Source organism: Citrobacter sp. Cpo015 (assembly GCF_030333035.1).
Taxonomy (GTDB): domain Bacteria; phylum Pseudomonadota; class Gammaproteobacteria; order Enterobacterales; family Enterobacteriaceae; genus Citrobacter; species Citrobacter portucalensis.
Genome location: NZ_JAOWGS010000031.1, coordinates 170,653 through 285,434, shown reverse-complemented (window position 1 = coordinate 285,434; position 114,782 = coordinate 170,653). Strand labels below are relative to the sequence as shown.

Sequence of the window (114,782 nt, the reverse complement as noted above, 5' to 3'; positions counted from 1 at the left end):
CGTGCGCGTTCTGCCAGTCCACCCCAATGATTTTCACCTACGCCCCAACCGGTCAGTAAAACCTCCTGACCCGCATGAAAACGGGGATCTTCGCTTGCACGCACGGTACCAGCGAAATCGATACCAGGAATCATCGGAAAATTACGAATGATTTTTCCCTTGCCGGTGATAGCCAGGGCGTCTTTATAGTTCAGGCTTGACCAGTGGACATCCACCGTTACATCGCCTTCCGGTAGCTGATTTTCGTCGAGGGGTTGAACGGATGCGAGGGTTTTTCCGTCCTGCTGTTCTAAGATCAAAGCCTGCATAACCTGTCCTCAATTCGTATAGTGGATTGGAAAATTAATAATGAAGACTATACTCGCTAATCAAAACATGATGCCGATTCTGCGCAATAAATTGCCAGATATACCTGATTTGGTAGTATGCCCTCACAGTTTGTATAAATTGGCGGATTTTGCGGTCAGTTTTGCATTTTAGAGTCGATTTATCACTTTCAGGCCTGTTTCATAACTGTCGGAGTTAACACAAGGATGCGATTAACGACGAAATTTTCAGCTTTTGTCACGCTGCTTACTGGGTTAACGATCTTCGTGACTCTGATCGGCTGTTCGCTGAGTTTCTACAACGCTATTCAATATAAGTTCACCACGCGCGTTCATGCGGTCGCGACGGCGATTGATACGCATCTGGTCTCCAGAGATGTCGTTGCGTTAACCCCGCAAATCGATGAACTGATGGTTTCTGTTGATATCGTGCGCATCGAACTGTTGCAGGGCGGAAACGTGGTGTATGACCACTCACGCACCAGCAGCTACCGACCGGCAGGGACAAACAATCTCTACCGCGAGATTACCGTACCGTTGGTCAAGCATCCGGGTATGTCATTGCGTCTGGTTTATCAGGATCCGATGGGTAACTATTTCCATTCGCTACTGACCACCGCGCCGCTCACGATAGCCATTGCTTTCATTATTCTGATGCTCTTTTTGTCTGTGCGCTGGCTTCAGCGTCAGCTTTCGGGTCAGGAGCTGCTGGAGATTCGTTCCACACGTATTCTGAACGGCGAACGTGGACCGAACGTGCGGGGAACGGTCTATGAATGGCCTGCGCGTACCAGCAGTGCGCTCGATATGCTGCTGACTGAAATTCAAAATGCCCGCGAGCAACGCAGCCGCCTGGATACGCTGATTCGTTCCTATGTCGCGCAGGATACAAAAACCGGGCTAAGCAACCGCTTGTTCTTTGATAACCAACTGGCCACGCTGCTGGAAGATCAGGAAAAAGTAGGCTCGCATGGCGTTGTGATGATGGTGCGCCTGCCGGACTTTACGCTGCTGCGTGATAGCTGGGGAATCACCCTCGCGGAAGAACAAATCTCGACGCTGATCAATTTGTTGTCGACTTTTATGACGCGCTATCCGGGCGCGTTGCTGGCGCGCTACCACCGTAGCGATTTTGCTATTCTGCTGCCGCACCGTACGCTGAAAGAGGCGGAAAGTATCGCCGGGCAATTATTAAAAGCGGTAGATGCACTTCCAGCTAATAAAATGATCGATCGTGCCGATATGGTTCATATTGGCATTTGCGTTTGCCGCAGCGGTCAGTCGCCGGAGCAAGTGATGGATCATGCTGAAGCCGCCACCCGGAATTCGGTATTGCAGGGCGGAAATAGCTGGTCGGTCTATGATGACTCGCTGCCGGAAAAAGGTCGGGGCAACGTACGCTGGCGAACGCTGATCGAACAGATGCTCAGCCGGGGCGGGCCGAGAATTTATCAAAAGCCTGCAGTAACGCGTGAAGGCCGGGTGCACCATCGGGAGTTGATGTGCCGTATTTTTGATGGCAACGAAGAGGTCATTTCGGCGGAATATATGCCGATGGTCCTGCAATTTGGTCTGGCAGAAGAATATGACCGTTTGCAGATAAGCCGTCTGATCCTGCTTTTGGGCTACTGGCCGCAGGAAAATCTGGCGATGCAGACAACGGTTGAATCGCTTATTCGTCCACGTTTTCAGCGCTGGCTGCGTGATACGCTGATGCAGTGCGAAAAATCATTACGCAAACGCATAATTATTGAACTTGCTGAGGCAGATGTCTGTCAACATATCAGCCGGTTACAGCCCGTCATCAGATTGATGAATGCGCTGGGCGTGCGTATTGCCGTTACGCAGGCGGGGTTAACGCTGGTGAGCACCAGTTGGATCAAAGAGCTTAACGTTGAGTTATTGAAGCTTCATCCAAGTCTGGTGAGGAACATTGATAAGCGAACGGAAAATCAGCTTCTGGTTCAAAGCCTGGTGGAGGCCTGTTCGGAAACACCCACGCAGGTTTACGCCACGGGCGTACGTTCGCGTAGTGAGTGGCATACGCTGACAGAACGCGGAGTTGCGGGTGGGCAAGGAGATTTTTTTGCCGCATCACAACCACTTGACACTAACGTGAAAAAATATTCGCAAAGATACTCGGTTTAACCTGCCGTTTAATTTGTTTTCACGTAGAATAACGCGCGCTGTGCCTTCTGGGGGTGTGCTTGCCTGCTCGCCAGGTTGTAACAGCAAACATGCAGGTGAATGACCTTTGACAGGTTGCAAACAAAAGCGAGGAGCGCTGCTGATTTATTCAGCCCTGATGGACTCAGGCCGGTTTTGTAACAAAGGAAACGAACTGCACTAATTTTCACCGTAGCAGATGATTTTTGCGCCTTGTCGCTGCTGCGTGTGGTTGGTAAAGTAAGCGGATTTTGTTTTCCGCCCCAGCTTTCAGGATTATCCCTTAGTATGTTGAAAAAATTTCGTGGCATGTTTTCCAATGACCTGTCCATTGACCTGGGTACCGCGAATACCCTTATTTATGTAAAAGGACAAGGCATCGTATTGAATGAGCCTTCTGTTGTGGCCATTCGTCAGGATCGTGCCGGTTCGCCGAAAAGCGTGGCTGCAGTAGGTCATGATGCGAAGCAGATGCTGGGTCGTACGCCGGGCAATATCGCTGCAATTCGCCCAATGAAAGACGGCGTTATCGCTGACTTCTTCGTGACTGAAAAAATGCTCCAGCACTTTATCAAGCAAGTGCACAGCAATAGCTTCATGCGCCCAAGCCCGCGCGTACTGGTGTGTGTACCGGTTGGAGCAACTCAGGTTGAACGCCGTGCGATCCGTGAATCCGCTCAGGGCGCAGGTGCTCGTGAAGTCTTCCTGATCGAAGAGCCGATGGCGGCCGCGATCGGTGCGGGTCTGCCAGTTTCTGAAGCAACCGGTTCAATGGTTGTGGATATCGGTGGTGGTACCACTGAAGTTGCCGTTATCTCCCTGAACGGCGTGGTTTACTCCTCTTCTGTCCGTATTGGCGGCGACCGCTTCGATGAAGCCATCATTAATTATGTTCGTCGTAACTACGGTTCTCTGATCGGTGAAGCGACCGCAGAACGTATTAAACACGAGATCGGTTCCGCTTATCCGGGCGACGAAGTGCGCGAAATCGAAGTTCGCGGTCGTAACCTGGCTGAAGGCGTTCCGCGCGGCTTTACCCTGAACTCTAACGAGATTCTGGAAGCCCTGCAGGAACCACTGACCGGTATCGTGAGCGCAGTAATGGTTGCACTGGAACAGTGCCCGCCGGAACTGGCATCTGACATCTCCGAACGCGGTATGGTGCTGACCGGTGGCGGTGCGCTGCTGCGTAACCTTGACCGTCTGTTAATGGAAGAAACCGGTATTCCAGTTGTTGTTGCTGAAGATCCGCTGACCTGCGTGGCGCGCGGCGGCGGCAAGGCGCTGGAAATGATCGACATGCACGGCGGCGACCTGTTCAGCGAAGAGTAATCGGATGCAGGTTGGGTAGCCCCCGCGGGTTGCCCTTCCGCTCTGATACGAGAATACGCATAGACTATGAAGCCAATTTTTAGCCGTGGCCCGTCGCTACAGATTCGCCTTATTCTGGCGGTGCTGGTGGCGCTCGGCGTTATTATTGCCGACAGCCGCCTGGGTACGTTTAGTCAAATCCGAACGTACATGGATACCGCCGTCAGTCCTTTCTACTTTATCTCAAATGGTCCTCGTGAATTACTCGACGGCGTGTCGCAAACGCTGGCTTCGCGTGACCAACTCGAACTTGAAAACCGGGCGTTGCGTCAGGAACTGCTGCTGAAAAACAGCGAACTGCTGATGCTGGGGCAATACAAACAGGAGAACGCGCGTTTGCGTGAGCTGCTGGGATCGCCATTGCGTCAGGACGAACAAAAGATGGTGACGCAGGTCATCTCAACGGTTAATGACCCTTACAGCGATCAGGTCGTGATCGACAAAGGGAGCGTTAACGGTGTCTACGAAGGCCAGCCGGTTATTAGCGACAAAGGCGTAGTAGGTCAGGTCGTGGCGGTGGCTAAATTGACCAGCCGCGTGCTGCTGATTTGCGATGCGACGCATGCGCTGCCCATTCAGGTACTGCGTAATGATATCCGCGTAATCGCTGCGGGTAACGGTTGCACCGACGATCTTCAGCTCGAACACCTGCCGGCTAACACCGACATTCGCGTTGGCGATGTGCTGGTCACCTCGGGTCTGGGTGGACGTTTCCCTGAAGGTTATCCGGTTGCTGTTGTTTCTTCCGTTAAGCTGGACACTCAGCGCGCATATACCGTGATTCAGGCTCGCCCGACTGCGGGTCTGCAGCGTCTGCGCTATCTGCTGCTGTTGTGGGGTGCCGATCGTAATGGCGCAAACCCGATGACGCCGGAAGAAGTACACCGCGTTGCGAATGAACGTCTGATGCAAATGATGCCGCAAGTTCTGCCTGCACCAGATACCATGGGACCGCCTGCGCCAATGCCAGCACCTGCAACAGGCGTGGCTCCAGCGCCCGCAGATACCACGCCGCCACAACCTGCTCCGCGTAAGCCGGGAGGACAGTAAGTGGCAAGCTATCGTAGCCAGGGACGTTGGGTGATTTGGCTCTCGTTCCTTATTGCACTGTTGCTGCAAGTCATGCCCTGGCCGGATGACATTCTGGTTTTCCGGCCAAACTGGGTGCTGCTCATCTTGTTGTATTGGATCCTGGCACTGCCGCATCGCGTAAATGTGGGCACGGGATTTGTGGTGGGTGCCATACTGGATCTCATCAGCGGCTCCACGCTTGGCGTGCGCGCATTATCGATGAGTATCATTGCTTATCTGGTCGCGTTGAAATTCCAGCTATTCCGAAACCTCGCGCTCTGGCAACAGGCGCTGGTGGTCATGTTGTTATCACTGGTCGTGGATATTATTGTTTTCTGGGCCGAGTTTTTAGTGATCAACGTCTCTTTCAGACCTGAAGTGTTCTGGAGTAGTGTAGTGAATGGTGTGCTTTGGCCATGGCTATTCTTACTGATGCGTAAAGTCCGTCAGCAGTTTGCGGTGCAATAAGGTTGATATGAATACTCTGTATCTTGCTTCAGGTTCTCCACGTCGTCAGGAGTTGCTCGCTCAGCTTGGTGTTACGTTTGAACGACTGGTCCCTGGGATTGAAGAACAGCGTCACCCGCAGGAAAGCGCGCAGCAGTACGTTTCCCGTCTGGCGCGCGAAAAAGCGCAGGCTGGCGTAGTGCTGGCACAGCGCGATTTGCCGGTATTGGGTGCGGATACCATCGTTATCCTTAATGGCGAAGTGTTGGAAAAACCGCACGACGCCGCCCATGCCGCAGCAATGCTGCGCAAACTGTCGGGCAAAACGCATCAAGTTATGACGGCCGTGGCACTGGCCGATCGCCAGCACAGTCTGGACTGCCTGGTAGTGACGGAAGTGACATTCAGAGCACTAACCGATGAGGACATCGCGGGCTATGTTGCCAGCGGTGAACCAATGGATAAAGCAGGTGCATACGGTATTCAAGGGTTGGGTGGCTGTTTTGTCAGGAAGATAAATGGCAGCTATCACGCCGTAGTCGGCTTACCGCTGGTAGAAACGTATGAGTTGCTGACCAATTTTAACGCACTGCGTGAGAAAAGGGATAAACATGACGGCTGAATTGTTGGTAAACGTAACGCCATCGGAAACTCGGGTGGCTTACATTGATGGTGGTATTCTGCAGGAAATTCATATTGAACGTGAGGCGCGACGCGGAATCGTAGGCAATATCTACAAAGGTCGTGTAAGTCGTGTACTTCCGGGTATGCAGGCGGCTTTTGTAGATATTGGACTGGATAAAGCCGCATTTCTTCACGCTTCTGACATCATGCCGCACACCGAATGCGTGGCGGGTGAAGAACAAAAACAGTTCACCGTACGCGACATTTCTGAACTGGTGCGCCAGGGTCAGGATCTGATGGTGCAGGTGGTAAAAGATCCGTTGGGAACTAAAGGCGCACGCCTGACGACGGACATCACGCTACCTTCCCGTTATCTCGTCTTTATGCCGGGTGCTTCGCACGTTGGCGTATCCCAACGTATCGAAAGCGAAACCGAACGCGAACGCCTGAAAAAAGTGGTGGCGGATTACTGCGATGAGCAGGGTGGCTTCATCATTCGCACGGCGGCGGAAGGCGTATGTGAAGAGGATCTGGCCTCGGATGCTGCCTACCTGAAGCGCGTCTGGACGAAAGTCATGGAGCGTAAAAAACGCCCGCAAACGCGCTACCAGATGTACGGTGAATTGGCACTGGCACAGCGCGTGTTGCGTGACTTTGCCGATGCGCAGCTTGACCGTATCCGCGTCGACTCCCGTCTGACCTATGAGGCGTTACTGGAATTTACGGCGGAATATATCCCCGAGATGACCAGCAAGCTGGAACATTACAGCGGGCGACAGCCTATTTTTGATCTCTTTGACGTTGAGAATGAAATCCAGCGCGCGCTGGAACGCAAAGTTGAGCTGAAGTCCGGCGGCTATCTGATCATCGATCAAACCGAAGCGATGACCACCGTCGATATCAATACCGGCGCGTTTGTTGGGCATCGTAATCTTGATGACACTATCTTTAATACTAATATTGAAGCAACGCAGGCCATTGCTCGTCAGCTGCGTCTGCGTAACCTCGGCGGTATTATCATTATCGATTTTATCGACATGAATAATGAAGATCACCGTCGCCGGGTGCTGCACTCCCTGGAGCAGGCTCTGAGTAAGGATCGCGTAAAAACCAGCATTAACGGTTTTTCACAGCTGGGCCTGGTGGAGATGACGCGCAAACGCACACGTGAAAGCGTGGAACATGTACTGTGCAACGAGTGTCCGACCTGCCATGGGCGTGGCACGGTGAAAACGGTGGAAACCGTATGCTATGAAATCATGCGCGAAATCGTGCGCGTACACCATGCATATGACTCTGACCGTTTCCTGGTTTATGCCTCTCCGGCAGTGGCTGAAACCCTGAAAGGTGAAGAGTCACATGCGCTGGCGGAAGTTGAGATCTTTGTCGGCAAACAGGTCAAAGTACAAATCGAACCGCTGTATAACCAGGAGCAGTTCGACGTCGTCATGATGTAAATCGTGTAGTGGCACCCGCGCATGTAGGCCGGATAAGGCGCAAGCGCCGTTATCCGGCAATATTCACTCAAGGGGTGTGAGTCATATTTTTTGGTAGACAAGGAGAGGCGCGTGAGGCGATTGCCGGGGATTTTACTGCTCACTGGAGCCGCATTCGTTGTCATCGCAGCGCTGCTGGTCAGTGGACTGCGCCTTGCGTTACCTCATCTTGATAGCTGGCGTCCGGCCATTCTTGGCAAGATTGAATCCGCCACAGGTCTGCCTGTTTCCGCTAGCCAGCTTTCTGCCAGCTGGCAAAATTTCGGTCCTACGCTTGAAGCGCGTAATATCCATGCGCAGCTGAAAGATGGGGGAGAATTTTCGGTAAAACGCGTCACGCTGGCGCTGGATGTCTGGCAAAGTTTGCTGCACATGCGCTGGCAGTTTCGCGATCTCACCTTCTGGCAACTGCAGTTGCGCACCAATACGCCTATCCAGCGCAGCGAAGGCGGAGATGGGATTGAAACCGGCCATCTCAGCGATCTCTTCCTGCGTCAGTTTGATCATTTCGATCTACGCGACAGCCATATCAGCTTTATAACCCTCTCAGGTCAACGTGCTGAACTGGCGATCCCCCAGCTTACCTGGTTGAATGGTAAAAATCGGCATCGCGCCGAGGGTCAGGTCAGCCTCTCCAGCCTGACCGGACAGCACGGCATTATGCAGGTGCGTATGGATCTGCGTGATGACGAAGGGCTGTTGAATAACGGTCGGGTCTGGCTGCAGGCAGACGACATCGACGTCAAACCATGGCTGGGCAAATGGATGCAGGATAATGTCGCGCTACAAACCGCGCGTTTTAGCCTGGAAGCATGGATGACGATCAGCAAAGGCGTCGTTTCTGGCGGTGATGTCTGGCTGAAAAAAGGCGGGGCAAGTTGGCTGGGTGAAAATCGTACGCATACGCTTTCCGTCGATAATCTGACGGCGCACATCAGCCGTGAAGAGCCGGGCTGGCAATTCTCTATTCCCGATACGCGTATCACCATGGATGATAAGCCCTGGCCTAGCGGGGCATTAACGCTGGCCTGGATCCCTGAGCAGGAAGTCGGTGGTGAGAATAACAAACGCAGTGATGAGCTACGCATTCGAGCCAGTAATCTGGAACTGGCCGGGTTAGAAGGACTGCGTCCGATGGCGTCTAGGCTATCGCCTGCGCTGGGTGATATCTGGCGGGCCACGCAACCCAGCGGCAAAATAGACGTGCTTGCGCTGGATATCCCGTTACAGGCGACAGAAAAAACCCGCTTCCTGTCCTCGTGGACCGATTTGGCCTGGAAACAGTGGAAGCTGCTGCCGGGGGCAGAACATTTCTCCGGTACGCTTGCGGGAAGCGTTGAAAATGGGGCGCTCACCGCCTCCATGAAACAAGCAAAAATGCCGTATGAAACCGTCTTCCGTGCGCCGCTGGAAATAGAGAACGGCGTGGCGACGCTAAGCTGGCTGAAGAATGATAAAGGCTTCCAGTTAGACGGGCGCAACATTGATGTTAAAGCGAAAGCGGTACATGCGCGCGGTGGTTTTCGCTATCTGCAACCGGCTGATGATGAGCCATGGTTGGGCATTCTGGCCGGTATCAGCACCGACGATGGCTCCCAGGCCTGGCGCTATTTCCCGGAAAACCTGATGGGTAAGGATCTGGTTGACTACCTCAGCGGCGCTATTCAGGGCGGCGAAGCGGATAACGCCACGCTGGTGTATGGCGGTAACCCGAATCTGTTCCCGTATCTGCACAATGAAGGGCAGTTTCAGGTCCTGGTGCCGCTACGCAATGCGAAATTTGCTTTCCAGCCCGACTGGCCTGCGCTAACCGATCTTAATATCGAACTAAACTTCATTAACGATGGCCTGTGGATGAAGACGGATAGCGTCAATCTAGGCGGCGTGAAGGCCAGTAACCTGACGGCTAATATTCCCGACTATGCAAAAGAAAAGCTGCTGATTGATGCCGATATCAACGGGCCAGGCAAGGCGGTTGGACCTTATTTTGATGAGACTCCGTTGAAGGATTCTCTCGGCGCCACGCTGGAACAGTTGCAAATTGACGGTGATGTGAATGCTCGCTTACATCTTGATATTCCGCTAGACGGCTCGCTGGTTACCGCCAAAGGCGACGTCAACCTGCGTAATAACAGCTTGTTTATTAAACCACTCGACAGCACGCTGAAGAATTTGAATGGTAAATTCAGCTTTATCAACGGCGATCTGAAGAGCGAGCCGATGACGGCGAACTGGTTTAATCAGCCGCTGAACGTCGACTTCTCCACCACCGAAGGGGCGAAAGCCTATCAGGTAGCCGTGAACCTGCAAGGCGACTGGCAGCCAACCCGCATGGGGATTTTACCGGCGCAGGTCAACGATGCCTTAAGCGGCAGCATGGCGTGGAATGGCAAGGTGGGTATCGATCTTCCGTATCATGCCGGGCCGACTTACGACATTGAGCTAAAGGGTGACCTGAAGAATGTAAGTAGTCACTTACCTGCTCCGCTGAATAAAGCGCCCGGTGAAGCGTTGCCGGTGAATGTTAAGGCCAACGGTAATCTGCGCAGCTTTGAACTGACCGGTAATGCTGGCAGTAAGAACCACTTTAACAGCCGCTGGCTGCTGAATCAGAAACTGACGCTTGACCGCGCTATCTGGACGTCGGAAAGCCGTACCGTGCCCGCGTTACCCGATCAGCAAGGCATTGAGCTTAATCTTCCCCCTATGGATGGCGCGCAATGGCTGGCGTTGTTCCAAAAAGGCGCAGCGGATAACGTTGGCACTAATGCCAACTTCCCACAACGCATCACCGTGCGTACGCCATCGTTATCCCTGGGCGGTCAGCAGTGGAATAATTTGAGTATTGTGTCTGAGCCTGCGAGCAATGGCTCCATCGTGCAGGCGCAGGGTCGTGAAATTAACGCCACCCTGGCGATGCGCAATAATGCGCCATGGCTGGCCAATATTAAGTATCTTTACTACAACCCCAGCGCGGCGAAAGCGTCACCGGGCAACACATCAGCCTCGCCGTTTTCCGCCGTGGACAACTTCAGCTTCCGCGGCTGGCCGGACCTTCAGTTACGCTGTACCGAGTGCTGGATGTGGGGACAGAAATATGGGCGCATTGATGCCGATGTAGCAATTAAAGGCGACACGCTAACGTTGAGCAACGGTCTGTTGGATACGGGCTTTGCCAGACTGACCACCGATGGCGTGTGGGTGAATGCGCCGGGCAAAGAGCGAACGTCACTGAAGGGTAAACTGAGCGGCAGTAAAATTGACTCCGCTGCCAGTTTCTTTGGCGTATCGACCCCGATTCGTAACTCTTCGTTTAACGTGGAGTATGACCTGCACTGGCGTAACCCGCCATGGGATCCGGACGAAGCTTCGCTTAATGGGATTTTGCGTACCCGGTTGGGCAAAGGTGAGCTTACAGAACTCAGCACCGGACATGCGGGGCAACTATTACGACTGCTGAGCTTTGATGCGTTGCTACGTAAACTGCGTTTTGATTTTAGCGATACCTTCAGTGAAGGTTTCTATTTCGACTCGATTCGCAGTACGGCGTGGATCAAAGATGGTGTGATGCATACCGACGACACGCTGGTGGATGGTCTGGAGGCAGACATTGCGATGAAAGGCTCAGTGAACCTGGTCCGTCGGGAGCTGGATATGGAAGCCATTGTCGCGCCTGAAATTTCCGCCACCGTAGGGGTTGCCGCTGCGTTTGCTGTCAACCCGATTGTCGGCGCGGCGGTATTTGCTGCCAGTAAGGTTCTGGGGCCATTATGGAGCAAAGTTTCGATTCTGCGCTATCGCATTACCGGTCCGGTTGATAAACCGCAGATTAACGAAGTTCTGCGTCAGCCGCGCAAAGAAAGCCAGCAATGATTTGACGGGGGCGAGTAATTGCCCCAATCTCAGTACAGTGATCTTCTACCGCAGTCCGTAGGCCGGAAAAGGCGTTCACGCCGCCATCCGGCATTGAAGTGCCTGATGGCGACGCTGGCGCGTTTTATCAGGCCTACAACAGAAACTAATGAGTACCAAAACGATGAGTCTGAACCTGGTAAGTGAACAATTGCTAGCGGCGAATGGCCTGAAACATCAGGATCTGTTTGCCATTCTGGGCCAACTGGCCGAACGCCGTCTTGACTACGGCGATCTCTATTTTCAGTCGAGCTATCACGAATCCTGGGTTTTAGAAGACCGCATCATTAAAGACGGCTCTTACAATATCGATCAGGGTGTTGGCGTGCGCGCCATCAGCGGCGAAAAAACAGGGTTTGCCTATGCAGACCAGATTAGCCTGCTGGCGTTGGAGCAAAGTGCTCATGCTGCCCGTACTATCGTGCGTGACAGCGGTGACGGCAAAGTAAAAACGCTGGGAGCGGTCGAGCATCAGGCGCTTTACACTTCGGTTGATCCGTTACAGAGCATGAGCCGCGAAGAGAAACTGGATATTCTGCGTCGCGTTGATAGCGTGGCCCGTGCCGCCGACAAACGCGTCCAGGAAGTAACCGCCAGCCTGACCGGTGTTTATGAACTGATCCTGGTAGCAGCGACCGACGGTACGTTGGCCGCTGATGTTCGTCCGCTGGTACGCCTGTCCGTAAGCGTACAGGTCGAAGAGGACGGTAAGCGCGAGCGCGGTGCCAGCGGTGGTGGCGGTCGTTTTGGCTATGACTATTTCCTTGGCGACCTTGATGGTGAAGTCCGTGCTGACGCTTGGGCGAAAGAAGCCGTACGCATGGCGTTAGTTAATTTGTCCGCGATAGCAGCGCCTGCTGGTACGCTGCCGGTAGTACTCGGTGCTGGCTGGCCTGGCGTTCTGCTGCATGAAGCGGTCGGTCATGGTCTGGAAGGTGACTTTAACCGCCGTGGTACCTCGGTATTCAGCGGTCACATGGGTGAGCTGGTGGCGTCGGAACTGTGTACCGTTGTGGATGATGGCACAATGGCGGACCGTCGTGGCTCTGTGGCTATTGATGATGAAGGCACACCGGGTCAGTACAACGTGCTGATCGAAAACGGTATTCTGAAAGGCTACATGCAGGACAAACTGAACGCGCGCCTGATGGGCGTCGCGCCAACGGGTAACGGTCGCCGTGAATCTTACGCGCACCTGCCGATGCCACGCATGACCAACACCTACATGCTGCCGGGGAAATCCACGCCGCAGGAAATCATCGAATCCGTTGAATACGGCATTTATGCGCCTAACTTCGGCGGCGGCCAGGTGGATATCACCTCCGGGAAATTCGTGTTCTCGACGTCTGAAGCGTATCTGATTGAAAACGGTAAAGTAACCAAACCGGTGAAAGGCGCGACGCTGATTGGGTCTGGTATCGAAGCGATGCAGCAGATTTCAATGGTAGGTAACGACCTGAAGCTGGATAACGGGGTTGGTGTGTGCGGTAAAGAAGGGCAGAGCCTGCCGGTGGGCGTGGGCCAGCCGACGCTGAAGGTGGATAACCTGACGGTAGGTGGTACTGCATAACATCATGATGTATGCCCGATAAGCACCAGTGCTATCGGGCATCTTTCCGGACGCGGCGTCAACGCCTTATCCGGCCAATACTCTTTTTATTTCTCTTTTCCCCGGCCGTACATCCCCTGAAAAAGCTGCGCTACATCGACAAAATACTCCGTCAGATAGTTAATCACCACCTGGACCTTGAGCGGCAGTTTGTCTTTTTCGGTATATAGCGCATAGACCGGACGCGGATCCGACTGGTAGCGGGGAAGGAGGATCTCCACTTCGCCACGATTGATCTCATTGATCACCCACATCAGCGGCACATAGGCAATGCCCGCACCCGCAGCCAGCCAGCGCACCAATGTCATCGGATCGTTAGTCACAAAACGACCCTCTGGGATCAAGCGGGTGGAAATTCCTTCCGGAGCGATAAGCTCGAATTCATTATCCGGGCGCACGCTGTATTCCAGCCACGAGTGGTTGCTGAGATCGGCGGGTTTCTCCGGGGCACCAAACTGTGCGAGATAGCTTTTAGCCGCGCAGACTACCATCGGCATGGCACCCAGGCGACGCGAGAACAGACTGGAGTCCTGCAACGCACCGACGCGGATGACCACGTCCAGACCATCGGCGATTAAATCCGGTGCCGGGATGCCTGTTACCAGATTTACCGTCAGACCGGGGTATTCCTTCAGCATTGTCGCGGTCAATCCGGCGAGGACATTTTGTGCCATGGTTGAAGAACAACCAATGCGCAGTGTGCCGATGGGCGTGTTGTTAAAGGCATAAAGCTGCTCGTGAACATCCTGCGCTTCGTGCAGCATTCTCCGGCAGCCCTGGTAGTAAATTTTACCGGCTTCGGTCAGCCCAATGCTGCGTGTACTGCGGTTTAGCAGCTTAACCTGTAGCTCATCTTCCAGTTTGGAGACCGTCTGGCTTATCGATGAAACGCTCATTTGTAGCTGTCTTGCGGCGGCGGTGAAGGAGCCCAGTTCGACGACTTTGGCGAACACCGACATACGTTTTAATCGTTCCATTGTTCACTCTGGCTTAAAAGTGATTTAGATCACATAATATAGATAACAGCATAACAGTTACGTTAATATATTATTATTCAAATAACAGCTATGTCGCTCTCGCCTGGCTCATCCTTGCCCTTCTCTGCGGTGACATACGCTAGAAAATCTATCACCTGCACTCTCTTAAGTTACCAAGGTCAACATGAGTCTGTTTCCCGTTATCGTGGTGTTTGGTTTGTCCTTCCCACCGATTTTTTTCGAATTACTTTTGTCACTGGCGATTTTCTGGCTGGTGCGCCGGATGCTGGTTCCAACCGGCATCTATGATTTTGTCTGGCATCCGGCTCTGTTTAACACCGCGCTGTATTGCTGCCTGTTCTATTTAATAACGCGCCTGTTCGTTTGAGGTTGAAGTGAAAACACTAACAAAAAAACTCTCCCGTACGGCCACGACTCTCGTACTGGTCATTCTGGCCTTCATCGCTATTTTTCGCGCATGGGTGTATTACACCGAGTCGCCATGGACACGTGATGCGCGTTTCAGCGCAGATGTCGTCGCTATTGCGCCGGATGTTGCGGGTCTTATTTCCAACGTTAACGTCCATGATAACCAACTGGTGAAAAAGGATCAGATTCTGTTCACCATCGATCAGCCACGCTATAAGAAAGCCCTTGAGCAGGCCGAAGCTGATGTTTCTTATTATCAGGTTCTGGCCCAGGAAAAACGCCAGGAGGCTGGCCGTCGTAACCGCCTGGGCGTGCAGGCCATGTCTCGTGAAGAGATTGACCAGTCAAACAACGTCCTGCAAACCGTATTACACCAGCTTGCGAAAGCACAAGCGACCCGCGACCTGGCAAAATTAGATCTGGAACGTACCGTCATTCGCGCACCAGCAGACGGTTGGGTCACTAACCTGAACGTTTATAGCGGCGAATTTATTACGCGTGGTTCCACAGCGGTGGCACTGGTCAAACAGCATTCTTTCTATGTGCTGGCTTATATGGAAGAAACCAAACTAGAAGGCGTTCGCCCTGGTTATCGCGCTGAGATCACCCCGTTGGGCAGTAATAATGTCTTAAAAGGCACCGTTGATAGCGTGGCGGCGGGGGTAACAAATGCCAGCAGTACGCAGGATGCAAAAGGTATGGCGACCATTGATTCAAATCTGGAATGGGTGCGCCTGGCGCAGCGTGTACCGGTGCGAATCCGTCTTGATGAGCAGCAGGGAACTCTGTGGCCTGCCGGGACAACTGCTACCGTTGTCATTACCGGTAAGCAGGACCGTGATGCAAGCCAGGAGTCCTTCTTCCGTAAAATGGCGCACCGCCTGCGCGAGTTTGGTTAATCGTGATGGGTATTTTCTCCATTGCCAACCAGCATATCCGCTTTGCGGTAAAACTGGCGTGCGCGATTGTACTAGCGCTGTTCGTTGGTTTTCACTTCCAACTTGAGACTCCGCGTTGGGCGGTACTGACTGCGGCCATTGTGGCGGCAGGCCCGGCCTTTGCTGCGGGTGGGGAACCCTATTCAGGGGCTATCCGCTATCGCGGCATGCTGCGTATTGTCGGGACATTTATCGGTTGTATTGCCGGACTGATCATTATCATCAGTATGATCCGCGCTCCGTTATTGATGATCCTGGTGTGCTGTATCTGGGCCGGTTTTTGTACCTGGATCTCGTCACTGGTGAAGATCGAAAACTCCTATGCCTGGGGGCTTTCGGGCTATACGGCGCTGATCATCGTCATTACCATTCAGGCCGAACCGCTGCTGACGCCGCAATTTGCGCTCGAACGTTGCAGTGAAATTGTGATGGGGATTGTCTGTGCCATTGTGGCCGATCTACTTTTCTCTCCCCGTTCGATAAAACAAGAGATTGATGTTGAGCTGGATAGCCTGCTGGTGGCGCAATATCAACTGATGCAGTTGTGCATTAAGCACGGCGACAGCGAGGTTGTGGATAAAGCCTGGGGCGATTTAGTCCGTCGTACGGCAGCGCTGGAAGGTATGCGCAGTAACCTGAATATGGAGTCTTCACGCTGGGGGCGTGCTAACCGCAGGCTTAAAGCATTAAACACGCTGTCGCTCACGCTCATCACGCAGTCCTGTGAAACTTACCTTATTCAAAATACCCGCCCGGAACTTATCACCGACACCTTCCGCGAGTTGTTCGATACGCCGGTTGAAACGGTGCAGGATGTCCACAAACAGTTGAAGCGGATGCGTCGGGTGATTGCCTGGACCGGCGAGCGCGAAACGCCGGTCACCATATACAGCTGGGCGGGGGCCGCGACGCGCTACCTGCTGCTCAAACGTGGTGTGGTGAGTAATACCAAGATTAGCGCTACGGAAGAAGAGATCCTGCAAGGTGAGCCGGTGGTGAAAGTGGAGTCTGCCGAGCGTCATCATGCGATGGTTAACTTCTGGCGTACCACGCTTTCTTGTGTGCTGGGGACATTATTCTGGCTATGGACCGGATGGACTTCCGGCAGCGGTGCAATGGTGATGATTGCGGTCGTCACCTCGCTGGCAATGCGTTTGCCAAATCCTCGCATGGTGGCGATAGACTTTATCTATGGGACGTTGGCAGCGTTACCGCTCGGAGCGCTCTATTTCCTGGTGATTATCCCTAATACGCAACAAAGCATGCTGTTACTGTGCCTGAGCCTGGCGGTGCTGGGATTCTTTCTGGGGATTGAGGTACAGAAACGACGGTTGGGATCGATGGGGGCGCTGGCCAGCACCATTAATATCATTGTGCTGGATAACCCGATGACCTTCCACTTTAGCCAGTTCCTTGATAGTGCGCTGGGGCAGATTGTTGGCTGCGTGTTGGCGTTTATCGTCATTCTGCTGGTGCGTGATAACTCTCGTGACAGAACAGGCCGCGTATTGCTCAACCAGTTTGTTTCGGCGGCGGTTTCAGCAATGACCACCAATGTAGTCCGTCGTAAAGAAAATCATCTTCCGGCACTTTATCAGCAGCTGTTTTTGCTGATGAACAAGTTTCCCGGCGATCTGGCGAAGTTTCGCCTGGCGCTGACGATGATCATCGCGCACCAGCGCCTGCGTGATGCACCGGTACCGGTAAACGAGGATCTATCCGCATTCCATCGTCAGCTTCGTCGTACTGCCGATCACGTAATTTCAGCAGGAAATGACGACAAGCGCCGACGCTACTTTAGCCAGTTACTGGAGGAGCTTGAGGTTTACCAGGAGAAATTAATCATCTGGCAAGCACCGCCTCAGGTGACCGAGCCGGTAAAACGACTCAGTGGGATGCTGCACAAATACCAGCATGCGCTGGTCAGTAATTAAGAGTTGAAAACCGACGCTAAAAGCGTCGGTTTTTTTATGGCTATACTTACCTGAAAATGCGAGAGACCCCTGGATATTGGCGGTCTGTAGAGTAGCTGGCGTCGGGATGGTGGCTATAGATGAACATCTATACATTTGATTTTGACGAGATAGAAGATCAGGGCGATTTCTATCGCGAGTTCACGCGCACGTTCGGTCTGGCCCGGGAAAAGGTGGTTGATTTGGATTCTCTGTGGGAGGTGGTGATCGGGGAAGTCTTGCCGCTGCCGCTGGAGATTGAATTTGTCCATTTACCGGACAAGCTGCGCAGGCGATACGGCGCGTTGATTTTACTGTTCGATGAAGCGGAAGAAGAGCTGGAAGGGCAGTTGCGTTTTAACGTTCGTCACTCAATGTAAGACATAAAAAAGCCCCCGGCAGGCGGGGGCAAGTCGTCGGACTTAGACGACGAGGGTTTATTTGTAGAGTTCTGCAGTAGCGTGCCAGTGAGCACCTTCACGGAGTTCGGTGACGCGATAGCTGCTGGCGCCTGCTTTTTCAGCTTTAGCGGCGATGGCCTGACGCATGTCCATTGGTGAACTACCGATCTGAGAGACGGAGACGCTACCGATGGATTGCAGATTCTGTGCTTCTTGTGAGTTCACCTGAGTAACCGCGGCGCTTGCACCGAAGGAGAGAACAGAAAGAAGGCTTAAGGTTGCAATAGTAGTTTTGATTTTCATGATATTTACCTCGTCGAATTCTTTTATTGGGGGTCTGTGTTTCGTGACCCTCATCACAAAATCAAGTATACACTAATCACCCAATAAATTAATACCACGCTAATTGTTTCACTGGGTTTTGAGTGTTAAGAAAATGATTTTTTATAACTCAATGGAATTAAAAAGAGCATTTCAAACAGCTTATACAAAATAAATTTAATTAAATCATGTAGATGCTTTATTTTGCAAAATGTGCGTTTTTAAGGCTGCATATTCACCATGTGAATGTGTTTTGATGGTTAAACGCACCATTTGTTAAATCAATAGCAGTGGAAAAGAGAAGGAGGGGGATGAAAAGAGAGTGTTTTCCCCCGCCGCGAGGCGACGGGGAGGCGGTATTACAGTTCTTGTTCGAACAGTTCCAGAATGGCTTCGTACAGATCTTTTACCGTAAAACCCTTAGCTGGGGTGGTGAAGATGGTATCGTCACCTGCAATCGTACCCAGGATACCTTCCGCTTTCCCCAATGAGTCCAGCAGACGTGCAATCAACTGAGCAGCGCCGGGGCTGGTATGAATAACTACGACCGCATCGTTATAGTCGATATCCAACACCAGATTTTTCAGCGGGCTTGAGGTCGTGGGTACGCCCAGCTCCGCCGGAAGACAGTACACCATTTCCATTTTCGCATTGCGGGTACGCACGGCGCCAAATTTGGTCAGCATGCGTGAAACCTTGGACTGATTGATATTATCAAAGCCCTGATCCTGCAACGCGAGGACGATTTCGCCTTGAGAGCTGAACTTTTCTTCTTTAAGCAGCGCTTTAAACGCCTTTACTAATTCTTCTTGTTTTGCCGAGCTTCGCATAAGTCACCCGTAATATGGCGGTAGAAACAACATTATTGTGCATACAGATGAATTTTTATGCAAACAGTCTGCCTTGTTCAAGGCTGAAATAATGTTATGAAAGAGCGGAATTTTATCAAATTTCGTTATCAAGAAACATGCCTGTGTCACGGCTCGCAAATAAGGTTAAAAGTAAATTAAATGTTATCAAATTGATGTTGTTTTGAGAGGCGGGTAGGGTATATTGTCAGCACCTGTTGGAAAGTTGCTCTACTGTGTGGGTGGTTTTGAATTACGTAACTTAGGTTTTATTTTACGTAAGTTAAATGCATAAAAGCCAAATTTGCGTGACTACGCATTCTTGACGCGTGGTTGTTGTATTCATTGGATTTGTGAATTAAGGTCGCCGCCGCGGAGCAATAGACATTTTGCTTATCAATATAATAAGGAGTTTAGGATGAAAGTTGCAGTCCTCGGCGCTGCTGGTGGTATCGGTCAGGCGCTAGCATTACTGTTAAAAACCCAACTGCCTTCAGGTTCAGAACTCTCCCTGTACGACATCGCTCCAGTAACACCTGGTGTGGCCGTTGATTTGAGCCATATCCCTACTGCTGTGAAAATCAAAGGCTTCAGCGGCGAAGATGCTACCCCTGCACTGGAAGGTGCTGATGTGGTACTGATCTCTGCGGGTGTCGCACGTAAACCGGGTATGGATCGTTCCGACCTGTTCAACGTCAACGCCGGTATCGTGAAGAACCTGGTGCAGCAAGTTGCTAAAACCTGCCCGAAAGCGTGTATCGGTATCATCACCAACCCGGTGAATACTACCGTTGCTATCGCTGCAGAAGTGCTGAAAAAAGCAGGCGTATACGATAAGAACAAACTGTTTGGCGTGACCACGCTGGACATCATCCGCTCCAACACCTTTGTTGCGGAACTGAAAGGCAAACAACCAGGCGACGTTGAAGTTCCGGTTATTGGCGGCCATTCTGGCGTGACCATCCTGCCACTGCTGTCACAAATTCCTGGCGTAAGCTTCACCGAACAAGAAGCAGCTGACCTGACTAAACGTATCCAGAATGCGGGTACTGAAGTTGTGGAAGCCAAAGCCGGTGGCGGTTCTGCAACCCTGTCTATGGGTCAGGCTGCTGCACGTTTCGGCCTGTCCCTGGTTCGCGCATTGAGCGGCGAAAAAGGTGTGGTTGAATGTGCTTACGTTGAAGGCGACGGCCAGTATGCTCGTTTCTTCTCTCAGCCGCTGCTGCTGGGTAAAAACGGCGTAGAAGAGCGTCAGTCTATCGGCAAGCTGAGCGCGTTTGAACAAAGCTCGCTGGAAGGCATGCTGGATACGCTGAAAAAAGATATCACACTGGGCGAAGAGTTCGTTAAGTAACGCGAGAGAGGCCTGCGTGTATTTGTAGGCCTGATAAGCGTAGCGCCATCAGGCATTACGTACTAACTCTCTACGATACCGCCTAATAAAAACCGGAGCCAACATGCTCCGGTTTTTTTATGGTCAGTAGGCCGCCAGACGTGACGTTAATTGGTGGCTGGGTATTCCTGGATCGTTACCTGCAGCGTCAACTGTTTGTCATCACGCATCACGACAACGGAGATAACTGAACCTGGTCGAATCTCTGCCACCTGGTCCATCGTTTCCAGCGCAGACACCGCCGGTTTGTTATTGACCGAGATAATCAGATCGTTAACCTGAATGCCTGCCTGTGCTGCCGGACCATCCGGGGAAACTTCGTTAACCACAATCCCCTGAATTTGATCCATCCCGCCGCCCTGAGCGTGCAGTGGTGCAATTTCGCGACCGCTGATACCGATGTAGCCACGAATCACGCGCCCGTCACGAATCAGCTTATCCATGATTTTGGTCGCCAACTGAAACGGAATGGCAAAGCCGATCCCTTCCGGGGTTTCGCCATCGTTGCTCTTATCAAATGACAGCGTGTTAATCCCCATCAATTCACCCAGTGAGTTGACCAGCGCACCGCCGGAGTTTCCGTGGTTGATGGAAGCATCTGTTTGCAGGAAGTTTTGCCGTCCTGTCGGGTTCAGGCCAATTCGACCGGTGGCGCTGATGATCCCCTGAGTGATGGTTTGCCCAAGGTTGTACGGGTTACCGATGGCGAGTACCACGTCACCAATGTGTGGCACGCGTTTGTTATTAATTGGGATTGTTGGCAGCCCGCCAGTGGCGTTGATTTTCAGCACCGCAAGGTCGGTTAACGTATCAGACCCCACAAGCAGCGCTTCAAATACGCGGCCGTCCTGCAATGCGACGATGATTTGGTCGGCATCGTTAATGACGTGCTTATTGGTAATGATATAGCCGCGCTGATCCATGATAACGCCTGAGCCGAGCGTGCGGATCTCAAGCTGGTTGTGCGCGGTACTGTTCATACTGCGGTTATAAACGTTCACGACGGCAGGCGCTGCGCGGCGAACCGCCGGGTTATAGCTAGCGGGCGTTTCATCTGCACTGTCGAACTGCGGTGCGGTAAGCGTATTAATTTTTCGCAGAGAGGGCATCGCGGCCAGCAGGATGGCGCCGACGATTAAACCAATCGCGACCGAACGTAAAAGCTTCACAAACATGATGGCGGCGTCATTAATAAAGGGAACGGCAGCAGCATATCACGAGTTTACCGGACATCACACGAGGGGCTGATGTCCGGTTGCATGCGTTAACGCAGGAGCAGGTAAATACTCTCGTTACCGCGCACCACCTGCAGAGCAATGATCGACGGTTTCGCTTCCAGCACTTTTCGCATTTCGGCGATTGAGTTTACGCGATCGCGGTTAACGCCAATGATAACGTCATCTTTATGCAGACCGGCCTGTGCTGCAGGGCTGCTTTTTTCTACGTTATCAATTCTGATGCCTTTGGTGCCGTCTTTTAACTGACCATCGCTGAGCGTGGCCCCTTGCAACGCAGGCGCAATCATCTCTGCGCTGGCGGACGATGATGTGCTGGTATCGAGGGTGACTTCAACCTCGAGCGGTTTACCGTTACGCAGCAGGCCCAGTTTGACCTTGGTCCCAGGTTCAGTTGTCGCAATGCGTGAACGCAGTTCGGCGAAGCTGTTGAGCGGTTTACCGTTGAGGCTGGTAATGACGTCACCTGATTTCACCCCTGCTTTTGCGGAGCCGGAGTTAGGCAGAACCTCACTGACAAACGCGCCACGCTGTACGTCCAGTTTGAACGCTTTGGCGATATCCGAGGTCATTTCGGTGCCTTTGATACCCAACAGACCGCGTTTGATTTCACCAAACTGCATCAGCTGCTGTGCCAGCGTGCGCGCCATGTTGCTCGGGATTGCAAAACCAATCCCGATGCTGCCGCCGCCGGGGGCCAGAATCGCGGTGTTAATACCGATCAGCTCACCGTTCAGGTTGAGCAATGCGCCGCCGGAGTTACCGCGGTTGATGGAGGCATCAGTCTGAATAAAGTTTTCCAGACCTTCCAGGTTCAACCCACTGCGACCCAAGGCAGATACAATGCCGGAGGTGGCTGTTTGACCCAAACCGAACGGGTTACCCACAGCCACCGCGAAATCACCCACGCGGAGTTTGTCGGAGTCAGCAATGGCAATTTGCGTCAGGTTGCTGGGGTGCTGAATTTGTAGCAGTGCGATATCGCTCTGATCGTCGCTGCCGATAAGCTTAGCGTCGAACTCACGGCCATCATTAAGCTGAACGCTGATTTTTTGCGCCTGATTAATAACGTGGTTATTGGTCAGAACGTAGCCTTTGGCTGCGTCAATGATGACCCCTGAACCCAGCCCTTCAAAGGGTTGTGACGGTTGATCGGGAAGTTCATCACCAAAAAACTTTTTGAACTCTTCCGGGACTTTCTGCCCCTGAGTGGCTGTACCTTCAACCCTTACGCTCACCACGGCAGGTAACACTTTCTCCAGCATCGGAGCGAGGCTGGGAAGCGCAGCCTGACCTGGAACCTGGCCGGGAATAGACGCTGCGGCCGGGAATGGCGCCGAGAGAGTTAACCCGACACTTAACGCTAATGCACTCAACAGCTGGGTTTGTTTTTTCATGGATCCTGCTCTCGTACCTTGAGTAAACGGAAGATGATTCAAAACAGGTTGATGTTATTGAATTTTCGGTTTGGTCACAATGCGGCTAACGACTAAATAATAGCTGGGACAGGAAGAGAAGCGGAGGGCGCAATTGCTGCGCCCAATAAATTTCTTAACGATGTGCGGTTAGTCGCGCTTTGCGCCGCTACGCAGCAGGCCGGATGCCCCTTCAGAATAGTCGCGTGGCATTTGAACCGGCGCCTGATCGTTGCCTGCTTCAGACTCTGCCAGACGGTTACGGAACGGGTTGTTTTCCGGCGACATACCCGGCAGCAGGTTGCTGGAGCTTTTCGCCATGTGCTGGTAAATCTGACGATAATCGTCCGCCATGTTATCCAGCAATTCAGCGCTGCGGGCAAAGTGGCTCACCAGCTCTTCGCGGTACTCTTCCAGCTCAGCTTTATTTTTTTCCAGTTCGTACTGCAATGCCTGCTGTTGGCGTAATTTACGATTACCAAAACGCATGGCTACAGCACCAATAATGATACCGACGACTAACCCAATTAGCGCATATTCCCAGGTCATGAACATCTCCCGTTGTCTTGTGTTTCCGTAGGGTGTTGGCTTTAGGCTCCATGCCTGCGCCTGATTATGCCACTATAACCGCTAATCCCGTAGAAGTGGAATCCCGTGTTTATATCACGTAATGTAGAACGGCCTTTTTTTCGTCAACCGTGAGCGACGGCACATCGATTCTCAAGGAATAACAATAACATCATGCAAAGCTTTTCCCCTACATCGCGTTACCAGCAAGCCCTCAACGACGGCAGTCATCAACCCGACAACGTACAACTCGAAGCCGTGAATCGACTGGAAACCATTTTCCAGGCGCTTACGACGCCAGCACGTCCTGCGCCGCAGGAGAGTGGACTGATGGCGCGTTTTGGTAAGTTGCTGGGCAAGCGTGAGTCACCGATCAACGCGCCGGTGCGTGGTTTATATATGTGGGGCGGAGTTGGGCGCGGAAAAACCTGGCTGATGGATCTGTTCTACCATAGCCTGCCGGGCGAACGTAAACAGCGTTTGCACTTTCACCGTTTTATGCTGCGCGTGCATGAAGAGCTTACTGCCTTACAGGGGCAGAGCGATCCGCTGGAAATCATCGCCGACCGCTTTAAGGCCGAAACCGACGTGCTGTGCTTCGACGAATTTTTTGTTTCTGATATCACCGACGCCATGCTGCTCGGCGGCCTGATGAAAGCGCTGTTTGCCCGCGGTATTACGCTGGTGGCGACCTCCAATATTCCGCCAGATGAGCTATATCGCAACGGTTTGCAACGCACGCGTTTTCTTCCTGCCATTGATGCCATCAAACAGCATTGCGACATCATGAATGTCGATGCCGGCGTCGATTATCGTCTGCGCACCTTAACGCAGGCGCATTTGTGGTTGTCGCCATTGAATGAGGAAACCCGCCAGCAGATGGATAAGCTTTGGCTGGCATTAGCGGGAACCAAAGGTGAACATGCGCCAACGCTGGAGATCAATCATCGTCCGATGCAGACGCTGGCCGTCGAAAACCAAACGCTGGCGGTGTCGTTTACCACGCTCTGCGTCGATGCCCGGAGTCAGCATGACTACATTGCGCTGTCGCGTCTGTTTCACACGGTGCTGTTGTCTGATGTGCCGGTCATGACCCCGCTGATGGAGAGTGAAGCGCGACGCTTTATCGCATTGGTGGATGAGTTCTACGAACGCCACGTCAAGCTGGTGGTCAGTGCGGCATCACCCCTCTATGAAATTTATCAGGGCGAGCGTCTGAAGTTTGAATTTCAGCGTTGTTTGTCGCGTTTGCAGGAGATGCAAAGCGAAGAGTATCTGAAGCGGGAACATTTAGCCGGTTAAACCTGCCGCAAATCACATAAAGGGGTCGATCTTTGACCCTGACTTCTCTATAATCTTGCGACCCCACGTTACGAGAGAGTTTTTTTCCCAAAACTTTCTATGCGCCGGCATAGGCTATTCGAAGGGGTAGGTTTGCTGGACAATGTCGTGTGAACCTCAACTGACAAAACGTTTGGGTGTTCACCAACGTGTAACTTATTTATTTGGGTAAGCTTTTAATGAAAACTTTTACAGCTAAACCAGAAACCGTAAAACGCGACTGGTATGTTGTTGACGCGACCGGTAAAACTCTGGGCCGTCTGGCTTCCGAACTGGCTCTGCGCCTGCGCGGTAAGCACAAAGCGGAATACACTCCGCACGTAGATACCGGTGATTACATCATCGTTCTGAACGCTGACAAAGTTGCTGTAACCGGCAACAAGCGTACTGACAAAGTGTACTATCACCACACCGGCCACATTGGTGGTATCAAACAAGCGACCTTTGAAGAGATGATTGCTCGCCGTCCTGAGCGTGTGCTTGAAATCGCGGTTAAAGGCATGCTGCCAAAAGGCCCGCTGGGTCGTGCTATGTTCCGTAAACTGAAAGTTTACGCTGGCAACGAGCACAACCACGCGGCACAGCAACCGCAAGTTCTTGACATCTAATCGGGATTATAGGCAATGGCTGAAAATCAATACTACGGCACTGGTCGCCGCAAAAGTTCCGCAGCTCGCGTTTTCATCAAACCGGGCAGTGGTAAAATCGTAATCAACCAACGTTCTCTGGAACAGTACTTCGGTCGTGAAACTGCCCGCATGGTAGTTCGTCAGCCGCTGGAACTGGTCGACATGGTTGAGAAACTGGATCTGTACATCACTGTTAAAGGTGGTGGTATCTCTGGTCAGGCTGGTGCGATCCGTCACGGTATCACCCGCGCTCTGATGGAGTACGACGAATCCCTGCGTGGCGAACTGCGTAAAGCTGGCTTCGTTACCCGTGATGCTCGTCAGGTTGAACGTAAGAAAGTCGGTCTGCGTAAAGCACGTCGTCGTCCTCAGTTCTCCAAACGTTAATTGTACTCTGCTTCGGCAGACGACAATTTGCGAAAAAACCCGCTTCGGCGGGTTTTTTTATCGCCTCAGATCCACGGTAATCCGCTGATTGCCACCTCTTTTTCCCCATTTCAAGAATCGACTCACCACAAAGGTCACAAAATCTGGTAAACTATCATCCAATTTTCTGCCCAAATGTCCGGTATCGTTCATTTTTTGTTTGTATTTTGAACAGTAATGACTTTCCCGAGTCTGGGTGACATCACTTCTGGCTGGCCACTGAGTGGCTGGTAGCAGTAAAAATTCTGAATATACCTGGAGGTTTTCATGGCTGTCGCTGCCAACAAACGTTCGGTAATGACGCTGTTTTCTGGTCCTACTGACATCTATAGCCATCAGGTCCGCATTGTGCTGGCTGAGAAAGGTGTTAGTTTCGAGATTGAGCATGTGGAGAAGGACAATCCACCTCAGGATCTGATCGACCTCAACCCGAATCAGAGCGTACCGACACTGGTGGATCGTGAGCTGACCCTGTGGGAATCTCGCATCATTATGGAATACCTGGATGAGCGCTTCCCGCATCCGCCGCTGATGCCGGTTTACCCGGTTGCGCGTGGTGAAAGCCGCCTGTACATGCAGCGTATTGAAAAAGACTGGTACACGCTGATGAACGTCATCGTGAACGGTTCTGCATCTGAAGCCGAAGTCGCGCGTAAGCGTCTGCGCGAAGAACTGCTGGCAATCGCGCCAGTATTTGGCCAGAAACCTTACTTCCTGAGCGATGAGTTCAGCCTGGTAGACTGCTACCTGGCGCCGCTGCTGTGGCGTTTACCGCAGCTGGGGATTGAATTCAACGGTGCAGGTTCGAAAGAACTGAAAGGGTACATGACTCGCGTCTTCGAACGTGACTCTTTCCTGGCTTCTCTGACTGAGCCTGAACGTGAAATGCGTCTGGGCCGGGGTTAACCTGTATGGATTTGCCACAGCTAACACCACGCCGTCCGTATCTGCTGCGCGCGTTCTATGAGTGGTTGCTGGACAACCAGCTCACGCCGCATCTGGTGGTGGATGTGACGCTCCAGGACGTGCAGGTTCCAATGGAATATGCGCGTGACGGGCAAATTGTTCTGAATATTGCACCGCGTGCGGTGGGCAACCTGGAACTGACTAACGATGAAGTGCGCTTTAACGCGCGCTTCGGTGGTGTGCCGCGTCAGGTGTCTGTGCCGTTGGCTGCCGTTCTGGCAATTTATGCACGTGAAAATGGCGCCGGTACGATGTTCGAACCGGAAGCCGCCTACGACGAAGATGTTGCCAGCTTAAATGATGACGACAATGACACGTCTGGTTTTGAGAGTGAAACGGTCATGTCGGTCATTGATGGCGATAAACCTGATAATGGCGACGACAACGATCCGGATGATACTCCGCCACCGCCTCGCGGTGGGCGTCCAGCGCTGCGCGTAGTGAAATAAATAGTGAAATAAGAAAACAGGCCCTTTCGGGCCTGTTCTGTTTTCTGGCTCTACAATCAATAGAACAGCGCGATGGTGACTATCATATTCACCACAAACCCCACTGCCATCGGAATAGCGGTGCGCTTTACCACCTCAAAGGGCGACACGCCGGCAATACCTGAAGTCACGACGATCACTGCGGTAATAGGTGACACCGCGCGGGCAAGCGTAGTGGCAAAATGCATCGGCATAATCATTACTACGGCAGGAATATGCAGCCCGGCGGCAATATCCGGAATGAGGCTGGCAAAAGACATAAACGGCGCGTTGCCTGACCCCATGACGATTGCGCAGGCGGCGATGACCACCGCCATGATGATCATCACGCCGATACCGCCAAGACCGGAATGCTCTGCGCCTTTTATTACGGCATCGACAGTCCCGATAGTCGTCAACCCTTTCGCAAAGATTTCACCGGCGACTATCAGGGTGACAACGTTGGCAAACTGCGTCCCCATGCCGTCAAAAAAAGCCTGCACATCATCCATCGTTTCGCGCAGATTATGTTTATGCAGGAATTCAACAAACATAGTCAGCGTCATGCTCATCAACATCACCACCACCAGATTCAACTCTGCTTTCATTAGCCCCATTTGTGCAAGGGCAAGCGAGCCCAGCATCAGGATCAGCGGCATCACCGGCAAAATGGCGTAATAGAGCGGGGGTACGTTTTCCAGCGTCTTTTGTTCCGCAAATCCGTTACTTTCCGGTGCGGCTTTTTTATCAAATTGACGCTGAACGAAAAAATGCGCAATGGCGACGGCGACAATGACACACGACGCGACGGGCAACTGGTATTGAAAGAAATAGGTGGCGATTTTCATGCCCGCGACCTGCGCGGCAAAAATAGAGTTGGTTTCCAGAATGCCCCATTCAATCGACATCGAAGTGGCAATGACCGCAACAGCGGATAAACGGCTCACGCCAAGACTAACCAGCGTTGGGAACAGCGTCACCATCAGCAACATACCTAACCCGGATGCGCTGGTAATGAACTGCGCCATGATCTGACCAATCACATAGGTGGCGGCAAGAACTACATAGGGGGAACGGATTAGCTTGAGCGGGCGACTTAACAGGCTAACCATCGCTCTGCTGGCCCCCATTCTGTCCATATAACGGGCATAACCGCCCACTGCCATGATTGATAACCCCAGTCCGGCCGCGCGGTTGGAGAGCATACGCAAAATTTCGTTGTAAATATCGACCAGTATATAGCCACTGCTTTTGTCGTCAGCGACCAACGCGCCGTAGCCCAGCCAGACTCCGCAGATCATCAGGAAGATCCCGGCGGCGGCCAACACGACCTGCGGTTTGTAGTTTTTGAGGATCAGGTAACCCATCGTTAATAAAACGATGACAGAGATAATGATGCCGAACATTGTTTCACTCCATGCCAGAGAAGAAGATAAATCCGGTAATAATGCTGTTGTCAAAACGGATGTTATATTTTTCTGGGCATTTTTTATGGAGTGAATATCTTATTTTTAATTCGATGATGTAATTATTTATCGTTATAAAATAGAAGGTTATGATAAATTATCACGTTCATATTCATAATTTTCATGAAGCTATTTAACTCCATTCAATTAAAATGAGGCAGAAGATACTCGCTTAAAATAATATTGCTGTTACGTATATTATCAATAAGCCAGCCGGATCAGATCGTCCATCATTTCACCCTGCTTTCGATCCTGTGTTAGGATAAACCCGCTGTTGTTTGTCACCACGACTTAGCTGAATGGACCCTATGAACGCATTTGATTCGCAAGCTGAAGACTCTCCATCCACCATTGGCCGTAGCTTACGCAATCGCCCGTTGGCGCGTAAAAAACTGTCTGAAATGGTTGAAGAAGAACTGGAGCAGATGATTCGTCGTCGGGAATTTGGCGAGGGCGAACAGTTGCCGTCTGAGCGGGAGCTGATGGCCTTCTTTAACGTGGGCCGTCCTTCTGTACGAGAAGCGCTGGCCGCGTTAAAACGCAAAGGTCTGGTACAAATCAACAACGGCGAGCGCGCCCGCGTTTCGCGTCCTTCAGCTGATACCATCATCAGCGAGCTGTCTGGCATGGCGAAAGATTTCCTCGCACATCCCGGCGGCATTGCCCACTTCGAGCAGTTGAGACTGTTCTTTGAATCCAGCCTGGTACGATACGCTGCCGAACATGCGACAGATGAGCAAATCGACAGACTGGCTAAAGCACTGGAGATCAACAGCCAGTCGCTCGATGACAATACGTTGTTCATCCGCTCGGACGTTGATTTTCACCGTGTACTGGCTGAGATCCCGGGCAATCCTATCTTTATGGCTATCCATGTTGCGCTGTTAGACTGGCTGATTGCCGCCCGTCCGACCGTCGCCGATCAAGAGTTGTATGAGCACAACAACGTGAGTTATCAGCAGCATATCGCGATTGTCGACGCAATTCGCCAGCGCGATCCTGAAGAAGCTGACCGCGCACTGCAAGAACACCTCAATAGCGTTTCCGCGACCTGGCATGCCTTCAGCAAAAGTAAAAAGTTGCGTAAGTGATCGCGATCCCGACGATCGTTTAAACACAAAATCATTCAAGTTGCATCAAGGCGGCAAGAGAGCGAGTTCCCTGGAGCATAGATAACTATGTGACAGGGGTGAGCGAACGCAGCTAACGCAGAGGCGGCTCGAAGGATGAAGTGTTTAGTGAAGTAGATCGCACTATAAGCGTTCTGTATTGTATTGCTGCTTATTTGATCTGGTATAACAGGTATAAAGGTATGCAGTTAGATAACACTAATCATCGTCAGAGGTCGTTATGGCAAGAGATTTAAAAGGCGTAATGCCAGCGTTGTTAACCCCATTCGATAACCAACAGAGACTGGACATCGAGAGTTTGCGCCGCCTGGTGCGTTTCAACATTGGTCAGGGTGTCGATGGGCTCTATGTCGGTGGCTCAACGGGTGAGGCCTTTGTCCAAAACCGCGTTGAAAGAGAGCAGGTACTGGAAATTGTTGCCGAAGAGGCGAAAGGTAAGGTGACGCTGATCGCCCATGTTGGCACGGTGAGTACTGAAGAGAGCCAACAGCTGGCGAGTGCGGCACATCGTTACGGCTTTGATGCCGTTTCGGCCGTTACACCGTTTTACTATCCGTTCAGCTTTGAAGAACATTGCGATCACTACCGCGCAATTATTGATTCCGCTGATGGTTTACCGATGGTGGTCTATAACATTCCGGCGCTGAGCGGCGTAAAACTGACGCTGGATCAGATCAACACGCTGGTAACGCTGCCAGGCGTTGGCGCACTGAAGCAAACTTCGGGCGATCTCTATCAGATGGAACAGATCCGCCGCGCTCATCCCGATCTGGTGCTTTATAACGGCTATGACGAGATCTTTGCTTCCGGACTGCTTGCGGGCGCAGATGGCGGTATCGGTAGCACTTACAACATCATGGGGTGGCGCTATCAGGGAATTGTGAAAGCGCTCAAAGAAGGTGACATCCGCACGGCGCAAAAGCTGCAAACCGAGTGCAATAAGGTTATCGATCTGCTTATTAAGGTTGGCGTGTTCCGCGGCCTGAAAACAGTATTGCACTATATGGATGTGGTTTCTGTCCCACTGTGCCGTAAACCCTTTGCCCCGGTAGATGAACACTATCTGCCGGAACTGAAAGCGCTGGCAAACCAACTGCTGGCGGAAAAGGCGTAATCACGGGTCGCCGGGGGCGTTTCGCTTGCCCGGCCTGGATTTTCGACCGTAGGCCGGGTAAGGCAAAGCCACCACCCGGCACAACAACAAAAATCGTCGGGAGAGTAAAATGAGTACTTCTACCCAAAGCATCCCGTGGTATCGCCATCTCAATCGGGCACAATGGCGGGCATTTTCCGCCGCCTGGCTGGGATATTTGCTTGATGGTTTCGATTTTGTGTTAATCGCTCTGGTGCTGACAGAAGTGCAGGGCGAATTCGGACTGACGACGGTGCAGGCTGCCAGCCTGATCTCGGCCGCCTTTATCTCCCGTTGGTTTGGCGGGTTAATGCTGGGGGCAATGGGCGACCGCTACGGACGCCGCCTGGCAATGGTCACCAGCATCATTCTGTTCTCTGTGGGAACGCTGGCCTGCGGTTTCGCGCCGGGCTACACCACCATGTTTATCGCCCGCCTGGTTATCGGTATGGGAATGGCCGGTGAGTATGGCTCCAGCGCAACCTATGTTATTGAAAGTTGGCCTAAACACCTGCGAAACAAAGCCAGTGGTTTCCTGATTTCCGGATTTTCCGTTGGTGCCGTGATCGCCGCCCAGGTTTACAGTCTGGTGGTCCCGGTCTGGGGATGGCGCGCGCTGTTCTTCATCGGCATCCTGCCAATTATCTTCGCCCTCTGGCTGCGTAAAAATATTCCGGAAGCGGAAGACTGGAAAGAGAAACACGAAGGCAAAGCGCCAGTGCGCACGATGGTGGACATTCTCTACCGGGGCGAGCATCGGGTAATTAATATTCTGATGACGCTCGCCGCTGCAACTGCGCTGTGGTTCTGCTTTGCTGGCAACCTGCAAAATGCGGCTATCGTGGCGGTCCTGGGACTGATATGCGCCTTTATCTTCATTAGCTTTATGGTGCAAAGCAGCGGGAAACGCTGGCCGACGGGCGTGATGCTGATGGTGGTCGTGCTATTCGCCTTCCTGTACTCGTGGCCGATTCAGGCGCTGTTGCCAACCTATCTGAAAACGGAACTGCTGTACGATCCTTCCACGGTGGCCAGAGTGCTCTTCTTTAGCGGTTTTGGTGCGGCGGTTGGGTGTTGCGTCGGCGGTTTTCTTGGTGACTGGCTGGGCACGCGCAAAGCTTATGTCTGCAGTCTGCTGGCCTCGCAGTTGCTGATTATTCCGGTGTTTGCGATAGGCGGTTCAAACGTCTGGGTACTGGGTTTGCTGCTGTTTTTCCAACAAATGCTCGGCCAGGGGATCTCCGGGATCTTACCAAAACTGATTGGCGGTTATTTCGATACCGATCAGCGTGCGGCGGGACTGGGCTTCACCTATAACGTAGGCGCACTGGGCGGGGCTTTGGCACCGATCATCGGCGCACTGATTGCCCAACGTCTGGATCTGGGTACCGCGCTGGGATCGCTCTCTTTCGGCCTGACATTTGTAGTGATCCTGCTGATTGGCCTTGATATGCCGTCCCGTGTACAGCGCTGGCTGCGTCCTGAAGCGTTGCGTACGCATGATGCCATTGATGGTCGACCGTTTAGCGGTGCCGTGCCGTTCGGCGGTGACAAAAGCACCATGGTGAAATCCAAAAGTTAATCCAGTTGCCCGGTGCTGAACCGGGCAATAGCTGTAAGGGAAGAAATATGTCGTTCTTCGAGCTACAGAGCGCCACCACGATGCATGAGGCGGCGCCATGACCACACTGGCGATTGATATTGGCGGCACCAAATTGGCTGCCGCGCTGATAGACAACAATCTGCAAGTCCGCGAGCGGCGTGAACTGCCGACGCCTGCCAGCAAAACGCCGCAAGCGCTGCGCGCCGCGTTACAAACACTGGTTGCCCCGCTACAGGGGCGTGCTAATCGGGTGGCGATCGCCTCGACGGGGATTATCCGTGAGGGGGCTTTACTGGCGCTGAATCCGCATAACCTCGGCGGATTGATGCATTTTCCGCTGACACAAACGCTGGAACAAATCACCGGCCTGCCGACGCTGGCCGTCAATGACGCACAGGCAGCGGCGTGGGCTGAGTACCATGCGCTTGGTGGTGAGTACCGCGATCTGGTGTTTATTACCGTCTCCACAGGCGTGGGCGGGGGAATCGTCAGCGGTGGGAAACTGCTGACCGGAGTCGGCGGTCTGGCTGGGCATCTGGGACATACGCTGGCCGATCCGCATGGACCCATGTGCGGCTGCGGGCGTGTGGGCTGCGTTGAGGCGATCGCATCCGGTCGTGGAATAGCGGCGGCAGCCGAAGGCGCGCTTGCCGGATGCGACGCCAAAACTATTTTTAGCTGTGCCGGGCAGGGGGATGAGCAGGCCAGCCGGTTGATCCATCGATCGGCGCGTACTTTGGCAAGGCTTGTTGCCGATGTGAAGGCCATGACCGATTGCCAGATTGTGGTGATTGGCGGCAGCGTTGGGCTGGCTGAAGGGTATCTGGCGCTGGTGGAACATTATCTGGCACAAGAGCCTTTGGCCTATCACGTTGAATTGCTGGCGGCGCATTGCCGTCATGACGCTGGATTACTGGGGGCCGCGCTGTTGGTCCAGGGAGAATGATGATGATATCAGATGCGTTGAATTCACTGCCTTCTGCCGGATTACATCCGGTCTTGCAGCAGGCGTTAACGCTTGCCATTGCGGCGAATCCGCAGGAGAAAACGCCTGGGCGCTACACGTTGCAGGGCGAGAATATTTTTATGAATGTCATGCAATTTACAACGCAGAGCCCAGAGCATAAGAAAGCGGAGCTGCATCAGCAGTACATTGATATTCAGATGCTGTTGTCCGGCGAAGAACGGATTCTGTTCGGGATGACCGATTCTGCTCGTCACTGCGAAGAGATGCACATCGAGGATGATTATCAGCTGTGCAGCCAGATTGCCGATGAACAGGCTATGGTACTGAAGCCGGGAAAATTTGTGATTTTTATGCCGGGCGAGCCGCATAAACCGGGTTGTGTGGTGCAGACCCCGATGGACATCAAAAAGGTGGTGATCAAAGTCCGCGCCAGCTTATTGCAAGCTTGAGAATGAGAGACTGTGTCGGATGGCAAGGCTAACGCCATCCGACATGGAATGTAACGACCTAGCGCTTAAACGTCACCGTTTCCGGCTGCGTCAGATGCAGTGTGGTTTGGCTTGGGACCGTCTCGGCAATGACTCGACCATGACGAATGGAATAACGGGCAGGCGTCTGGCGACGAACCGCGTCAAACCCATTTTCTGCAGGCAAAATCACCAGATTCGCAGAATTCCCCACGTTCAGACCATAGTCCTGCAGATGCAGGGTTTTCGCGCTGTGGGTGGTGACCAGGTTCAACCCATCGTTAATTTGTCCGTATCCCATCAGCTGGCACACGTGTAATCCCATATGCAGCACCTGCAGCATATTCGCAGTGCCCAGCGGATACCACGGATCGAAGACGTCATCATGACCGAAGCAGACGTTGATATCCGCTTCCAGCATCTCTTTGACGCGCGTAACACCACGACGCTTAGGATAAGTGTCAAAGCGCCCTTGCAGGTGAATATTCACCAGTGGATTTGCGACAAAGTTAATGCCGGACATTTTCAACAGGCGGAAAAGACGGGAAGCATACGCGCCGTTGTAGGAATGCATCGCCGTGGTATGGCTGGCGGTCACGCGCTCGCCCATATTGTAGCGATGCGCCAGCGCCGCAACGGTTTCAACAAAGCGGGATTGCTCATCATCGATTTCGTCACAGTGCACGTCGATAAGTTTGTCGTATTTTTGCGCCAGAGCGAAAATCTTATGCAGCGACTCTACGCCATATTCACGCGTGAATTCAAAGTGCGGGATCGCGCCAATGACGTCGGCGCCCAGACGCACGGCTTCCTCCAGGAGCGCTTCACCGTTGGGATAAGAAAGAATGCCTTCTTGCGGGAACGCGACAATCTGTAGCTCTACCCACGGAGCGACTTCTTGCTTCACCTCCAGCATGGCTTTTAGCGCCGTCAACGTAGGGTCGGAAACGTCAACGTGAGTACGGACATACTGGATGCCGTTGGCCATCTGCCACTTCAGGGTCTGCATGGCGCGCGCTTTGACGTCTTCGTGAGTGAGCATTGCCTTACGTTCAGCCCAGCGCTCAATGCCCTCAAACAGCGTACCAGACTGATTCCAGCTCGGCTCGCCCGCGGTTTGTGTAGTGTCCAGATGGATATGTGGCTCAACGAACGGTGGGATAGCCAGACCGCCTTCAGCATCAAGCACTTCACCCTGTGGTAACGTCGCTGCGTCTTGAGGCTCAATACGGCTAAAGCGCCCGTTTTCAATCGTGATTTGCCATAACCCTTCACGTCCCTGTAAACGCGCCTGATGAATGGTGATGTTATTATTCTGCATGGCTGACCTCCGGGGATTTAGCAAGGCTGCGATTGAAAAGTGGATTCAGCAGGATATAGCTGAATACGCCGCCGAGTACGGCATTGACGGGCACGATGCCGGGAATATAGTGGCCTGCGGCAATGCCCAGTGCAACGGACAGGATCGCTATCCAGTTTACGGAAATAAATTGCGCTTTGCTGAAGTCGGCATAGCGGCGATGGTTCAGCAGATAGTCGGCGATGATCACCCCGCCAATCGGGGGAATCGCTGCCGACAGAAATGTCAGCCAGCCGACAAAGTTATTGTAAAGCCACAGCGCGCACAGTGTGCCAATAATACCGTTAGCCACCGACAGCGTACGGCTGGAAAGGCCGGTAATATTGGCAAATCCCAGGCCCGATGCGTACAGCGCATTATCGTTGGTGGTCCAGATATTCAGGCCGAGAACGATGATCGCGGGCAGCAGCAGTCCCTGGGCAATCATCACGTCAGAGATATCCGCCTGTCCAACCGCAGCCGCGCCCGCAGCGCCGAAGATGAACATCAAGGAGTTGCCAAGGAAAAACGCCACCATGGCGATCAGCACCGCGCCTTTGGCGTTGCGGCCAAAACGGACGAAGTCAGCGGTTAACGTCCCTGCGCTGACAAACGAGCCGACTACCAGCGCCAGTGCGGTGGAGAAATCCAGCGGCGTTTGCGGCACTATCGCTTTTAAATGCTCCAAACCGCCGACATCGCTCACTGCCAGCCAGACGGAGTAGCTGCCAAGTACGACGATGGCAGGCACGGCGATGATAGATAAAACGGTCAGCGCTGAGATGCCAAAAAAGATGGTCAGGGTCATCAACAGACCGGAAACCGCAATCAGGATATTGACGTCAATTCCCGTCGCTTTGCCAACCGGGATAGCAAACATGGCCACACCAACGCCAAACCAGCCTACCTGTGTGCCGCCTAAAAGCAGAGAGGGAAGCCATGAACCTTTCACACCAAATGAGTAACGCGCCAGAAGGTGGGTTGAGAGCCCTGTTTTTGCGCCGATAAAACCGAGAAATGCAGTGTAAATACCGAGGAGAAGATTACCGAAGAGAACTGCCAGGAAGAAATCATTATAAGAAAGACCGGTACCGAGTGTGCCACCGGTCCACATACTGGCGGAAAAGAATGTGAGTCCCAACATGACAAATGTTAGTGGAACTACGCCTTTTCGCGCCGCCAGAGGGACGGGGCCCTGGCTATAATTGTTGTCTTGCGACACAACGCCTCCATGAATTTTGCCCAAAAAATCCGCCGCATAATATACAGTTCTCAACGTAAAGCAAACGTTTTCGTCTGATTTTTACATGGTTATTATTCATGATGTCGATCTGTTTGGGGTGTTAAGGTTATTTGCCCTGTTTACTAAACGTGTTGTCAGACTGGCTTAATCGGCAGGTTTGGCGGTATTGCGGCAGGAATTTGGCATCTCACCCACCAGGGCAGATGAGATGCCTTAAGAGGCTGTATTACACTTCCAGGTAGTTCAGGATACCGTCTGCCGCTTTACGACCTTCGGCAATCGCGGTGACCACCAGATCCGAACCGCGCACGATGTCGCCACCGGCGAAGATTTTCGGGTTGCTGGTCTGGAAGGCGTTGTCGCTGCGCTCTGGAGCAATAATGCGGCCCTGAGAATCCAGTTCGACGCTGTGTTTTGCCAGCCACTCCATACTGTGCGGACGGAAGCCAAACGCCAGTACCACCGCATCTGCCGGAACAACGTGTTCGGAACCGGCGACGATCTCCGCACGGCGACGGCCCTTCGCATCCGGTTCACCCATTTCGGTACGCGCCATTTTCACACCGCATACCTTACCGTTGGCGTTCACTTCCACGCCTAAAGGCTGGACGTTGAACTGGAATTCGACGCCTTCTTCACGCGCATTTTTCACTTCGCGTTTGGAACCCGGCATGTTCTCTTCGTCACGACGATAAGCGCAGATGACATGTGCTGCGTTCTGGCGAACCGAGGTCCGCACGCAGTCCATCGCGGTATCGCCGCCGCCGAGAACGACGACGCGTTTGCCTTCCATGCTGATGTACGGCTCGTCGCTGCTTTCGCCAAAGCCCATCAACTGTTTGGTATTGGCGATCAGGAACGGCAGGGCATCAAATACACCGGAAGCGTCTTCGTTTTCCAGCCCACCGCGCATCGACTGATAGGTACCTACGCCAAGGAACACGGCGTCATAATCTTTCAGCAGATCGTCAAGCTGTACATCGCGGCCCACTTCCACGTTCAATTTGAACTCAATGCCCATACCGGTGAAGATTTCACGACGGCGGGTCATCACCTCTTTTTCCAGTTTGAAGGCTGGAATACCGAAGGTCAGCAGACCGCCGATTTCCGGGTGGCGGTCAAATACCACCGCCTTCACGCCGTTACGGGTCAGCACATCAGCACAGGCCAGGCCTGCCGGACCGGCACCGATGATCGCCACGCGCTTGTCGGTTTGACGCACGCCGGTCATATCCGGGCGCCAGCCCATTTCGAATGCTTTATCGTTGATATAGCGCTCGATGTTACCGATAGTTACCGCGCCGAACTCATCGTTCAGCGTACAGGATCCTTCACACAGGCGATCCTGCGGGCACACGCGGCCACAGACTTCCGGCAGAGTGTTGGTCTGGTGCGACAGTTCTGCCGCTTCAAAAATACGCCCCTCGTTCGCCAGTTTCAGCCAGTTCGGGATGTAGTTATGCACCGGGCACTTCCACTCGCAGTACGGGTTACCGCAGGACAGGCAGCGGTCTGCCTGTGCTTTGGCCTGGCCTTCGGAAAACGGCTCGTAGATCTCGATAAACTCGATCTTACGGATCTTCAGCGGCTTCTTAGGCGGATCAACGCGCTGCAGGTCGATAAATTGGTATACGTTCTGACTCATTGCTGCTACCCCTTACTGCGCCTGCACACGCAGCTCTGCTGCGCTACGACTACGGTGACCCAACAGTGCTTTCACATCACTGGATTTTGGTTTTACCAGCGCGAATTTCGCCGAGAATGCTGGCCAGTTAGCCAGGATCTCTTCGCCGTGTGAAGAGCCGGTATGCTGTACGTGCTCGGTAATCAAACCGCGCAGGTGTTCCTCGTGGATAGCCAGCGAGTCCACGTTCAGCACTTCTACCAGTTCCGGGTTCACGCGTTTGCGGAACTCACCGTCTTCGTCGAGCACGTAGGCGAATCCACCCGTCATACCCGCTCCGAAGTTGACGCCCGTTTTTCCGAGAATACAGACGATGCCGCCGGTCATATATTCGCAGCCGTTGTCGCCAATACCTTCAACCACGGTGATTGCCCCGGAGTTACGTACTGCAAAGCGCTCACCCGCACGACCCGCGGCAAACAGGCGGCCACCGGTGGCGCCATACAGACAGGTGTTACCAATGATGCTCGCTTCATGGCTACGGAAAGCAGAGCCAACCGGAGGACGCACTGCCAGCAGACCGCCCGCCATACCTTTACCGACATAGTCGTTGGCATCACCGGTCAGATACAACTCCACGCCACCCGCGTTCCACACGCCGAAGCTCTGGCCTGCGGTACCGCTGAAGTGCGCTTTGATTGGGTCAGACGCCAGCCCCTGATCGCCATGCGTTTGCGCGATATAGCCCGACAGCGACGCGCCAACAGAACGGTCGGTGTTGCGGATATCGAACCAGAAGGTTTTGCTCTGGCGCTCGTCGACAAACGGTTTCGCTTGCTGTAACAACTGAGCGTTCAGCACGCCGTTATCAAACGGCGGGTTGTTCTCGGTGCAATGCAGCGCTTTACCCGGATGCGGTTCGGCGGTTTCCAGCAGACGAGACAGTTCCAGTTTCTGTTGCTTGGCGGTAAACCCTTCCAGCTCTTTGAGCAGGTCGGTACGACCAATCAGATCCACCAGACGCTTCACACCCAGTTGCGCCATCAGCTCACGGACTTCGCGGGCGATAAATTCAAAGTAGTTAGTCACTTTGAACGGCAGGCCGTGATAGTGATTCTTACGCAGTTTGTCATCCTGAGTCGCCACGCCGGTTGCGCAGTTGTTCAGGTGGCAAATACGCAGGTATTTACAGCCCAGCGCCACCATTGGACCGGTACCGAAGCCGAAGCTTTCCGCACCCAGAATCGCCGCTTTAATGATATCGACACCGGTTTTCAGACCGCCATCAACCTGCAGACGAATCTTGTGACGCAGACCGTTAGCGACCAGCGCCTGCTGGGTTTCCACCAGACCGAGTTCCCACGGGCAGCCCGCATATTTCACCGAGGAGAGCGGGCTTGCGCCGGTACCGCCATCGTAGCCGGCAATGGTGATCAGATCCGCATAGGCTTTCGCCACGCCTGTGGCGATGGTGCCAACGCCTGGTTCGGAAACCAGCTTCACGGAGATCATCGCTTTCGGGTTGACCTGTTTGAGGTCGAAAATCAGCTGTGCTAAGTCTTCGATAGAGTAAATATCGTGGTGCGGCGGCGGGGAGATCAGCGTCACGCCCGGTACCGAATAGCGCAGTTTGGCGATGTACGGGGTGACTTTATCACCCGGTAACTGACCGCCTTCGCCAGGTTTCGCGCCCTGAGCGACTTTAATCTGGATGACATCGGCGTTGACCAGATACGCCGGGGTTACGCCAAAGCGACCGGAAGCAACCTGCTTAATGCGCGACACTTTATTGGTGCCATAGCGCGCCGGGTCTTCACCGCCTTCACCGGAGTTCGAGTTGCCGCCGATGCTGTTCATGGCTTCGGCCAGCGCTTCGTGTGCTTCGGGGCTTAATGCGCCGATGGACATAGCTGCGGTATCAAAGCGTTTAAACAGTTCGGTTGCGGGTTCTACTTCGCTAATGCTTACGGCTTCATCGCCAGGCGTAATCGCCAGCAGATCGCGCAGCGTGGCCGCCGGACGCTCATTGACCAGCTTGGCATATTCCTGATAGTCGCTGTACTCGCCGCTTTGTACCGCCTGTTGCAGCGTGCGCACCACGTCCGGGTTGTAGGCATGGTATTCGCCGCCGTGGACGTATTTGAGCAAACCGCCCTGGCTGATAGGTTTACGTGCCAGCCATGCATGTTTGGAGAGGTTCAGCAGATCCTGCTGGAAGTCGCTAAACCCTGCGCCGCTGATGCGGCTGACCACGCCCTGGAAGCACAGCGCCACGACATCATCGTGCAGACCAACGGCTTCAAACAGCTTCGAGCAGCGGTAAGAGGCAATGGTCGAGATGCCCATTTTGGACATGATTTTGTACAGACCTTTGTTGATGCCGTTACGGTAGTTCAGCATCACGGTCCGGTAATCTTTGGCAATCGCCTGAGTGTCGATCAGTCGTCCCAGCGTTTCATACGCGAGATACGGATAAATGGCCGTCGCGCCAAAGCCAAGCAGGACAGCAAAATGGTGCGGGTCGCGGGCACTGGCGGTTTCAACGATGATGTTGGCGTCGCAACGCAGGCTTTGTTCTACCAGACGCGTTTGCACTGCGCCTACGGCCATCGGTGCCGGAACCGGCAGGCGGTTTTTCGCGATGTTACGGTCAGAGAGCACCAGCAGCACCGTACCGTTACGCACCATCTTTTCCGCCTTATCGCACAATGCTTTGACGGTCTCTTCGAGCGTGGTTTCGGTCACGTCGAAGGTGATATCCAGGCGGTCGGCGCGGTAATGCTCCTCTTTCATGGTGGTGAGCTGGGTGAAATCGGAGTACAGCAGGATCGGCGATTTAAAGCTCAGGCGGTGTGCCTGACCTTCGGCTTCGCAGAAGACGTTCATCTCACGACCGATGCTGGTGGCCAGCGACATAACGTGCGCTTCACGCAGCGGGTCGATCGGCGGGTTAGTCACCTGCGCGAACTGCTGGCGGAAGTAGTCATAAATGATGCGTGGCTGGCTGGAGAGCACCGCAAACGGGGTATCATCACCCATTGAGCCGACCGCTTCCTGACCGTTTTCACCGAGCACGCGGATCACGGAATCCAGCTCTTCGGCGCTGTAGTTAAACTGTTTCTGATAGCTGGCGAGCGTGTCATCGTCCAGTTCGCGGCTACCGACCTGATCGTCAGCGAGGTCTTCGAACGGCACCAGACGGCGGACGTTCTTCTCCATCCACTCTTTGTACGGATGGCGGCTTTTCAGATCGTCATCGGTTTCGGCGGAGTGCAGAATGCGCCCGCTGCGGGTATCGATAACCATCAGCTCGCCAGGGCCGACGCGACCTTTCTCGACGACTTCATCCGGCTGATAATCCCAGATCCCAACTTCAGAGGCGCAGGTAATCAGCTTGTCTTTGGTGATGACGTAGCGCGCCGGACGCAGGCCGTTTCGGTCGAGGTTACAGGCGGCAAAGCGGCCGTCGGACATAACAATGCCCGCCGGGCCATCCCACGGCTCCATGTGCATGGAGTTAAAGTCAAAGAACGCGCGCAGCTCCGGGTCCATATCCGGGTTGTTCTGCCAGGCCGGCGGCACCAGTAAACGCATGGCACGGATAATGTCCATCCCGCCAGCCAGCAGCAGTTCCAGCATGTTATCCATTGAGCTGGAGTCGGAGCCGGTTTCGTTAACGAACGGTGCGGCGTCGTGCAGGTCAGGGATCAGTGGCGTCTGGAATTTATAGGTACGTGCGCGTGCCCACTGGCGGTTGCCGGTGATGGTGTTGATTTCACCGTTATGCGCCAGGTAGCGGAACGGTTGCGCCAGCGGCCAGCGCGGTACGGTATTGGTGGAGAAGCGCTGGTGGAACAGGCAGATGGCCGATTCCAGACGCAGATCCGCCAGGTCCAGGTAAAAGCGCGGCAGATCCGCCGGCATACACAGACCTTTATAGATATTGACCAGGTTCGACAAGCTACAGACGTAGAAGTCTTTATCGTCCTGGAGGCGTTTTTCGATACGACGGCGCGCGATGAACAGGCGGCGCTCCATATCACGTGGACGCCAGCCCGCAGGGGCGTTGACAAAAATTTGCTCGATACGAGGCAGGGAGGAGAGGGCGATTTCACCGAGAACACCTTCGTTGGTCGGCACGTCGCGCCAGCCGACAATCGACAGGGTCTCCTGCTGTAATTCTTCTTCGACAATGCGACGAGAAGCCGCAGCCAGTTCAGCGTCTTTATTTAAAAAGATCATGCCGACGGCGTAGTTTTTAGCTAAACGCCAGCCGCGCTCTTGCGCCACGATGCGGAAAAAGCGGTCAGGTTTTTGTAACAGCAAACCGCAACCATCGCCGGTTTTACCATCGGCTAGAATTGCGCCACGGTGCTGCATGCGGGCCAGTGCGTGTATGGCGGTACGCACTACCTTGTGGCTAGGTTCGCCTTCTATGTGGGCGATCAGGCCGAAACCACAGTTATCCCTCTCAAGGGATTTATCGTACAACATATCAGTGAACCTCCCCAGGCTCTGCGGGATTCCCATCTGGACCGTTGCGCACGGGCACACCAAGAGCATGGCGACGGGGTTTGCGTGTCATACGCTTACCTCGCATTCGCCCTCTTTATCCTTTTCGCATAGGTCAAACAAGTTTGAGGACTTGCTTCAGAGGGAATCTCAATTACTGCATAAATATGATGAGCAGACTGCTCATCCAGAAAGCTTCCAGCGGATTTCCACGTTATCGGGAATCCACACACAGGTCAAATGGCAATCTTATTTATGCAAAAATGTGCTATAGGGCGATTAACTTTATGAATATGTTGAAATTTAAGGCTTTTTTACATTGATTTAACGCAAGGAGAATGGAGAGCGAAGTGTGATCTGTCTCACTGTCAGAAAGGCTGTATATCCCCCGTCCTCCCTTTGTTTATCGCTATGCTTGGCATTTTATGCTGGTTTTTAGAGTTTTGGCGTCTTAAAGATACTGTTTTTATGCTGAGAGTATAAGAAGATAAAAAAAACAGTCGGATATAAGGAAAAGTAATTTCATTTTGAATGAATGAAATTTCGATTATTTTGATTTGTTATGCAATGAATAAAGGCACGCCAGGGCGATTGATCCAGGTCATCGCCGACTGGGGCAAAAAATGGCAGGCTTTGGCCTCTTTTCAAGGCGCGGTCTACCAGATTATGCAGTTACAGAAATTAGTCAATATGTTTGGTGGGGATCTTTCTCGCCGTTACGGGCAAAAGGTTCATAAACTCACGCTTCACGGCGGCTTTAGCTGTCCAAATCGTGATGGCACCATCGGACGTGGCGGGTGTACTTTCTGCAATGTCGCCTCGTTTGCCGATGAAGCACAGCAGCACCATTCTATTGCCGAGCAGCTTGAGCATCAGGCGCATCTGGTCAATCGCGCGAAACGCTATCTGGCCTATTTCCAGGCCTATACCAGCACCTTTGCTGAAGTGCAGGTGCTGCGTTCGATGTATCAGCAGGCGGTTAGCCAGGCCAGTATCGTCGGGTTATGCGTTGGGACGCGCCCCGACTGCGTGCCGGATGCGGTACTCGATCTGCTTTGCGAGTATAAAGACCTCGGCTATGAGGTATGGCTGGAGCTCGGTTTGCAAACCGCGCATGACAAAACCCTGCATCGTATTAACCGCGGCCATGATTTTGCCTGCTACCAACGCACTACGCGACTGGCACGCGAGCGTGGGCTGAAAGTGTGCTCGCACCTGATTGTCGGTCTGCCGGGAGAAGGGCAGGCAGAATGCCTGCAAACCATGGAACGTGTAGTGGAGACGGGTGTTGACGGTATTAAGCTGCACCCGCTGCATATTGTGAAAGGCAGTACGATGGCGAAAGCCTGGGAAGCTGGGCGGCTGAACGGAATTGAACTGGACGACTATACGGTTACCGCCGGGGAGATGATCCGTCATACGCCGCCAGAGGTGATTTATCATCGAATTTCCGCCAGCGCGCGCCGCCCAACGCTGTTGGCACCGCTATGGTGTGAAAACCGCTGGACCGGCATGGTCGAACTGGATAAGTACCTTAACAAGTACGGTGTGCAAGGCTCGGCGCTCGGTACGCCATGGGTACAGCCTGAGAACTAACTCTCCGTAGGCCGGATAAGGCAAAGCCGACATCCGGCAATCTGCGCCTGCTTGCCTGATGGCGCTTTGCTTATCAGGCCTACGATGGCCTCTCCGCGGTCATTTCACCGATAACCTCCGCATTTCTTGCACAATCTTCAACGTCACGCTGAGAATTGAGTATTATTGTGCCAAGTTGTCGTGAAGGAACCCTCTATGAAGCAAATCCGTATGCTGGCGCAATATTACGTCGACCTGATGATGAAGTTAGGTCTGGTGCGCTTTTCGCTGCTGTTGGCGCTGGCTCTGGTCGTGTTGGCAATTGTGGTGCAGATGGCTGTCACCATGGTGCTGCATGGCCAGGTAGAAAGCATTGATGTCATCCGTTCTATCTTTTTTGGTCTGTTAATTACCCCCTGGGCCGTCTATTTCTTGTCTGTGGTGGTGGAGCAACTTGAGGAGTCCCGGCAACGCCTGTCACGACTGGTACAAAAGCTGGAAGAGATGCGCGAGCGCGATCTCAAGCTCAATGTGCAGCTGAAAGATAATATTGCCCAGCTCAATCAGGAAATTGTTGAGCGTGAAAAAGCCGAAGCAGAGCGCCAGGAAACATTCGAGCAACTGAAGGTTGAAATCAAAGAGCGCGAAGAGGCGCAGATCCAGCTTGAGCAACAGTCTTCCTTTTTACGCTCTTTCCTTGATGCCTCGCCGGATCTGGTTTTTTATCGCAATGAAGATAAAGAGTTTTCCGGCTGTAACCGTGCTATGGAGCTGCTGACTGGCAAAAGCGAAAAGCAGCTGGTGAACTTAAAACCGGCTGACGTTTACTCTCCTGAAGCGGCTGAAAAGGTGATTGAGACCGACGAGAAGGTGTTCCGTCATAATGTTTCGCTCACCTACGAACAGTGGCTGGACTACCCGGACGGGCGCAAAGCCTGCTTTGAAATTCGCAAAGTGCCTTACTATGACCGCGTAGGTAAACGACATGGTCTGATGGGCTTTGGGCGCGATATTACCGAGCGTAAGCGTTATCAGGATGCGCTTGAGCGCGCCAGCCGCGATAAGACCACCTTTATTTCTACCATCAGCCACGAGCTGCGCACCCCGCTTAACGGCATTGTCGGCTTAAGCCGGATCCTGCTGGATACGGATCTGACCGCGGAGCAGGAAAAATACCTGAAAACAATCCACGTCTCTGCTGTGACGCTGGGGAATATTTTCAACGATATTATCGACATGGATAAGATGGAACGACGTAAAGTCCAGCTCGATAACCAGCCAATCGATTTCACCAGCTTTATGGCGGATCTGGAAAACCTCTCTGGCCTACAGGCGCAGCAAAAAGGGCTGCGCTTTGTGCTTGAGCCGACGTTACCGCTGCCGCATAAGGTCATTACCGACGGAACGCGTCTGCGTCAGATCCTGTGGAATCTGATCAGCAACGCCGTGAAGTTTACCCAGCAGGGGCAGGTGACCGTGCGGGCGCGCTATGACCAGGGGAATATGCTGCATTTCGAAGTTGAAGATTCTGGCATCGGCATTCCGCAGGATGAGCAGGATAAAATCTTCGCTATGTATTATCAGGTGAAGGACAGTAACGGCGGTAAACCGGCAACGGGGACAGGGATTGGTTTGGCCGTGTCGAAGCGTCTGGCGAAAAACATGGGCGGTGATATTACGGTTTCCAGCCAGGCAGGAAAAGGGTCCATCTTTACGCTAACCGTGCATGCGCCTGCGGTAGCGGAAGAGATTGAAGATGCTTTTGAAGACGATGAACTGCCGCTGCCAGCCCTGAATGTGCTGCTGGTAGAAGACATTGAGCTGAACGTTATTGTTGCGCGCTCCGTGCTGGAAAAATTAGGCAACAGCGTGGATGTCGCGATGACCGGGAAAGCCGCGCTGGAAATGTTTACGCCGGGTGAATATGACCTGGTGCTGTTGGATATTCAGCTACCGGATATGACCGGCCTGGATATCTCGCGGGAGCTCACGCAAAAATATGCCCGTGAAGAGCTGCCACCGTTGGTTGCACTCACCGCCAACGTACTGAAAGATAAAAAAGAGTATCTGGACGCAGGCATGGACGACGTGCTGAGTAAGCCGCTGTCGGTTCCGGCGCTAACCGCCATGATCAAAAAATACTGGGATACCCGAAACGAAGAGGAGAGCACTGTGACATCTGAAGAAAGCAGTAAATCGCAAGCGCTGTTAGATATTCCTATGTTGGAACAATACCTCGAGCTGGTGGGACCGAAGTTAATTACCGACGGGCTGGCGGTGTTTGAGAAGATGATGCCGGGATATTTGAGCGTGCTGGAGTCCAACCTGACGGCACGGGACAAAAAAGGTGTTGTTGAGGAAGGCCATAAAATTAAAGGCGCAGCAGGTTCAGTGGGGCTGCGTCACCTGCAACAGCTAGGTCAGCAAATCCAGTCGCCGGATCTTCCTGCCTGGGAAGATAACGTTGCTGAATGGATTGAAGAGATGAAGCAGGAGTGGCAGCACGACGTGGCAGTATTAAAAGCCTGGGTGGCGAGTGTGGAAAAAAAATGACCCCGGCTTGACCGGGGTGCGCGAATACTGCGCCAACACCAGGGAAATCGTGGCTGCGCCGTAAATTATTATCATTGTTTACAAGGGCGCAGCCCTAATTTTCAGGCCGCACGCAGTTAAGATAGCAAATCTTAAATAATTTGTTACATGAATCAGTTAAATGTGTGAAGCGTAGCATTTAAATCATAATAACTAATATGTTTCAGCCAGTTGAGAAAGGAGTATTACGATGAAAAAAGTGGGTGTAGTGCTCAGCGGATGCGGCGTGTATGACGGTGCAGAGATCCATGAAACTGTTCTCACGCTTCTGGCCATTGCCCGCAACGGTGCTCAGGCTGTCTGTTTCGCACCAGATAAACAACAAGCGGATGTGATTAATCATCTGACCGGCGAGCCGATGCTGGAAACTCGCAATGTGCTGATTGAAGCCGCGCGTATCACACGTGGCGATATTCGCCCACTTGCGCAGGCAGTCTCATCGGAACTGGATGCGTTGATCGTGCCGGGAGGGTTTGGTGCGGCCAAAAATCTGAGCAATTTTGCCAGTCAGGGCAGCGAATGCCGGGTTGACAGCGATTTAGCCGCGCTGGCGGTGGCCATGCATCAGGCGGGTAAGCCGTTGGGGTTTATGTGCATTGCGCCTGCCATGTTACCTAAAATTTTTGACTTCCCGCTGCGTCTGACCATCGGCACTGATATCGACACGGCAGAGGTGCTGGAAGAGATGGGCGCTGAGCATGTGCCTTGTCCGGTTGATGACATTGTCGTCGATGAAGACAACAAAATCGTCACCACGCCTGCCTATATGCTGGCGCAGGACATCGCTCAGGCTGCGAGTGGCATCGATAAACTGGTATCGCGTGTGCTGGTGCTGACTGAATGAGAAAAGGAGTAACCGCCTTTCTGCGACGTATTTTTCTGCGGGTGGTGGTTGTCCTCGCCGTATTCTGGGGCGGGGGCATCGCACTTTTCAGCGTGATGCCTGTGCCTTTCTCGGCGGTAATGGTCGAGCGACAGCTGGGCGCATGGCTGTCCGGTGATTTCGGCTATGTGGCGCACTCGGACTGGGTGAGCATGGATGAGATCTCACCGTGGATGGGACTGGCGGTGATTGCTGCGGAGGACCAGAAGTTTCCAGACCACTGGGGGTTTGACGTCACCGCCATAGAGAAAGCGCTGGCGCACAATGAACGCAATGAAAACCGCATTCGCGGGGCGTCGACGTTATCGCAACAGACGGCGAAAAACCTCTTTTTGTGGGATGGACGTAGCTGGGTGCGTAAGGGCCTTGAAGCCGGGCTAACGCTGGGTATGGAAACCGTCTGGAGTAAGAAACGTATTCTGACCGTCTATTTGAATATCGCCGAGTTTGGCGATGGGATATTTGGCGTGGAGGCGGCGGCGCAACGGTATTTTCATAAACCGGCCAGTCGGTTGAGCCTGTCTGAAGCGGCCTTGCTGGCGGCAGTATTGCCCAATCCTTTGCGTTTTAAGGCGAATGCGCCTTCTGGTTATGTGCGTAACCGCCAGGCCTGGATTATGCGCCAAATGCGGCAGTTAGGTGGTGAGTCGTTTATGCGGGAAAATAAGCTGTATTAGCGTAGTTATTGCCGGATGCGGCGTAAACGCCTTATCCGGCCTACTGGCTACGTTCTGTGTACTCGATTAATCTTCATCAAACCCTGAATTAAACAGGGCAATCACTGCGGCCAGGGCTTCTACTTCCTGTGGTCCCGTGGCTTCGACTTCTATCTGACGCCCTTTGGCTGAATCCAGCATCAGCAGAGCGATAACGCTGTTGGCCTCGGCTTCCGTTCCTTCATCATTACGCAGCAAAACTTCTGCTTCGAAACCCTGCATCAATTCAAACAGTTTCATCGCTGGGCGGGCATGCATGCCCAGCTTATTGGTGATTTCAACGGTTTGCTTCACGGTCATGATTTACGTTTTTCCAGCGTACGATGGCGTGACTGCACGTTTTTACCGCGTGAGCGGAAGTAGTCTGCCAGCTGCTCAGCAATATACACCGAACGGTGTTTCCCGCCGGTACAGCCGATGGCTACGGTAAGGTAGCTACGGTTGTTGGTCTCCAGCATGGGTAACCATAGCTCAAGATAGCTGCGAGTCTGGTAGATAAAATTGTGTACTTCTGTGTGCCTGTCGAGGAATGCGGCGACAGGGCGGTCAAGACCGGTCATTGGGCGCAGCTTCGGATCCCAGTGTGGGTTAGGCAGGAAGCGCACGTCAAAGACGTAATCCGCATCAATCGGGATACCGTGTTTGAAACCAAAGGATTCGAATACCATCGTCAATTCACGTTCACGTTTACCCAGCAGTCGGGTACGTAACATTTCCGCCAGTTCGTGTACGGACATTTCGGAGGTATCAACGATCAGGTCAGCGCGAGAGCGCAGTGGCTCCAGCAAATCGCTTTCCTTATCGATAGCGCTTTCCAGAGACAAGTTCTTGCTGGAGAGCGGGTGTAAACGGCGCGTGTCGCTGTAGCGACGAATCAGCGTGTTACGGTCTGCATCAAGGAACAGCAGCTGTGGTGAGAAACCCTCGGGCAGATTATTCATTGCCTGCTCAAAAATTTCCGGGGACTCAGGCATGTTACGCACATCAATGCTGACGGCCGCAGAAATCTGGCGATCGGCCAGTGTACGAGCCAGATCGGGCAACAGCACTACGGGAAGGTTATCCACGCAGTAAAAACCCATATCTTCCAGCGCACGCAGGGCGACAGATTTACCTGACCCTGAACGGCCGCTGACGATCATCAGTACCATGTACTGTTTCTCCTCACAACGACAAAAAAGGATGCCATTGGGTTGTTATGCTTCATCCTGTCCACCTTCGGTGTCCGTGATGATTTGATACAACTCCTGGTCACTCTGCGCAGCGCGCAGACGACGACAGATGGTTTTATCTGCCAGACGTTTTGCGACCAGTGACAACGTATGCAAATGCGTCTTGGTTTGGTCTGCCGGGACCAGCAGGGCGAAAAGCAGATCGACAGGTTGATTATCAATGGCGTCGAAGGCGATGGGTGTTTCGAGTTGAACAAACACACCAACCGCGCGCATCGTGTCTTCTTCCAGCTTTCCGTGCGGGATAGCAATACCATTACCGATGCCGGTACTGCCCATTTTTTCACGCGTCAGAATGGCTTCAAATACCACCTGAGAAGGCAAGCTAAGCTGTTTTGCCGCAAGTTCGCTGATGATTTCCAGTGCGCGTTTCTTGCTTTGGCAGTGAACGCCTGCGCGTGTACATTCCTGGTTAAGAACAGTGCTCAGTTGTAGAGTCGTATCGTTATTTGTCATAATTTCACCTAAGCGCTAACTGTACAAATGGCCCGTTGTGCTACACAACAGGCCGTCCTGCACCCGCTAACTGCCCGGACAAGTTAGTGCTGTTTCAGTTTATCTTTATGTTTTGTTAACTGCCGAGCCAGTTTATCAATTAAACCGTCAATGGCGGCGTACATATCCTGACCTTCCGCGCTGGCATGAATTTCGCCACCGTTCACATGCAGTGTTGCATCCGAGATATGTGTAACCTTCTCCACTTTCAACACAATATAGACCTGATTAATCCGGTCGAAATATTGTTCGAGCTTGGCAAATTTTGTATTCACAAAATCGCGCAGGGCTTCGGTGATTTCGACGTTGTTTCCAGTGATGTTGAGCTGCATAGTGTCTTCCTTATCGGTTGGGTCACACCAGCTGTTTGCGCTGGTTAGACGGCGGAATGGATAAAGACTCTCGGTACTTCGCAACGGTGCGGCGCGCCACCATGATACCCTGTTCTGACAGCATAGAGGTTAACTTGCTGTCACTCAGTGGTTTCGCGGGGTTTTCCGCAGCAATTAATTTCTTCACCAGCGCACGGATAGCTGTGGATGAGGCTTCACCTCCGCCTTCAGTGTTAACGTGACTGGAAAAGAAATACTTCAATTCAAAAATGCCGCGCGGACTGTGCAGATACTTTTGCGTGGTCACACGGGAAATGGTCGATTCGTGCATCTCGACGGCCTGGGCGATATCCGCCAGCACCATCGGTTTCATAAACTCTTCGCCTTGCTCAAAGAAAGCTTGCTGCTGCTCAACGATGCAGCGGCTGACGCGCAGCAACGTATCATTGCGGCTTTCCAGGCTTTTAATCAGCCACTTCGCATCTTGCAGATTGCTACGAATAAACTGGCTGTCGGCATCGTTACGCGCGCTATTGCACATCGCGGCGTAGTGCTGGTTAATCTGTAAGCGCGGAATGCTGTCGCCGTTGAGTTCGACCACCCAGCGATCGTTATGCTTACGCACCAGCACATCCGGAATGACGTACTCCGGCTCGCCGGTCTGGATCGATTGCCCAGGTCTTGGATCCAGCGACTGAATAAGATTGACGGCTTCTTTCAGCACGTCTTCTTTCAGCCGGGTCACGCGCATCAGGGTGCGGAAGTCATGGTTGGCTAACAGATCGAGGTGATCGCTGATGATCAGACGCGCTTCTTCCAGCCACGGTGTGGCTTTATCAAACTGCGAAAGTTGGATCAGTAAGCAGTCGCGGAGATCTTTGGCGGCCACGCCAACGGGATCAAAGCGCTGAACGCGTTTAAGCACGGCTTCGATTTCGTCCATACCGACGTCGTCATCGCCCATGCTTTCGAGAATATCGTCCAGGGTCACGGTGAGATAACCGGTTTCGTCTACCGCATCCACAATGGATGTCGCAATGGCGCGATCGGTATCCGAGAACGGGGTCAGTTCCACTTGCCACATCAGGTAATCCTGTAGTGATTGCGTGGTCTCACCCTGATACACAGGCAGTTCGTCGTCGATGTAATCTCCGCTGGTGCCCGAAGGCGTCCCGGCGGTGTATATTTCATCCCAACTGGCGTCAAGCGGCAACTCCTCAGGCATCTCTTTTTGTTCGAGTGCATCTGCGGTGTCGAGGGTTTCGCTGTCCTGTTTTTCCTGGGTATCAATTTCGTCGTGAAGATCGGTTTGCTCGAGCAGTGGGTTACTTTCCAGCGCTTGCTGAAGTTCTTGCTGAAGTTCCAGCGTGGACAGCTGCAACAGACGGATAGCCTGTTGTAGCTGAGGCGTCATCGCCAGTTGTTGGCTAAGCCTGAGTTGCAAACCTTGCTTCATGTTCAGAGTTGTTTTCTCCTGCAGTGACGTGAAGTCTTCTACCCTATCAGAGTCTGAAGTCTTCCCCAAGGTATACGCGCTTAACGTGCTCATCCTGCAGTATTTCTGTTGGCGTGCCGTGCGCGATCAGGTGCCCCTGACTTACGATATAGGCGCGCTCACACACTGCCAGCGTTTCGCGGACGTTATGGTCGGTAATCAGCACGCCAAGGCCGCTGTCGCGCAGGTGTTCGATGATCCGTTTAATATCAATAACAGAAATCGGGTCAACACCGGCAAACGGTTCATCCAGCAGGATAAATTTCGGATTAGCGGCCAGTGCGCGAGCGATCTCCACACGGCGTCGTTCACCACCGGAGAGCGACTGACCTAAGCTGTCGCGCAGGTGCTCGATGTGGAATTCTTCCATCAGCTCGTTGGCCCGATCTTCCCGCTGCTCGCTGGTCAGATCGTCACGAATTTGCAGTACCGCCATCAGGTTATCAAACACGCTCAGGCGACGGAAAATAGACGCTTCCTGCGGTAAGTAGCCGATGCCGCGACGCGCGCGCGCATGCAGAGGCAGCAGACTGATGTCTTCGTCATCAATGATAATGTTACCCGCATCGCGCGGGACAATGCCGACTACCATGTAAAAGGTTGTTGTCTTGCCTGCACCGTTAGGACCGAGCAGACCGACGATCTCCCCGGAGTTGACGGTCAGACTGACATCTTCAACCACACGACGGCCTTTATAGGCTTTTGCAAGGTTCTTTGCAGTTAATGTTGCCATAACGAATCAGTTACCTTTTTTCTCTGCCGGAGCCTTGTTTTTGTCCTGCAACTGCGACGGAACCAGAACGGTGGTGACGCGTTTGCCTTTATCGCTGAAGGCCTGCATTTTCTGCTCTTTTACCAGATAGGTGATCTTATCGCCCGTGATGTTGCTATCGAGCTGTTCCAGATACGCCTTGCCGGTGAGAACGACAAAGTCTTTCGCCAGTTCATAGTGCATCTGAGAGGCGTGGCCTTTAACCGGTTTACCGTTGTCCTGCATCTGGTAAAACGTCGCTGGATTGCCATAGCCATCAATCACTTCTTTGCCGTCTTCACCGCCAGGACGGGTCACGACGACTTTATCGGCGTTAATTTTGATGGTGCCCTGAGTCACAATCACGTTGCCAGTAAACGTCACCACGTTGCCCTGCATATCCAGGGACTGCTGGTCCGATTCAATGTGAATCGGCTGCTCGGTATCGCCGGTGACGGCAAATGCCGGAATGCTGGCGGCCAGAAGTGAGCTGGCAAGTACAAGATTAAGGCTGAGTTTGTTTGTTTTGGATTTCATATGAGGTTCTAACCTTTTCAATCAGCTCGGCGTTCTTGCTGCGTAAGTTGCCGCGCATCTTCAGTCCGCTGGAGTTAAATGTTGTGCCATACAACGTCACCAGATCATCGGAAGTGACGTCTTGTGTCACCAGGTTAATCTGCGCGTTATCGGTCGTAATTCTGCGTAGTTGAGAGTCAGGCACCAGGGCGTTAACCTCAACATGGCCGTACAGATACAGCATCCGATCGTTGGTCAATTTGGCTTTGTCGGCCTTGATCGTCCAGGTCGGTACTTTATCCTTATCAAACGTGGTTAATACTGGTTGAGTAAACCACGAAACCGCTTGTTCCGAATAATATTCAACGTGTTGTGCGATCAAGTGATAGCTCAGCGCGCCTTCCGGACTATACACGACGGTATCAGTATGTTCGCTCTTATAGGTTGGCTCGTTGTTATTGACGACGACCTGAGTGGTGTCATCTTTGTCTGCCAGATTAATACCAATCATCACAAGGACAGCCAGCGACAGTAGAATGATAACCCAACGTCTGGTTTTGCTCATATCGATTGCCCTTTGGCCTCGTCCAGTTTGCCCTGCGCCAGGAGTAATAAATCGCAGACTTCACGCACAGCGCCACGTCCCCCATCAATGTGGGTGACATAATCAGCTCGCGGGATCAGCAAAGGGTGGGCATCTGCCACCGCGACGCTTAATCCCACTTTAGCCATCACCGGCCAGTCGATCAGGTCATCGCCAACGTAGGCGACATTCTCCGGCGCGATCGCCAGTTTGCTAAGGAGATCGCCAAAGGCAACCAGTTTGTCTGACTGCCCCTGATACAGGTGGGTGATCCCCAAAGTGGCACAGCGATCTTCTACAAGTTTAGCCTTTCGTCCGGTAATAATGGCAACCTCAATACCGGAAGTGAGCGCACAGCGAATTCCGTAACCATCACGGACGTTAAAAGCCTTCAGCTCTTCACCGTTGTTGCCCATATAAATCAGACCATCAGACAGTACGCCATCCACATCCAGGATCAGCAAACGGATGTTTTCTGCCCGGGTGATAACGTCTGCGCTGACGGGTCCATAACAGGTCGCAAGCGACGCACCTGCTTTACTCATTTTCGTTATCCTTGAGTTTCTTACACTACACCTGCACGCAGCAGATCATGCATATGTAACACACCGAGTAACTGGTCGCCATCAGCAACCATTACCGAGGTGATATGGCGGGACTGCATTAAGTTCAGGGCATCGACGGCAAGAATACCCGGACGCACGCGAATGCCTCCAGGGGTCATCACATCGGCAATGCCTAACTGGCGTACATCAACGCCCATATCGAAGACACGACGTAAATCGCCATCGGTGAAAATACCGTCAATCTTCATGGCATCATCGCAAATGACGGTCATGCCGAGATTTTTACGCGTGATCTCAATTAAGGCGTCACGCAGGCTGGCGTTTTTGGTCACATGCGGGATCTCGTCGCCCGTATGCATAATATCGTTAACGCGCAGTAAAAGCTTACGGCCCAGTGCGCCACCGGGATGAGACAACGCAAAATCTTCCGCGGTAAAGCCGCGCGCTTTTAATAATGCCACCGCGAGGGCATCGCCCATCACCAGTGTTGCTGTCGTACTGCTGGTCGGCGCCAGGCCTAACGGACAAGCTTCCTTGGGCACTTTAACACACAGATGCACATCTGCCGCACGCGCCATACTGCTTTCAGGACGACCGGTCATGCAGATAAGCGGTACATGAAGACGTTTTAATACCGGGATCAGCGCCGCTATCTCATTGGATTCACCGGAGTTAGAGATGGCGATGACCACATCCTGCGGCGAGACCATACCCAGATCGCCATGTGCGGCTTCGCCTGGGTGTACAAAAAATGAGGGGGTGCCGGTGCTGGCAAATGTGGCTGCCATTTTCCGCCCGATATGGCCGGATTTCCCCATTCCCATCACCACCACTTTGCCCGGGCAGCTGAATATTTTCTCACATGCGAGGGTAAAATTTTGGTTGATGTACTGATCAAGCTCCGCCAGGCCTTCACGTTCAATTGCCAGGACTTCCTTGCCTGCTTGCTGAAAGTCAAAACCCGGTTGCAACTCTAAGTGCGACATAATGCGTTTCCAGTTATCCAACGAGAAGTGGCGATAACCAATACAGCATCGCCAGCCATATGATAAAACCGCCGGTCAGCAGCGCACCTGCGCCGCGACCAATCTGGCGCGGACGTCGCCAGCAGAGTAGTGCAAAAATCACGCTCACCAGCAGCATGACGCTATAGTCACGGGTGAAGGCCATCGGATTGACTTCACCCGGCGTAATCAGCGCCGGTAGCCCGAGGACGATAACGATATTAAAAATGTTTGCGCCGATAATGTTACCGACGGCAATATCGTTTTCACCTTTACGCAGACCCGCAATCGCTGTTGCCAGCTCCGGCAGGCTGGTACCAATGGCGACCACTGTCAGCCCGATAGTAAGTTCGCTCATGGCGAAATAGTTCGCCAGCACGGTAGCGTTATCCACCACCATACGTGTTGCCATTGGCATGATAATCAGCGCAATGCCCAACCACAAAAATGCGACCGGTAATCCGCCTTCGCGCGGCAGCTCAGCTATCTGCTCACGTGTCAGGCTGTCATTGCCTTGTCGCTCGGCCAGACGGGCGATTTTAACAATGAATAGCAGCCATAGCACGGCCAGAAGCAGAAGAAAGAAACCGTCGCTGCGGCTTAACTGCCCGTCATACAGGACGGATGCAGCTAAAATACTTACCAGCAACATTAGCGGTAATTCACGACGCAGAACATCAGAATGCACGGTAAAAGGATGAATCAGCGCCGACAGGCCTAAAATAAGCAGAATGTTGGTGATGTTAGAACCTATGGCGGTCCCGACAGCCAGATCGAGTTGCCCATTCATCGATGCGGCAACGGAGACAATTATCTCGGGTAATGACGTACCCATGCTGACCACGGTCATTCCGATGATAATGGGAGGAATACCGAAATTTCGACATAAAATGGATGCGGCAAATACCAGACGGTCGGCACCGTAGACCACCAGAAGTAAACCAATTATTAACAGCGCCGTCGCTAAAAGCATCTAAAGTCCTTTCTTCAGGTATACTCGCCGGTCCACTTGAAGGATCTTCTGGAAGCCGTAACGAAGTCTTAATTTTGACTTTATGCGGCTAAAAAGTAAAACAAATGCCAGCTTTCGCTAACCAGGACAGGCAATAATCTGTAAATATGTTGAGTTCATGGCTAAATTGAGCGCCAAACTCTTCGATCAACGAGGCAATAGTAAAGGATGAATCAATGGGGCAGTCTGTGGCGAATCTAGTCGATATGCGCGATGTCAGCTTTTCCCGGGGTGACCGCTGCATCTTTGATAATATTTCCCTGACGGTACCGCGCGGTAAGGTGACGGCGATCATGGGGCCATCAGGCATCGGCAAAACGACGCTGTTGCGTCTGATTGGCGGACAGATCCCCCCGGATAAGGGCGAGATCCTGTTTGACGGTGAGAACGTCCCGGCCATGTCCCGTTCGCGTTTATTTACCGTGCGTAAGCGCATGAGTATGCTGTTTCAGTCTGGTGCGCTATTTACCGACATGAATGTGTTTGACAACGTCGCGTACCCTCTGCGCGAGCATACGACGTTGCCAGCGCCGTTGCTGAAGAGCACGGTGATGATGAAGCTCGAGGCCGTCGGCCTGCGGGGTGCGGCCAAATTAATGCCTTCTGAATTATCCGGTGGGATGGCGCGTCGCGCCGCGTTAGCACGTGCTATCGCGCTGGAGCCAGACCTCATCATGTTTGATGAGCCGTTCGTCGGCCAGGATCCCATCACCATGGGTGTTCTGGTGAAGCTGATTTCAGAACTGAACAGCGCGCTGGGCGTCACCTGTGTGGTGGTATCCCATGATGTGCCTGAGGTACTGAGTATTGCGGATTACGCCTATATAATGGCGGACAAAAAAATAGTGGCCTACGGTAGTGCTCAGGCACTACAAGAAAATGCCGATCCGCGCGTACGCCAGTTCCTTGACGGCATTGCCGATGGACCGGTTCCGTTCCGTTACCCGGCGGGCGACTACCACATCGATTTACTCAAAACAGGGAGTTAAGCCACCCATGTTGTTAAATGCGCTGGCATCACTCGGACATCGGGGAATAAAAACCCTCAGGACGTTCGGGCGAGCCGGATTAATGTTGTTCAATGCGGTTGTCGGCAAGCCGGAGTTTCGCAAACATGCGCCGCTGCTGATACGCCAGCTCTATAATGTCGGTGTCTTATCGATGCTGATCATTATTGTTTCTGGCGTATTCATCGGTATGGTGCTGGGGTTGCAGGGATACCTGGTGCTGACCACCTACAGCGCGGAAACCAGCCTCGGTATGCTGGTGGCACTGTCATTGTTACGTGAGTTGGGACCGGTTGTTGCGGCGCTGCTGTTTGCCGGGCGGGCCGGGTCGGCCTTAACCGCAGAAATTGGCCTGATGCGGGCGACCGAACAGCTTTCCAGTCTGGAGATGATGGCCGTCGATCCACTGCGCCGGGTGATTTCCCCACGTTTTTGGGCTGGCGTCATTTCATTGCCGTTGCTGACGATTATTTTTGTCGCAGTGGGTATCTGGGGTGGTTCACTGGTTGGCGTAAGCTGGAAGGGTATTGATGCAGGCTTCTTCTGGTCGGCTATGCAAAATGCCGTCGACTGGCGTCTGGACCTGGTCAACTGTCTGATTAAGAGCGTGGTGTTCGCCATTACGGTCACCTGGATTGCATTGTTCAATGGTTATGATGCGATCCCGACCTCTGCTGGGATTAGCCGGGCAACGACACGCACCGTTGTGCACGCCTCTCTTGCCGTTCTGGGGCTGGATTTTGTGCTGACCGCACTGATGTTTGGGAATTGAGTTCATGCAAACGAAAAAAAATGAAATTTGGGTCGGGTTATTCCTGTTGGTTGCGCTGCTGGCAGCGCTGTTTGTTTGCCTGAAGGCGGCGAACGTTACCTCAATGCGTACTGAGCCGACTTACACGATTTATGCGACCTTTGATAATATCGGCGGCCTGAGAGAGCGTTCTCCGGTGCGGATTGGCGGAGTGGTAGTTGGACGCGTATCGGACATCTCGTTAGATCCGAAAACGTACCTGCCGCGCGTGACGCTGGAAATCGAATCGCGTTTTAACCATATTCCTGACACCAGTTCTCTGAGCATCCGTACTTCCGGTCTGCTGGGCGAACAGTATCTGGCATTGAATGTGGGTTTTGAAGATCCTGAGCTGGGAACGTCTATCCTCAAAGATGGCGGTACGATTCAGGACACGAAATCCGCGATGGTGCTGGAAGATATGATTGGTCAGTTCCTTTACAACAGCAACAGTAAAGGTGATGACAATAAGAATTCTGGCGATGCGCCAGCCGCAACTGACGGCAATAATGAAGCCACTACGCCTGCGGGCGCAACGAAATAATCTCAGGAGAATCGACGTATGTTTAAACGATTGATGATGGTGGCTATGCTGGTGATTGCCCCGCTTAGCGCAGCAACTGCAGCCGACCAAACGAACCCGTACAAACAGATGAATGAGGCGGCGCAGAAGACATTTGACCGTCTGAAGAATGAACAACCTAAAATCCGCGCAAACCCGGATTACCTGCGTCAGGTTGTCGATCAGGAACTGTTGCCATACGTGCAGGTTAAATATGCGGGTGCGCTGGTACTGGGGCGCTACTACAAAGATGCGACCCCTGCTCAGCGTGAAGCCTATTTTGCCGCATTCCGTGAATATCTGAAGCAGGCCTACGGCCAGGCTCTGGCGATGTACCATGGCCAGACTTATGAAATTGCACCAGAGCAACCGCTGGGTGATGCGACCATCGTGCCTATCCGCGTAACCATCATCGATCCAAACGGTCGTCCTCCGGTACGTTTGGATTTCCAGTGGCGTAAAAACTCCCAGACCGGTAACTGGCAGGCTTATGACATGATTGCTGAAGGCGTAAGTATGATCACCACCAAACAAAATGAGTGGAGCGACCTGCTGCGTACCAAAGGTATTGATGGCCTGACGGCGCAGCTGAAATCTATTGCTCAGCAGAAAATCACTCTGGAAGAGAAAAAATAATGACGCAGTCACTCACCTGGTCGCGTGAAGGTGACAAGCTGGTGCTGGTGGGGGAGCTGGATCAGGACGTGTTAAACCCATTATGGGATGCGCGAGTTAAGGCGATGAAAGGGGTATCCTGCATCGACCTGAACCAGGTATCCCGGGTAGATACCGGCGGTCTGGCGTTACTGTTGCATCTGATTAATCAGGGCAAGCAGCAGGGAAACAGCGTTTCGCTCACTGGTGTTAACGATAAAGTGTACACGCTGGCGCAGCTTTACAATCTGCCTGACGACGTCCTTCCGCGTTAATTTTTCCAGGCCGGATAAGGTCTTGTGCCGCTATCCGGCAAAACCCCTGAGGGGGATCTGCCACTAAAGCCTTGTCTGATTTATCAGCGAGGCTTTTTGCTTATTTATGACAGCGCCACTTTGCTCTAAGATGTTGGGCTGTTTTCACTATCTGACGAATGAAGAGCCCATGGAAAATAATGAAATTCAGAGCGTGCTGATGAATGCACTCTCCCTCCAGGAAGTCCACGTTTCTGGCGACGGCAGTCACTTTCAGGTTATTGCCGTGGGTGAGATGTTTGAAGGCATGAGCCGGGTCAAGAAGCAGCAATCGGTCTATGGCCCGTTGATGGAGTACATTGCGGACAACCGCATTCATGCCGTGTCGATTAAGGCGTTTACCCCAGCGGAATGGGCGCGCGATCGCAAACTTAACGGTTTTTGAGCTACGGGTGATGTGCCGGTAGCGAAGATAAATTCTTAACAGAGAACAGAATAATGGATAAATTTCGTGTTCAGGGGCCAACTAAGCTCCAGGGCGAAGTCACAATTTCAGGCGCTAAAAACGCCGCACTGCCGATCCTGTTTGCGGCGCTGCTGGCTGAAGAACCTGTAGAGATCCAAAACGTCCCGAAACTGAAGGACGTTGACACATCAATGAAGCTGCTGAGCCAGCTGGGTGCGAAAGTTGAGCGTAATGGTTCTGTGCACATCGATGCGCGTGATGTGAACGTCTTCTGTGCGCCGTACGATTTGGTGAAAACCATGCGTGCATCCATTTGGGCGCTCGGGCCGCTGGTTGCCCGCTTTGGTCAGGGCCAGGTTTCACTGCCGGGTGGCTGTACCATTGGCGCGCGTCCGGTTGACCTGCACATTACCGGTCTGGAGCAGTTAGGCGCGACAATTAAGCTGGAAGAAGGCTATGTGAAGGCGTCCGTTGATGGCCGTCTGAAAGGCGCGCATATCGTCATGGACAAAGTGAGCGTCGGCGCGACGGTCACCATCATGTGCGCAGCAACGCTTGCCGAAGGCACCACCATCATCGAAAACGCTGCGCGCGAGCCGGAGATTGTGGATACCGCGAACTTCCTGATTGCGCTGGGCGCGAAGATCACGGGTCAGGGCACCGATCGTATTACCATCGAAGGCGTTGAGCGTCTTGGCGGTGGTGTTTATCGCGTTCTGCCAGATCGTATCGAAACCGGTACCTTCCTGGTGGCGGCGGCAATTTCTCGCGGCAAGATTATCTGCCGTAATGCACAGCCGGACACGCTGGATGCCGTTCTGGCGAAGCTGCGTGATGCGGGTGCGGATATTGAAGTGGGTGATGATTGGATCAGCCTTGATATGCACGGTAAACGTCCGAAAGCGGTCAATGTGCGTACTGCACCGCATCCGGCGTTCCCTACCGACATGCAGGCCCAGTTTACATTGCTGAACCTGGTAGCTGAAGGGACCGGCTTCATCACGGAAACCGTGTTTGAGAACCGCTTTATGCACGTGCCTGAGCTGAGCCGTATGGGCGCTCACGCAGAAATCGAAAGCAATACCGTGATTTGCCACGGCGTGGAAACGCTCTCTGGCGCACAGGTTATGGCGACCGATCTGCGCGCATCTGCAAGCCTGGTGCTGGCAGGGTGTATTGCTGAAGGTACGACGGTAGTCGACCGTATTTATCACATCGATCGCGGCTATGAGCGCATCGAAGATAAACTGCGTGCGCTGGGCGCAAACATTGAGCGCGTGAAAGGCGAGTAATCGTCAACGTCTCTTGTAACCCCCAGTTCAGTTGGCCGGGGGTTACAGCTCAATGTTCATTCCGGATTCTTTTTCTCTCTGCGACTCCTCATCATCCGCGTTCTGTCGATGAACTCATGCGTTTTGGCATCGTGATAGCGTGACGGCCAAATCACCCAGGGGTCAGTTCCCAGTGCCCGGGCGATAATCAACTCACCTTTTGGCCATGGTCTCGTTAACGCATTGGCCAGTGTTGATGAACTCAATCCATTTTTACGTGATTCAGCGGCCATTGAGGTCCCTTTCTTGCGCAGTCCGGCGATGATGTCGGCCGGATGCCAGTCAATCAGCTTGCTTTCCATCAATTCATCTCTCCTTTGGTTAACGGCTTACGGTTTCACGATCGGTTGTGCCGACACTATAACGCCCGAAGAACGAATGTTCTAAAATGTTCATGTAAAGTGTGTGTATATTCAGAATATGCCAAGGTTCTGCGTGATTATCTGGAGGGGGTAAATTCTTACTGGAACTTATAAGAAAATCCCGTGCAGGGCACGGGATGAGGGAGGATGCTGTAGGGAATTAACGGTCGCGCTGCACGGCGATATGTGCCAGACCAATCAGCGCTTCTCTCCACGGCGTATCGGGCAGCACCTGAAGCGCAGCGATGGCTTTATCAGCCTCTTCTTCTGCCCGCTGACGGGTCCATTCCAGAGAACCACAGGCGTTCATCGCTTCCAGAACCGGCTCCAGAAGGTGACGACCATTACCTTGCTCAATGGCCTGGCGGATCATTAGCGCTTGTTCTGGGGTGCCGTGGCGCATGGCATGCAACAGTGGCAGCGTTGGTTTACCCTCGTTGAGGTCATCACCGACGTTTTTACCCAGCTGCTCGCCATCTGCGCTGTAATCCAGCAAATCGTCAATTAACTGGAAAGCGGTACCGAGATAACGGCCATAATCCTGCAACCCTTTTTCTTGTTCTTCGCTACAGCCAGCCAGAATACCTGAACATTGGGCTGCCGCTTCAAACAAACGCGCGGTCTTACTGTAGATGACGCGCATATAGTTTTCTTCGGTGATGTCCGGGTCGTTGACGTTCATCAACTGCAAGACTTCACCTTCGGCAATGACGTTGACTGCTTTCGACATGACTTCCAGCACTTTCAACGAGCCAAGGCTGGTCATCATCTGAAATGCACGGGTATAGATAAAATCGCCAACCAGCACGCTGGCCGCATTACCAAACGCCGCATTTGCCGTAGCTTTCCCACGGCGCATGTCTGACTCATCCACAACATCGTCGTGCAGCAGGGTCGCTGTGTGGATAAACTCGATGAGGGCCGCAATCGTAACGTGCGCATTTTCCTGGTAACCAACGGCTCGCGCGGCGAGGACGGCGATCATTGGGCGAATGCGTTTTCCGCCGCCGCTAACGATGTAGTACCCCAGTTGATTGATCAACTGAACGTCGGAATTGAGCTGTTCAAGGATTGTCGCATTGACCCCCGCCATATCTTGCGCGGTTAACTCATTGATTTTTTCTAAATTCATCGCAAAAGCCGGGCTTCTCGCCCCGATTACCTTACTGTGTGGGAAGGTAACGTCGGGTTTAGGGTTATAAATATATGCTGATTGTACTGAAAAAACGCCGTAGATAAACGTTACCGTACGTGTTGTGTTTTTTTTCTTCATGTATTGACGGTAGCACTTGTCAAAGGCTCGCGTTTTGCGTAATATTCGCGCCCTATTGTGAATATTTATAGCGCACTCTGAATCATCAAAAAGGTGTGCGCGGAAGCGGAGTTTTTTATGTACGCGGTTTTCCAAAGTGGTGGTAAACAACACCGAGTAAGCGAAGGTCAGACCGTTCGCCTGGAAAAGCTGGACATCGCAACTGGCGAATCTGTTGAATTCGCAGAAGTTCTGATGATCGCAAACGGTGAAGAAGTCAAAATCGGCGTTCCTTTCGTTGATGGCGGCGTTATCAAAGCTGAAGTCGTTGCTCACGGTCGTGGCGAGAAAGTTAAAATTGTTAAGTTTCGTCGTCGTAAACACTACCGTAAGCAGCAGGGCCATCGTCAGTGGTTCACTGATGTGAAAATCACTGGCATCAGCGCTTAAGTTAAGGGGAGCAGATTAAATGGCACATAAAAAGGCTGGCGGCTCGACTCGTAACGGTCGCGATTCAGAAGCTAAACGTCTGGGCGTAAAACGCTTCGGCGGTGAAACAGTTCTGGCTGGTAGCATCATCGTTCGTCAACGTGGTACTAAATTCCACGCTGGCTCCAACGTTGGTTGCGGCAAAGACCACACTCTGTTTGCTAAAGCAGACGGTAAAGTGAAATTTGAAGTGAAAGGCCCGAAAAACCGTAAATTCATCAGCATCGTTGCTGAATAAGTTTTTCGCGTCCCGGTAACGGATAAAAGCCCCGCAACACGTTGCGGGGCTTTTTACATTCGACGGCCGGTAAATACGCTCGTCGCGCCGTGACAACCCGGAAACGAGCCCTTGCAGGGAATACGGCATGAAGCAGCAGGCAGGCATTGGTATTCTGTTAGCACTCACAACGGCGGTATGTTGGGGCGCTTTGCCAATAGCAATGAAGCAAGTGCTGGAGGTGATGGAGCCTCCTACCGTGGTGTTCTACCGTTTTTTAATGGCAAGCGTTGGCCTTGGCGCTATTCTTGCGGTTAAAAAAAAGCTCCCTCCGTTGCGTATTTTTCGCAAAGCGCGTTGGCTGGTGTTGCTGGCTATCGCAACCGGTGGGTTGTTCGGTAACTTCATTCTGTTTAGTTCATCCTTGCAGTATTTGAGCCCAACGGCTTCGCAGGTTATCGGTCAGCTGTCACCGGTTGGTATGATGATTGCCAGCGTCTTTATCCTGAAAGAAAAGATGCGCGGCACGCAGGTGATTGGCGCCATTATGCTTCTGAGCGGCCTGGTCCTGTTTTTTAATACCAGTCTGATCGAAATTTTTACCCGACTCACCGATTACACCTGGGGCGTTATCTTTGGTGTCGGTGCGGCGATGGTCTGGGTGAGCTATGGGGTCGCGCAAAAGGTGTTATTGCGCCGCCTGGCATCACCGCAGATCCTGTTTTTACTGTACACTTTATGTACGATTGCGTTGTTGCCGCTGGCTAAACCCGGTGTCATCACGCAGCTCAGCGACTGGCAGCTGGCATGCCTGATATTCTGCGGCCTGAATACGCTGGTAGGATATGGCGCTCTCGCGGAAGCAATGGCGCGTTGGCAGGCGGCGCAGGTGAGCGCTCTTATCACGCTCACACCGCTGTTTACGTTGTTATTTTCAGATTTATTATCACTGGCCTGGCCCGATTTCTTCGCCAGACCGATGCTAAACCTATTAGGTTATCTCGGTGCGTTTATCGTGGTTGCGGGCGCGATGTATTCCGCCATTGGTCATCGAATTTGGGGCGGTTTACGTAAGCATGAAACGGTGGTTTCGCAACCCCGCTCAGGCGAATGATTTACGGAGAGTAAAATGAAGTTTGTTGATGAAGCATCGATTCTGGTCGTTGCAGGTGATGGCGGTAATGGTTGCGTCAGCTTCCGCCGCGAAAAGTACATCCCAAAAGGCGGTCCGGACGGTGGTGATGGTGGTGACGGTGGTGACGTTTGGCTGGAAGCCGACGAAAACCTGAACACGCTGATCGATTACCGTTTTGAAAAATCATTCCGTGCGGAACGTGGTCAGAATGGCGCGAGCCGTGATTGCACCGGTAAGCGTGGCAAAGACGTTACCATTAAAGTACCTGTTGGTACGCGTGTTATCGATCAGGGCACGGGCGAAACCATGGGCGACATGACCAAACACGGTCAGCGTCTGATGGTCGCTAAAGGTGGCTGGCACGGTCTGGGCAACACCCGTTTCAAATCCTCGGTTAACCGTACTCCGCGTCAGAAAACAATGGGTACGCCGGGTGATAAGCGCGATCTGATGCTGGAGCTGATGCTGCTGGCGGACGTGGGTATGCTGGGCATGCCAAACGCCGGGAAATCGACGTTTATCCGTGCGGTGTCCGCGGCGAAGCCGAAAGTCGCTGATTATCCGTTTACCACCCTGGTGCCGAGCCTGGGCGTGGTGCGTATGGACAACGAAATGAGCTTCGTGGTTGCCGACATTCCGGGACTGATTGAAGGCGCGGCTGAAGGCGCAGGCCTGGGTATCCGCTTCCTGAAACACCTGGAACGTTGCCGTGTACTGCTTCACCTCATCGATATCGATCCGATTGATGGCTCTGATCCAGTTGAAAACGCCCGTATCATTATTGGCGAACTGGAAAAATACAGTCAGGATCTGGCATCTAAACCGCGCTGGTTAGTGTTCAACAAAATTGATTTGATGGACAAGGCTGAAGCGGAAGAGAAAGCGAAAGCTATCGCCGAAGCGTTGGGTTGGGAAGGTAAATATTACCTGATCTCTGCCGCCAGCCAACTGGGCGTGAAAGATCTCTGCTGGGATGTGATGACCTTTATCATCGAGAACCCGATTGTTCAGGCTGAAGAAGCGAAACAGCCAGAGAAAGTTGAGTTCATGTGGGATGATTATCACCGCCAGCAGCTCGCTGAAGTCGAAGACGAAGCGGAAGATGACTGGGATGACGATTGGGACGAAGACGACGAAGAAGGCGTTGAGTTCATCTACAAGCGTTAATCGCATTAAAAACCCCGGCCATGTTGCCGGGGTTTTTGTTTCCAGGTCTCACTGTAGGCCGGATAAGGCACGTTAATGCCGCCATCCGGCAATCAAATTACCCATTTAGTTGTTCTGATAAATATCCTTGTACAACCGGCTCTCGAAGCGCACCAACGGAATACGGCGATTACGCTGGTCAGCTGGCTCTACCGCATAACCAGATAAATACTGCACGAATGCCATGCGTTGGCCGCTTGCCGTGGTGATGAAACCTGCGAGGTTATAAACCCCCTGCAGCGAGCCTGTCTTCGCCGATACTTTGCCATCCACACCAGCCTGATGCAGACCCGCACGGTATTGCAGAGAGCCGTCGTGGCCCGCCAGTGGCAGCATAGTGATAAAGTTCAGCTCGTTATCGTGTTGAGCGATATATTGCAGCACCTGCATCATGGTCGCTGGGGCAATCAGGTTATGGCGGGAGAGGCCAGAACCGTCGGCAATAATAGTGTTGCCGATATCGACGCCTGCCTGCTGACGCAAAATCTGGCGCACGGCGTCAGAACCCGCCCGCCAGGTGCCCGGCACGTTAAATCGGGCATGACCAATCATACGGAAAACGGTATCGGCAATCATGTTGTCCGATTTTTTCAGCATAATCTTAAGCAGGTCGTGCAGCGGTGCCGACTGCTTACTGGCGACCACCGTTCCTGGTTCGTTGACCAACGTCTGGCGCAGCAGTGTACCACTGTAGGTGATACCTGCTTGTTTTAGCTCATCTTTGATAATTGCCCCGGCATAGCTGGCACCGTCCTGAATGGCGAACGCCAGCGGCAGCGGATCGGCACGTTGTGGCAGGCATCCGGTCAGCGTATAGCGGTTGAGATCGCCGGGAACTACATCCAGTTCACAATATTGCGCTTCCGCAGAACCTCGGGCGAGAGTACGCACCTGACTGAACATGGTGACCGGGTAATAAGATGCCACGCGAATAAAGGCGAGATCGTTGGGTTTTTGCGCGCTGTAGAGTGAAACCGAGAAACAGTTTCTATCGACAATAGCCGCTGCGGGTGGTGCACTAAAACACTGCGTCATGTCGTTCCAGGGCCAGCCGGGCGCTTTATCATGACTGGCAAAAATAGAGGTGTCGATCAGGACATTCCCGGCAATTTGCGTCACACCTGATTTTTTCAGGGTTGCCACCATATTGCGAATATCCTGGCGTTTTAGCGTCGGATCGGCACCAAATCGTGCCACTAAGTCACCTTTCAATACGCCGCCTTCCACGCTGCCTTTGGTCTCAAGCGTGGTGGTAAAACGAAAGTCAGGCCCGAGCTGAATCAATGCTGCCAGCGCGGTGATTACTTTCTGGGTACTGGCGGGCAGCGCCATCTGCTGGCTATGAAAATCAATAGCGGGTGCAGGTGCGCCAACCTTCTGTACCATAAGGGCGAGGTTGGCCCCGGCAGGGAGCTGATTGATATACTCGTCGACGTTCGCAGCCTGAACGCTGAACGCTATACTGGCAGTCAATCCGATGGTAAATCTGGAAAATCGCATAATCTCGCGCTAACAACCTGGAAACAGGCCGTCATACTACGGCGCAACGCCCCAAAAAGTAAACGATGACCCATAAGGAACTCCAGGGTAAAATGATCATCAAATAGAGAATTGTAGCTGACCTGGGACCTTGAGCCCCGGGTCGGTATTTTTTTGCTTCTGACTCTGGCATGACACACGCCAGGGTGGGCTTAGCAGCCGGGGTGAGAGCAACTACCCCCTACAGGAATGTTCAAGAGGTATAACAAATGCAAGCTATCCCGATGACCTTACGTGGTGCTGAAAAACTGCGCGAAGAGCTGGATTTTCTGAAATCTGTGCGCCGTCCTGAAATTATTGCCGCTATCGCTGAAGCGCGTGAGCACGGTGACCTGAAAGAGAACGCGGAGTATCACGCGGCGCGCGAACAGCAGGGTTTCTGCGAAGGACGCATTAAAGATATCGAAGCTAAACTGTCCAACGCGCAGGTAATCGACGTTACTAAAATGCCGAACAATGGCCGCGTTGTTTTCGGTGCGACGGTTACCGTTCTGAATCTCGATAACGATGAAGAGCAGACATGGCGTATTGTCGGCGATGATGAAGCCGATTTTAAACAGAACCTGATTTCAGTGAACTCGCCTATCGCTCGTGGCCTGATCGGTAAAGAGCAGGATGACGTCGTAGTTATCAAAACGCCGGGCGGCGAAGTGGAATATGAAGTGACGAAGGTAGAATACCTGTAATTCGCATCTTGGTTAAGATGTTGATACATTGTAAAGAAAGGAAAAAGGCCGCATAGCGGCCTTTTATCAACGAAGAGAGCGTGGCATTTTGCTCTCCTGCTAGCGGAAAACCCCGCGTTTTACACAAACTTCGTGTGCAACTTTGGGATATTCTTAGCGTGGCAGCGAGATTTTACGTTCTTTAGTCGGGCGATACAGTACCAGCGTTTTGCCGATGACCTGTACATTGCAGGCGCCGGTTTCGCGTACGATAGCTTCCACGATCAAGGTTTTAGTATCGCGATCTTCCGAGGCGATTTTCACCTTGATAAGTTCATGGTGCTCTAACGCTTGTTCAATCTCGGCCAGTACCCCTTCGGTCAAACCATTATTGCCAAGCATAACTACAGGCTTGAGCGGATGTGCCAGACCTTTCAGGTGCTGTTTTTGTTTAGTACTCAGATTCATCGTATATTTTTGCTTACGTTGGGATTGAAAACGGGTCATTCTACCGCCATCTCCCATATATCACCAAATAGCTGTGTAGAAATTTACACCATTGGTTACGATGAACTGCCCTTTGGGAATGTGAAATGACAGGTAAAAAGCGTTCTGCCAGCTCGAGTCGCTGGCTTCAGGAACACTTTAGCGATAAATATGTTCAACAGGCGCAGAAAAAGGGGTTACGTTCCCGTGCCTGGTTTAAACTTGATGAAATACAGCAAAGTGACAAAATTTTTAAACCGGGGATGACGATAGTTGATCTCGGTGCTGCACCCGGTGGCTGGTCGCAATATGCAGTTACGCAGATCGGCAACACCGGCCGCATTATCGCTTGCGATCTTTTACCTATGGATCCAATCGTTGGTGTGGACTTCCTTCAGGGCGACTTTCGTGATGAATTAGTCCTGAAAGCGTTACTTGAACGCGTAGGTGACAGTAAAGTACAAGTTGTCATGTCTGATATGGCGCCAAATATGTGTGGAACACCGGCGGTGGATATTCCCCGGGCCATGTATCTGGTAGAGCTGGCGCTTGGAATGGCTCGTGATGTATTAGCGCCAGGTGGTAGTTTTGTAGTGAAGGTGTTCCAGGGCGAAGGCTTCGATGAGTATCTAAGAGAGATTCGCTCCCTGTTTACGAAGGTCAAAGTTCGTAAGCCGGACTCTTCTCGCGCCCGTTCGCGTGAAGTGTATATTGTAGCGACCGGGCGTAAACCATAACCGGCAGATTTCAAACGAAAGTTTGAAAGAAACTGGATATAGAGTATCCTGACGCTGTTTTTAACACAGTTGTAATATGAGGTTAATCCCTTGAGTGACATGGCGAAAAACCTAATTCTCTGGCTGGTCATTGCCGTTGTGCTGATGTCAGTATTCCAGAGCTTTGGGCCCAGCGAGTCTAATGGCCGTAAGGTTGATTACTCTACCTTCCTGCAAGAGGTCAATCAGGACCAGGTTCGTGAAGCGAAGATCAACGGACGTGAGATTAACGTTACCAAGAAAGATAGTAACCGTTACACGACCTACATCCCGGTTAACGATCCGAAGCTGCTTGATAACCTGCTGACCAAAAACGTCAAGGTTGTTGGCGAACCACCTGAAGAGCCGAGCCTGCTGGCATCTATCTTCATTTCCTGGTTCCCAATGCTGCTGCTGATTGGTGTCTGGATCTTCTTCATGCGTCAGATGCAGGGCGGTGGTGGCAAAGGTGCCATGTCGTTCGGCAAGAGCAAAGCGCGCATGCTGACGGAAGATCAGATCAAAACGACTTTTGCTGACGTTGCGGGTTGTGACGAAGCAAAAGAAGAAGTCGCTGAGCTGGTTGAGTATCTGCGCGAACCGAGCCGTTTCCAGAAACTGGGCGGTAAAATCCCGAAAGGCGTCCTGATGGTTGGTCCTCCGGGTACGGGTAAAACCCTGCTGGCGAAAGCTATCGCAGGTGAAGCGAAGGTTCCATTCTTCACAATTTCCGGTTCTGATTTCGTGGAAATGTTCGTGGGTGTCGGTGCATCTCGTGTGCGTGACATGTTCGAACAAGCCAAGAAAGCGGCACCGTGCATCATCTTCATCGATGAAATCGACGCCGTAGGTCGCCAGCGTGGCGCAGGTCTGGGCGGTGGTCACGATGAACGTGAACAGACGCTGAACCAGATGCTGGTTGAGATGGACGGCTTCGAAGGTAACGAAGGTATTATCGTTATCGCGGCAACTAACCGTCCGGACGTTCTTGACCCTGCGCTGCTGCGTCCAGGCCGTTTCGACCGTCAGGTTGTGGTTGGTCTGCCAGACGTTCGCGGTCGTGAACAGATCCTGAAAGTGCATATGCGTCGCGTACCGCTGTCTCCGGATATCGATGCGGCAATCATTGCACGTGGCACGCCTGGCTTCTCCGGTGCGGACCTCGCGAACCTGGTGAACGAAGCGGCGCTGTTTGCTGCTCGTGGCAACAAGCGCGTAGTGTCGATGGTTGAGTTCGAAAAAGCGAAAGACAAAATCATGATGGGTGCGGAACGTCGCTCCATGGTGATGACGGAAGCGCAGAAAGAATCTACCGCGTATCACGAAGCTGGCCACGCGATTATCGGTCGCCTGGTACCGGAACACGATCCGGTGCACAAAGTAACGATTATCCCGCGCGGTCGTGCGCTGGGTGTGACCTTCTTCCTGCCTGAAGGCGACGCAATCAGCGCCAGCCGTCAGAAACTGGAAAGTCAGATCTCCACACTGTACGGTGGCCGTCTGGCGGAAGAGATCATCTACGGTGCTGAACATGTTTCTACCGGTGCGTCGAACGACATTAAAGTCGCGACTAACCTGGCGCGTAACATGGTTACTCAGTGGGGCTTCTCCGATAAACTCGGTCCGTTGCTGTACGCTGAAGAAGAAGGCGAAGTGTTCCTGGGACGTTCTGTGGCGAAAGCGAAACACATGTCCGATGAAACCGCTCGCATTATCGATCAGGAAGTTAAGCTGCTGATTGAGCGTAACTATGACCGTGCACGTCGTTTGCTGAACGAAAACATGGACATTCTGCACTCAATGAAAGATGCGCTCATGAAATATGAGACCATCGATGCGCCGCAGATTGACGATCTAATGGCTCGCCGCGACGTACGTCCGCCAGCGGGTTGGGAAGAACCGGGTTCTTCTAACAACAACTCTGGTAGCACCGGTAAGCCGAGTGCACCGCGTCCGGTTGATGAACCGCGTGCGCCGGACTCTGGCACTATGTCAGAGCAACTGGGCGACAAATAAGTTATCGTTGATGATGACCGTGTTTTAATTGAAAACCCTGGGGCTTGCTCCGGGGTTTTTCTTATCTGCATATTCAAGATTTTACCAGGGATAAAACTATGAAACTCTTTGCTCAGGGTTCTTCACTGGATCTCAGCCATCCGCACGTCATGGGGATTTTGAACGTCACGCCAGACTCATTTTCCGATGGTGGAGCGCACAACTCTCTGGTTGAGGCGGTAAAACACGCAAACCTGATGATTAACGCCGGGGCGACTATCATTGATGTGGGCGGTGAGTCCACGCGTCCGGGCGCGGCTGATGTGAGTGTGGAAGAAGAGTTGCAGCGAGTGATCCCAGTGGTCGAGGCGATTGCCCAGCGTTTTGAAGTGTGGATTTCGGTCGATACCTCAAAACCCGAAGTGATTCGCGAATGCGCCAGAGTTGGCGCGCATATCATCAATGATATTCGCTCACTCTCGGAGCCTGGAGCGCTGGAAGCCGCAGCGGAGACCGGATTACCGGTTTGCCTGATGCATATGCAGGGGCAGCCGAAAACCATGCAGGAAGCACCAAAGTATGAGGATGTTTTTGCTGAGGTAAACCGTTACTTTGTTGAGCAAATAGCACGTTGCGAGCGGGCTGGAATCACAAAAGATAAATTGTTGCTCGACCCCGGATTCGGATTCGGTAAAAATCTCACTCACAACTACACATTACTGGCACGTTTGTCTGAGTTTCATCATTTTAATCTGCCATTGCTGGTTGGGATGTCACGAAAATCAATGGTTGGCCAGTTACTGAATGTGGGGCCATCTGAACGCCTGAGCGGTAGCCTTGCGTGCGCGGTGATTGCCGCAATGCAGGGGGCGCAGATCGTTCGTGTCCATGACGTCAAAGAAACCGTAGAAGCGATGCGTGTGGTGGAAGCCACATTGTCTGCAAAGGAAAAAAAACGCTATGAGTAATCGTAAATATTTTGGCACTGATGGGATCCGCGGTCGCGTAGGCGATGCCCCAATTACTCCTGACTTTGTGCTCAAGCTGGGCTGGGCTGCAGGGAAAGTGCTTGCTCGTCATGGTTCACGTAAAATTATTATCGGTAAAGATACGCGTATTTCCGGCTATATGCTGGAGTCTGCGCTGGAAGCGGGCCTGGCTGCCGCCGGACTCTCAGCCTCATTCACAGGGCCAATGCCAACACCCGCCGTTGCGTATCTGACGCGCGCCTTCCGTGCTGAGGCCGGGATTGTTATCTCCGCTTCGCACAACCCGTACTATGACAACGGGATTAAATTCTTCTCTACCGACGGGACTAAACTGCCGGATGCAGTGGAAGAAGCCATTGAAGCCGAGATGGAAAAAGCGATCACCTGCGTGGATTCCGCTGAACTGGGTAAAGCCACGCGTATCGTTGATGCTGCCGGTCGCTATATCGAGTTTTGCAAAGGCACTTTCCCGAACGAACTGAGCCTGAATGAACTTAAAATAGTGGTGGATTGCGCTAACGGTGCGACGTACCACATTGCGCCAAATGTACTGCGTGAGCTGGGTGCAAACGTGATTGCCATTGGCTGTGAGCCAAACGGTGTGAATATCAATGAAGAAGTCGGCGCCACCGACGTCCGTGCTCTGCAGGCGCGCGTGATTGCGGAAAAAGCCGATCTGGGTATTGCGCTGGATGGCGATGGCGACCGCGTCATTATGGTTGACCACGAAGGTAATAAGGTCGATGGCGATCAGATCATGTACATCATCGCCCGTGAAGCCCTGCGTCAGGGTCAGCTGCGCGGTGGCGCGGTAGGAACGCTGATGAGCAACATGGGCCTCGAGCTGGCGCTGAAACAGCTGGGTATTCCGTTTGCCCGTGCAAAAGTTGGCGACCGTTATGTGCTGGAAAAAATGCAGGAAAAAGGCTGGCGTATCGGTGCCGAAAACTCAGGTCATGTGATCCTGCTGGACAAAACCACTACTGGTGACGGTATCGTGGCGGGTCTGCAGGTGCTGGCGGCGATGGTACGCAACCATATGAGCTTGCACGACCTGTGCAGCGGCATGAAAATGTTCCCACAGCTGCTGGTTAACGTACGATACACAGCAGGTAGCGGCGATCCACTGGAACATGAAAACGTGAAAGCGGTGATGGCGGAAGTGGAAGCGGCGCTGGGTAACCGTGGACGCGTCCTGCTGCGTAAGTCTGGTACCGAACCGTTAATTCGTGTGATGGTTGAAGGTGAAGACGAAGCGCAGGTGACTGAATTCGCCCACCGTATTGCCGATGCTGTGAAAGCGGCGTAATTCCGAAGAAAGTGAAAGCCGGAGTCTGAGACTCCGGCTTTTTTTTACTGTACGGCAAGCGGCTGTTTACGTCGGCGCTGCCAGAAGTAACCACCGACCATCAGTAGCACAAGGACTGCCAGCCACGGCAGAACCGCCAGCAGATGCCCAGACCGGGCAAAGGTTAACGCAATCATCAGTAGCCAACCGCCCAGCATCGGAATCGCGGTACGCTTAACAATATCCACAGGCGAGACACCTGCAATCCCTGCGATAGCAATGATTACGCCGGCGATGGGCGATAGCGTACGACCAATACCCGCCGAGATCTGGATAGGCAACATCATGACAGCGATATCGCTACCGATATGACGGCTGATGTCCGGCACCATGGGTGCGAAGGAAAAAAATGCCGCATTCCCGGAGCCCATCAGCGCTGAAATTGCGAAGGTGATCAGGGTCATCAGCAGGATAATAGAGGCGGCGCTGAGGCCAAATTCACCGGAAAGTGACAACAGTGCGTCAACGGCACCAATGGCTTTCAGTCCGGCGGAAAAGACTTCACCGGCGATAATCAGTGTTACGACGGTGGCAAAAACGCTGCCCATGCTGTCGAAAACCTTTTGTACGCCAGCCATCACCTCGCGCGCCTTGCGATGACGGCAGTACTCACAAACCAGCGTAATAGCGAGACTTATCAGTACGGCGGTATCCAGCGTGATCTTGAGAGAGCTGAATACTAAATCGCTGCACACCAGCATCAATACCAGCGGCAGCATGGGCAGAAACAGCCAGGCTATAGGTGCGTCGGCTTCATCAGTCGCCGTTAATGTCTGCATTTGCTGAGCTGCATTGTCGCCACTTTCCCGACGGTCAAAAAAGCGTTGCACAACAATATGCAGCAGGGCGATGAAAAGAATGACGGGCACAACGATCGGCAACTGATCCTGCACGAAATAGTTCACGACCTCGATGCCTGCGGTTTTGGCGGCGAGAACAGAGTTGCCGGAGCCGGGGCCAAACTCAACCGCACAGGTACTGGCGATAACGGCGGCAACCGCGGCGCGGCTACAGCCAAGACGGGTAAGCAGCGGGTAAAGCGTCGCCATCAGCAGCAGACCCAATCCGGTGGCGCTGCTGATAAACAGCGACAGGAATTGACCCAATAGCAGTGCCAGCCCCAGCAGCAGATATGGCGAGTTCAGCCGTTGCAAAGGACGAGACGTCACCCGAACCAGTACCTGGCTTGCGCCAATGGCTGACATGTAGGTGGCAAAACCACCAATCAGCATAATTTGCAGTCCGAGGCCGCCGAGACGCACGCTCAGGGTATCGCGAATAAACTCAAAGGCGTCAAAGGGGCCAAATCCGGTGCTCTTTTTCACCAGGCCACTGAGTGAGGTCATTCCGCTAAAATGCGCGATAAGCAACAGCACAATCCCGGTCAATAACAGTACCGACTGGGGGTGATATTTTTTGAGGATCAGACGTCCGGCAAAAATGATGGCGATTAGCGCCAGTAGCAATGACATTCTTGCCCCCTTACTCGAAGTTGCCGGTAACCAGGCACTCGCCATCCCGCAGCAACGGTTTACCCGCGGCAAACAGATGGGCCAGCGAGAGGTCATCATTGAGTACACAGATATCGGCACGTTCTCCGGCGCAGAGCACGCCCCCGGAAATCCCCAGCGAGCGCGCAACGTTTGCCGTCAGCATCGCGATGGCCTGTGGCACCGGAATCCCGACATCAATCAGGCGAGGAAGCAGGTTAAGATTGCCTGCGACCGGTGCCGCGCTTAAACCTTCAACGATACCCTGAGCGTTAAAGCGCGGAACGCTGCCATTGCCGTCAGAACTGATCGTGATGCGCTCCGCCGGAACCTGTGCTTCGAGTGCGTGGAGAATCGCTTGCTCCTGAGGCATAAAACGACTGCCACCGGACGTAACATCGATATGGCCGCCGCGATGGGCGAAAGCAATCGCCTGTTCGAACAAGGGCTCAGTTCTCGCAACATGCGTCGGTGAAATATGGTGAATCGGAATACCCGCATCACACAGCTCAATAAGTTGCGACATCCCTTCCGGCAGATTCCCCATGTGCACATGCAGCAAGCCTTTTTTCCCAGCCAGCAGGGAAGCGACGCGAATATCGCTCACTATCCTCAGCAACTCCTGGAAAGAGGGGTAAGAACCGCGGTGATCGGCGAGGGCGATTTTTACACCAAGAATTGCCGGAATGAAGGCCATATCATCGCGGATGGATCGCGTAATAGTTGGGCTGGGAACGGCGTAGGCTCCCGTGTGCATAAACGCGCGTAATCCCTCAAGGTTGAGAGACTGCATTTTTGCGTAGAGGTCTTTGGGTGAACGAGAAATGGCATCGGTGCCTAACACGCCAACCACCGTGGTAATACCTGCCTGAATCAGGTCGCGCAGCTTGACGGCGGGCGTCCGACTGGCAAATCCGGCTTCACCACCGCCACCGGTAAGATGAACATGCTGATCGATGATACCAGGGATAACCCATTTACCCCGACAATCGATGACCTCGTTGATGCCATCAAACAATGAAATATCTTTTTCTACCGCCACAATACGGTCGGCATGAATGAGCAGGGAGCAGAGGCCTAAATCCTCAGGAGAAAAAACACGGGCATTGGTCAATAAAGTAAACATAGCGGTCCTGTCAAACGTCGAGGGTGAGAGTCGGCAGGTGAAACGAAATATTGTTGTTATGATGCCCACCATAAAGCCATTACTATAACTATGACTATTACCGATTTGTTATTGGAGGATGCGGTTATGGCATGGCGGAGAGCACAACGTGGATTGTAAGTGGCTGGAAGATTTTCTGGCCTTGAGCCAGCATGGAAACTACTCTCAGGCCGCGGCGCAGCGGCATATTACTCAACCGGCGTTGAGTCGGCGTATAAAGGCGCTGGAAGAGGTGCTGGGAGTGCCTTTGTTTGACCGGACAACGACCCCTGTCACGCTGACGCGCTATGGTGAACGCTTTGAACCTTATGCCCGGCACGTCCTCAGCACGTTAACAGAGGCACGCCATGAGCTGTCGGCGATGACGCCAGCAACGGATAACACGCTGGTGATGGTCAGCCTGCATACGCTGTCGGTGAATATCCTGCCGGATATGATCAACTACCTGCGACAGAGTGAGCCGCAGTTAAACTTTACGGTAAACGCCAGTATCCAGGGGATAGACAACCACTTCAATGCCCTGATGAACCGGCAAATTGATTTACTGGTAACCTACGATTTACCCTCTGCCCAGCCGGGGCTGGAGATCGCCGGAGGGTTAAAACGTTCACTATGGCGGTATGAGCGATTTATACCGGTTATTTCCGCCCAGTTGGCTTATGCGCTTAGTGATCCGCATGCTCCGATTCCGTGGCTATGCTATAGCGACTACACCTTTGTCAGACGTATTATTGAGTCGGCAGAACAACGCGTCCGCCCACGGCTAAAAAAAGTATTTGAGAGTGGTTTAAGCGAAACGATACGAGAAATGGTACTGCGCCATATGGGAATGGCCTGGTTACCTGAATCGATGGTGGCGGAAGAGTTGGTGAATCAGCAAATTATTCACTGCTGGCCAGAAAATACAGACCTGATTTGTGAAATCCCCGTTGTGGTATGGGCGAATCTTGAAGATCAACGTGCCGTTATGCAGAGATGCTGGGAGAAATTGCTGCGTTTTTGATTGATATGGCGATTTTTTCCGCAGTTGATACAATGCTAACAAATTGCCCTTGCGAAGGTTATTCGCTTTGGTTAGTATTCACACCCGCTTCAGTGGGAAACAGTTAATATTCCCGCTTTAATGGTCGAAGCATTGTACGCGGCAACTCCGCAAGGAACAGGTTGATTATGCACGAAGCTCTTTTAGTAGTTTTCCTTATTGTGGCAATTGGCCTGGTAGGCTTGATCATGCTGCAGCAAGGCAAAGGCGCTGATATGGGAGCCTCTTTTGGCGCAGGCGCTTCTGGTACTCTGTTTGGTTCAAGTGGTTCTGGTAACTTCATGACCCGTATGACAGCTGTATTGGGAACCTTGTTCTTCATCATCAGTCTGGTGCTGGGTAACATGAACAGCAATAAGACCAATAAAGGAAGTGAGTGGGAAAATCTGAGCGCACCGGCGAAAACCGAGCAAACTCAGCCAGCTGCTCCGGCTCAGCCGACCAGCGATATCCCACGCTAAGTATTCTGTACCGAGGTGGTGGAATTGGTAGACACGCTACCTTGAGGTGGTAGTGCCCTAACGGGCTTGTGGGTTCGAGTCCCATCCTCGGTACCAAATTCCAAAAAAAAGACGCTGCAAAGCGTCTTTTTTTTCGTCTGTTATTTGTGGCTATCCTGTAGGTCGGATAAGGCGTTAACGCCTTATCCGACATTATTACAACGCCTGATGGCGCTACGCTTATCAGGCCTACAGACACCTTAAATTTCGCGCATAAAAAAGGCCGCTTTCGCGGCCTTAAGATAGTGAATCTTTACTTCGCCTTATTTTCCAGATTTTCAACCTGCGGCAGGCCGGTTGCGGAAGAGGCTGTCAGTAGGCCAGACTGCGCATAGCCGAACAGCTTCTCGCGGGTATCGGTGATATCCAGATTACGCATGGTCAACTGACCGATACGGTCGTCCGGAGAGAATACGGAGTCGCCTTTTTCCATCGTCAGACGTTCTGGTTTGTACGTCAGATTGTCAGACACGGTGTTGAGGATTGAGTAGTCATTACCGCGACGCAGTTCCAGCGTCACTTCACCGGTAATCTGGCTGGCAACCCAACGCTGCAGACCGTCACGCAGCATCAGCGCCTGAGAGTCGAACCAGCGGCCCTGATACAGCAGACGACCCAGCTGGCGACCGTGCGCGTGATACTGCTCGATGGTATCCTCGTTGTGAATACCGGTCAGCAGACGCTCGTAGGCGATATGCAGCAATGCCATCCCCGGGGCTTCGTAGATGCCGCGGCTCTTCGCTTCAATGATACGGTTTTCAATCTGATCGCTCATACCCAGACCGTGACGGCCGCCGATACGGTTGGCTTCCAGCATCATCTCAACGTCGTCGCTGAAGGTTTTACCGTTCAGAGCAACCGGATGACCCTGTTCAAAACGTACGGTCACTTCTTCTGCCGGGATCTTCACGCTCTCATCCCAGAACTTCACGCCCATAATCGGGTTAACGATTTTGACGCTGGAGTTCAGGAATTCCAGATCTTTTGCTTCGTGAGTCGCGCCGAGCATATTGGAGTCTGTTGAGTACGCTTTCTCAACGGACATTTTGTAGTCGAAACCACAGGCAATCATAAATTCGGACATCTCATGGCGACCACCGAGTTCATCGATAAAATCGGTATCCAGCCATGGTTTGTAAATCTGCAGTTCGGCGTTGGTCAGCAGACCGTAACGATAGAAACGTTCAATATCGTTACCTTTATAGGTGCTACCGTCGCCCCAGATATTTACGCCATCTTCTTTCATGGCGGCAACCAGCATGGTGCCGGTCACGGCACGGCCCAGCGGGGTGGTATTGAAATAGGTCAGTCCGCCAGTGGTGTTGTGGAATGCACCGCACTGAATGGCAGCGATCCCTTCGGCAACCAGCTGCTTACGGCAATCTACCAGGCGAGCATTCTCAGCACCATATTCCATTGCACGGCGAGGAATGGCGTCATAGTCATCCTCATCCGGCTGGCCCAAATTCGCAGTATATGCATATGGGACAGCCCCTTTTTGTCGCATCCACAGCAGTGCTGCACTGGTGTCCAGGCCGCCGGAAAAAGCGATACCAATACGTTGACCTACCGGGAGATGCTTGAGAATCGTCGTCATAAAATAAAACCCTGCTTGATAGACTGGTGAAGAGGTCGGCTTATTATACTAATTGCATTTTTATGCAAAATAAATGAGTTTTCATTTAATCATCTTTTCTGGATGACAGGAAGAGTTTAGTGATAATTTCGTTAAATAACGGCGTGGGCGGCATATTTATCTTGCTGGGCTAGCGCTGGGCAGCATTCATTGATTTGCATAGTCGTAACAAGGTTGACATAACGCATAGTGAATCAATATACTGTGCGCAGATTTTACGTCCCGTCTCGGTACCAAATCCCAGCAGTATTTGCATTTTTTACCCAAAACGAGTAAAATTTGCCACGTTTCAGGCGCGGGGTGGAGCAGCCTGGTAGCTCGTCGGGCTCATAACCCGAAGGTCGTCGGTTCAAATCCGGCCCCCGCAACCACTTTCCCTTAGAGTTCTTTTTCAAATATACTGTGAAGACTTAGGCCTTCGTAGCTGGATTTGAAAAAAATTCTTTCGGAAGGTTCTCCGAACCGCAGGTGCGGTTATAGGGTTCAGTTATCTAAAGCCCCGATTTATCGGGGTTTTTTGTTATCTGACTACAGAATAACTGGGCTTTAGGCCCTTTTTTTATGTCTTGGGGGTGGGCTTGTCCACATTAGAGCAAAAATTAACAGAGATGATTACAGCGCCAGTTGAAGCCCTGGGCTACGAACTGGTCGGCATCGAATTTATTCGTGGTCGCACATCCACACTGCGCATCTATATTGATAGTGAAGATGGCATCAATGTTGATGATTGTGCTGATGTGAGCCATCAGGTAAGCGCCGTGATGGATGTCGAAGACCCAATCACCGTTGCCTATAACCTGGAAGTCTCCTCTCCGGGTCTAGACCGTCCTCTGTTCACAGCTGAACACTACGTGCGTTTCCTGGGTGAAGAAGTCACGCTGGTTCTTCGTATGGCGGTACAAAACCGTCGTAAATGGCAGGGCGTTATCAAAGCGGTGGACGGTGAGATGATCACGGTCACAGTCGAAGGCAAAGATGAAGTGTTCGCGCTGAGTAATATCCAGAAGGCGAACCTGGTTCCCCACTTTTAACAGTCTGGATTGAGGTGAAAAGCCCGCGATGAACAAAGAAATTTTGGCTGTTGTTGAAGCCGTATCCAACGAAAAAGCGCTGCCACGCGAGAAAATTTTTGAAGCGCTGGAAAGTGCGCTGGCTACAGCAACAAAGAAAAAATATGAGCAAGAGATCGACGTTCGCGTAGAAATCGATCGTAAAAGCGGTGATTTCGATACTTTCCGTCGTTGGGTAATCGTAGAAGAAGTTACTCAGCCGACCAAAGAAATTACGCTGGAAGCGGCACGCTTCGAAGACGAAAGTCTGAACGTGGGCGAATATGTTGAAGATCAGATTGAATCTGTCACCTTTGACCGTATCACCACCCAGACCGCGAAGCAGGTTATCGTACAGAAAGTACGTGAAGCTGAACGCGCAATGGTTGTTGATCAGTTCCGCGAACACGAAGGCGAAATCGTCACCGGTGTGGTGAAGAAAGTAAACCGCGACAACATTTCTCTGGATCTGGGCAGCAATGCTGAAGCTGTGATCCTGCGTGAAGACATGCTGCCGCGTGAAAACTTCCGCCCTGGTGACCGTATTCGTGGTGTTCTGTACTCAGTTCGCCCGGAAGCGCGCGGTGCACAGCTGTTCGTAACCCGTTCCAAGCCGGAAATGCTGATTGAGCTGTTCCGCATTGAAGTGCCGGAAATCGGCGAAGAAGTTATCGAAATTAAAGCGGCTGCTCGCGATCCGGGATCGCGTGCGAAAATCGCCGTTAAGACCAACGACAAGCGTATTGATCCGGTCGGCGCCTGTGTTGGTATGCGCGGTGCGCGCGTTCAGGCGGTTTCTACCGAACTGGGCGGCGAGCGTATCGATATCGTCCTGTGGGATGATAACCCGGCGCAGTTCGTGATTAACGCAATGGCGCCAGCAGACGTCGCTTCTATCGTGGTGGATGAAGACAAACACACCATGGATATCGCGGTTGAAGCCGGTAACCTGGCTCAGGCGATTGGACGTAATGGTCAGAACGTCCGCCTGGCTTCACAACTGAGCGGTTGGGAACTCAACGTGATGACCGTTGATGACCTGCAAGCGAAGCATCAGGCTGAAGCACATGCAGCCATCGATACCTTCACCAAATATCTCGATATCGATGAAGATTTCGCGACTGTTCTGGTGGAAGAAGGTTTTGCGACGCTGGAAGAACTGGCCTACGTGCCAATGAAAGAACTGCTGGAAATTGACGGCCTGGATGAACAGACCGTTGAAGCGCTGCGCGAGCGTGCTAAAAACGCACTGACCACTCTGGCACTGGCCCAGGAAGAAAGCCTCGGTGATAACAAACCGGCTGACGATCTGCTGAATCTGGAAGGATTGGATCGTGAGATGGCCTTCAAACTGGCGGCCCGTGGTGTTTGTACGCTGGAAGATCTCGCTGAACAGGGCATTGATGATCTGGCTGATATCGAAGGGTTGACCGACGAAAAAGCCGGTGAGCTGATTATGGCTGCCCGTAATATTTGCTGGTTCGGCGACGAAGCGTAATAAACTGTAGCAGGAAGGAACAGTATGACAGATGTAACCGTAAAAACGCTGGCTGCAGAGATACAGACTTCCGTAGATCGCCTGGTACAGCAATTTGCTGATGCCGGTATCGCGAAGTCTGCTGACGACTCTGTGTCCGCACAAGAGAAACAAACCTTACTGGCGCATTTGAACCGTGAAAACGGCTCAGCGCCGGATAAGTTGACATTGCAGCGTAAAACGCGCAGTACTCTCAATATTCCAGGTACCGGTGGAAAAAGCAAATCGGTACAAATCGAAGTCCGCAAGACACGCACCTTTGTGAAACGCGATCCGCAAGAGGCTGAACGCCTTGCCGCGGAAGAGCAGGCGCAGCGTGAAGCGGAAGAGCAAGCCCGTCGTGAGGCAGAAGAAGCTGCCAAACGCGAGGCGCAACAAAAAGCCGAACGTGAGGCCGCAGAACAAGCTAAGCGTGAAGCCGCTGATAAAGCGAAACGTGAAGCTGCGGAAAAAGACAAAGTGAGCAATCAACAGACCGACGATATGACTAAAACCGCCCAGGCCGAAAAAGCCCGCCGTGAAAATGAAGCCGCAGAACTGAAGCGTAAAGCGGAAGAAGAAGCACGTCGCAAGCTTGAAGAAGAAGCGCGCCGCGTAGCGGAAGAAGCTCGCCGTATGGCGGAAGAAAACGAGAAAAATGGTGTGAATAACGCTGAACCTGTCGAAGACACCAGTGATTATCACGTCACCACCTCTCAGCATGCTCGCCAGGCTGAAGACGAGAACGATCGTGAAGTTGAAGGCGGTCGTGGTCGTACTCGCAGCACTAAAGCCGCGCGTCCGGCGAAGAAAGGCAATAAACACGCTGAATCTAAAGCTGACCGTGAAGAAGCACGTGCAGCGGTTCGCGGTGGTAAAGGCGGCAAGCAGCGTAAAGGTTCCGCTCTGCAGCAGGGCTTCCAGAAGCCAGCTCAGGCTGTTAACCGTGACGTTGTGATCGGCGAAACCATCACCGTTGGCGATCTGGCGAACAAGATGGCGGTTAAAGGCTCTCAGGTCATCAAAGCGATGATGAAGCTGGGCGCAATGGCGACCATCAACCAGGTCATCGACCAGGAAACCGCACAGCTGGTTGCCGAAGAGATGGGCCACAAAGTTATCCTGCGTCGTGAAAACGAGCTGGAAGAAGCAGTAATGAGCGACCGTGACACCGGCGCTGCGGCTGAACCGCGCGCACCGGTAGTGACCATCATGGGTCACGTTGACCACGGTAAAACGTCTCTGCTGGACTACATTCGTTCCACGAAAGTGGCCTCTGGCGAAGCGGGCGGCATTACTCAGCACATCGGTGCGTACCACGTTGAAACTGACAACGGTATGATCACCTTCCTGGATACTCCGGGTCACGCCGCGTTTACCTCCATGCGTGCTCGTGGTGCTCAGGCAACGGATATCGTTGTTCTGGTTGTTGCAGCAGACGACGGCGTGATGCCGCAGACTATCGAAGCTATCCAGCACGCGAAAGCGGCAGGTGTGCCGGTAGTTGTTGCAGTCAACAAAATCGATAAACCGGAAGCGGATCCAGATCGCGTTAAAAACGAACTGTCCCAGTACGGCATCATGCCGGAAGAGTGGGGCGGCGAGAGCCAGTTCGTTCACGTTTCTGCGAAAGCGGGTACCGGTATCGACGAACTGCTGGATGCTATCCTGCTGCAGGCCGAAGTACTGGAACTGAAAGCTATCCGTAAAGGTATGGCGAGCGGTGCGGTTATCGAATCCTTCCTGGATAAAGGTCGTGGCCCGGTCGCTACCGTCCTGGTTCGCGAAGGTACCCTGAACAAGGGCGATATCGTTCTGTGTGGCTTCGAATATGGCCGCGTTCGTGCGATGCGTAACGAACTGGGTCAGGAAGTACTGGAAGCAGGTCCGTCCATTCCAGTGGAAATCCTCGGTCTGTCCGGTGTTCCGGCTGCCGGTGATGAAGTGACCGTCGTTCGTGACGAGAAGAAAGCGCGTGAAGTTGCACTGTACCGTCAGGGCAAATTCCGTGAAGTTAAACTGGCTCGTCAGCAGAAATCTAAACTTGAGAACATGTTCGCCAACATGACCGAAGGCGAAGTTCACGAAGTGAACATCGTGCTGAAGGCTGACGTACAGGGTTCTGTAGAAGCGATTTCCGACTCTTTACTGAAACTGTCTACCGACGAAGTAAAAGTGAAGATCATCGGTTCTGGCGTAGGTGGTATCACCGAAACCGACGCGACCCTGGCTGCGGCATCCAACGCGATTCTGGTTGGCTTCAACGTACGTGCTGATGCCTCTGCACGTAAAGTTATCGAATCAGAAAGCCTGGATCTGCGTTACTACTCCGTCATCTATCATCTGATCGACGAAGTGAAAGCAGCGATGAGCGGCATGCTGTCTCCGGAACTGAAACAGCAGATTATTGGTCTGGCTGAAGTTCGTGATGTGTTCAAATCACCGAAATTCGGCGCTATCGCAGGCTGTATGGTTACCGAAGGCACGATTAAACGTCACAACCCAATCCGCGTACTGCGCGACAACGTGGTTATCTATGAAGGCGAGCTGGAATCCCTGCGCCGCTTCAAAGATGACGTCAACGAAGTCCGTAACGGTATGGAATGTGGTATCGGCGTTAAGAACTACAACGACGTTCGCGTTGGCGATATGATCGAAGTGTTCGAGATCATCGAGATCAAACGTACAATTGCTTAAGGTTGTTCGGGTGTAGGCCGGATAAGGCGTTTACGCCGACATCCGGCAATGTAATGCCTGATGGCGCTACGCTTATCAGGCCTACAGCCTAATCACCGAATTATTTTCAAAAGGGGCTGAATGCCCCTTTTTTGTCTGGAGAATTTATTATGGCGAAAGAATTTGGTCGCCCGCAGCGTGTCGCGCAGGAGATGCAGAAAGAAATCGCACTCATCCTGCAACGCGAAATCAAAGACCCGCGTGTTGGCATGATGACCACCGTATCGGGTGTTGAGATGTCCCGTGATCTGGCATATGCCAAAGTATTCGTGACTTTCCTCAACGATCAGGACGAAGCTGCCGTGAAAAACGGCATTAAGGCACTGCAGGAAGCCTCTGGTTTTATCCGCTCTCTGCTGGGTAAAGCAATGCGTCTGCGTATCGTGCCTGAGCTGACCTTCTTCTACGACAACTCGTTGGTTGAAGGGATGCGCATGTCCAACCTGGTGACCAGCGTGGTGAAACATGACGATGAGCGTCGTGTGAACCCAGCGGACGACAGCAAGGAGGACTGATGAGTCGTCCTCGTCGTCGTGGTCGCGATATTCACGGTGTCCTGCTGCTGGATAAGCCGCAGGGCATGTCCAGCAATGACGTGCTGCAAAAAGTAAAGCGCATCTACAATGCCAACCGCGCGGGACATACCGGCGCGTTGGATCCGCTGGCGACAGGTATGCTGCCTATCTGCCTTGGTGAAGCGACAAAGTTTTCACAGTATTTGCTGGATTCTGACAAACGCTATCGCGTGGTTGCCCGTCTGGGCCAGCGTACTGACACTTCCGATGCCGATGGGCAGATCGTGCAGGAGCGTCCGGTAACCTTCACCGCAGAACAACTGGCGAGCGCGCTGGAGACTTTCCGCGGCGATATCGAGCAGATTCCGTCGATGTATTCGGCGCTGAAGTATCAGGGTAAGAAGCTGTACGAATATGCGCGTCAGGGCATTGAAGTGCCGCGTGAAGCGCGCCCGATTACCGTCTATGAGCTGCTGTTTATCCGTCACGAGGGTAACGAACTGGAGCTGGAAGTTCACTGCTCCAAAGGCACCTATATTCGTACCATCGTTGACGATCTCGGTGAGAAGCTGGGCTGCGGCGCGCACGTCACGTATCTGCGTCGTTTGACGGTCAGCAAGTATCCGGTGGATCGTATGGTCACGCTGGAACACCTGCGTGAGCTGGTCGAACAGGCAGAACAGCAGAACATTCCGGCGGCTCAGTTGCTTGATCCTTTGCTGATGCCAATGGACAGTCCGGCATCGGACTATCCTGTTGTTAATTTGCCTTTAACATCGTCGGTTTACTTTAAAAATGGTAATCCGGTACGGACGACAGGCGCCCCGCTGGAAGGGCTGGTACGCGTGACGGAAGGCGATGACGGCAAGTTTATTGGCATGGGGGAGATGGACGATGAAGGTCGTGTCGCCCCCCGCCGCCTGGTGGTTGAGTATCCTGCATAGCGCTCTCTGTCTTGCGATAAAAGGGCGCTGCGAGTAGAATACTGCCGCCTAACGTCGCGTGAATTGTTTAACAATCTGCGTGGCGTATACACAAAATCATTCGAGCTGCATCAAGGCGGCAAGTCTGAGGATCCTCAGGAGATTACTTAGGTAAGTGACTGAGGTGAGCGGACGCAGCCAACGCAGAGCCAGTTTGAAGGATAAAGTGTATACACTGGGATAGCTGAATTAGAGATCGGCATCCTTTCATTCTTATCACTTTGGAGTTTTAAAATGTCTCTAAGTACTGAAGCTACCGCTAAAATCGTTTCTGAGTTTGGTCGTGATGCAAACGACACCGGTTCTACCGATGTTCAGGTTGCTCTGTTGACTGCACAGATTAACCACCTGCAGGGCCACTTTGCAGAGCACAAAAAAGATCACCACAGCCGTCGTGGTCTGCTGCGCATGGTTTCTCAGCGTCGTAAACTGCTCGACTACCTGAAACGTAAAGATGTTGCACGTTACACCGCGCTGATCGAGCGTCTGGGCCTGCGTCGCTAATTCTTTCGAGTTTCAGAAAGAGGGGGCCTTCATGGCCCCTTTTTTCCAGCAGATGGCAGCAATTCGCTGGAAACTAATGTATTGTTGCTATGAATGATCTTCCGTTGCAGAGGTTCGCGCGGCTAATGAGAGGCTTTACTCATGCTTATGGGTTAGGGTTGTCATTAGTCGCGAGGATGCGCAGAAGATCGGGTATTAACGATGGCGCAAAAATGTGCCGTCAAAAAATAGAGAAAGGATATTATTTTGCTTAATCCGATCGTTCGTAAATTCCAGTACGGTCAGCATACCGTTACGCTGGAAACCGGCATGATGGCGCGTCAGGCGACTGCCGCTGTTATGGTTAGCATGGATGACACCGCGGTATTCGTTACCGTTGTTGGTCAGAAAAAAGCGAAACCAGGCCAGGACTTTTTCCCGCTGACCGTTAACTATCAGGAGCGTACCTACGCTGCTGGCCGTATCCCGGGTAGCTTCTTCCGTCGTGAAGGCCGTCCGAGCGAAGGCGAAACCCTGATCGCGCGTCTGATTGACCGCCCGGTTCGCCCGCTGTTCCCGGAAGGCTTCGTTAACGAAGTTCAGGTTATCGCGACCGTTGTTTCCGTTAACCCGCAGGTTAACCCGGACATCGTGGCAATGATTGGTGCATCTGCTGCGCTGACTCTGTCTGGTATCCCATTCAACGGCCCGATCGGTGCTGCACGTGTTGGTTACATCAATGACCAGTACGTACTGAACCCGACTCAGGACGAACTGAAAGAAAGCAAGCTGGACCTGGTTGTTGCAGGTACTGAAGCAGCCGTACTGATGGTTGAATCCGAAGCTGAACTGCTGAGCGAAGATCAGATGCTGGGCGCTGTTGTGTTCGGTCACGAACAGCAGCAGGTTGTGATTCAGGCGATCAACGAGCTGGCGAAAGAAGCTGGCAAACCGCGTTGGGACTGGCAGCCAGAAGCCGTCAACGAAGCGCTGAACGCACGCGTTGCCGCACTGGCAGAAGCTCGCCTGAGCGATGCTTACCGTATCACTGACAAACAAGAGCGTTATGCTCAGGTTGACGTGATCAAATCTGAAACCATCGCGACTCTGGTGGCTGAAGACGAAACCCTGGACGCTAACGAACTGGGTGAAATCCTGCACGCTATCGAGAAAAACGTTGTTCGTAGCCGCGTACTGGCAGGCGAGCCGCGCATCGATGGCCGTGAAAAAGACATGATCCGTGGCCTGGACGTGCGTACTGGCGTTCTGCCGCGTACCCACGGTTCCGCACTGTTCACCCGTGGCGAAACTCAGGCGCTGGTTACTGCGACCCTGGGCACCACGCGTGATGCGCAGAACCTCGACGAACTGATGGGCGAGCGTACTGACAACTTCCTGTTCCACTACAACTTCCCTCCGTACTGCGTAGGTGAAACCGGTATGGTCGGTTCTCCGAAGCGTCGTGAGATTGGTCACGGCCGTCTGGCGAAGCGTGGCGTACTGGCAGTAATGCCGGAACTGGATAAATTCCCGTACACCGTGCGTGTGGTTTCTGAAATCACCGAATCTAACGGTTCTTCTTCCATGGCTTCCGTATGTGGTGCTTCCCTGGCGCTGATGGACGCAGGCGTGCCGATCAAAGCAGCCGTTGCGGGTATCGCGATGGGTCTGGTGAAAGAAGGCGACAACTTTGTTGTTCTGTCTGACATCCTGGGCGACGAAGACCACCTGGGCGATATGGACTTCAAAGTGGCGGGCTCCCGCGACGGTATCTCTGCACTGCAGATGGATATCAAAATTGAAGGTATCACCAAAGAAATCATGCAGGTTGCGCTGAACCAGGCTAAAGGTGCGCGTCTGCACATCCTGGGTGTGATGGAACAAGCGATCAACGCTCCGCGTGGCGACATTTCTCAGTTCGCTCCGCGTATCCACACTATCAAGATCAGCCCGGACAAGATCAAAGACGTTATCGGTAAAGGCGGTTCTGTTATCCGTGCTCTGACCGAAGAAACCGGCACCACCATTGAAATCGAAGATGATGGTACCGTGAAGATTGCTGCGACCGACGGTGAGAAAGCGAAATATGCTATCCGTCGTATCGAAGAGATCACCGCAGAGATCGAAGTAGGCCGTATCTACAATGGTAAAGTGACCCGTATCGTTGACTTTGGCGCATTCGTTGCCATCGGTGGCGGTAAAGAAGGTCTGGTACACATCTCTCAGATCGCTGACAAGCGCGTTGAGAAAGTGACCGACTACCTGCAGATGGGCCAGGAAGTACCGGTCAAAGTTCTGGAAGTTGATCGCCAGGGCCGTGTACGTCTGAGCATTAAAGAAGCAACTGAGCAGTCTCAGCCTGCAGGCGAACCGGAAGCTCCGGCAAGCCAGGGCGAGTAAGGTTGCCATTGCCCTCCGTGAAAGCGGAGGGCCTTTAACCCGGCAGGATGCCTTGTTAGCAACCGGGGAACCTGGACGTTCATTCAATCGTTGTCTTCGGGAGTGGGAAATGAAGCCTTTTTTGCGCTGGTGTTTCGTTGCGACAGCACTCACGCTGGCTGGATGCAGTAATTCCGCCTGGCGAAAGAGTGAAGTCCTCGCAGTACCATTGCAACCGACTTTGCAGCAGGAAGTGATTCTGGCACGTATGGAACAAATTCTTGCCAGTCGGGCTTTAACCGATGACGAACGCGCACAGCTTTTATATGAGCGCGGAGTGTTGTATGATAGTCTCGGTCTGAGGGCATTGGCGCGAAATGATTTTTCACAAGCGCTGGCAATCCGACCAGATATGCCTGAAGTATTCAATTACTTAGGTATATATTTAACGCAGGCAGGCAATTTTGATGCTGCCTATGAAGCGTTTGATTCTGTACTTGAGCTTGATCCAACTTACAACTACGCGCACTTAAATCGCGGTATCGCATTGTATTACGGCGGTCGCGACAAGTTAGCGCAAGATGATCTGCTAGCGTTTTATCAAGACGATCCCAATGATCCTTTCCGTAGTCTGTGGCTTTATCTTGCCGAGCAGAAGCTCGATGAGAAGCAGGCTAAAGAAGCGTTGAAGCAACGCTTTGAGAAATCGGATAAAGAGCAATGGGGATGGAACATTGTCGAGTTCTACCTGGGCAACATTAGCGAAGCAACGCTGATGGAACGCCTGAAGGCGGACGCAACGGATAACACCTCGCTCGCTGAGCATCTCAGTGAAACCAACTTCTATTTAGGTAAGTACTACCTAAGTCTGGGGGATTTGGACAACGCTACGGCATTGTTCAAACTGGCGGTGGCTAACAACGTTCATAACTTTGTTGAGCACCGATACGCATTGTTGGAATTATCGCTCCTGGGCCAGGACCAAGATGACCTGGCAGAATCGGACCAGCAATAGCTGACGTACACATCAGCCCGTAATCTTTTTTGATTGCCATCACCTTCACGGGTGAGGGCGTTGTTGTTCGTTAATACACCTACTTTGAGCCGGTTCACACTTTTCAATGAAAATTGCAGATCAATTTCATGATGAGTTATGTAGACTGGCCGCCATTAATTTTGAGGCACACGTACTACATGGCTGAATTCGAAACCACTTTTGCAGATCTGGGCCTGAAGGCTCCTATCCTTGAAGCCCTTAACGATCTGGGTTACGAAAAACCATCTCCAATCCAGGCAGAGTGCATTCCGCATCTGCTGGGCGGCCGCGATGTTCTGGGTATGGCCCAGACAGGTAGCGGCAAAACTGCAGCGTTCTCTTTACCGCTGCTCAACAATCTTGATCCTGAGCTGAAGGCACCTCAGATTCTGGTGCTGGCACCGACCCGCGAACTGGCGGTTCAGGTAGCAGAAGCCATGACGGATTTCTCTAAACACATGCGCGGCGTGAACGTGGTTGCCCTGTACGGCGGCCAGCGTTATGACGTGCAATTACGTGCCCTGCGTCAGGGGCCACAGATCGTCGTCGGTACGCCGGGTCGTCTGCTGGATCACCTGAAGCGCGGTACTCTGGACCTCTCCAAACTGAGCGGTCTGGTACTGGACGAAGCTGACGAAATGCTGCGTATGGGCTTCATCGAAGACGTTGAAACCATCATGGCGCAGATCCCGGAAGGTCATCAGACCGCTCTGTTCTCTGCAACCATGCCGGAAGCGATTCGTCGTATTACCCGCCGCTTTATGAAAGAGCCGCAGGAAGTACGTATTCAGTCCAGCGTTACTACCCGTCCTGACATCAGCCAGAGCTACTGGACTGTGTGGGGTATGCGTAAAAATGAAGCGCTGGTGCGTTTCCTGGAAGCGGAAGACTTTGATGCGGCGATTATCTTCGTACGTACCAAAAATGCGACCCTGGAAGTAGCAGAAGCGCTGGAGCGTAGCGGTTATAGCAGCGCTGCACTGAACGGCGACATGAACCAGTCCCTGCGTGAGCAGACTCTGGAGCGTCTGAAAGATGGCCGTCTGGATATTCTGATTGCAACCGACGTTGCGGCCCGTGGCCTGGACGTTGAGCGTATCAGCCTGGTTGTCAACTACGACATCCCGATGGATTCCGAGTCTTACGTTCACCGTATCGGCCGTACCGGTCGTGCGGGTCGTGCGGGTCGTGCGCTGCTGTTCGTTGAGAACCGCGAGCGTCGTCTGCTGCGTAACATCGAACGCACCATGAAGCTGACTATTCCGGAAGTAGAACTGCCGAACGCAGATCTGCTGGGCAAACGCCGTCTGGAAAAATTCGCCGCTAAAGTTCAGCAGCAGCTGGAAAGCAGCGATCTGGATCAGTACCGTGCTCTGCTGGCGAAAATGCAGCCGGAAGAAGAGCTGGATATCGAAACGCTGGCAGCTGCACTGCTGAAAATGGCTCAGGGCGAACGTCCTCTGATCCTGCCGCCAGATGCGCCGATGCGTCCGAAACGCGAATTCCGCGACCGTGATGACCGTGGTCCGCGCGACCGCAACGATCGTGGCCCTCGTGACCGTAATGACCGTGGTGGTGAAGACCGTCCGCGTCGTGAACGTCGTGATGTTGGTGACATGCAGCTGTACCGCATTGAAGTGGGCCGTGATGACGGTGTTGAAGTTCGTCATATCGTTGGTGCGATTGCTAACGAAGGTGATATCAGCAGCCGTTACATCGGTAACATCAAGCTGTTTGCTTCCCACTCCACCATCGAACTGCCGAAAGGTATGCCGGGCGACGTGCTGCAGCACTTTACCCGTACTCGCATCCTGAACAAGCCGATGAACATGCAGCTGGTTGGCGATGCGGTTCCGCACACTGGTGGTGAGCGTCGTGGCGGTGGTCGTTTCAGCGGTGAGCGTCGTGAAGGTGGTCGCGGTGAAGGTCGTAACTTTAGCGGTGAACGTCGTGAAGGCGGTCGTGGCGATGGTCGTCGTTTCAGCGGCGAACGTCGTGAAGGCAACCGTGGTCCGCGTCGTGACGATTCTTCTGCTCCGCGTCGTGATGACTCTGCTGGTCGTCGTCGTTTCGGCGGTGATGCATAAGCCTTTTAGCTTTATAGCTGTAAAGTAAAATATACGGCCCCGATCTCAACAATCGGGGCTTTTTTTATTTCAATTGTACTCGTGTACTGGTACAGTGCAGCACATTGATATGTAGTCACAATATAAATGACTGGAGAGATGGCTAAATGGCAACACTAACCACCACCCAAACGTCACCTTCGCTGCTCGGCGGCGTGGTGATCATCGGCGGCACCATTATTGGCGCGGGGATGTTTTCTCTGCCAGTGGTCATGTCCGGGGCGTGGTTCTTCTGGTCAATGGCAGCGCTGATCTTCACCTGGTTCTGCATGCTGCACTCCGGGCTGATGATCCTTGAAGCTAACCTCAATTACCGTATTGGCTCCAGTTTCGACACCATCACGAAAGATCTGCTGGGCAAAGGCTGGAACGTGGTGAACGGCATCTCGATTGCTTTCGTTCTCTATATTCTGACCTACGCGTATATCTCGGCGAGCGGGTCAATCCTGCATCACACCTTCTCGGAGATGTCGTTGAACGTTCCGGCGCGTGCGGCAGGTCTTGGCTTTGCGTTGCTGGTGGCGTTTGTGGTGTGGTTAAGTACCAAAGCGGTGAGCCGCATGACGGCGATTGTGCTGGGCGCGAAGGTGATTACCTTTTTCCTGACCTTCGGCAGCTTATTGGGACACGTTCAGCCCACAACGTTGTTTAACGTGGCGGAAAGCAATGCTTCGTATACGCCGTACCTACTGATGACGCTGCCGTTCTGTCTGGCCTCATTCGGCTATCACGGCAACGTCCCGAGCCTGATGAAGTACTACGGTAAAGATCCGAAGACCATCGTTAAGTGTCTGGTGTACGGCACGCTGCTGGCGCTGGTGCTGTATACCGTATGGTTGCTGGGGACGATGGGTAATATTCCGCGTCCGGAGTTTATCGGTATTGCGCAGCAGGGTGGTAACATTGATGTGCTGGTACAGGCGCTGAGCGGTGTACTAAACAGCCGCAGTCTGGATCTGCTGCTGGTGGTGTTCTCCAACTTTGCGGTGGCGAGTTCATTCCTCGGCGTTACACTCGGTCTGTTTGACTATTTGGCGGATCTGTTTGGCTTTGATGACTCGGCAATGGGACGTTTCAAAACGGCATTGCTGACATTTGTCCCGCCAATTATCGGTGGCTTGCTATGGCCGAACGGTTTCCTGTACGCCATTGGCTATGCAGGACTCGCGGCAACCATCTGGGCCGCGATTGTTCCGGCGCTGCTGGCACGTAAATCCCGCGAGCGTTTCGGTAGCCCGAAATTCCGTGTCTGGGGCGGCAAGCCGATGATTGCGCTGATCCTGGTATTCGGTATCGGCAACGCGGTTATCCATATTCTGTCGAGCGTGAATCTGTTGCCGGTTTACCAGTAAAACAATTGCCCGGTGGCGCTACGCTTACCGGGCCCACAGAGATTGAGTAGGCCGGATAAGGCGCAGCCGCCATCCGGCACAAATAGTACTACCCCAATAATTCCTGCTTCACATCCATCGCCAAATCAAACGAATGTAGACGTGCCTGATGATCAAAAATCTGACCGTTAACCATAATCTCATCAGCCTGGGTTTCACGCAAAATGGCGTCGAGACCATGCCGCACTTTTGCCTTATCACCGACCAGCGACATGCTTAGCGCCTGTTGTACGCCGTACTGCTCAGAAGCGGACCACAGCTGATGCATATTCTCTACCGGCGGCGGTAGCTGGCCGGTTTCGCCACGACGAAGCTTCACAAAGGCCTGCTGCATGGAGGTGAAAAGAAACTCGGCGTCGCGATTGCTGTCGGCGGCAATAATGTTGATGCACACCATCGCATACGGTTTTGCCAGCCGCGCCGAGGGTTTGAATTGGGTGCGATACAAATGCAGCGCCTGATGCAGCATATCCGGGGCAAAGTGCGAGGCGAAAGCAAACGGCAGACCAAGCTGGGCCGCCAGTTGTGCGCTGTACAGGCTAGAGCCTAATAACCAGACCGGGATCTGCTCGCCGTAGCCGGGAACCGGGCGTACATGGGGATTAGGATCGCGGGCGTCGAACCAGTCCACCAGTTCAGCTACATCGCGTGGGAAGTTATCGATATCACCGCTCATATGGCGGCGCAGTGCGCGCATTGTTGGTTGATCGCTGCCCGGTGCGCGACCAAGCCCGAGATCGATTCGTCCCGGATATAGCGTGTTCAGGGTACCGAACTGCTCGGCGATCACCAGCGGCGAATGGTTAGGCAACATCACGCCGCCAGACCCGAGATGCAGCGTAGTGGTATTGGCAGCCAGAAAACCAATCAGCACTGAGGTTGCTGCGCTGGCGATGCCGGTCATGTTGTGATGTTCCGCCAGCCAATAGCGGTGGTAGCCGCGCTTTTCAGCCAGTTGAGCGAGATCAAGCGAGTGTGTGAAGGCCTCTTTTGCCGAGGATCCTTCAGGGATCGGCGCCAGATCCAGCACCGAGAACGGAATAGTTTTGTCAGTCATAACGGCTCACTTTGTTACCGGTTAATCTTTTAATACTGCATTAAAGATTAGCGAATGTTGTTAACAAAGTGAGCTTTATACGGCGGGCACCGAATATAACATGCCCGATGGCGCTGCGCTCATCGGGCCTACGGGATCGCTATTTGTAGGCCCGATAAGGCATTTATGCCGCATCCGACTAGGCCTGCAGCTCCAGTCCAGCCAGTCGCTTCCAGTAGCCGTTACAGTCACTGTGGGCGGCAAGCGGTAATGGGGCACTGCCATTTTCATTGGCGCGGAAGGCGTCGAGCATGGCGAATGTTTCAGTGCCTGAAGGGGACAGACGCACAATATCAACCAGCCCCTGCATCGATGTCAGTTCGTTGCCGAGGTTGTAAACATAGCCGCTCATGGTCTGGATCCCGTTAAGGACAAAGACCTGCTGATTCTCCTGCGACAGCACATCGCGCCCGTTCGGGTATTTTATGCAGCAGGTTTCACACTCGTCCTTTGGACGGTCTTCAGAGCGTGCGGTAAAGCAGCGGGCAGAGTACGCCAGCGGCAGATGCCCGTAGCTCAGCACCTCAACTTCAAACTGATTGCGAATACCCAGCTCATCACACTGGTTGAGCAAGTTTGCCAGCCAGTCGCGGGAAAGCTCTACCGGCATACACCAGCGCACCATGCCTTGTTTGAGCAGAATACGCAGGGTAACCGCGTTGTAGCAGTTGAGCGCATGCCCGGCGACAAACGGCAGCTTACGCTCGGCGCACATGTTTACTACGCCGAGATCGCTGGCTTCCAGCAGGAAGTCACCGTTTTCGACATAGCGCTTCAGCTCTCCCAGTTCAGAAGAGGCCTGTACCAGCGCCAGTGTTGACAGCACAACCTGTTTACCGCTGCCGGCTAGCGATTTCGCCATATCGAGCCAGTCGCCCACTTTGGTGGCACGGCGTTTACTGCATACCGCTTCACCAAGATAGATAACGTCGGCCTGGCTTACGGCAGCCTGCTGATAAAAATCTTCCAGCGTTTCTTTCGGCCAGTACCACAGCACCGGCCCTAAGGAATATTTCATTGCTTCTCTCACTGCCATTTACGGTGATACGCGCCAAGCGTGGTCTGCGTGCCTTCGGACATAGAACCGAGCGTTTCCATCCACGCGGCCTGCGGGACGTAGTTTTGCGGGTCGGCCATACAGCGGTCGATCGCCTGACGCCACACTTTCGCCACCTGACTGACATAGGCCGGGCTGCGCTGACGACCTTCGATTTTCACCGAGGCAATATTGGCTGCCAGTAGTTCCGGCAGCAGCTCCAGCGTGTTCAGGCTGGTGGGTTCTTCCAGCGCATGGTAACGCTCGCCGTCAACCAGATAGCGGCCTTTGCATAGCGTCGGATAACCGGCGTTTTCCCCGTCCTGATAGCGGTCGATCAGCACTTCATTAAGACGGGATTCCAGCCCTTGTTGGGTCTGTTGCCAGCGGACAAAACGGGCAGGCGAGCATGCACCAACCGTATTAGGAGACTCACCCGTCAGATAGGACGAAAGATAGCAACGGCCTTCCGCCATAATGCACAGGCTACCGAAGGCGAACACTTCCAGGGGAACTGGCGTGACGCGAGCGAGCTGCTTCACCTGATGAATAGACAGCACGCGCGGCAGCACCACGCGGGCGACGTCAAAGTTGCGATGATAGAAATTAATTGCCTCTTCATTGGTTGCAGATGCCTGAACAGAGACATGGCGCTCAATATGCGGGTAGCGCTCTGCGGCATACTCAAGCATGGCGAGGTCGGCGAGGATCAGCGCGTCTGCACCCAGTTGCGCTGCCATATCAACGGCACGTTGCCAGCGCGCGTAACCATCCGGGTGCGCAAAGGTGTTAATCGCAATGTGCAGCTTACGGCGGTGCTGATGGACAAAACTCACCGCTTCCTGCAATTTTTTCTCGGTAAAATTAAGGCCGGCGAAATGACGGGCGTTGGTATCATCTTTCAGCCCGATGTAGACAGCATCAGCGCCGTTCTCGATGGCCGCCTTAAGCGCCGGTAGGTTTCCGGCAGGGCAGAGCAGCTCCATAATTTATCCTGAACGTTGCGCCGTGACGGGCGCAGAAATGTTAACGAATGGGGATTTTAGTTAACCTTGCTGAGACAATTTTTGATTTGAGGCAGTTAAAGTCGTATTGGTGACACCAATAAAGAGGTAACAATTTCGCATCGAATTGTTGATTTATGCCGCTATGTCGTTTATTTGATATGGCAAAATAGCAGGACTATTGAAACAGGGAGTAAAGCTCGTGTTGGATAAACTGCGTTCACGCTTAGTACAATTTGGTCCTTCTCTGATGAGTGTACCAGTTAAACTGACGCCCTTTGCGCTGAAGCGCCAGGTTCTGGAGCAGGTCCTGAGCTGGCAGTTTAGTCAGGCGCTGGCCGATGGGGAGCTGGAGTTTCTCGAAGGTCGCTGGCTGAGCATTCATGTGCGTGACATTGACCTCAAATGGTATACCTCTGTTGAGAACGATAAACTTATCGTCAGCCAGAATGCAGATGCGGATGTGAGTTTTAGCGCCGATGCCAGCGATCTGCTGATGATCGTGGCTCGCAAGCAGGATCCGGATACGCTTTTCTTCCAGCGTCGTCTGGTGATTGAAGGTGATACAGAATTAGGGCTATACGTAAAAAATCTGATGGATGCCATCGAACTGGAGCAGATGCCTAAAGCGTTGCGCGTCATGCTGATGCAGTTGGCGGATTTTGTTGAGGCGGGGATGAAAACGTCGCCAGAAACCAAACAGACCTCGGTAGGTGAGCCATGCTGATTCGAGTTGAAATTCCCATTGATGCCCCTGGTATTGATGCGCTGCTGCGCCGTTCATTTGAGAGCGATGCGGAAGCGAAATTAGTGCACGACCTGCGTGAAGATGGTTTCTTAACGCTGGGTCTGGTTGCTACCGATGACGAAGGTCAGGTAGTGGGTTACGTCGCGTTCAGCCCAGTCGATGTTCAGGGTGAAGATCTGCAATGGGTCGGCATGGCGCCGCTCGCGGTGGATGAAAACTACCGGGGGCAGGGCCTGGCGCGTCAGCTGGTCTATGAAGGACTCGATTCACTGAACGAGTTTGGCTACGCAGCGGTGGTTACGCTGGGGGATCCGGCCCTGTACAGCCGCTTTGGCTTTGAGCTGGCGGCCCATCATGACCTGCGTTGCCGCTGGCCGGGCACCGAAAGCGCGTTCCAGGTTCATCGCCTGGCGGACGATGCGCTGGATGGCGTGACGGGACTTGTGGAATACCACGACCACTTCAATCGCTTTTAAGTTTCCGGGGTTTGCAGGCTGCTTAATAGCGCCTCAAACCCTTCGCCTTCGACAAGGCGCTCTTTCTGCCGCTTGGTGAGCTGTTTAACGCGATACTCTATGCGCAGGGCCAGCGAACGGTCGCCGACCTGCGCCGCAAATGCCAACGTGAGTTCCCCCTTTCCGCGTAGCGCCTTCGCGCCTTTCCCACTTTGATGCTGCTTATAGCGGCGCTGCACATCGGTGGTTATTCCGGTGTATAAGGCGTTGTCTGCGGTACGGATCAGGTACAGATACCAGGGTGTCATTGTTACCATCGACGTGATAATTTTCAGGCCTACAGTATAAAAGAGAACAGAAATGGAAACACTGACTGCGGTGTCTCGCTGGCTGGCAAAACAGCACGTCGTGACCTGGTGCGTACACCATGAAGGTGAATTGTGGTGCGCCAATGCGTTTTACCTGTTTGATGCGCAGAAGATGGTGTTCTATGTGCTGACCGAAGAGAAAACGCGGCATGCGCAGATGTCCGGACCACGCGCACCGATTGCCGGTACAGTAAACGGTCAGCCTAAAACCGTCGCTCTGATTCGGGGCGTACAGTTTAAAGGGGAAATCCGGCGTCTTGAAGGACAGGAGAGCGAAGCTGCGCGTAAAGCCTACAACCGCCGTTTCCCCGTCGCCAGAATGCTGCCAGCACCCGTATGGGAAATTCGACTGGATGAAGTCAAATTTACGGACAACACGCTGGGCTTCGGTAAAAAGATGCACTGGCTGCGTGATCTATAGTTAGAACAGTGATTGAAGACCTGGGGAAGATAAGCGATGAGTCAGGTGTTAATAACGGGAGCCACGGGGCTGGTGGGCGGACATTTGCTGCGTATGCTGCTCAATGAACCCCGGGTCAATGCCATCACGGCACCAACGCGTCGACCGCTGGCAGATACGGTTGGTATCTATAACCCCCATGATCCGCAGCTAACCGATGCTCTGGCGCAGGTCACCGATCCAGTCGATATTGTCTTTTGTTGTTTGGGGACTACCCGGCGTGAAGCGGGCAGCAAAGAGGCGTTTATCCATGCTGACTATACGCTGGTGGTAGATACGGCCCTGACGGGACGTAGGTTAGGCGCCCAGCATATGCTGGTGGTGAGTTCGATGGGCGCCAATGCGAATTCACCGTTTTTTTATAATCGGGTGAAAGGTGAAATGGAGCAGGCGCTGATCGCGCAGAATTGGCCACGGCTGACGATTGTCCGGCCTTCAATGCTACTGGGTGATAGGGACAAACAGCGGACGAATGAGATGTTTTTAGCGCCGTTGTTCAGGCTGCTGCCGGGTAACTGGAAGTCGATTGAAGCGCGCGATGTTGCTCGGGCAATGCTGGCAGAAGCGTTGGCACCTGGGCATGAAGGGGTTTCGATCCTGACCTCTTCCGAGCTACGCGAAAGGGCTAAATAAAAAAATGCCGAATGGCGCTGACGCTTATCCGGCCTACAAACGATTACGTTCTGTAGGCCGGATAAGATGCAATCTACAGGCGTGTTACTTAATAAACGTAAAGGCTGTCGTGACGCGTTTCACGCCGCTTACCCGGCTGGCGATATCCGCCGCCGCCTTCGCTTCACGCTCGGTCACCAGACCTAACAGGAACACTTCTCCGTTCTCAGTCGTTACTTTCACATTAGAGGATTTCACCTGATCGCTGGTCAGTAACTGGGAACGTACTTTGGTGGTTATCCAGGTATCGTTGGACGCATCGCCCAGACCGATTGGCTGGCCCTGACGGATCTCATTAAAGACCTCAGTCGTACCTTCTACGCCCATCGCAATCTGTTTTGCACGTGCAGACAGTTCGCTATTCGGCGACTGGCCGACCAGCAGCACTTTACCCTGATATGCGCTCACGTTGATTCGCGCTTCTTTCTTGATCTGGGCATCTTTCGACAACGCCGTATTGACGCGTAATTCCAGGGTACTGTCATCAACCTGGGTGCCGACACTACGAGGATCCGTCGCGGCTTTAGTCCCGACAGCTGCAGTTCCAACAACGGCGGCAGCGACACAGCCTTGCAGCAGCAGTGCAGCGATAATCACAGCAAGCGGCGAAAATGCCTTCATGTGTACTCCTTAATCATCCTGGTGAGGGAAAAGCGTGTTATCGATAAGATCGCAAAGGCAGTTGACCGTCAGCATGTGCATTTCCTGAACGCGGGCGCTGTGGTGTGAGGGAATACGGATTTCAACATCCTGTGGCCCCAGTAATCCGGCCAGTTCCCCTCCGTCATACCCGGTCAGCGCGACGATTGTCATGTCGCGTGTCACGGCGGCTTCAACGGCTTTTACGATATCGCGGCTATTACCACGCGTAGAGATTGCCAGCAGAACATCACCTGCATGTCCCAGCGCACGGACTTGTTTTGCATAAACTTCGTCGTGCAGGCGATCGTTGGCAATCGCAGTTAAGACCACATTATCAGTATTTAGTGCAATCGCAGGTAAACTTGGGCGTTCTGTTTCAAAACGATTGATCATGCTGGCAGCAAAATGCTGTGCGTTGGCAGCGGATGTCCCATTACCACAACAGAGAATTTTGTTGCCATTGAGCAGGGACTGAACCAGCGTCATGGCGGCACGGGAGATTGCATCCGGAAGTGCTTCAGCCGCAGCTATCTGAGTTTGAATGCTTTCTGTAAAGCAGACTTTAATTCTATCTAACACGCTAATCCTTAAGAACCAGGCTCTGAATCTTCAACTATGAGCGGTCGTTGAACGCGTCCTTAAACCACTCAACATCATTTCCGGTGAAGGCTAACACATCGAACCGGCAATCCACAGTATCAAAACTCCCATTGTGGCGCGCAAGCCACAAGCGGGCGGTCTGTAATAATTTGTGTTGTTTGCTCCGGGTCACACTCGCCGCCGCACCGCCGAACTGTGCTGAGCGTCGGTAGCGAACCTCAACAAATACGGTGGTGTTGCCTTCACGCATTATCAGGTCGATTTCGCCACCACGTTCACGCACGTTGGCGGCGATAAAATGCAGTCCCTTGCTCAGCAGCCAGTCACGCGCAGTGGATTCCCACGCGTCACCGGTCTGTTTACTCGTTAACTGGCGGGGACGACTTGTCCTTGCTGGTATTTGAGCCATGATAACTTCCTGTTAATCACACAATCCTGCGTTGCGGTTAAGGCCCCGGTATTGCCGTTAATTTCGAAACCCTGCACCTGACGCATTTGCGAGAAGTGGTTGGCAAGCGACCAGGCATCGACACCCATGGCATACATACGCGCCAGCGAGTAGTCGTTACGAACCGCGCCAAGCGCCTGCTGCATGAGAGGCGCGTTAGCGCCTGCCAGCATCGGAATTTCGCTGTACTGCAAGCCTTCCATCTCCAGACGGAAATCCGGGCCGGCAGTGCCCTGCGCACTACGAGAGCTGGCGTACAGCGTTGCTCCGCTCTGGCTGCCGTTGCGCATGGCGATCATCGGCTTAATAAATGCAATTTCTTCCGGCGTCGCCAGAATATACACGGCATCAACACGACCGCTGCCGCCGGTTATTTGCGCATCGGTAGGTGCTGCCGGGATGGTCAGACCGCCAATCGTCACGCCGGGTTGTGCTGGCACAGAGGAGGCCACCGGGCTGCCTGTCAGGGAAATCCCCGAGCCACCGTTGACGCCCATTTTAAGTTCAGCGGTGGAGCCGAACTTCTGCTGCAATACCACGCCGCCACCCAGTTTTTGCCATTCCTGTGCAAAGGCGTTGGCAACGCGATCGCCTAATGAACTCCGTGGAATCAACAACAGCGGCGTCTGTTTTCCTTGATCGCGGATGTGGCGTGCGGCGTCGCGTGCTTCATCTTCTGGCGACAGGGCGAAGTAGCAGACATTCGGCAGATTTTTCACCGACTCCGGCTGGTTAAGCGCCAGGACGTTCAATGGCGTGTTGCTTTTCATCAGCTCTTCAACATTGTTCTTCAACAGTGGGCCAACCACGATGCTGGCGCCATCCTGCTGAACCTGAGTCAGGATCTGGTTCAGCGGCTGTGATGAAGTGTCGTAGATTTTCAGCTCAGCGGATGGATTCGCCGGTGCGCTGGCGGTTGTTGGCTGAGCGGGTGCTGCGGGCTGCACAGCAGGGGTTTCTGGCTGAGCCGGCGTCTCGTTGGTCAGATCGCTTACTGACGCCTGAGACGGGCTGGCAACGCCGTCAGTCGTTTGCGGCTGTTCTGTGGTGGTCGCGGCAGCTGGAACTGCGGCAGGTGCGACAGCAACAGGGGCTGCGACAGGTTGAGTGCCCATGTTTTTCGCAGCTTCAAAGCCTTGCTGAATAGTACGGCCAAATACAGCGGCCTGACCGTTCAGTGGTAACAGCAGGGCGATTTTGCTGGTGGAGGCGGGCTTAAAGCTCTGCACGTTAACCAACTGTGTTGGTAACAGTTTTGCTCCTGGGTTTTGCGGATAACGTTTCTGCCAGTCCGCAATACCAGCTTTCATCATGTCCGGATCGTTACGGTTATCGAACCAGACGCGCTGGAGATCCAGCCAGCCTTGCAGCACGTTTTCATCAGCATTGATGACCAGCGCTTGCGCTTGCTCCTGGGTCATGGACGACAGCGCCTGCCAGGTGGCGTCCATATTTTTCTGCTTAGCATTCGCGGCCAGCAGCGGTTCCTGCGCGATCAGGGCGCGCAGCAGCGTCAGAGATGGGCGACCCTGGTTGACGTCGATTTGCGCCTGCCAGTAGCGTGCCTGTTGGTTTTGATCGAAATCGGCGGGAGTTAACTTATCCAGCAGGGCCTGTGCGCCAGCGACATCTTTCTGCGCGAGCTTAATCTCGACGGCCAGCAGTGACTGCTCACGACGCTGGTTATCGCTTAGCTTCTGCGGTAGCTGGTTAAACAGTTCGATAGCCTGCTGGCTCTTGCCTTCTTTCAGCAGTGCACGAATGGCGAGTAATTGCCAGTTGGTCTTGCTATCATCTGAGCTTTGCTGCATTTGTTGCAGATAAAAGCCGGAATCAGCCTGCGCAGTGCCCTGCATATGGGCTGCACTCTGGTCTGGCGCCTGGGTGCCACAGCCTGCGAAAATCAGTGCTGCCAGAATGACTGGTAGCGCGCGTGCGGCTTTCAAACGAGAAAATGTTGAGGGTACCATACTGTATCCAGTGATATTTTTTTACTCAATGCTCAATATTAAATCGGCAATACGGACGACACAATGAAACAACACGAATCGGCGGATAATTCTCAAGGCCAACTCTTTATTGTACCTACTCCTATAGGAAATTTGGCTGATATTACCCAACGAGCGCTCGAAGTTTTACAAGCCGTTGATTTGATTGCCGCTGAAGACACTCGTCATACAGGATTATTGTTACAACACTTCGCGATTAACGCGCGTCTGTTCGCGCTACATGACCACAACGAGCAGCAAAAGGCCGAAACGCTGGTCGCGAAGCTCAAAGAAGGACAAAACATTGCGCTGGTTTCCGATGCCGGAACGCCGCTGATTAACGATCCTGGCTACCATCTGGTGCGTACCTGTCGTGAAGCAGGGATCCGCGTTGTTCCCCTGCCTGGTCCTTGTGCGGCGATTGCTGCCCTGAGCGCTGCAGGCCTGCCTTCAGACCGTTTTTGCTATGAAGGATTTCTGCCTGCCAAATCGAAAGGGCGTCGTGATGCGATGAAAGCCATTGAGGCCGAGCCGCGTACGCTTATTTTTTATGAATCTACCCACCGCTTGCTGGATAGCCTGGAAGACATGGTTGCCGTGTGGGGCGAATCCCGCTACGTGGTGCTGGCGCGCGAGCTGACCAAAACCTGGGAAACTATTCACGGGGCACCGGTTGGTGAACTGCTGGCGTGGGTCAAGGAAGATGAAAACCGTCGTAAAGGCGAAATGGTGCTGATTGTTGAAGGGCATAAAGCGCAGGAAGACGATCTTCCTGCCGATGCGCTGCGTACGTTGGCCTTATTGCAGGCAGAACTGCCGCTGAAAAAGGCCGCCGCGCTGGCTGCTGAAATCCATGGCGTGAAAAAGAATGCGTTGTATAAGCACGCGCTGGAACAGCAGGGAGAGTAAGCCCGATTGCTGATGGCCAAACCGACAAGGGTATGGCCATTAGCTAACACAGTGCTTAAGACTGAGCGGCAGTTTCACTGATTAATAAGCGGTTTGCTGACCCGCATACAGTGATTTTGCTACGCACCACTTCTTTCATCGCATCCATACCGACCCGCATGTAATAGCGAGGATCGTTGCCCTGCGGATTCTCCGCAAACCACGCTTTGACCGCATCGGCAAAAGCGATTTTCAGTTCGGTCGCGACGTTAACTTTGCAAACGCCAAGCTCGATCGTGCGGCGGACGTATTCGTCAGGGACATCGCTTGCGCCATGTAGCACCAGCGGAACGTCGACTACCTCACGAATTTCACCCAGCCGCTGGAAATCGATTTTGGGCGTCTTGGTGTACAAACCGTGTGCTGTGCCGATGGCAACAGCAAGGCTATCTACGCCAGTACGCTCAACAAACCGTTTAGCTTCTTGTGGATCGGTGAGGAAGGCGCTTTCTGCATCCACACTCATATCATCTTCTACGCCACCGAGGCGACCCAGCTCAGCTTCCACGCTGCAATCTTTGGCATGGCAAAAATCCACAACGGATTTCACCAGCTTCACGTTTTCTTCAAACGGAAAGTGGCTGCCGTCAATCATTGCGCTGCGCACTCCTGCATTCACTTTACGACGAATGTCGTCCAGCGACTCATGGTGATCGAGGTGCAGCGCCAGCGGTATACCGTAGCTGGTGGAATAAGCGCTGCACAGCGCGTAGATCTCTTCCAGCGCGATATGCTTAAAGGTACCCGGCGTTCCTGCCAGGATCACCGGCGATTGCATTTCATTGCACACTTCAAGGATCGCCTGGATCGTTTCGGCGTTATGAATGTTAAAGGCGGGTACGGCATAGCCCTTTTTTTGGGCATCCAGCAGGAGGTATTTCGTGGAAATAATGCTCATAAAACGATCCTTTTAGGCGTTCCAGGGATGAATAACAACGCCCTGTACAACGCGGTTCACAGTGCCGCTGGCAGAAGGCGTATCCGGTGTATTGCCGATATTGATGGATTGCGTCAAAGCAAAAACCTGGGCGTAGATCAGGAAGCAGAACGCCAATTCCATATCGATGAAAGAGCGTGCTGGTGGCAGCAGAATATGTGGGCCTGCTTCAATCACCTCATGGGTTTGTGCGGCAATCGCGACAACCCGCAATGCCTGCCGATCGCGGCGTAACTCTGCCAGCAGATCGAGATCGTATTGACGTGTATACGGATGGCTGGAAACAAAGACCACTACCAGCGTTTCGTTATCAACCAGTGACTTTGGACCGTGACGAAAGCCTGTCGGGGAGTCATAGAATGCGGCCAGTTTGCCTGCAGTCAGCTCCAGGACTTTCAGTGCTGATTCCCGCGCTGCTCCCTGTAATCCACCGCTACCGAGGTAAACGATCCGTTTCCAGGGTTCATTGCCAAATACACCGTCGCTGAAATCGCCCAGCGAAGTCAGAATCGTCTGGCACCGATCGGCCACGTCACGGAAGGTCTGGCTGTTGATTTTCTCTGGGGCAAATACTGCCAGGCAGCTGGCCATCATGGTGGTAATGCTGCTGGTCATCGCGAAGCCACGGTCATGTGTCTCTGCGGGCATTAACAGAGCAAAGGCATTGTCGCTTGCAACTGCGTTTTGATAGAGGCTACCTGCTTCGTTGCAGGTGATCGGCAGGTGATAACACTCAGGCACAAACTGATTAGCCAGTTCCACTGCCGCAACGCTTTCAGGGCTGTTACCTGAGCGAGCGAAAGAAATGAGCAGCAGCGGATGTGCGGGATTCAGGTAATCCATCGGATTGGTGACCAGATCGGTGGTCGGCACAGCGCTGATGTTTTTACCGGTATAGCTTGCCAGCCAGGGGGCGATGATGTCGCCAATGAATGCTGATGTTCCAGCCCCGGTCAGTATGATCCGCAGATCGTTTTTGCGCAGTAATGGTGCGAGAAAGCTGTCAATGGCAGATCGAATGTTGTCGATATTCGTAAGGGAACGGATCCAACTGGCAGGTTGTTGACGGATCTCTTCTTCGGTCCAGGTGCCCGTTACCGCGGTAACAGGGGTATAGGTTTCTGGCATAACTTAAGTCCTTAGTCTTGTAAATTCCACATAAGACGCTGGCGAGAATGTCGCTATCTTTCGTTTCGTTTCACTTGTTCATCTTGTCGATTGATTAAAATCTATAGGAAAGAAATCGAAAGAGCAATAATCCAAAAGGAAATAAAACGAAATTTGTGATCGTGAGAACGAAAGGTGTGGTTATCTTATTGATCTATAAGAAGTAGGCTTGTTGTAGGATGGTTAGGTATTTACACAAGCGAAAGGAAAAGAAAGGCCTTGCGATCGAAGACCGCAGGCCAACACGAGACAAAATGAAAGGTCAAAGGGGGAGAGCCTGACCCTGAATCCAGATCTGTTGTAAATGTAGCCCGCTATTGAGCGCGATCGCGTCTGCACGTTTTCCCGCTGCTAACGATCCCAGTTGGCGATCGATACCCAACAGACGTGCGGGGTGGAGAGAGGCCATATGAATTGCCTCTTCTGCCGTTATCCCGGTGAGCTCGACCATATTACGTACGGCTGCGTCAACCGAGAGCGTGCTACCAGCCAGGCCACCGGAAGCGGTACGCACAATACCACTGTGCATTTCCACCTCCTCACCGCAGAGTGTATAGCGTCCGTCTGGCATTCCTGCAGCCTGCATGGCATCGGTGATCAGCACCAGCCTGTCTTTGGCGCAACAGCAGCAGAGTTTCATGGCTGCCGGGTGGACATGGTGTCCGTCAGCGATAAGTTCCAGCCAGGCGCGAGAGTCGGTTAATCCTGCGCCAACCATGCCTGGCTCCCGATGATGTAAGCCGGTCATACCGTTGTAGCAGTGAACCAGTCCGTCAGCGCCGGCGTCAAAGGCCGCGCGGGTTTGTTCCCAGGTCGCTGCGCTGTGTCCCAGCATCACCCGTACGTTGCGCTGCTTCAGATGTTCGATGGCCTGCAATGCACCGGGTTTTTCTGGTGCCAGCGCAACGATGCGCAATGTTTGCTGGGAAATCGCAATCAGTTCATCCAGTTCACTGAGTTCCAGTTCCCTGAAAAGCTCAGGCGGGTGCGCCCCTTTGTTCTGCGGCGTAAAGTACGGGCCTTCAAGATAACTGCCCAGCACCTGTGCGCCGGGCCCTCCGGAATGGTAGCGATGGGCGATACGCTCAAGCGCCTTGTGAATATCCGGTAATGGAGCGGTGACGGTAGTGGGTAGCCAGTTGGCTACCCCTTCACGCGCTTTGTGCATCGCCAGTTTGTCGAGCGTATCCGATGCTTCATCCATCACATCGGCACCCGCGCCCCCGTGTACGTGGGTATCAATGTATGCCGGACAGAGCAGTTCAGCATCGCGGACCATAACGCCGGAAGGAATTGGCTCTATTGCCGCAATGATACCGTCTTCAACATGCAATTGATGATCGTCCAGCCAACCCTGTTCGGTCAGTAGACGTCTGGCGCGCAGTAGCAGTGTCATATCCCTTCCTCAACGGGCTTTTCCTCACGGCAGCGTCCCAGCTCGTCCACCAGGCTGGTTAAACCCCGGTGCCCGCACTCCAGCGCCTGCAAACGAAACGCTTCGCTGCTCAGGTCGTCGCGCTCCAGCACCATCTCCAGTAGCAGTTGTAGATTGGTACCGGTGATCACTTCAGTACCTTGCCTTTGCATGGCTAGTGTGGAAGCGACGCGAAATGGTGTTCCGCCCAACAAATCAGTCAGAAACACGATGTCTTGCTGCGCATCCAGTTCACCCACCGCCCGTTCAAGTTGTGAGGTGAGCAAGGCAGTGGTTGAGGTTTCCGGAAAGTCGATGGCAATGAACTGAGTCTGCTCACCCAGAATCTGTTTCATCGCTTTTTCCATTCCGCTGGCAAACCCGCCATGACCCGTCAAAATAATACCTAACATCTACAACCCCTTATATTTACAGGAAATGACAGAACTTACCTACGACGCCGAGCACCACGGTAATGGCAATAAGGCGCAGAGGACTCCAGCCACGGCGGACCAGCCAGAACATGGTTAATGTGTAGACCAGCGGTAAAAAAGCAGGCATCAGCTTGTCTATCACGTCTGTTTGCAGTTTCACTACCGCATCGCCAGCAGTGATTTCCAGCGTAGTGCTCAGGCGAACATAGGTCGCTACCAGCGCACCGATCACCGTCATCCCTACGATGGATGCCGCATGTCCAACCTTTTTGGTGTTAGCTTTAATCAGCGGAATGGCAGCAACGCCCATTCGATAAGCATAGTGTGCCAGCCCAAAGCGCAGACCAAGATGAACCACGTTGAACATAACAATAAAGACAACTGCACCAAGAATAGAGCCTTGCAGCGCCAGGCTGGCCCCGATACCGCCGCAAATAGGCAGTAACGTTAACCAGAACATGGCATCGCCGATGCCGCCAAGCGGCGCACCCACGGCAATCTTGGTGCTTTGAATACTGTTCACATCCTGCTTGGAGCGTTCCATCGCCAGGATAATCCCGATAACAAACGTGACCAGGAACGGGTGCGTGTTGAAGAAGCCCATATGGCCTTTCATCGAACGCGCCAGATCGCGCTTATTGGTATGGATCTTTTTCAGAGCAGGTAACAGGCCGTACAGCCATCCTGATGCCTGCATACGTTCGTAGTTAAAAGAGGCCTGCAACAGCATTGAACGCCAGGCAACACGGTTGATATCTTTTTTCGTCAGCTCGGCACCGATATTCTGGTCTTCGTAGACGTTTTCATTGGTGCCGGACAGCAGCGTTTCTTCGGTTTCGGAAACGTTCGGCAGAGCAGTTTGATTAGATGCCATCTTCGAATTCCTCTTTTTGTGCTGCGGGAGCTGTAGGTTCAGGTGATTTACGCAGAAAATCGATCAGCGCCATTGCCAGTGCTGCGGCGGCGATCGCCAGCACAGGGAGTTTGAGCCAGGCTGCGGCTACAAAACCCAGGATGAAGTAGGGGATATAGACGTTTTTCATCATGATTTTCAGCAGTACGGCGAAGCCGATAGCTGGCATGATGCCGCCTGCCACACCCAGGCCGTCAATCAGACGCGTTGGCAGAACATCTATCGCGGTTTTGGCATGTTCCGCACCAAAGTAAATCGGCAGGAACGCGCATAAAAAGTAGAAGGTCCCCAACGCGAGCAACGCCAGATAGTTGACCCGCTCAATCCCGGCGGTATCGGCATTCGCTGCCATGCGATCGCAGCGAGCCATCACCCCGGACATCACAGAGAACAGGAAGGTAATCCCCATCTGTACTGCTACGGCGAACGGTACCGCTACACCTACGGCAACTTCAGGTTTCACTCCGGTCGTTATGGCAAACGTGGTTCCCACGATAGTGCCGATAATCACGTTTGGCGGTTGAGCTCCCGCCAGTGGGGCAAGACCCATCCACACCAGTTCCAGCGTACCACCTGTTAAAATACCGGTATGCAGATCGCCCAGAATCAGGCCGACCAGCGGCCCGAGAACAACCGGGCGGTGCATGTGCGTTAACCCGTTGAACATATCCAGGCCTGCAATAAAGGCGAGAATACCCAACGCAAAAGCCTGCAACAGACTGATTTCCATTGTGAATCCCTCAGAGAAGTTTATAGAGGTCCTGGGCGGGTTCTGTTGGAACGCCCTGAACGAAGCATTCCACTCCAGCGGCTTTGAGCCCGTTGAACGCCGTAATATCGGCAGCGTCTACAGAAACCGTTTTGGCGATTTGTTGCTTGCCGTTGGCGTAGTGCATATTGCCAACGTTGATACGGTTAACAGGAACACCGCCTTCGACCAGACGGAAGAAATCCGCAGGCGATTTGCAGACCAGCAGAATTTTCTGGCGATCGGCGGCACGGTGAATATTGTCGATCACTTTTTGTAGTGACCAGAAGCGTACGGCGATCCCTTCTGCCAGTACCATTTCCATCAGGTTTTGCTGCACTGGATCTTCAGCCACCTCATCATTAGCGACCAGCACCAGGTTTGCCCCCGCAAACCCGACCCATTGCACACCAACCTGACCGTGAATCAGACGTTCATCAATGCGACTTAATACAATGTTTGGCATGGTATTTTTCTCTTTTTTGTTATGCGTTACGATCTGGAGCACCCAGGCAGGCGCAGTGATATTGCTGCAGTATGTCCTGAATATGGTTAATGATGAGTTCTCGCGGCGTGGCGCTGAGATCTCCCTCGCGCACTTTTACGTACTGCAAAGGTAAATACTGGCTAATCAGCGGTAGTGGAATGGGGTCGTCCGCCAGGTTACGTACCAGACGTTCAAATGCTTCATCAATCTGGCTGTCCGGCCAGTAGTAACGAACCCGATCAGAGTAGCTGTATCCACGGGCCAGACGGCGTGCGTTGCCATCACCGTGATAATGGCTCTGCCAGTACTCTGGTCTATCAAGCATTACGCTTTCCAGCACATGTCGCAGGCCCGAGCTGGCTTTTGCAGGCAGCAATTCTTCTTCAATGGCAGCTAACGAAAACAGCGCTTCGCGCAGGGCGAAGGTAAGCGCGGGTCCCACTTTCAGAATAGCGAAGTGGTCTATCACCAGTTGGCGCAAGGACTGTGGCGTTTGGTAATCGGTAGAATGCGCTTCAAAAACCAGCGTGTCGTAGTCTTCCACCATTTTGCTGAGTGCCACGGCTTTCTGCGGTTGATAATCAATGATGTGCGTGTGGTCGAATTCAACGCCAGGTTGCACGACCAGGGCGATAATACGTGCCCATATACCTTCCAGCCCGCGCTTTTCAAAGGCGTGATAGTGGGCCTGCAGCGTTGCACGTGCGGCATCTGGCGTTGTTACCGCCAGTTCGGTTAACGCTTCGTGTGCGCCACCAGGAACCGGAACTTCTGTGCCAATCACATAGACCAGGTCAGACTCGCCAAAATGTGCCATACAGGTTTCTTCGGCGACTTTGGCCAGGCGTGCGGCGCGCTCAGCGACGATTTCATCCGTCAGTGGAACCGGGTCGTTGGCACAAGACATGCTGCAATCGAGGTGGATTTTTTTAAAGCCTGCGGCGACATAGCTCTTGATCAGATCGTCAGCATTGGCCATTGCCTGTTCCGCAGGCAGATTTTGCCAACGGTTTGGCCCGAGATGGTCTCCGCCGAGAATCAGCATATCCTGAGAAAAATCAAGCGAGTCGGCTAATCGGCAGACAAAACTGCGAAAATCGGCTGGCGTCATACCTGTATAGCCGCCAAACTGGTCAACCTGATTAGAGGTTGCTTCGATCAACAGCGGTGTATGGTTTGCATGGGCGTAGCGTATTGCGGCTTCCAGTACGATTGGATGCGCGGAACAAACGGCATAAATCCCATTTGCCTTCCCCCGTTTATGCTGCTCGACCATTTTAGTTAGATGTTTCACTTTCCTCTCCAGGTCAGATTACTGCGACATCAATCTTTCGTTTTGTTTCATTTAATACTGCATCATGGTGTTATAAAAATAAAACGAAAGATAATAGTTTTCCGATCTGTTTCACAAAAGAAACACAATGAAAGGTTTCAGCGTAAGTTCGTCCGGCTCTTCCCTGCTTGCGGGGCTTGCATTCGCGCAAAAGAAAGGCGTTAATAGACAAAACGAAATAAAACGAAAGGTTCAACTAAAGGATTTCTTATGAGTAACACCGAGTCCTCTGCAGACAAGCGCGTTATTGGCACCAGCGAAAGACGTGAGCAGATCATCCAGCGGTTACGGCAGCAGGGAAGCGTTCAGGTTAACGATCTCTCCTTATTTTTTGGCGTCTCCACGGTCACTATTCGCAACGACCTCGCTTTTCTGGAAAAGCAGGGGATTGCGGTACGTGCCTATGGCGGAGCGCTGATTTGCGAAAGCAATGCATCTGTTGTGGAGCCTTCTGTTGAAGATAAGAGTTCACTTAATACGGCAGTAAAACGCAGTATTGCCAGAGCTGCCGCAGAGTTGATTCAACCGGGACACCGCGTGATCCTTGACTCCGGTACCACGACCTATGAAATTGCCCGCCTGATGCGCCAGCATACTAATGTCATTGCTATGACCAACGGTATGAATGTCGCCAATGCGCTACTGGAAGCCGAAGGGGTTGAGCTGCTGATGACCGGCGGTCATTTGCGTCGTCAGTCACAATCGTTTTATGGCGATCAGGCTGAGCAGTCGCTACAAAATTATCACTTCGACATGCTGTTTCTTGGCGTTGATGCTATTGATTTAGAGCGTGGTGTTAGTACGCACAACGAAGATGAAGCGCGTCTCAACCGTCGGATGTGTGAAGTGGCTGAACGTATTATTGTTGTTACCGACTCGACGAAGTTTAACCGCTCCAGCCTGCATAAGATCATTGATACTCAGAGGATCCATACCATCATTGTTGATGAAGGTATCCCAGAGGAGAGCTTGCAGGAACTACGCCGCAGTGGTGTTGAAGTGATCATTGTTGAGTAGTCCCGCTCTAAAATTCAAAAATGTGATCCCATTCAATTAAACAAAAACAAACCATAAGCGAGCTTTTTTAGTAGCTCGCTTTCGTTTTTTTGCATGCTTCCCGTCTCTTTCTCGCATCTTACCCGTTTTGAGTCTTTTCATTTTTTCGGTTTTCTTCGTTTCGGTTTGCTAAAACGAAAGAAAATAGTCAGTTTTGGTTAAATTAAACGCTGAGTCTGTGCGCACAAATTCACCTTATTGCTTCTGATGTAATATATTCAAAAGAAAACGAAAGTGCTAAAGCGCTAAAACAAAACAACATGAATATTTGATGGAGCAATAGAAATGCTGGATAACTTAAGACGTCGCGAGCAAATAATTGATCTGCTGTGCGATCAGGGTAGCGTTCGTGTCGAGCCACTGAGCGTCCATTTTGGTGTGTCATCGGTCACGATCCGCAACGACTTACGTTATCTGGAGCAGAAAGGATGCGTCATGCGCTCCTACGGCGGTGCGGTTCTCAATCAGCACTTCGCCCTTGACCGGCCTTTGCAGGATAAGGACCGGCTGAATCGCGATGTGAAAACGCGTATTGCCGAAAAAGCAGCCAGCTTTGTGAAAGATGGTGACACGTTAATCCTCGATTCCGGTTCGACCACCACGCTCATTCCTCCAATGTTAAAGAATCGCCGCGATCTGGTGGTGATGACCAATGCGCTCAACATTGCGTGGGAATTGGCGAATTTTGAGCGCGTAGACGTCATGATCCTGGGAGGGAATGTCAGGCAAAGCGTCTATTCATTGTATGGCCCTTCAGCAGAACACCAGCTCAGACAATACCGGTTTGATAAGCTTTTTTTGGGCGTTGATGGATTCTGCCTGGAAGCGGGGATTACCACGCCACATCCGGGAGAAGCACATCTGAATCAGGTAATGTGTGAGGTTGCGCAGGAGGTCACGGTAGTCGCTGACTCCAGCAAGTTTGGCCGCAAAAGTTTCTGTATGATTAGCGAAATCAGCGGGATTGACCGGGTGATTACCGACAGCGGTATCCCTGAAAATTATCACCGGACGTTAATCCAGCTTGGGGTGGATGTGGTGATTGCGGATGAATAACTGAAACTGCTGGCGAGATTTTCTCGCCAGCAGTGTTTTAGTGGGTCAGCGTACCCTGTTCAACCAGCAGCAATGCGGCACCGCGAACCCCGCTGGATGCACCATGGATGGCCGGGAATACGCGGGCAGGCTCTAATCCCGGGAACAAGTAACGTGACATGGCCTGCGGCAGCAACGTATAAATTTCCTCGATGTTGGAAACTCCACCGCCGAGAACAAAAGCATCGACATCCAGAATCAACTGCAATTGCGCCAGCGTACAACCCAACATATCAATCCATGCTTCTATGGTTGTAACGGCGCTGGCATTGCCATGACGATAATGCTCCAGCAGAGTCTCCATTTTGAGTTGTTCTCCACTGAAGTGTTTGTGGAGCCACAGTAAACCAGGACCGGATTGATAGCGTTCCAGACACCCTTGTAAGCCACAGCCGCACTTCAACTCCGGCAAGTGATAACGACGCATAAACGTTGCCGGAAGCGGTAAATGGCCGAACTCACTGGCCATTCGGTTGCGACCCCGATACAACTGACCGTCAATGACTAACCCTCCACCCATGCCGGTGCCAATAATGGCACCAAAAATTCGGGAGAACTGGCGAGCCTGCTGGGTATGGGCTTCCGAGAGTGCAAAACAGCAGCAGTCATTGTCCAGTTCAAC

At 52.9% G+C, this 114,782-nt stretch carries 110 protein-coding genes and 2 tRNA genes (2 of these 112 only partly in view); 65 read left to right on the top strand and 47 right to left on the bottom strand.

The window, feature by feature from the left end; translation table 11 throughout:
- A protein-coding gene (gene acuI / locus OGY67_RS12415; RefSeq protein ID WP_286574005.1) for an acrylyl-CoA reductase (NADPH) crosses the window boundary here: on the bottom strand, window positions 1-308 show its 5' end (the start). 667 nt of this gene lie to the left of the window's left edge; only the first 308 of its 975 coding nucleotides appear in the window; it begins with the start codon at window positions 306-308; its stop codon lies off the left edge, out of view.
- Window positions 309-533: 225 nt separating this feature from the next.
- On the opposite strand from acuI, the gene csrD reads away from it, so the two are divergent.
- The 8 genes from csrD to tldD all read left to right on the top strand — a co-directional run bounded on the left by csrD (window position 534) and on the right by tldD (window position 12,983).
- On the top strand, window positions 534-2,474 hold the full coding sequence (csrD, locus tag OGY67_RS12410; RefSeq protein WP_060683121.1) for an RNase E specificity factor CsrD: 1,941 nt from the start codon (window positions 534-536) through the stop codon (window positions 2,472-2,474).
- A gap of 306 nt (window positions 2,475-2,780) precedes the next feature.
- On the top strand, window positions 2,781-3,824 hold the full coding sequence (gene mreB / locus OGY67_RS12405) for a rod shape-determining protein MreB (RefSeq protein ID WP_000913396.1): 1,044 nt from the start codon (window positions 2,781-2,783) through the stop codon (window positions 3,822-3,824).
- Window positions 3,825-3,890: 66 nt separating this feature from the next.
- A complete protein-coding gene (gene mreC, locus OGY67_RS12400; RefSeq protein WP_003828827.1) occupies window positions 3,891-4,913 on the top strand; it encodes a rod shape-determining protein MreC in 1,023 nt (340 codons plus the stop codon).
- Window positions 4,914-5,402 carry a rod shape-determining protein MreD gene (gene mreD, locus OGY67_RS12395; protein WP_003025196.1) on the top strand — a complete coding sequence of 163 codons (489 nt, stop codon included), beginning with the start codon at window positions 4,914-4,916 and terminating at the stop codon, window positions 5,400-5,402. It abuts the gene before it with no gap.
- A gap of 7 nt (window positions 5,403-5,409) precedes the next feature.
- On the top strand, window positions 5,410-6,003 hold the full coding sequence (locus OGY67_RS12390) for a Maf family protein (RefSeq protein ID WP_048225746.1): 594 nt from the start codon (window positions 5,410-5,412) through the stop codon (window positions 6,001-6,003).
- Window positions 5,993-7,462 (top strand): ribonuclease G, encoded by a 1,470-nt coding sequence (rng, locus tag OGY67_RS12385; RefSeq protein ID WP_003025190.1) that lies wholly within the window; start codon window positions 5,993-5,995, stop codon window positions 7,460-7,462. Before OGY67_RS12390 ends, rng begins: the two co-directional genes overlap by 11 nt.
- Window positions 7,463-7,573: 111 nt before the next feature.
- Window positions 7,574-11,374, top strand: coding sequence for an AsmA2 domain-containing protein YhdP (gene yhdP / locus OGY67_RS12380; protein WP_286574004.1), 3,801 nt, complete (start codon window positions 7,574-7,576; stop codon window positions 11,372-11,374).
- A gap of 163 nt (window positions 11,375-11,537) precedes the next feature.
- Window positions 11,538-12,983: a metalloprotease TldD gene (gene tldD, locus OGY67_RS12375; RefSeq protein ID WP_057067987.1), complete on the top strand. Its 1,446-nt coding sequence runs from the start codon at window positions 11,538-11,540 to the stop codon at window positions 12,981-12,983.
- 86 nt (window positions 12,984-13,069) lie between these two features.
- On the opposite strand, the gene aaeR is transcribed toward tldD, so the two are convergent.
- Complete coding sequence (gene aaeR, locus OGY67_RS12370) at window positions 13,070-13,999, bottom strand: HTH-type transcriptional activator AaeR (protein ID WP_008785957.1); 930 nt, start codon at window positions 13,997-13,999, stop codon at window positions 13,070-13,072.
- A 184-nt stretch (window positions 14,000-14,183) separates the two neighbouring features.
- Between aaeR and aaeX the strand changes: the two genes are divergently transcribed.
- The 4 genes from aaeX (at window position 14,184) to OGY67_RS12350 (ending at window position 17,698) form a co-directional block, all read left to right on the top strand.
- The gene (gene aaeX / locus OGY67_RS12365; RefSeq protein ID WP_003828816.1) at window positions 14,184-14,387 is read left to right on the top strand and encodes a p-hydroxybenzoic acid efflux pump operon protein AaeX; all 204 of its coding nucleotides are present in this window, start codon (window positions 14,184-14,186) and stop codon (window positions 14,385-14,387) included.
- A gap of 7 nt (window positions 14,388-14,394) precedes the next feature.
- Complete coding sequence (aaeA, locus tag OGY67_RS12360; RefSeq protein ID WP_057067981.1) at window positions 14,395-15,327, top strand: p-hydroxybenzoic acid efflux pump subunit AaeA; 933 nt, start codon at window positions 14,395-14,397, stop codon at window positions 15,325-15,327.
- Window positions 15,328-15,332: 5 nt separating this feature from the next.
- Window positions 15,333-17,300, top strand: a complete 1,968-nt coding sequence (aaeB, locus tag OGY67_RS12355; protein WP_286574003.1) for a p-hydroxybenzoic acid efflux pump subunit AaeB — start codon at window positions 15,333-15,335, stop codon at window positions 17,298-17,300.
- A gap of 119 nt (window positions 17,301-17,419) precedes the next feature.
- Entirely contained in the window at window positions 17,420-17,698 is a 279-nt protein-coding gene (locus tag OGY67_RS12350; protein ID WP_003025168.1) for a barstar family protein, read from the top strand.
- A gap of 57 nt (window positions 17,699-17,755) precedes the next feature.
- Here the strand turns inward: OGY67_RS12350 and yhcN are convergent, their stop codons facing one another.
- Both yhcN and argR read right to left on the bottom strand, forming a co-directional pair.
- Complete coding sequence (yhcN, locus tag OGY67_RS12345) at window positions 17,756-18,022, bottom strand: peroxide/acid stress response protein YhcN (RefSeq protein ID WP_003828812.1); 267 nt, start codon at window positions 18,020-18,022, stop codon at window positions 17,756-17,758.
- A gap of 377 nt (window positions 18,023-18,399) precedes the next feature.
- Window positions 18,400-18,870 carry a transcriptional regulator ArgR gene (gene argR, locus OGY67_RS12340; RefSeq protein WP_003025162.1) on the bottom strand — a complete coding sequence of 157 codons (471 nt, stop codon included), beginning with the start codon at window positions 18,868-18,870 and terminating at the stop codon, window positions 18,400-18,402.
- 436 nt (window positions 18,871-19,306) lie between these two features.
- On the opposite strand from argR, the gene mdh reads away from it, so the two are divergent.
- The gene (gene mdh / locus OGY67_RS12335; protein WP_008785953.1) at window positions 19,307-20,242 is read left to right on the top strand and encodes a malate dehydrogenase; all 936 of its coding nucleotides are present in this window, start codon (window positions 19,307-19,309) and stop codon (window positions 20,240-20,242) included.
- A gap of 146 nt (window positions 20,243-20,388) precedes the next feature.
- Here mdh and degS read toward each other — a convergent pair whose 3' ends face one another.
- The 3 genes from degS to zapG form a co-directional block, all read right to left on the bottom strand.
- Entirely contained in the window at window positions 20,389-21,456 is a 1,068-nt protein-coding gene (gene degS, locus OGY67_RS12330) for an outer membrane-stress sensor serine endopeptidase DegS (RefSeq protein ID WP_008785952.1), read from the bottom strand.
- Window positions 21,457-21,545: 89 nt separating this feature from the next.
- Entirely contained in the window at window positions 21,546-22,913 is a 1,368-nt protein-coding gene (gene degQ, locus OGY67_RS12325; protein ID WP_008785951.1) for a serine endoprotease DegQ, read from the bottom strand.
- A gap of 168 nt (window positions 22,914-23,081) precedes the next feature.
- Window positions 23,082-23,480 carry a Z-ring associated protein ZapG gene (gene zapG, locus OGY67_RS12320; RefSeq protein WP_003025147.1) on the bottom strand — a complete coding sequence of 133 codons (399 nt, stop codon included), beginning with the start codon at window positions 23,478-23,480 and terminating at the stop codon, window positions 23,082-23,084.
- A 192-nt stretch (window positions 23,481-23,672) separates the two neighbouring features.
- Between zapG and zapE the strand changes: the two genes are divergently transcribed.
- From zapE to sspB, 5 genes are all read left to right on the top strand, one after another.
- The gene (gene zapE, locus OGY67_RS12315) at window positions 23,673-24,800 is read left to right on the top strand and encodes a cell division protein ZapE (protein WP_032945144.1); all 1,128 of its coding nucleotides are present in this window, start codon (window positions 23,673-23,675) and stop codon (window positions 24,798-24,800) included.
- A 218-nt stretch (window positions 24,801-25,018) separates the two neighbouring features.
- Window positions 25,019-25,447: a 50S ribosomal protein L13 gene (gene rplM / locus OGY67_RS12310; protein WP_003025141.1), complete on the top strand. Its 429-nt coding sequence runs from the start codon at window positions 25,019-25,021 to the stop codon at window positions 25,445-25,447.
- A 15-nt stretch (window positions 25,448-25,462) separates the two neighbouring features.
- Window positions 25,463-25,855: a 30S ribosomal protein S9 gene (gene rpsI, locus OGY67_RS12305; protein WP_003025138.1), complete on the top strand. Its 393-nt coding sequence runs from the start codon at window positions 25,463-25,465 to the stop codon at window positions 25,853-25,855.
- 306 nt (window positions 25,856-26,161) lie between these two features.
- Entirely contained in the window at window positions 26,162-26,800 is a 639-nt protein-coding gene (gene sspA, locus OGY67_RS12300; protein ID WP_003025132.1) for a stringent starvation protein SspA, read from the top strand.
- Between the two features lie 5 nt (window positions 26,801-26,805).
- Complete coding sequence (sspB, locus tag OGY67_RS12295) at window positions 26,806-27,309, top strand: ClpXP protease specificity-enhancing factor (RefSeq protein WP_286574002.1); 504 nt, start codon at window positions 26,806-26,808, stop codon at window positions 27,307-27,309.
- Window positions 27,310-27,365: 56 nt separating this feature from the next.
- Here sspB and dcuC (OGY67_RS12290) read toward each other — a convergent pair whose 3' ends face one another.
- Window positions 27,366-28,733 (bottom strand): anaerobic C4-dicarboxylate transporter DcuC, encoded by a 1,368-nt coding sequence (gene dcuC, locus OGY67_RS12290; protein WP_286574001.1) that lies wholly within the window; start codon window positions 28,731-28,733, stop codon window positions 27,366-27,368.
- Between the two features lie 359 nt (window positions 28,734-29,092).
- On the opposite strand from dcuC (OGY67_RS12290), the gene nanR reads away from it, so the two are divergent.
- The 5 genes from nanR to nanQ all read left to right on the top strand — a co-directional run bounded on the left by nanR (window position 29,093) and on the right by nanQ (window position 34,074).
- A complete protein-coding gene (nanR, locus tag OGY67_RS12285) occupies window positions 29,093-29,884 on the top strand; it encodes a transcriptional regulator NanR (protein WP_008785946.1) in 792 nt (263 codons plus the stop codon).
- Between the two features lie 259 nt (window positions 29,885-30,143).
- Window positions 30,144-31,037, top strand: a complete 894-nt coding sequence (gene nanA, locus OGY67_RS12280; protein ID WP_003828793.1) for an N-acetylneuraminate lyase — start codon at window positions 30,144-30,146, stop codon at window positions 31,035-31,037.
- 109 nt (window positions 31,038-31,146) lie between these two features.
- Entirely contained in the window at window positions 31,147-32,637 is a 1,491-nt protein-coding gene (gene nanT, locus OGY67_RS12275) for a sialic acid transporter NanT (RefSeq protein ID WP_048215451.1), read from the top strand.
- A 97-nt stretch (window positions 32,638-32,734) separates the two neighbouring features.
- The gene (gene nanK, locus OGY67_RS12270) at window positions 32,735-33,604 is read left to right on the top strand and encodes an N-acetylmannosamine kinase (protein WP_128612333.1); all 870 of its coding nucleotides are present in this window, start codon (window positions 32,735-32,737) and stop codon (window positions 33,602-33,604) included.
- Between the two features lie 2 nt (window positions 33,605-33,606).
- Window positions 33,607-34,074, top strand: coding sequence for an N-acetylneuraminate anomerase (nanQ, locus tag OGY67_RS12265; RefSeq protein ID WP_057067638.1), 468 nt, complete (start codon window positions 33,607-33,609; stop codon window positions 34,072-34,074).
- A 58-nt stretch (window positions 34,075-34,132) separates the two neighbouring features.
- Here nanQ and OGY67_RS12260 read toward each other — a convergent pair whose 3' ends face one another.
- The 4 genes from OGY67_RS12260 to gltB all read right to left on the bottom strand — a co-directional run bounded on the left by OGY67_RS12260 (window position 34,133) and on the right by gltB (window position 42,792).
- Window positions 34,133-35,413 (bottom strand): cytosine deaminase, encoded by a 1,281-nt coding sequence (locus OGY67_RS12260; RefSeq protein WP_071444706.1) that lies wholly within the window; start codon window positions 35,411-35,413, stop codon window positions 34,133-34,135.
- Window positions 35,403-36,653: a cytosine permease gene (gene codB, locus OGY67_RS12255; RefSeq protein WP_032945130.1), complete on the bottom strand. Its 1,251-nt coding sequence runs from the start codon at window positions 36,651-36,653 to the stop codon at window positions 35,403-35,405. The genes OGY67_RS12260 and codB overlap by 11 nt, the downstream gene beginning before the upstream one ends.
- Before the next feature lie 247 nt (window positions 36,654-36,900).
- Window positions 36,901-38,319: a glutamate synthase small subunit gene (locus tag OGY67_RS12250; protein WP_008785940.1), complete on the bottom strand. Its 1,419-nt coding sequence runs from the start codon at window positions 38,317-38,319 to the stop codon at window positions 36,901-36,903.
- A 12-nt stretch (window positions 38,320-38,331) separates the two neighbouring features.
- A complete protein-coding gene (gltB, locus tag OGY67_RS12245) occupies window positions 38,332-42,792 on the bottom strand; it encodes a glutamate synthase large subunit (RefSeq protein ID WP_286574000.1) in 4,461 nt (1,486 codons plus the stop codon).
- A gap of 684 nt (window positions 42,793-43,476) precedes the next feature.
- Between gltB and mnmL the strand changes: the two genes are divergently transcribed.
- The 4 genes from mnmL to mtgA all read left to right on the top strand — a co-directional run bounded on the left by mnmL (window position 43,477) and on the right by mtgA (window position 48,537).
- A complete protein-coding gene (gene mnmL, locus OGY67_RS12240; RefSeq protein WP_103014945.1) occupies window positions 43,477-44,406 on the top strand; it encodes a tRNA modification radical SAM protein MnmL/YtqA in 930 nt (309 codons plus the stop codon).
- 195 nt (window positions 44,407-44,601) lie between these two features.
- Entirely contained in the window at window positions 44,602-46,938 is a 2,337-nt protein-coding gene (gene arcB / locus OGY67_RS12235; protein WP_286573999.1) for an aerobic respiration two-component sensor histidine kinase ArcB, read from the top strand.
- A 229-nt stretch (window positions 46,939-47,167) separates the two neighbouring features.
- The gene (gene elbB / locus OGY67_RS12230) at window positions 47,168-47,821 is read left to right on the top strand and encodes an isoprenoid biosynthesis glyoxalase ElbB (protein WP_003828774.1); all 654 of its coding nucleotides are present in this window, start codon (window positions 47,168-47,170) and stop codon (window positions 47,819-47,821) included.
- Window positions 47,818-48,537, top strand: coding sequence for a monofunctional biosynthetic peptidoglycan transglycosylase (gene mtgA / locus OGY67_RS12225; RefSeq protein ID WP_003828772.1), 720 nt, complete (start codon window positions 47,818-47,820; stop codon window positions 48,535-48,537). Before elbB ends, mtgA begins: the two co-directional genes overlap by 4 nt.
- A gap of 66 nt (window positions 48,538-48,603) precedes the next feature.
- Here mtgA and npr read toward each other — a convergent pair whose 3' ends face one another.
- The 11 genes from npr to OGY67_RS12170 form a co-directional block, all read right to left on the bottom strand.
- Window positions 48,604-48,876, bottom strand: a complete 273-nt coding sequence (gene npr / locus OGY67_RS12220) for a PTS phosphocarrier protein NPr (RefSeq protein WP_003828770.1) — start codon at window positions 48,874-48,876, stop codon at window positions 48,604-48,606.
- Window positions 48,873-49,727, bottom strand: coding sequence for an RNase adapter RapZ (gene rapZ / locus OGY67_RS12215; protein WP_003025085.1), 855 nt, complete (start codon window positions 49,725-49,727; stop codon window positions 48,873-48,875). Before rapZ ends, npr begins: the two co-directional genes overlap by 4 nt.
- A gap of 45 nt (window positions 49,728-49,772) precedes the next feature.
- Window positions 49,773-50,264, bottom strand: a complete 492-nt coding sequence (gene ptsN, locus OGY67_RS12210) for a PTS IIA-like nitrogen regulatory protein PtsN (RefSeq protein WP_003025083.1) — start codon at window positions 50,262-50,264, stop codon at window positions 49,773-49,775.
- Window positions 50,265-50,347: 83 nt separating this feature from the next.
- Window positions 50,348-50,635: a ribosome hibernation promoting factor gene (gene hpf / locus OGY67_RS12205; RefSeq protein WP_003025078.1), complete on the bottom strand. Its 288-nt coding sequence runs from the start codon at window positions 50,633-50,635 to the stop codon at window positions 50,348-50,350.
- Between the two features lie 22 nt (window positions 50,636-50,657).
- Window positions 50,658-52,091, bottom strand: a complete 1,434-nt coding sequence (gene rpoN, locus OGY67_RS12200) for an RNA polymerase factor sigma-54 (RefSeq protein WP_032945120.1) — start codon at window positions 52,089-52,091, stop codon at window positions 50,658-50,660.
- Window positions 52,092-52,137: 46 nt separating this feature from the next.
- Entirely contained in the window at window positions 52,138-52,863 is a 726-nt protein-coding gene (lptB, locus tag OGY67_RS12195; protein ID WP_003828761.1) for an LPS export ABC transporter ATP-binding protein, read from the bottom strand.
- Window positions 52,864-52,869: 6 nt separating this feature from the next.
- Window positions 52,870-53,418 carry a lipopolysaccharide ABC transporter substrate-binding protein LptA gene (gene lptA, locus OGY67_RS12190; RefSeq protein ID WP_003828759.1) on the bottom strand — a complete coding sequence of 183 codons (549 nt, stop codon included), beginning with the start codon at window positions 53,416-53,418 and terminating at the stop codon, window positions 52,870-52,872.
- Window positions 53,387-53,962, bottom strand: coding sequence for an LPS export ABC transporter periplasmic protein LptC (gene lptC, locus OGY67_RS12185; protein ID WP_008785932.1), 576 nt, complete (start codon window positions 53,960-53,962; stop codon window positions 53,387-53,389). Before lptC ends, lptA begins: the two co-directional genes overlap by 32 nt.
- Window positions 53,959-54,525: a 3-deoxy-manno-octulosonate-8-phosphatase KdsC gene (gene kdsC / locus OGY67_RS12180; RefSeq protein ID WP_032945113.1), complete on the bottom strand. Its 567-nt coding sequence runs from the start codon at window positions 54,523-54,525 to the stop codon at window positions 53,959-53,961. Before kdsC ends, lptC begins: the two co-directional genes overlap by 4 nt.
- Window positions 54,526-54,545: 20 nt before the next feature.
- Window positions 54,546-55,532: an arabinose-5-phosphate isomerase KdsD gene (gene kdsD / locus OGY67_RS12175; protein WP_003025063.1), complete on the bottom strand. Its 987-nt coding sequence runs from the start codon at window positions 55,530-55,532 to the stop codon at window positions 54,546-54,548.
- 13 nt (window positions 55,533-55,545) lie between these two features.
- Window positions 55,546-56,523 (bottom strand): calcium/sodium antiporter, encoded by a 978-nt coding sequence (locus OGY67_RS12170; RefSeq protein WP_003828751.1) that lies wholly within the window; start codon window positions 56,521-56,523, stop codon window positions 55,546-55,548.
- 215 nt (window positions 56,524-56,738) lie between these two features.
- Between OGY67_RS12170 and mlaF the strand changes: the two genes are divergently transcribed.
- The 7 genes from mlaF (at window position 56,739) to murA (ending at window position 61,587) form a co-directional block, all read left to right on the top strand.
- Complete coding sequence (mlaF, locus tag OGY67_RS12165) at window positions 56,739-57,551, top strand: phospholipid ABC transporter ATP-binding protein MlaF (RefSeq protein ID WP_003828749.1); 813 nt, start codon at window positions 56,739-56,741, stop codon at window positions 57,549-57,551.
- A 7-nt stretch (window positions 57,552-57,558) separates the two neighbouring features.
- Window positions 57,559-58,341, top strand: a complete 783-nt coding sequence (gene mlaE / locus OGY67_RS12160) for a lipid asymmetry maintenance ABC transporter permease subunit MlaE (RefSeq protein WP_003025053.1) — start codon at window positions 57,559-57,561, stop codon at window positions 58,339-58,341.
- Between the two features lie 4 nt (window positions 58,342-58,345).
- Window positions 58,346-58,903: an outer membrane lipid asymmetry maintenance protein MlaD gene (gene mlaD, locus OGY67_RS12155; protein WP_003828747.1), complete on the top strand. Its 558-nt coding sequence runs from the start codon at window positions 58,346-58,348 to the stop codon at window positions 58,901-58,903.
- Between the two features lie 18 nt (window positions 58,904-58,921).
- Entirely contained in the window at window positions 58,922-59,557 is a 636-nt protein-coding gene (mlaC, locus tag OGY67_RS12150; protein WP_008785928.1) for a phospholipid-binding protein MlaC, read from the top strand.
- On the top strand, window positions 59,557-59,850 hold the full coding sequence (mlaB, locus tag OGY67_RS12145) for a lipid asymmetry maintenance protein MlaB (protein ID WP_191226739.1): 294 nt from the start codon (window positions 59,557-59,559) through the stop codon (window positions 59,848-59,850). The genes mlaC and mlaB overlap by 1 nt, the downstream gene beginning before the upstream one ends.
- Before the next feature lie 169 nt (window positions 59,851-60,019).
- Window positions 60,020-60,274 carry a BolA family iron metabolism protein IbaG gene (gene ibaG / locus OGY67_RS12140; protein WP_003025040.1) on the top strand — a complete coding sequence of 85 codons (255 nt, stop codon included), beginning with the start codon at window positions 60,020-60,022 and terminating at the stop codon, window positions 60,272-60,274.
- A gap of 53 nt (window positions 60,275-60,327) precedes the next feature.
- On the top strand, window positions 60,328-61,587 hold the full coding sequence (gene murA / locus OGY67_RS12135; RefSeq protein WP_003839949.1) for a UDP-N-acetylglucosamine 1-carboxyvinyltransferase: 1,260 nt from the start codon (window positions 60,328-60,330) through the stop codon (window positions 61,585-61,587).
- A 56-nt stretch (window positions 61,588-61,643) separates the two neighbouring features.
- On the opposite strand, the gene sfsB is transcribed toward murA, so the two are convergent.
- Together sfsB and ispB are read right to left on the bottom strand one after the other, a co-directional pair.
- Window positions 61,644-61,928, bottom strand: coding sequence for a DNA-binding transcriptional regulator SfsB (gene sfsB, locus OGY67_RS12130; RefSeq protein ID WP_003025035.1), 285 nt, complete (start codon window positions 61,926-61,928; stop codon window positions 61,644-61,646).
- 220 nt (window positions 61,929-62,148) lie between these two features.
- Window positions 62,149-63,120, bottom strand: coding sequence for an octaprenyl diphosphate synthase (gene ispB / locus OGY67_RS12125; protein ID WP_003839953.1), 972 nt, complete (start codon window positions 63,118-63,120; stop codon window positions 62,149-62,151).
- A gap of 258 nt (window positions 63,121-63,378) precedes the next feature.
- Here ispB and rplU point away from each other — a divergent pair, with 258 nt between their 5' ends.
- From rplU to cgtA, 4 genes are all read left to right on the top strand, one after another.
- The gene (gene rplU / locus OGY67_RS12120) at window positions 63,379-63,690 is read left to right on the top strand and encodes a 50S ribosomal protein L21 (RefSeq protein WP_003025032.1); all 312 of its coding nucleotides are present in this window, start codon (window positions 63,379-63,381) and stop codon (window positions 63,688-63,690) included.
- 19 nt (window positions 63,691-63,709) lie between these two features.
- A complete protein-coding gene (gene rpmA, locus OGY67_RS12115) occupies window positions 63,710-63,967 on the top strand; it encodes a 50S ribosomal protein L27 (protein WP_003025030.1) in 258 nt (85 codons plus the stop codon).
- 127 nt (window positions 63,968-64,094) lie between these two features.
- Window positions 64,095-65,060, top strand: coding sequence for a DMT family transporter (locus OGY67_RS12110; protein WP_008785922.1), 966 nt, complete (start codon window positions 64,095-64,097; stop codon window positions 65,058-65,060).
- 15 nt (window positions 65,061-65,075) lie between these two features.
- On the top strand, window positions 65,076-66,248 hold the full coding sequence (gene cgtA, locus OGY67_RS12105; RefSeq protein WP_286573998.1) for an Obg family GTPase CgtA: 1,173 nt from the start codon (window positions 65,076-65,078) through the stop codon (window positions 66,246-66,248).
- 105 nt (window positions 66,249-66,353) lie between these two features.
- Here cgtA and dacB read toward each other — a convergent pair whose 3' ends face one another.
- Window positions 66,354-67,787 (bottom strand): serine-type D-Ala-D-Ala carboxypeptidase, encoded by a 1,434-nt coding sequence (dacB, locus tag OGY67_RS12100; protein ID WP_032945109.1) that lies wholly within the window; start codon window positions 67,785-67,787, stop codon window positions 66,354-66,356.
- A 248-nt stretch (window positions 67,788-68,035) separates the two neighbouring features.
- Here dacB and greA point away from each other — a divergent pair, with 248 nt between their 5' ends.
- Window positions 68,036-68,512, top strand: a complete 477-nt coding sequence (gene greA, locus OGY67_RS12095) for a transcription elongation factor GreA (RefSeq protein WP_003025019.1) — start codon at window positions 68,036-68,038, stop codon at window positions 68,510-68,512.
- A 153-nt stretch (window positions 68,513-68,665) separates the two neighbouring features.
- Here the strand turns inward: greA and yhbY are convergent, their stop codons facing one another.
- Window positions 68,666-68,959, bottom strand: a complete 294-nt coding sequence (yhbY, locus tag OGY67_RS12090; RefSeq protein WP_003025016.1) for a ribosome assembly RNA-binding protein YhbY — start codon at window positions 68,957-68,959, stop codon at window positions 68,666-68,668.
- 125 nt (window positions 68,960-69,084) lie between these two features.
- Here yhbY and rlmE point away from each other — a divergent pair, with 125 nt between their 5' ends.
- The 4 genes from rlmE to glmM all read left to right on the top strand — a co-directional run bounded on the left by rlmE (window position 69,085) and on the right by glmM (window position 74,025).
- Complete coding sequence (rlmE, locus tag OGY67_RS12085) at window positions 69,085-69,714, top strand: 23S rRNA (uridine(2552)-2'-O)-methyltransferase RlmE (RefSeq protein WP_003025015.1); 630 nt, start codon at window positions 69,085-69,087, stop codon at window positions 69,712-69,714.
- 99 nt (window positions 69,715-69,813) lie between these two features.
- The gene (gene ftsH / locus OGY67_RS12080) at window positions 69,814-71,748 is read left to right on the top strand and encodes an ATP-dependent zinc metalloprotease FtsH (RefSeq protein WP_003025013.1); all 1,935 of its coding nucleotides are present in this window, start codon (window positions 69,814-69,816) and stop codon (window positions 71,746-71,748) included.
- A 98-nt stretch (window positions 71,749-71,846) separates the two neighbouring features.
- Window positions 71,847-72,695, top strand: coding sequence for a dihydropteroate synthase (gene folP, locus OGY67_RS12075; protein WP_048225717.1), 849 nt, complete (start codon window positions 71,847-71,849; stop codon window positions 72,693-72,695).
- On the top strand, window positions 72,688-74,025 hold the full coding sequence (gene glmM, locus OGY67_RS12070; protein ID WP_008785919.1) for a phosphoglucosamine mutase: 1,338 nt from the start codon (window positions 72,688-72,690) through the stop codon (window positions 74,023-74,025). The genes folP and glmM overlap by 8 nt, the downstream gene beginning before the upstream one ends.
- Before the next feature lie 44 nt (window positions 74,026-74,069).
- On the opposite strand, the gene dcuC (OGY67_RS12065) is transcribed toward glmM, so the two are convergent.
- Together dcuC (OGY67_RS12065) and iadA are read right to left on the bottom strand one after the other, a co-directional pair.
- Entirely contained in the window at window positions 74,070-75,536 is a 1,467-nt protein-coding gene (dcuC, locus tag OGY67_RS12065; RefSeq protein ID WP_003025006.1) for a C4-dicarboxylate transporter DcuC, read from the bottom strand.
- A 10-nt stretch (window positions 75,537-75,546) separates the two neighbouring features.
- Window positions 75,547-76,680 carry a beta-aspartyl-peptidase gene (gene iadA / locus OGY67_RS12060; protein WP_258885786.1) on the bottom strand — a complete coding sequence of 378 codons (1,134 nt, stop codon included), beginning with the start codon at window positions 76,678-76,680 and terminating at the stop codon, window positions 75,547-75,549.
- A 148-nt stretch (window positions 76,681-76,828) separates the two neighbouring features.
- Here iadA and OGY67_RS12055 point away from each other — a divergent pair, with 148 nt between their 5' ends.
- From OGY67_RS12055 to OGY67_RS12045, 3 genes are all read left to right on the top strand, one after another.
- Entirely contained in the window at window positions 76,829-77,722 is an 894-nt protein-coding gene (locus OGY67_RS12055) for a LysR family transcriptional regulator (RefSeq protein WP_103284673.1), read from the top strand.
- A 167-nt stretch (window positions 77,723-77,889) separates the two neighbouring features.
- Complete coding sequence (secG, locus tag OGY67_RS12050; RefSeq protein WP_003025000.1) at window positions 77,890-78,222, top strand: preprotein translocase subunit SecG; 333 nt, start codon at window positions 77,890-77,892, stop codon at window positions 78,220-78,222.
- Between the two features lie 9 nt (window positions 78,223-78,231).
- Window positions 78,232-78,318: transfer RNA gene (locus OGY67_RS12045), tRNA-Leu, on the top strand.
- 196 nt (window positions 78,319-78,514) lie between these two features.
- Here OGY67_RS12045 and argG read toward each other — a convergent pair.
- Window positions 78,515-79,858 (bottom strand): argininosuccinate synthase, encoded by a 1,344-nt coding sequence (gene argG / locus OGY67_RS12040; protein ID WP_005131837.1) that lies wholly within the window; start codon window positions 79,856-79,858, stop codon window positions 78,515-78,517.
- Window positions 79,859-80,191: 333 nt separating this feature from the next.
- On the opposite strand from argG, the gene OGY67_RS12035 reads away from it, so the two are divergent.
- The 12 genes from OGY67_RS12035 to mtr all read left to right on the top strand — a co-directional run bounded on the left by OGY67_RS12035 (window position 80,192) and on the right by mtr (window position 94,072).
- Window positions 80,192-80,268, top strand: a tRNA-Met gene (locus OGY67_RS12035).
- Between the two features lie 207 nt (window positions 80,269-80,475).
- Window positions 80,476-80,928, top strand: coding sequence for a ribosome maturation factor RimP (gene rimP, locus OGY67_RS12030; protein ID WP_003024996.1), 453 nt, complete (start codon window positions 80,476-80,478; stop codon window positions 80,926-80,928).
- A 28-nt stretch (window positions 80,929-80,956) separates the two neighbouring features.
- Window positions 80,957-82,444: a transcription termination factor NusA gene (nusA, locus tag OGY67_RS12025; RefSeq protein WP_003024992.1), complete on the top strand. Its 1,488-nt coding sequence runs from the start codon at window positions 80,957-80,959 to the stop codon at window positions 82,442-82,444.
- 24 nt (window positions 82,445-82,468) lie between these two features.
- A complete protein-coding gene (gene infB / locus OGY67_RS12020; RefSeq protein ID WP_286573997.1) occupies window positions 82,469-85,159 on the top strand; it encodes a translation initiation factor IF-2 in 2,691 nt (896 codons plus the stop codon).
- 149 nt (window positions 85,160-85,308) lie between these two features.
- Complete coding sequence (gene rbfA, locus OGY67_RS12015) at window positions 85,309-85,713, top strand: 30S ribosome-binding factor RbfA (RefSeq protein ID WP_003024988.1); 405 nt, start codon at window positions 85,309-85,311, stop codon at window positions 85,711-85,713.
- Window positions 85,713-86,657 (top strand): tRNA pseudouridine(55) synthase TruB, encoded by a 945-nt coding sequence (gene truB / locus OGY67_RS12010; protein ID WP_003828704.1) that lies wholly within the window; start codon window positions 85,713-85,715, stop codon window positions 86,655-86,657. Before rbfA ends, truB begins: the two co-directional genes overlap by 1 nt.
- 273 nt (window positions 86,658-86,930) lie before the next feature.
- Entirely contained in the window at window positions 86,931-87,200 is a 270-nt protein-coding gene (gene rpsO / locus OGY67_RS12005) for a 30S ribosomal protein S15 (protein ID WP_000059465.1), read from the top strand.
- A 246-nt stretch (window positions 87,201-87,446) separates the two neighbouring features.
- Window positions 87,447-89,579: a polyribonucleotide nucleotidyltransferase gene (gene pnp / locus OGY67_RS12000; RefSeq protein WP_008785911.1), complete on the top strand. Its 2,133-nt coding sequence runs from the start codon at window positions 87,447-87,449 to the stop codon at window positions 89,577-89,579.
- Between the two features lie 109 nt (window positions 89,580-89,688).
- Window positions 89,689-90,573, top strand: a complete 885-nt coding sequence (gene nlpI / locus OGY67_RS11995) for a lipoprotein NlpI (protein WP_003024982.1) — start codon at window positions 89,689-89,691, stop codon at window positions 90,571-90,573.
- Between the two features lie 106 nt (window positions 90,574-90,679).
- Window positions 90,680-90,760: a protein YrbN gene (gene yrbN / locus OGY67_RS11990; RefSeq protein WP_010723222.1), complete on the top strand. Its 81-nt coding sequence runs from the start codon at window positions 90,680-90,682 to the stop codon at window positions 90,758-90,760.
- Entirely contained in the window at window positions 90,753-92,681 is a 1,929-nt protein-coding gene (locus OGY67_RS11985; protein ID WP_003828643.1) for a DEAD/DEAH family ATP-dependent RNA helicase, read from the top strand. Before yrbN ends, OGY67_RS11985 begins: the two co-directional genes overlap by 8 nt.
- A 146-nt stretch (window positions 92,682-92,827) precedes the next feature.
- A complete protein-coding gene (gene mtr, locus OGY67_RS11980; protein ID WP_003828642.1) occupies window positions 92,828-94,072 on the top strand; it encodes a tryptophan permease in 1,245 nt (414 codons plus the stop codon).
- A gap of 88 nt (window positions 94,073-94,160) precedes the next feature.
- On the opposite strand, the gene OGY67_RS11975 is transcribed toward mtr, so the two are convergent.
- The 3 genes from OGY67_RS11975 to ubiU all read right to left on the bottom strand — a co-directional run bounded on the left by OGY67_RS11975 (window position 94,161) and on the right by ubiU (window position 97,229).
- On the bottom strand, window positions 94,161-95,168 hold the full coding sequence (locus OGY67_RS11975) for a luciferase-like monooxygenase (protein WP_286573996.1): 1,008 nt from the start codon (window positions 95,166-95,168) through the stop codon (window positions 94,161-94,163).
- Between the two features lie 178 nt (window positions 95,169-95,346).
- Complete coding sequence (locus OGY67_RS11970) at window positions 95,347-96,225, bottom strand: U32 family peptidase (RefSeq protein ID WP_020996351.1); 879 nt, start codon at window positions 96,223-96,225, stop codon at window positions 95,347-95,349.
- An 8-nt stretch (window positions 96,226-96,233) separates the two neighbouring features.
- Complete coding sequence (gene ubiU / locus OGY67_RS11965; RefSeq protein ID WP_003024971.1) at window positions 96,234-97,229, bottom strand: ubiquinone anaerobic biosynthesis protein UbiU; 996 nt, start codon at window positions 97,227-97,229, stop codon at window positions 96,234-96,236.
- Between the two features lie 220 nt (window positions 97,230-97,449).
- Between ubiU and ubiT the strand changes: the two genes are divergently transcribed.
- Complete coding sequence (ubiT, locus tag OGY67_RS11960; protein WP_003828637.1) at window positions 97,450-97,974, top strand: ubiquinone anaerobic biosynthesis accessory factor UbiT; 525 nt, start codon at window positions 97,450-97,452, stop codon at window positions 97,972-97,974.
- Complete coding sequence (locus OGY67_RS11955; protein ID WP_008785907.1) at window positions 97,968-98,471, top strand: GNAT family N-acetyltransferase; 504 nt, start codon at window positions 97,968-97,970, stop codon at window positions 98,469-98,471. The genes ubiT and OGY67_RS11955 overlap by 7 nt, the downstream gene beginning before the upstream one ends.
- Here the strand turns inward: OGY67_RS11955 and OGY67_RS11950 are convergent.
- Complete coding sequence (locus OGY67_RS11950) at window positions 98,468-98,758, bottom strand: GIY-YIG nuclease family protein (RefSeq protein ID WP_286574010.1); 291 nt, start codon at window positions 98,756-98,758, stop codon at window positions 98,468-98,470. The two genes, OGY67_RS11955 and OGY67_RS11950, sit on opposite strands and share 4 nt — an antisense overlap.
- 52 nt (window positions 98,759-98,810) lie before the next feature.
- On the opposite strand from OGY67_RS11950, the gene OGY67_RS11945 reads away from it, so the two are divergent.
- Together OGY67_RS11945 and OGY67_RS11940 are read left to right on the top strand one after the other, a co-directional pair.
- Window positions 98,811-99,239, top strand: coding sequence for a YhbP family protein (locus OGY67_RS11945; RefSeq protein WP_032945092.1), 429 nt, complete (start codon window positions 98,811-98,813; stop codon window positions 99,237-99,239).
- Between the two features lie 36 nt (window positions 99,240-99,275).
- On the top strand, window positions 99,276-99,911 hold the full coding sequence (locus tag OGY67_RS11940; RefSeq protein ID WP_003828632.1) for an NAD(P)H-binding protein: 636 nt from the start codon (window positions 99,276-99,278) through the stop codon (window positions 99,909-99,911).
- Window positions 99,912-99,995: 84 nt separating this feature from the next.
- Here OGY67_RS11940 and dolP read toward each other — a convergent pair whose 3' ends face one another.
- The 4 genes from dolP to OGY67_RS11920 are packed head-to-tail and all read right to left on the bottom strand — an operon-like array spanning window position 99,996 to window position 103,610.
- The gene (gene dolP / locus OGY67_RS11935) at window positions 99,996-100,571 is read right to left on the bottom strand and encodes a division/outer membrane stress-associated lipid-binding lipoprotein (RefSeq protein ID WP_008785904.1); all 576 of its coding nucleotides are present in this window, start codon (window positions 100,569-100,571) and stop codon (window positions 99,996-99,998) included.
- 9 nt (window positions 100,572-100,580) lie between these two features.
- Window positions 100,581-101,171 carry a DnaA initiator-associating protein DiaA gene (gene diaA / locus OGY67_RS11930; RefSeq protein WP_003024948.1) on the bottom strand — a complete coding sequence of 197 codons (591 nt, stop codon included), beginning with the start codon at window positions 101,169-101,171 and terminating at the stop codon, window positions 100,581-100,583.
- A gap of 34 nt (window positions 101,172-101,205) precedes the next feature.
- Entirely contained in the window at window positions 101,206-101,601 is a 396-nt protein-coding gene (locus OGY67_RS11925; RefSeq protein ID WP_003828625.1) for a YraN family protein, read from the bottom strand.
- Entirely contained in the window at window positions 101,559-103,610 is a 2,052-nt protein-coding gene (locus OGY67_RS11920; protein WP_008785903.1) for a penicillin-binding protein activator, read from the bottom strand. Before OGY67_RS11920 ends, OGY67_RS11925 begins: the two co-directional genes overlap by 43 nt.
- A gap of 63 nt (window positions 103,611-103,673) precedes the next feature.
- On the opposite strand from OGY67_RS11920, the gene rsmI reads away from it, so the two are divergent.
- A complete protein-coding gene (gene rsmI / locus OGY67_RS11915) occupies window positions 103,674-104,537 on the top strand; it encodes a 16S rRNA (cytidine(1402)-2'-O)-methyltransferase (RefSeq protein WP_003024942.1) in 864 nt (287 codons plus the stop codon).
- Between the two features lie 55 nt (window positions 104,538-104,592).
- On the opposite strand, the gene kbaY is transcribed toward rsmI, so the two are convergent.
- From kbaY to kbaZ, 8 genes are all read right to left on the bottom strand, one after another.
- A complete protein-coding gene (gene kbaY / locus OGY67_RS11910; RefSeq protein ID WP_048215473.1) occupies window positions 104,593-105,474 on the bottom strand; it encodes a tagatose-bisphosphate aldolase subunit KbaY in 882 nt (293 codons plus the stop codon).
- 12 nt (window positions 105,475-105,486) lie between these two features.
- Entirely contained in the window at window positions 105,487-106,641 is a 1,155-nt protein-coding gene (locus tag OGY67_RS11905; RefSeq protein ID WP_008785901.1) for an AgaS family sugar isomerase, read from the bottom strand.
- 301 nt (window positions 106,642-106,942) lie between these two features.
- On the bottom strand, window positions 106,943-108,076 hold the full coding sequence (gene nagA, locus OGY67_RS11900; protein WP_286573995.1) for an N-acetylglucosamine-6-phosphate deacetylase: 1,134 nt from the start codon (window positions 108,074-108,076) through the stop codon (window positions 106,943-106,945).
- On the bottom strand, window positions 108,073-108,507 hold the full coding sequence (gene agaF, locus OGY67_RS11895; protein WP_234103420.1) for a PTS galactosamine/N-acetylgalactosamine transporter subunit IIA: 435 nt from the start codon (window positions 108,505-108,507) through the stop codon (window positions 108,073-108,075). Before agaF ends, nagA begins: the two co-directional genes overlap by 4 nt.
- Window positions 108,508-108,523: 16 nt before the next feature.
- Window positions 108,524-109,402 (bottom strand): PTS N-acetylgalactosamine transporter subunit IID, encoded by an 879-nt coding sequence (gene agaE / locus OGY67_RS11890; protein WP_003024929.1) that lies wholly within the window; start codon window positions 109,400-109,402, stop codon window positions 108,524-108,526.
- Window positions 109,392-110,171, bottom strand: coding sequence for a PTS N-acetylgalactosamine transporter subunit IIC (gene agaW / locus OGY67_RS11885; RefSeq protein ID WP_003839998.1), 780 nt, complete (start codon window positions 110,169-110,171; stop codon window positions 109,392-109,394). Before agaW ends, agaE begins: the two co-directional genes overlap by 11 nt.
- Before the next feature lie 10 nt (window positions 110,172-110,181).
- Complete coding sequence (agaV, locus tag OGY67_RS11880; RefSeq protein ID WP_003024925.1) at window positions 110,182-110,655, bottom strand: PTS N-acetylgalactosamine transporter subunit IIB; 474 nt, start codon at window positions 110,653-110,655, stop codon at window positions 110,182-110,184.
- A 19-nt stretch (window positions 110,656-110,674) separates the two neighbouring features.
- Window positions 110,675-111,970 (bottom strand): tagatose-bisphosphate aldolase subunit KbaZ, encoded by a 1,296-nt coding sequence (kbaZ, locus tag OGY67_RS11875; protein ID WP_020996349.1) that lies wholly within the window; start codon window positions 111,968-111,970, stop codon window positions 110,675-110,677.
- A 249-nt stretch (window positions 111,971-112,219) separates the two neighbouring features.
- On the opposite strand from kbaZ, the gene OGY67_RS11870 reads away from it, so the two are divergent.
- A complete protein-coding gene (locus OGY67_RS11870; protein ID WP_153686695.1) occupies window positions 112,220-113,026 on the top strand; it encodes a DeoR family transcriptional regulator in 807 nt (268 codons plus the stop codon).
- A gap of 324 nt (window positions 113,027-113,350) precedes the next feature.
- Window positions 113,351-114,121 carry a transcriptional repressor AgaR gene (gene agaR, locus OGY67_RS11865; protein WP_003024920.1) on the top strand — a complete coding sequence of 257 codons (771 nt, stop codon included), beginning with the start codon at window positions 113,351-113,353 and terminating at the stop codon, window positions 114,119-114,121.
- Window positions 114,122-114,158: 37 nt separating this feature from the next.
- Here agaR and OGY67_RS11860 read toward each other — a convergent pair whose 3' ends face one another.
- Window positions 114,159-114,782, bottom strand: the 3' portion of a protein-coding gene (locus OGY67_RS11860; protein ID WP_008785896.1) for an ROK family protein. 297 nt of this gene lie beyond the right edge of the window; only the last 624 of its 921 coding nucleotides appear in the window; its start codon lies off the right edge, out of view; the stop codon is at window positions 114,159-114,161.

Excerpts from the sequence above, each read along its gene's own strand:
- OGY67_RS11950 (WP_286574010.1), bottom strand. The coding sequence starts at position 98,758 with ATGACACCCTGGTATCTGTACCTGATCCGTACCGCAGACAACGCCTTA.
- argR (WP_003025162.1), bottom strand. The coding sequence starts at position 18,870 with ATGCGAAGCTCGGCAAAACAAGAAGAATTAGTAAAGGCGTTTAAAGCG.
- cgtA (WP_286573998.1), top strand. The coding sequence starts at position 65,076 with ATGAAGTTTGTTGATGAAGCATCGATTCTGGTCGTTGCAGGTGATGGC.
- mnmL (WP_103014945.1), top strand. The coding sequence starts at position 43,477 with ATGCAGTTACAGAAATTAGTCAATATGTTTGGTGGGGATCTTTCTCGC.
- degS (WP_008785952.1), bottom strand. The coding sequence starts at position 21,456 with ATGTTTGTGAAGCTTTTACGTTCGGTCGCGATTGGTTTAATCGTCGGC.
- aaeX (WP_003828816.1), top strand. The coding sequence starts at position 14,184 with ATGAGTCTGTTTCCCGTTATCGTGGTGTTTGGTTTGTCCTTCCCACCG.
- agaR (WP_003024920.1), top strand. The coding sequence starts at position 113,351 with ATGCTGGATAACTTAAGACGTCGCGAGCAAATAATTGATCTGCTGTGC.
- mlaD (WP_003828747.1), top strand. The coding sequence starts at position 58,346 with ATGCAAACGAAAAAAAATGAAATTTGGGTCGGGTTATTCCTGTTGGTT.
- truB (WP_003828704.1), top strand. The coding sequence starts at position 85,713 with ATGAGTCGTCCTCGTCGTCGTGGTCGCGATATTCACGGTGTCCTGCTG.
- lptC (WP_008785932.1), bottom strand. The coding sequence starts at position 53,962 with ATGAGCAAAACCAGACGTTGGGTTATCATTCTACTGTCGCTGGCTGTC.
- ispB (WP_003839953.1), bottom strand. The coding sequence starts at position 63,120 with ATGAATTTAGAAAAAATCAATGAGTTAACCGCGCAAGATATGGCGGGG.
- mreC (WP_003828827.1), top strand. The coding sequence starts at position 3,891 with ATGAAGCCAATTTTTAGCCGTGGCCCGTCGCTACAGATTCGCCTTATT.
- mlaF (WP_003828749.1), top strand. The coding sequence starts at position 56,739 with ATGGGGCAGTCTGTGGCGAATCTAGTCGATATGCGCGATGTCAGCTTT.
- rbfA (WP_003024988.1), top strand. The coding sequence starts at position 85,309 with ATGGCGAAAGAATTTGGTCGCCCGCAGCGTGTCGCGCAGGAGATGCAG.
- OGY67_RS11955 (WP_008785907.1), top strand. The coding sequence starts at position 97,968 with ATGCTGATTCGAGTTGAAATTCCCATTGATGCCCCTGGTATTGATGCG.
- zapG (WP_003025147.1), bottom strand. The coding sequence starts at position 23,480 with ATGACCTGGGAATATGCGCTAATTGGGTTAGTCGTCGGTATCATTATT.
- OGY67_RS11940 (WP_003828632.1), top strand. The coding sequence starts at position 99,276 with ATGAGTCAGGTGTTAATAACGGGAGCCACGGGGCTGGTGGGCGGACAT.
- rpsI (WP_003025138.1), top strand. The coding sequence starts at position 25,463 with ATGGCTGAAAATCAATACTACGGCACTGGTCGCCGCAAAAGTTCCGCA.
- OGY67_RS11870 (WP_153686695.1), top strand. The coding sequence starts at position 112,220 with ATGAGTAACACCGAGTCCTCTGCAGACAAGCGCGTTATTGGCACCAGC.
- dolP (WP_008785904.1), bottom strand. The coding sequence starts at position 100,571 with ATGAAGGCATTTTCGCCGCTTGCTGTGATTATCGCTGCACTGCTGCTG.
- mtr (WP_003828642.1), top strand. The coding sequence starts at position 92,828 with ATGGCAACACTAACCACCACCCAAACGTCACCTTCGCTGCTCGGCGGC.
- iadA (WP_258885786.1), bottom strand. The coding sequence starts at position 76,680 with ATGTTTACTTTATTGACCAATGCCCGTGTTTTTTCTCCTGAGGATTTA.
- lptA (WP_003828759.1), bottom strand. The coding sequence starts at position 53,418 with ATGAAATCCAAAACAAACAAACTCAGCCTTAATCTTGTACTTGCCAGC.
- OGY67_RS12250 (WP_008785940.1), bottom strand. The coding sequence starts at position 38,319 with ATGAGTCAGAACGTATACCAATTTATCGACCTGCAGCGCGTTGATCCG.
- OGY67_RS11970 (WP_020996351.1), bottom strand. The coding sequence starts at position 96,225 with ATGAAATATTCCTTAGGGCCGGTGCTGTGGTACTGGCCGAAAGAAACG.
- ftsH (WP_003025013.1), top strand. The coding sequence starts at position 69,814 with ATGGCGAAAAACCTAATTCTCTGGCTGGTCATTGCCGTTGTGCTGATG.
- OGY67_RS11975 (WP_286573996.1), bottom strand. The coding sequence starts at position 95,168 with ATGACTGACAAAACTATTCCGTTCTCGGTGCTGGATCTGGCGCCGATC.
- glmM (WP_008785919.1), top strand. The coding sequence starts at position 72,688 with ATGAGTAATCGTAAATATTTTGGCACTGATGGGATCCGCGGTCGCGTA.
- OGY67_RS11920 (WP_008785903.1), bottom strand. The coding sequence starts at position 103,610 with ATGGTACCCTCAACATTTTCTCGTTTGAAAGCCGCACGCGCGCTACCA.
- npr (WP_003828770.1), bottom strand. The coding sequence starts at position 48,876 with ATGACCGTGAAGCAAACCGTTGAAATCACCAATAAGCTGGGCATGCAT.
- kdsD (WP_003025063.1), bottom strand. The coding sequence starts at position 55,532 with ATGTCGCACTTAGAGTTGCAACCGGGTTTTGACTTTCAGCAAGCAGGC.
- aaeB (WP_286574003.1), top strand. The coding sequence starts at position 15,333 with ATGGGTATTTTCTCCATTGCCAACCAGCATATCCGCTTTGCGGTAAAA.
- dcuC (WP_003025006.1), bottom strand. The coding sequence starts at position 75,536 with ATGTCATTGCTACTGGCGCTAATCGCCATCATTTTTGCCGGACGTCTG.
- OGY67_RS12170 (WP_003828751.1), bottom strand. The coding sequence starts at position 56,523 with ATGCTTTTAGCGACGGCGCTGTTAATAATTGGTTTACTTCTGGTGGTC.
- rpoN (WP_032945120.1), bottom strand. The coding sequence starts at position 52,091 with ATGAAGCAAGGTTTGCAACTCAGGCTTAGCCAACAACTGGCGATGACG.
- mlaB (WP_191226739.1), top strand. The coding sequence starts at position 59,557 with ATGACGCAGTCACTCACCTGGTCGCGTGAAGGTGACAAGCTGGTGCTG.
- secG (WP_003025000.1), top strand. The coding sequence starts at position 77,890 with ATGCACGAAGCTCTTTTAGTAGTTTTCCTTATTGTGGCAATTGGCCTG.
- dacB (WP_032945109.1), bottom strand. The coding sequence starts at position 67,787 with ATGCGATTTTCCAGATTTACCATCGGATTGACTGCCAGTATAGCGTTC.
- argG (WP_005131837.1), bottom strand. The coding sequence starts at position 79,858 with ATGACGACGATTCTCAAGCATCTCCCGGTAGGTCAACGTATTGGTATC.
- OGY67_RS12390 (WP_048225746.1), top strand. The coding sequence starts at position 5,410 with ATGAATACTCTGTATCTTGCTTCAGGTTCTCCACGTCGTCAGGAGTTG.
- hpf (WP_003025078.1), bottom strand. The coding sequence starts at position 50,635 with ATGCAGCTCAACATCACTGGAAACAACGTCGAAATCACCGAAGCCCTG.
- aaeR (WP_008785957.1), bottom strand. The coding sequence starts at position 13,999 with ATGGAACGATTAAAACGTATGTCGGTGTTCGCCAAAGTCGTCGAACTG.
- nlpI (WP_003024982.1), top strand. The coding sequence starts at position 89,689 with ATGAAGCCTTTTTTGCGCTGGTGTTTCGTTGCGACAGCACTCACGCTG.
- OGY67_RS11925 (WP_003828625.1), bottom strand. The coding sequence starts at position 101,601 with ATGGCTCAAATACCAGCAAGGACAAGTCGTCCCCGCCAGTTAACGAGT.
- rplU (WP_003025032.1), top strand. The coding sequence starts at position 63,379 with ATGTACGCGGTTTTCCAAAGTGGTGGTAAACAACACCGAGTAAGCGAA.
- gltB (WP_286574000.1), bottom strand. The coding sequence starts at position 42,792 with ATGTTGTACGATAAATCCCTTGAGAGGGATAACTGTGGTTTCGGCCTG.
- nanK (WP_128612333.1), top strand. The coding sequence starts at position 32,735 with ATGACCACACTGGCGATTGATATTGGCGGCACCAAATTGGCTGCCGCG.
- arcB (WP_286573999.1), top strand. The coding sequence starts at position 44,602 with ATGAAGCAAATCCGTATGCTGGCGCAATATTACGTCGACCTGATGATG.
- OGY67_RS12110 (WP_008785922.1), top strand. The coding sequence starts at position 64,095 with ATGAAGCAGCAGGCAGGCATTGGTATTCTGTTAGCACTCACAACGGCG.
- yrbN (WP_010723222.1), top strand. The coding sequence starts at position 90,680 with ATGAAAATTGCAGATCAATTTCATGATGAGTTATGTAGACTGGCCGCC.
- sspA (WP_003025132.1), top strand. The coding sequence starts at position 26,162 with ATGGCTGTCGCTGCCAACAAACGTTCGGTAATGACGCTGTTTTCTGGT.
- nusA (WP_003024992.1), top strand. The coding sequence starts at position 80,957 with ATGAACAAAGAAATTTTGGCTGTTGTTGAAGCCGTATCCAACGAAAAA.
- nanQ (WP_057067638.1), top strand. The coding sequence starts at position 33,607 with ATGATATCAGATGCGTTGAATTCACTGCCTTCTGCCGGATTACATCCG.
- yhbY (WP_003025016.1), bottom strand. The coding sequence starts at position 68,959 with ATGAATCTGAGTACTAAACAAAAACAGCACCTGAAAGGTCTGGCACAT.
- tldD (WP_057067987.1), top strand. The coding sequence starts at position 11,538 with ATGAGTCTGAACCTGGTAAGTGAACAATTGCTAGCGGCGAATGGCCTG.
- agaF (WP_234103420.1), bottom strand. The coding sequence starts at position 108,507 with ATGTTAGGTATTATTTTGACGGGTCATGGCGGGTTTGCCAGCGGAATG.
- kdsC (WP_032945113.1), bottom strand. The coding sequence starts at position 54,525 with ATGAGTAAAGCAGGTGCGTCGCTTGCGACCTGTTATGGACCCGTCAGC.
- agaE (WP_003024929.1), bottom strand. The coding sequence starts at position 109,402 with ATGGCATCTAATCAAACTGCTCTGCCGAACGTTTCCGAAACCGAAGAA.
- OGY67_RS11985 (WP_003828643.1), top strand. The coding sequence starts at position 90,753 with ATGGCTGAATTCGAAACCACTTTTGCAGATCTGGGCCTGAAGGCTCCT.
- mdh (WP_008785953.1), top strand. The coding sequence starts at position 19,307 with ATGAAAGTTGCAGTCCTCGGCGCTGCTGGTGGTATCGGTCAGGCGCTA.
- nanA (WP_003828793.1), top strand. The coding sequence starts at position 30,144 with ATGGCAAGAGATTTAAAAGGCGTAATGCCAGCGTTGTTAACCCCATTC.
- nanT (WP_048215451.1), top strand. The coding sequence starts at position 31,147 with ATGAGTACTTCTACCCAAAGCATCCCGTGGTATCGCCATCTCAATCGG.
- dcuC (WP_286574001.1), bottom strand. The coding sequence starts at position 28,733 with ATGTTCGGCATCATTATCTCTGTCATCGTTTTATTAACGATGGGTTAC.
- folP (WP_048225717.1), top strand. The coding sequence starts at position 71,847 with ATGAAACTCTTTGCTCAGGGTTCTTCACTGGATCTCAGCCATCCGCAC.
- OGY67_RS11905 (WP_008785901.1), bottom strand. The coding sequence starts at position 106,641 with ATGCCAGAAACCTATACCCCTGTTACCGCGGTAACGGGCACCTGGACC.
- OGY67_RS12260 (WP_071444706.1), bottom strand. The coding sequence starts at position 35,413 with ATGCAGAATAATAACATCACCATTCATCAGGCGCGTTTACAGGGACGT.
- OGY67_RS11945 (WP_032945092.1), top strand. The coding sequence starts at position 98,811 with ATGGAAACACTGACTGCGGTGTCTCGCTGGCTGGCAAAACAGCACGTC.
- nanR (WP_008785946.1), top strand. The coding sequence starts at position 29,093 with ATGGACCCTATGAACGCATTTGATTCGCAAGCTGAAGACTCTCCATCC.
- mlaE (WP_003025053.1), top strand. The coding sequence starts at position 57,559 with ATGTTGTTAAATGCGCTGGCATCACTCGGACATCGGGGAATAAAAACC.
- rapZ (WP_003025085.1), bottom strand. The coding sequence starts at position 49,727 with ATGGTACTGATGATCGTCAGCGGCCGTTCAGGGTCAGGTAAATCTGTC.
- rpmA (WP_003025030.1), top strand. The coding sequence starts at position 63,710 with ATGGCACATAAAAAGGCTGGCGGCTCGACTCGTAACGGTCGCGATTCA.
- yhcN (WP_003828812.1), bottom strand. The coding sequence starts at position 18,022 with ATGAAAATCAAAACTACTATTGCAACCTTAAGCCTTCTTTCTGTTCTC.
- mlaC (WP_008785928.1), top strand. The coding sequence starts at position 58,922 with ATGTTTAAACGATTGATGATGGTGGCTATGCTGGTGATTGCCCCGCTT.
- sfsB (WP_003025035.1), bottom strand. The coding sequence starts at position 61,928 with ATGGAAAGCAAGCTGATTGACTGGCATCCGGCCGACATCATCGCCGGA.
- agaV (WP_003024925.1), bottom strand. The coding sequence starts at position 110,655 with ATGCCAAACATTGTATTAAGTCGCATTGATGAACGTCTGATTCACGGT.
- murA (WP_003839949.1), top strand. The coding sequence starts at position 60,328 with ATGGATAAATTTCGTGTTCAGGGGCCAACTAAGCTCCAGGGCGAAGTC.
- csrD (WP_060683121.1), top strand. The coding sequence starts at position 534 with ATGCGATTAACGACGAAATTTTCAGCTTTTGTCACGCTGCTTACTGGG.
- ibaG (WP_003025040.1), top strand. The coding sequence starts at position 60,020 with ATGGAAAATAATGAAATTCAGAGCGTGCTGATGAATGCACTCTCCCTC.
- mtgA (WP_003828772.1), top strand. The coding sequence starts at position 47,818 with ATGAGAAAAGGAGTAACCGCCTTTCTGCGACGTATTTTTCTGCGGGTG.
- kbaY (WP_048215473.1), bottom strand. The coding sequence starts at position 105,474 with ATGAGCATTATTTCCACGAAATACCTCCTGCTGGATGCCCAAAAAAAG.
- rplM (WP_003025141.1), top strand. The coding sequence starts at position 25,019 with ATGAAAACTTTTACAGCTAAACCAGAAACCGTAAAACGCGACTGGTAT.
- degQ (WP_008785951.1), bottom strand. The coding sequence starts at position 22,913 with ATGAAAAAACAAACCCAGCTGTTGAGTGCATTAGCGTTAAGTGTCGGG.
- ptsN (WP_003025083.1), bottom strand. The coding sequence starts at position 50,264 with ATGACAAATAACGATACGACTCTACAACTGAGCACTGTTCTTAACCAG.
- nagA (WP_286573995.1), bottom strand. The coding sequence starts at position 108,076 with ATGACACTGCTACTGCGCGCCAGACGTCTACTGACCGAACAGGGTTGG.
- greA (WP_003025019.1), top strand. The coding sequence starts at position 68,036 with ATGCAAGCTATCCCGATGACCTTACGTGGTGCTGAAAAACTGCGCGAA.
- rpsO (WP_000059465.1), top strand. The coding sequence starts at position 86,931 with ATGTCTCTAAGTACTGAAGCTACCGCTAAAATCGTTTCTGAGTTTGGT.
- agaW (WP_003839998.1), bottom strand. The coding sequence starts at position 110,171 with ATGGAAATCAGTCTGTTGCAGGCTTTTGCGTTGGGTATTCTCGCCTTT.
- rlmE (WP_003025015.1), top strand. The coding sequence starts at position 69,085 with ATGACAGGTAAAAAGCGTTCTGCCAGCTCGAGTCGCTGGCTTCAGGAA.
- mreB (WP_000913396.1), top strand. The coding sequence starts at position 2,781 with ATGTTGAAAAAATTTCGTGGCATGTTTTCCAATGACCTGTCCATTGAC.
- zapE (WP_032945144.1), top strand. The coding sequence starts at position 23,673 with ATGCAAAGCTTTTCCCCTACATCGCGTTACCAGCAAGCCCTCAACGAC.
- OGY67_RS12350 (WP_003025168.1), top strand. The coding sequence starts at position 17,420 with ATGAACATCTATACATTTGATTTTGACGAGATAGAAGATCAGGGCGAT.
- infB (WP_286573997.1), top strand. The coding sequence starts at position 82,469 with ATGACAGATGTAACCGTAAAAACGCTGGCTGCAGAGATACAGACTTCC.
- lptB (WP_003828761.1), bottom strand. The coding sequence starts at position 52,863 with ATGGCAACATTAACTGCAAAGAACCTTGCAAAAGCCTATAAAGGCCGT.
- elbB (WP_003828774.1), top strand. The coding sequence starts at position 47,168 with ATGAAAAAAGTGGGTGTAGTGCTCAGCGGATGCGGCGTGTATGACGGT.
- sspB (WP_286574002.1), top strand. The coding sequence starts at position 26,806 with ATGGATTTGCCACAGCTAACACCACGCCGTCCGTATCTGCTGCGCGCG.
- rng (WP_003025190.1), top strand. The coding sequence starts at position 5,993 with ATGACGGCTGAATTGTTGGTAAACGTAACGCCATCGGAAACTCGGGTG.
- rsmI (WP_003024942.1), top strand. The coding sequence starts at position 103,674 with ATGAAACAACACGAATCGGCGGATAATTCTCAAGGCCAACTCTTTATT.
- ubiU (WP_003024971.1), bottom strand. The coding sequence starts at position 97,229 with ATGGAGCTGCTCTGCCCTGCCGGAAACCTACCGGCGCTTAAGGCGGCC.